The following is a 111611-nucleotide window of genomic DNA, read 5'->3' as shown; positions in this document are numbered from 1 at the left end:
GCATGGGCGATTTCCGCGACGGCGAGGTCGGGAACGTACCCGCAGCCGTCCTGGATGGCGTGGAGGATCGGCAGCAGGGCGCCGGGGGCGTCCTTCTCGCGCGCCAGCACGTCGTGGATCAGCGGCAGGTGAAGCGTCTCATCAGGCATACAGCGTACCTCGGCATCGCGGACCGGCCTGCCTGGGCGGCAAGCCTCCGGTGTCTTCGGCTGCGGCGTACCGTCCACGTCACGGCTGCGTGGTCCATCCGGTCGCCATCCCTGCCGCCGGCCGGCGTCTTCACGCACCGGTCCGGGGGCATCGTGCAAGCTTGCCATTCTGCTCGCCCGGGGTTTGCACCCAAGCGACCCGGCGCATCCTGAAACCGACCTGCGCGCGTCGCCGCGGCTGCGTCGCGCGCCGTCCCTATAAGCGGGTGTAGCCGGTAGCGATGCGCTGCGCCAGGGGTTGCCGATCGGCGGAGGGGCCGGGGCAACAGTGAATCAACAGTTGTTGCTCAGATAACAACAAGCGGCCCGCGCCAGGCCGGGGAAACCGCCCGGCGGACGCTGGAATGGTTATTGCTCGGCTCCACTGTGCAGTTCAATTTCGCCGGTCGGGCCCATGGCGGCCGCGGCCGAAGGTTCATTGCCGGGGCGCTGACCGCGTGAGGGCCGCCCCGACCGACGAGGGATACCGTGTGAGCGTCAACCAGCCCAGCCGCATTCTCAATCCTCTGCAGATCGCCCGCCAGCTGGCCGCCGGCTTCGCCGAGAACGCCGCCGAACGCGACGAGCGCGGCGGCACGCCCAAGGCCGAGCGCGACGCCATCCGCCGCAGCGGCCTGCTGGCCCTGAGTATTCCCGGCACCTTCGGCGGCCATGGCGCGGACTGGTCGCTGACCCTCGAGGTGGTCCGCGAGTTCGCCCGGGCCGACAGTTCCGTGGCCCACGTGTTCGGCTTCCACCACCTGATGCTGGCCACCGTGCGCCTGTTCTCCCGCCCCGAGCAGTGGCAGCCGTGGTTCGAGTTGACCGCACGCAAGAACTGGTTCTGGGGCAATGCCCTGAACCCGCTGGACACCCGTACCCAGGTGAAGTGGTTCGACGGCTGGTGCGAGTTCTCCGGCAAGAAGAGCTTCTGTTCCGGCGCCAGCGACTCGGAGATGCTGATCGCCTCGGCGGTGGACGAGGGCGCCGGCGGCAAGCTGCTGATCGCCGCGCTGCCCAGCGGACGCAGCGGCATCGGCGTGCACGACGACTGGGACAACATGGGCCAGCGCCAGACCGACAGCGGCAGCGTGACCTTCGAACGGGTGCGGGTGGAGCAGTCCGAGCTGCTGCTGGACCCGGGCCCGCTGAGCACGCCCTTCGCCTGCCTGCGCCCGCTGCTGGCGCAGCTGATCTTCGCCCACGTGTTCCTCGGCATCGCCGAGGGCGCCTTCGAGGAGTTTCGCGGCTACACCCTCAAGGAAGCGCGGCCCTGGTTCCGTTCCAGCGCCGAAAGCATCACCGGGGACCCGTACGTGCTGCGCCACTACGGCGACTTCTGGGTCGGCCTGGAAGGTGTGCGCCTGCTGGTGGAGCGCGCCGCCGCGCAGTTCGACGCGGCCTGGCGCAAGGAGCAGCGCCTGGGCGCCGAGGAGCGCGCCGAGCTGGCCATCGCCATCGGCACCGCCAAGGTGGCTGCCACCCGCGTCGGCCTGGAGCTCTGTAGCCGCCTCTTCGAAGTCACCGGCGCCCGCGCCACCCACGCCGCGCTGCGGCTCGACCGGCACTGGCGCAACCTGCGCACCCAGAGCCTGCACGACCCCCTCGACTACCGTGTCCAGGAGCTCGGCGCCTGGGCGCTCAACCGGCAGCGACCTTCGCCCACGTTCTACTCGTAAGGAAGCCCATGCAACTGCTGACCCTCCCACCCAACCCGACACTGGCCACCTCGATCCGGGCAACCGCACAGGTCTTCGAAGACCCGAAATCGCGGGCGCTTCTCACCCATCTGCAACAGGTCGCCCCCAGCGAGGCCAGCGTCCTGATCATCGGTGAGACCGGCACGGGTAAGGAGCTGGTCGCGCGCCACATCCACAACCTCAGCGGCCGGCGCGACCGGCCCTTCGTCGCGGTGAACTGCGGCGCCTTCTCCGAATCCCTGGTGGAGGCCGAGCTGTTCGGCCATGAAAAGGGCGCCTTCACCGGCGCCCTGGGCGCCAAGGCCGGCTGGTTCGAGGCGGCCGACGGCGGCACCCTGTTCCTCGACGAGATCGGCGACCTGCCCATGGCCATCCAGGTCAAGCTGCTGCGCGTGCTGCAGGAGCGCGAAGTAGTGCGCCTGGGCTCGCGCAAGGGCATCCCCATCGACGTGCGGGTGCTGGCGGCCACCAACGTGCAGCTGGAGAAGGCGATCAACGCCGGGCACTTCCGCGAGGACCTGTACTACCGCCTGAACGTCGTCACCCTGCAGCTGCCCGCGCTGCGCGAACGGCGCGGCGACATCCTGCCGCTGGTGCGGCACTTCATCGGCACCTACGGCCGCAGGCTCGGCTTCGAGACGGTGGGCCTCTCCGACGCGGCGGCGCGAAAGCTGGCGGAATACGACTGGCCGGGCAACATCCGCGAGCTGGAGAACGTCATCCACCACACCCTGCTGGTGTGCCAGGACGAACGCATCGAGGCCGCCGACCTGCGCCTGCCGGGGCTGCGCCCGGAGCGCCTGGACGGCGGGGCCGCCGCCGACGAGCCGCTGGAGGCGCAACTGGAGCGCGCCTTCCTGCGCCTGTTCAGCGAACGTCGCAGTCACGTCCACGAGCAGGTGGAAAGCCTGCTGGTGCGCGAGGCCTACCAGTTCTGCCATGCCAACCAGGTGCACACCTCCGACCTGCTGGGGCTCAGCCGCAACATCGTCAGGGCACGGCTGATCGCCGCCGGCGAACTGGTGGTGAACAAGCGCCGCACGCCAGCGCCGTTGGCCAGCCGGATCGTGCGGCTATCGATCTGAGCCGGGCGGCGGCGGACGGGCGAGCACGGCTTTTCGTAGGAGCGAGCTTGCTCGCGAATGGGGCTTCCCGGTTGTGCCGGTGCATCGGGCTGACTCCGCCCCTCTCCCTAACCCTCTCCCTGAAGGGAGAGGGGACCGTTCGGAGTACGCTGATATTTCAGCGTTAGCCGGCTTGCACCGAGTAGCCGGCTGACACCAAATCCTTTCTCGGCACGGACTGGCCCCCTCTCCCTTCAGGGAGAGGGCTGGGGAGAGGGTGCTCTTGGTCTTGGCACCGAAGTCCCTGGGAGCCTCGTTCGCGAGCAAGCTCGCTCCTACGAAGAGCATTTCGGCGCGGCTGGCGGGACAGTCGCTCCCGTCACGCACCGCGCGGGCGGCGCCCGGGGACGAAGTGCGTCGGGTCGTTGTAGCCCGGCGTGGAGGCGTGGCCGGGGGTGACCAGGGCGTCGACGAAGGCCTCGTCCTCGGCGTCCAGGCGCACGTCCAGCGCCTTCAGGTAGTCCTGCCACTGCTCCTCGGTGCGCGGGCCGACGATGGCCGCGCTGACCAGGGCGTTGTTCAGCACCCAGGCGATGGCGAACTGCACCACGCCGACGCCGCGCGCCTGGGCGTGGGCCTTCACCTTCTGCGCGATCTCCAGGGATTCGGCGCGCCATTCGGTCTCCAGGATGCGCTTGTCCTGGCGCCCGGCGCGGCTGTCGGCGGCCGGTTCCATCCCCGGCAGGTACTTGCCGCTGAGCACGCCGCGGGCCAGCGGGCTGTAGGGCACCATGCCCAGGCCGTGGTACGCGGCAGCGGTGAACTGCTCGGTCTCGGCCTGGCGGTTGACCAGGTTGTACAGCGGCTGGCTGGCGATGGGCCGGGGCACGCCCAGGCGCTCGGCCAGGTGGACCACCTCGGCGATGCGCCAGCCGCGGTAGTTGGACAGCCCCCAGTGGCGCACCTTGCCCTGGCCGATGGCGTCGCCGATGGCCGAGATGCTTTCCTCCAGGGGCGTCTGCTGGTCCTCGCGGTGCAGGTAGTACAGGTCCAGGTAGTCGGTGCCCAGGCGTTTCAGGCTGGCGTCCAGGGCCGCGGCGATGTGCTTGCGGCCCAGGCCGCGGCGGTTCGGCCAGGCGTCCGCCGGGCCCATGCCGACCTTGGAGGCCAGCACCCAGTCGTCGCGGCGCGCGGCGATGGCCTGGCCGACGATCTGTTCCGAGCGCCCGTCGTTGTATACGTCAGCGGTGTCGATGAAGTTGATCCCGCGCTCCAGCGCCTGGTCGACGATGCGCCGCGAGGTGGCGGCGTCGGTCTGGCCGCCGAACATCATGCTGCCCAGCGCCAGGGGGGATACCTGCAGGCCGGAGCGGCCCAGGGTTCGGTAGTTCATGTCGCTCTCCGGTTGGGGAATTCAGACCGCCTCGGCCTCTTCCTGGAACAGCCCGTCGGACTGCCGGCTCCACAGGCGGTAGTACTGGCCGCGTTTCTTCAGCAGCTCCTGGTGGCTGCCGTCCTCGACCACGCGGCCCTTGTCGAAGACGATGATGCGGTCAAGGTGCGCCACCGTCGACAGGCGGTGGGCCACCACGATCACGGTCTTGCCCTGCATGATGCTGTCCAGCTGGTCCTGGATGAAGCGCTCGGTGATGGAGTCCAGGCTCGAGGTGGCCTCGTCCATCACCAGGATGGGCGCGTTCTTCAGCAGCACCCGGGCGATGGCGATGCGCTGCCGCTGGCCGCCGGAGAGCTTGACGCCGCGCTCGCCCACCAGGGAATCGTAGCCGTGCTCCATGCGCTCGATGAAGGCGCTGGCGCCGGCGCCGTGGATGGCCGCGGCCAGTTCCTCGGCGCTGGCCTCCAGGCGCCCGTAGTGGATGTTCTCGCGGATGCTGCGGTGGAACAGCCCCGGCTCCTGGGGGATCAGGCCGATCTGCCGGTGCAGCGAGTGCTGCGTCACCTCGCGGATGTCCTGGCCGTCGATCAGCACCTGGCCGCCGTCGACGTCGTACAGGCGCAACAGCAGGTTGAGCAGGGTCGACTTGCCGGAGCCGGAGAAGCCCACCAGGCCGACGCGCTGGCCGGCCGGGATGCGCAGGTCGAGCTGCTCGAAGATCGGCTGGCCGGGGTGGTAGCCGAAGCGCACGCCGCGGAACTCGACGTTGCCCTGGCGCACTTCCAGGCGCCGGGCGTCGGGGCGGTCGACCACCTCGTGGGGGCGGATCAGGGTGCGCACGCCGTTGGCGATGTTGCCGGTGGCCTCGAACAGTTCGAGGAAGCGCCGCGACAGGCTGGCCACGTCGTTGATGATCAGCAGCGCCATGCTGGTGGCCATGACGAAGGCGGCGATGCTGATGGCGCCGCTGCGCCACAGCCACAGGGTGAGCAGCAGCATGCCGATCTTCAGGGCCATGCCGCAGCTGTTCTGGAACCAGCGGATCTTCTCCATGTAGCCGAGCGAGCGGCGGGCCGCCGCCAGCTCGCCGTCCAGGTAGCCGGACAGGTACTCCAGCTCGTGGGAATGCCGGGCGAACAGGCGCACGTTGCTCAGGTTGGTCACCGCGTCCACCACCTTGCCGGTGCTGATGCTGCGCGCCGCGGAGTACTTCTGCGCCAGCGGGTGGCTGCGCCGGGCGAGCAGGAAGGAAATGCCGATGAACAGCACCGACCAGGCCAGCATGAACACCGCCAGCAGGCCCGAGGCGCTGGCCAGCACCAGGCTCGCCAGGCTCAGGGTGACCAGCAGCGGGATCAGGTCGAAGAGCAGGATGTTCATGGTCTGGTTCACCCCCATGGCGACTTCCGAGACCTTGTGCGCCAGGGCGCCGGCGAACTCGTTGCTGACGAAGCGGTGCGAGTGCTGCTGCAGGTAGGCGTAGACGGTATAGGTGACGCGCGCCCGCTGGCGCGGCAGCACGCGGATGTTGATGGTGTTGGCGCTGCGGCTGAAGACCACCTCCAGGGCCACCAGCACGGCGAAGCCGGCCACTGGCCAGAGCAGCGCCTGGGGGGCGGAGCCGGCGTTCACCAGGCGGGTGACCTGGCCCAGGCTCCAGGGGATCAGCACGGTGCAGACCACCGCGGTGATCTGCAGCAGCAGGATCGCCAGGTAGGCCCAGCGGTACTGGCTGACGAAGTGGATGACGAAAGGTACCGGCGCCTCCGGCAGGTAGCGGATGTTCCAGGCGGGGGCCTGGCGTTCGCCGGCGGTGTCGTCCGGGGTATGGCTCATGGTGGGTCGGGTCCTTCAGGCGTGGGTCAGGGGCAGCAGGTAGCGGGTCACCGGGAAGGCCGTGCCGTCCTCCTCGAAGACCCGCGAGGCGTTGCCTTGCGGGGTGAAGCCGGCGGCGCGGTAGAAGCGTTCGGCGCGGGCGTTGCCGTCCAGCGCCCAGAGGGTGACGCGGGCGAAGCCCGCGGCCTCCAGGGCCTGGCGCGAGGCCAGCCAGAGCGCGCGGCCGATGCCGGCGGACCAGGCCGACGGCACCAGGTAGATGGAATAGAGCTCGCCGGTGCCGGGCTCGACGTCGGGGTCGCGGCTGGCGCCGAAGGAGCTCCAGCCGACCACCGCGCCGCCGCGCTCGGCCACGCGGATGTCGCGGCCGCCATTGCGGATGGCGTTGTCGAGGAAGTCGACGCGGCGCTGCAGGTTGTCGGCCAGGCCCTGCAGGTAGCTGTCCGGCAGCAGCCCGCGGTAGGTCGCCTGCCAGCTCTGCACGTGGGCTTCGGCGATGGGCCGGGCGTCGCCTGGGCGAACGGTGCGGATCAGCGCGGGAATGGGCTCAGCCATGGGCGGCCTCCTTGGGGCATGCGGCGTCGGTGATCGAGGGGCTGGCGCGGCCGCTGACCGAGGCGCCGGCGGCCTCGCCCAGGCGACGGAACGACAGCGCCGAGGCGGCGCACAGCAGCGCCCCGGCGAGCATCGCCAGGGACAGGTCCCCGACCTGCGGCCGGGCGTGCCCCTGGGCGTGCATGACCAGCCCCAGCAGGCTGGCGGCCAGGCCCACCGCCAGGCTCATGGCCAGCTGCATGGACATCGCCGACAGGCTGCTGGCGCGGCTGGCCAGCTCGCGCGGCACCTCGCAGAAGGTCAGCGCGCCCAGGGTGCTGAACTGCAGCGAGCGCAGCAGGCCGCTGACGTACAGCAGCGCCACCAGCAGCCACCAGGGCGTGTCGGCGCGCAGCAGGGCGCAGCCGACGATGGACAGGGCGCAGAGCAGGGCGTTGCCGACCAGGGTGCGGCGCAAGCCCAGGCGCTGGACGATGCGCACCGAGAGGAACTTCACGCTCAGCGCGCCGGCGCCGCCGGCCAGGGTCAGCAGGCCGGCGTCCAGCGCCCCGTGGCCGAAGCCCAGTTGCAGCATCAGCACCATCAGGAACGGCTGCGCGGCGCTGCCCAGGCGGAACAGGTTGCCGCCCCAGATGGCCGTGGCGAAGGTGGGGATGCGCAGCAGGCCGAGGTCGATCAGCGGCGCCGCGTGGCGCCGGGCATGGCGCAGGTAGGCCAGGGCCGCCAGGGCGCCGACGGCCAGCAGGGCGGCCACCAGCGGCAACGGCAGCAGGCGGTGGCCCAGGGCCTCGAAGCCGAACACCAGCGCCGCCAGGGCGCAGCCGCTGAGCAGGAAGCCGCGGCGGTCCAGGCGCCTTTGCCCATCGCCCGGGAAGTCCGGGACGAAGCGCAGGATCAGGGCGATGCCCAGCGCGCCTATGGGCAGGTTGACCAGGAAGATCCAGTGCCACGACAGCAGGTCCACCAGCAGCCCGCCCACGGGCGGGCCGAGCAGCGGCCCGACCAGCGCCGGGATGGCCAGCGCGGCCATGTTGCGCAGCAGGGTGTCCGGCGTCGACCAGCGCAACAGCAGCACCTGGCCCACCGGCGCCATCAGCGCCCCGGCGGCGCCCTGGAACAGGCGCGCCAGGGACAGCTGCAGCAGCGAGGTGGAGGCCGCGCAGGCCAGCGAGGCGAGCATGAACAGGCCGATGGCCGCCAGCAGCACCCGGCGCGGGCCGAAGCGGTCGGCCACCCAGCCGCTGACCGGCACGAACAGCGCCACCGCCAGCAGGTACAGCGACACCACCAGGTTCATGCGCACCGCGGCCTCGCCGAAGTCGGCGGCCATCTGCGGCAGCGCGGTGAGCACCGCGGTGCTGTCCAGCAGCTCCATGAACAGCGCGGCGCCGGTGATCATCGGCACCAGGCGGCCGCCGCGCGCCGGGGCATCGGTAACGCAGGGCAGGGGGCGCATGGCTGCGCCCATCAGAACAGCCCCGAGGTCGGCGGCTCGCTGCCCTTCAGGTGCCAGGCGCCGACCACCGCGGCCTTCCAGTGGCGCGGGTTGTGGTTGGCCAGGGTGCGGGCGTTGCGCCAGTGGCGGTCGAGGTTGTGCTGGCGGCCGGTGGTGGAGGCGCCGCCGACGTCGAACAGCAGCTCGGCGGCCTTGAGCGCCGATTCCACGGCGATGTACTGGGCCTGGGCCACTTCCACGGCGGCCAGGTTGACCGCGTCGTGGGCCAGGCCCGCCGACCAGGCCTGGTCGATGCGTTCGGCGGCGCGCAGGATCACCGCCTCGGCGGCCAGGGCGCGGGCGGAAATCTCGCCCACGGCGAATTCCACGTAGGGGTCGTCCACCGAGCGCTGCGCGCTGCTGTGCTTGATCGGCCGGGCGTGGTTACGGGCGAAGGCCACGGCGTCGGTCAGCGCGTTGCGGGCGATGCCGGCCTCCACCGCGCCGAGGAACAGTTGCAGGAAGGGCGTGACGATGGAGCGCTGGCCTTCCTCCACCACCCGCGGGCGGATCTCCCCCGGTTGCACCAGCAGGTCGTTGAGGCGGGTGGTGCCGCTGGCGGTGAGGCGCTGGCCCATGGCGTCGAAGTCGTCCAGCAGTTCCAGTCCCTCGCGGTCGCGCGGGACCACGAAGGACACCGGCCTGTCGTCCTCGTCCAGGGCCACCGCGCTGACCCAGTCCGCATATAGCGAGCCGGTGCTGTAGTACTTGCTGCCGCTGGCGCGGAAGGCTTCGCCGTCGCGGCGCAGGCGCGCGCTCACCGCGCCGTTGGCGCCGCCGACTTCCCAGCCGGCGTTGCCGAACACCTCGCCGGCGAGGAAGCGCGGGAACCAGCGCCGCTGCTCGGCCTCGTCGCCGCGGGCGAGCAGGCCCTCGATGAAGGCGAAGCTGGGGCGCAGCGACTGGGCGACGTTGGAATCCACCGCCGCCAGGTCGATGACGAACTGCACGGTGTCGCGCACGCTGGCGCCGGCGCCGCCGTATGCGGCCGGGATGCGGAAGCACAGCAGGCGGTCGGCGGCCAGGGCGCGCACCTGCTCGTGGGGCAGCTGGCGCAGGCGCTCGCGTTCGGCGGCGCCCTCGGCGATGGTGGCCAGGCGCGGCACGGCGCGGCGGCGCAGTTCGGCCAGGTCGAGGGCGTTCAGCTCAGGGTTGGCAGGGGGCAGGGCGGTTGCAGCGGTAGTCGACATCTTCGGGTCCATCAGCTGAAGGGGGTCAGGCCGGCGCCTGGGCGAAGCGCAGTGGCTGGGCGGCCTGGCGCAGGGCCGCCGGGTCGCGGTAGCGGGCGCCGTGGTGGTCGGCGGGCAGGCGCGCGTGGCCGGCGCCGAACAGGCGCTCGCGCAGCGTCTCGCCGTCGTCGTAGGCCTCGCGGAAGCGGCCGCGGCGGCGCAGTTCGGGCACCACCAGTTCGATGAAGTCGCGGGCGGTATGCGGGGTGAGGAACTGGCGCAGGTTGATGCCGTCGATGCCGTCCTCGTCCAGCCACTTCTCGATCTCGTCGGCCACCACCTTCGGCGTGCCGGCGACGAAGAAGCGGCCCTCGTCGAAGCCGCCCAGGCGCTTCACCAGCTGGCCGACGGTGGCCTGCGGGTCGCTGGCCAGCAGCGCCGCCCAGGGCCCGCCGCTGGGCAGCTCGGTCAGCGGGGTGTGCGCCGGGTAGGCGGCCAGGTCCAGGCCCGACTGCATGTGCGCCAGGGCACCGTCGAGGCTCTGCAGGCGCCGGTAGTCCTCAAGCTTGGCCTGCACTTCCAGGTCGTTGCGGCCGACGATCACCGCCGCCTGGACGATGAACTTGATCCCCGCCGGGTCGCGGCCGTGGGCGCGGGCGCGTTCGCGCATGTGGGCGATGTTGCGGCGCACCGCGGCCGGCGTCGGGCCGCCGGTGAACACCACTTCGGCGTGGCGCCCGGCGAACTCGGTGCCGGCCGGCGAGCCGGTGGCCTGGAACAGCACCGGGGTGCGCTGCCGCGAGGGCTGGCAGAGGTGCGGCCCGGCGACCTTGAAGTGCTCGCCGACGTGGTCGATGTAGCGCACCTTGGCCGGGTCGGTGTAGATGCGCAGCTGTGGGTCGGCGATCACCGCGTCGTCGTCCCAGGAGCCTTCCCAGAGCTTGTAGAGCACGTCCAGGTACTCGTCGGCGATCTCGTAGCGGCGGTCGTGGGGCACCTCGTCGTCCAGGCCGAAGTTGCGCGCGGCGTTGGGCAGGTAGGAGGTGACGATGTTCCAGCCGACGCGGCCGCGGGTCAGGTGGTCGAGGGTGCTCATGCGCCGGGCGAAGGCGAAGGGCGGCTCGTAGGTGGTGGAGAAGGTGGCGCCGAAGCCCAGGTTGCGGGTCACCGCGGCCATCGCCGGGATGACCATCAGCGGGTCGTTGCTGGGCACCTGCACGGCCTCGCGCAGGGCCGTCTCGGGGCCGCCGCGGAAGCGGTCGTAGACGCCCACCACGTCGGCCAGGAAGACGCCGTCGAAGGTGCCGTGCTCCAGCAGTTGCGCCAGTTCCGTCCAGTAGTCGATGTCGTTGAAGCGGTGGCGCTGGTTCTCCGGGTGCGCCCAGAGCCCGTGGACGATGTGGCTGACGCAGTTCATCTCGAACAGGTTAACGTGCAATGGCTTCGACACGGATGCGGCGCTCCCGGGGTTGCGGCAGGTGGGGGATGGCGCCCAGCAGGGCGCGGGTGTAGGCGTGCTGCGGGCGGGCGAAGACCTCGCGCACCGGGCCGGTCTCGACGATGTCGCCGTCCTTCATCACCAGCACGCGGTCGCTGACGTGGCGCACCACGCCCAGGTCGTGGGAGATGAACAGGCAGGCCAGGCCCAGGCGCTGCTTGAGGTCGGCGAGCAGGTCGAGGATTTGCGCCTGCACCGACACGTCCAGCGCCGATACCGGCTCGTCGCACACCAGGATTTCCGGCTGCGCCGCCAGGGCGCGGGCGATGGCGATGCGCTGCCGTTGGCCGCCGGACAGCTCGATGGGCCGGCGCGCCAGCATGCCCGCCGGCAGGCGCACCAGTTCCAGCAGTTCGCGCGCCCGCTGCTGGCGCTCGGCGCGGCTGCCGCCGGCCTGGGCCAGGGCCTCGTCGAGCACGCGGGCCACGGTGTAGCGCGGGTCGAAGGAGGCCAGCGGGTCCTGGAACACCACCTGCACGCGGCGCCGTTCGCGGCGTTGGGCGAGGGCGTCGAGGGCGCTCCAGGCCTGGCCGCGCAGGTATACCTCGCCGCTGTCGGGGCGCTCCAGGCCGAGCACCATGCGCGTGAGGGTGGTCTTGCCCGAGCCGGATTCGCCGACGATGCCCAGGGTCTCGCCGGCGCGCAGGGTGAAGGAGGCCGCGGCCACCGCCTGGCGCGGCGCGCCGTCGGGGCCGGCGAAGCTCTTGGCCAGCTGGCGCGCCTCCAGCACCACCGGCCGGGCGCCGAGGCTGGCCGGCGGCGGCTCGCTGGCGGCGGGCTGCGGCGCATGGCTGATGTGCACCGCCGAGGCGGCGCGCAGCAGCGAGCGGGTGTAGGGGTGGCGCGGGTCTTCCAGCACCTGGTCGACCGGGCCTTCCTCGACTATCACGCCGTGCTGCATCACCGCCACGCGGTGGGCCAGGCGCGCCACCACCGCCAGGTCGTGGCTCACCACCAGCATGGCGCGGTCGCGCTGGCGCAGGCTCTGCAGCAGGTCGAGCACCTGCGCCTGGACGGTGGCGTCCAGCGCCGTGGTGGGCTCGTCGGCGATCAGCAGGTCGGGGTCGCAGGCGATGGCCGAGGCGATCAGCGCGCGCTGGCGCAGGCCGCCGGAGAGCTGGTGCGGGTACTGGCGGGCACGCAGCTCGGCCTCGGGCACGCCCACCGCGCGCAGCAGGTCGAGGACCTTCTGCTGGCGCTGCTCGCGCGCCAGGGCCGTGTGCAGGCGCAGCGGCTCGTCGATCTCGCGGCCCACCGGGCGCAGCGGGTCGAGCGAGCCGAGGGCGTCCTGCATCACGAAGCCGATGCGCGAGCCGCGCAGCTCGCGCCACTGGCGCGTGCCCAGGCCCAGCAGGTCGAGGCCGTCGAAGGCCAGGCGCCGCGCGCGGACCTGGGCGCCGGCGCCGGTGAGCCCGGCCAGGGTGCGCGAGGTGACGCTCTTGCCCGAGCCGGACTCGCCGACCAGGGCCAGGCATTCGCCGGGGTAGAGGCTGAAGGAGACCTGCTGCAGCACCGGCTGGGCGCGGCCGAAGGCGACGTCCAGGTCGGCCACTTCCAGCAGCGGGCGGAACGGGTTGATCAGGGTGGTCATGGGCGTTTGCCCTCGCTGTAGCGCAGCAGGGCGCGGCCGAGCACGGTGACGGCGACCACGGTGAGGGTCACCGCCGTGCCCGGGGCCGCGACCAGCCACCAGGCGTTGGAAAGGAAGTTGCGGCCGACCGAGAGCATCGCGCCCCACTCGGGCGCCGGCGGCGGCGCGCCGAAGCCGAGGAAGCTCAGCGAGGCGCCGGCGGCGATGTTCGCGCCTATGCCCAGGGTGGCCAGGATCAGCACCGGGCGGATGGCGTTGGGCAGCAGGTGGCGCCAGATCACCGCCGGCCGCGACAGGCCCAGGGTGACCGCCGCCTCGACGTAGGCGGCGCCGCGCACCACCTTCGCCTGGGCCCGCACCAGGCGGGCGTAGCGCGGGATGCCGGCGATGCCCACGGCGAGCATGGCGTTGACCAGGCCCTGGCCCCAGAAGGTGATGATCACCAGGGCCAGCAGCAGCTCGGGGAAGGCCAGCAGCACGTCGATGCAGCGCATGGCGGCGGCGTCCAGCCAGCGCGGCCCGAGGCCCGCCAGCAGGCCCACGGCGATGCCGCCGAGCAGGCCGATGGCGGTGGCCGCCAGGCCCATCAGCAGCGACGGCCGGGCGCCGTGGACCAGCCGCGCGAGCACGTCGCGGCCGTTCTCGTCGGTGCCCAGCCAGTGCGCCGCGCCGGGTGCCTGGAAGGCGTGGCGGGCGCTGGCCGCCAGCGGGTCGGTGGCCACCAGCCAGGTCGGCACCAGGCTGGCGAGCACCAGCAGCACCAGGAACACCCCGGCCAGCGTCAGCCCCGGGCGGGCCAGGGCCGCGCCGAGGAAGGCGGGCAGCCGGCGGCGCCGCGAGGTCGCGGGCAACAGGCGGGGCAGTGCGGTCGACGGACTGGCCATGGGCGTTCTCCTGTCAGGGCGCCGGGTTCGGCAGGCGCGCGTGGATGGCGTCGATGGCGGCGAGGGCCTCCGGCGTCAGCTGCAGCTCGGCGGCGTCGAGGTTCTGCGCCAGCTGTTCGAGGCTGGTGGCGCCGTTCAGCGCGCTGGCCACGAAGGGCTTGCCGATGACGAAGGCCAGGGCCAGTTGCGCCGGCGCCAGGCCCAGCTCGCGGGCCAGTTCCACGTAGGCGCGGGTGGCCTGCTGCGCCTCGGCGCTGGCGTAGCGGGCGAAGCGGCCGTAGGCGGAACCGGCGCTCAGGCGCGCGCCGGCCGGCTGGGCGCCGTCCAGGTACTTGCCGGTGAGCACGCCGAAGGCCAGCGGCGAGTAGGCCAGCAGGCCGATGCGCTCGCGGTGGCTGAATTCCGCCAGGCCCGTCTCGTACTGGCGGTTGAGCAGGCTGTAGGGGTTCTGCACGCTGAGGATGCGCGGCAGGCCCAGGCGCTCGGACTGCCTGAGGAACTCCGCCACGCCCCAGGGCGTTTCGTTGGACAGGCCGATGTGGCGCACCCGCCCGGACTTCACCAGCTCGGCCAGGGCGGCGAGGGTTTCGCCGATGTCGTCGCTTTCCTCGTCGTCCACCCAGGGGTAGTCGCGGGTGCCGAAGAAGTTGCTGCTGCGGCTGGGCCAGTGCAGCTGGTAGAGGTCCAGGTAGTCGGTCTGCAGGCGGTCGAGGCTGCCGTCCAGGGCGCTGCGCAGGGTGGCCAGGTCGAAGCGCGTGGCGCCGTCGCGGATGTGCTGCATGTGCCCGCTCTGGCGCGGCGGGCCGACGATCTTGCTGGCCAGGACGATGTCCTGGCGGCGCTTGCTGCGCGCAAGCCAGGTGCCGATGAAGCGTTCGGTGTCGCCCCAGGTGTCGGCCCGGGACGGGGTGGGGTACATCTCGGCCGCGTCCACCAGGTTGACCCCGCGCGAAAGCGCGTAGTCGAGCTGGGCGTGGGCGTCGGCCTCGCTGTTCTGGTGGCCCCAGGTCATGCTGCCGAGGCCGATGACGCTGACCTTCAGGTCGCTGTTGCCGAGTGGGCGGTATTTCATGCTGGTGGTCTCTCGCAAGGGCTCAGGCCGAGGCGGCCGCGGGGTGTTCGTACTGGCTGGCCGGGTAGGGCAGGCCGAGGTGTTCGCGCAGGGTGCTGCCCTGGTACTCATGGCGGAACAGCCCGCGCTTGCGCAGGCGCGGCACCACTTCGTCGACGAAGATCTCCACGCCCGAGGGGAAGCTGTCGGGCATGATGTTGAAGCCGTCGGCGGCGCCGGCCAGGAACCATTCCTCCAGGCTGGCGGCGACCTGCTCGGGGGTGCCCACCAGCAGCCGGTGGCCGACCAGGATGCGGCGCGACAGCTGGCGCACGCTGAGGTTCTCGGCGCGGGCCAGGTTCAGCTGGGCCTCGAGGAAGCCGTGGGAGCCCTTCTCGAACTCGTTGACCGGGCCGATGCGCTGCCAGGGCAGCGGCGCGTCCGGGTCCAGCTCGCTGGCGTCGACGCCGATGCGCTGGGCGATCTGGCGCAGCAGGCCGCCCTCGCCGAGGTAGCTGTTCAGCCGCTCGAAGCGCTCCAGCGCCTCGGCCTCGGTGCTGCCGAGCACCGTCGACAGGCCGGGCATGATCTTCAGGTGCTCGGGGTTGCGCCCCCACTGGCGGGCGCGTTGCTTCATCTCGCGGTAGAAGGCCTGGCCGTCGGCGAGGGTGGTCTGGGTGGTGAAGATGGCGTCGGCGAAGCGCGAACCCAGGGCCTTGCCGCCCTCCGAGGAGCCGGCCTGGACCAGCACCGGGCGGCCCTGGGGCGAGCGCGGCACGTTGAGCGGCCCCTTGACCGAGAAGTGCCTGCCGACGTGGTCGATGGCGTGCACCCGGGCCGGGTCGGCGAAGCGCCCGGAGGCGGCGTCGCCGATGATGGCGCCGTCTTCCCAGCTGTCCCACAGCTTGAGGGTGACGTCGACGAACTCCTCGGCGCGGGCATAGCGGTCCACGTGCAGCGGCGCGCCGGCCAGGCCGAAGTTCTGCGCGGCGGCGTCGCCGGCGTTGGTCACCACGTTCCAGGCCGCGCGGCCGCCGCTGATGTGGTCGAGGGAGGCGATGCGCCGGGCCAGGTTGAACGGCTCGTTGTAGGAGCTGGAGGCGGTGGCGATCACGCCGATGCGCTGGGTGGCCGCGGCCACCGCGGTGAGCAGCACGGTGGGCTCCAGGCGCCCGGCCGGCTGGCGGCCGACGTCGCCGGCCAGGGCCGGGCCGTCGGCGAGGAAGATGGCGTCGAGGGTGCCGCGCTCGGAAATGCGCGCGATGTTCTGGTAATAGCCGACGTCCAGGTAGGCGGTGGGCGGGACCTCGCCGGTGCGCCAGGCCGCGGCGTGGGCGCCGAAGCCGAGGATGTTCATGCCGATGCTCATTTGCCGCTGTGCGTTGCTCATGCCGGGGTCTCCTCGGTGCTGGGGGCTTGCTGTTGCGTGGCCTTGGCGGCGGCGAAGCGCTCGCTCCAGGCCTCGCTGGGAAGGGTGCCGTTGAGGTGGTAGTCGCCCAGGTAGGCCTCGCGCAGGATCGCCGGGTTGTGCGAGGCCAGGGTGCGGGCGTTGCGCCAGTGCCGGTCCAGGCGCCGGCCGCTGCTGGTGGCCGAGGCGCCGCCGACCTCGAAGAGCAGGGTGGCGGCCTCCAGCACCTGGGGCAGGACGACCTGCTGCGCCTGGTAGGCGCGGATGTCCGCCTCGCCGTACAGCTCGCGGCTGGCGGTGCCCGCGCGGTGGGCCTGCCAGGTGCGTTCGAGGGTGGCCGAGACGGCTTCCACCAGCGCCTCGGCGGAGAACGCCAGGCTGCCCAGGCGGCCCACCACGCGCTGCACCAGCGGGTCCTGGCGCGGGCTGGAGCGGCCGGGGATGCCGAAGGCGCGGGTGCGGCCCTGGACGAACTCGACGGCGTCGCGCAGCACCGCCTGGGCGATGCCGGCCAGGGTGGCCAGGTGCACCTGCTGGTAGAAGGCGGTGATGTAGCTGTCGCTGCGGCCCTCGCCGACCTTGAAGCGGCGGAACAGTTGGTGCTCCTCCACGTGTACGCCTTCGAAGCGGGTGGTGCCGCTGCCGGTCAGGCGCTGGCCGAAGCCGTCCCAGTCGTCCAGGCGGGTGACGCCGGGCGCGGCGGTGGACACGGCCACGGCGACGTGCTCGTCGCCATCGCTGGCCGACACGGCGATCCAGTCGGCGTAGAGGGTGCCGGTGCAGTAGTACTTCTCGCCGTCCAGCAGCCAGTGGCCGTCCTGGCGGGTGAGGGTGACGCTGTTGCCGGTGACTTCGCTGCGTTCGGCCATGGCCGCGCCGAACAGCTCGCCGCCGACGATGCGCGGGAACCAGTGCTGGCGGCTGGCCTCGTCGTCGTCGTTGAGGCGGCCTTCGACGAAGCCGAAGTGCGCGCGGAAGATCTGCGGCAGGTTGGAGTCGGCGGCGCCGAGCCGGCGGACCAGGCGGAACAGCTGCGGCAGGCTGGCGCCCAGGCCGCCGTAGGCCAGCGGCACGCGCAGCGCGCCGAAGCCGGCCTCGCGCAGCCAGGCCACCGGCTCGTAGGCCAGCTCGCGCTGCTGTTCGCGGTCGATGGCGCCGGCGGCGATGCGCTCGAATACCGGTTCGAAGCGCTGCAGCAGGGCGGTGTCGTCGGGGTGCGCCGGCGCGCCGGCGGCGGCGGGAAGGTCGTCGGGGAAGATCATCGCGGTGTCCTCGGGGCGGGCGATGGAAGGAAGCGGCGCCTCGCGGGCGTCGAACAGTTGGCGCAGGTTGGCCAGGGCGATGCTCGCGGTCATGCTCATGCCTCGCTCACCCGCGGGTCGACCAGGGCGTTGAGCAGGTCCACGGCCAGGTTCACCAGCACGTAGATCAACGCCGCCAGCAGGGTGATGCCGAGCACCACGGGCACGTCCTTGTCGTTCACCGCGTTGAGCATCAGGCGGCCGATGCCCTGGCGGGCGAACAGGTTCTCGGCGATCACCGCGCCGCCCAGCAACGCGGCGAAGACGAAGCCGGACAGGGTGATCAGCGGCGTCAGCGCATGGCGCAGGGCGTGGCCCAGGCGCACGCCGGCCTCGGACAGGCCGCGGGCGCGGGCCATGGCGATGAAGGGCTGCTCGAGGATTTCCTCCAGCTCCTGGCGCAGCACCTGGGCCAGCACCGCGGCCACCGGCAGGGCCAGGGTGAGGATCGGCAGCACCAGGCTCTTCCAGCCCCGCGAGCCGGTAGGCGGCAGCCAGTGCAGCTGGAAGGAGAACACCAGCAGCAGGAGGATGCCGAGCACGAAGCTGGGCATGGACGACAGCAGCAGTTCGCCGCCGGAGGCCAGGCCGCGGACCCAGGGCGCGCGGTTGGCGGTCAGCACCGCCGCGGCCACCGCCAGCAGCACCGCCGCCAGCGCCGCCCACAGGGCCAACTGGGCGGTGGCGCCGATCTGCCCGGCGATGGCCTGGGCAACCGGGATGCGCAGGCGGTAGGACTCGCCCAGGTCGCCCTGGACCAGGCGCCCCAGGTAGTGGGTGTACTGCACCGGCAGCGGCTGGTCCAGGCCGTAGTCGCGGCGCACCTGGGCGATGGCCTCGGCGGTGGGCATGGCGTCGGGCCCGCCGAGGATCGCCAGGGCCGGGTCGCCGCCGCTGACGTTGAGGGCGACGAAGGTCAGGCTGGCGGCGCCCCAGAGCACCGCCAGGCCGCCGAGGAAACGCCAGAGCACGCGGCGCAGGGCTTTCATGGTTGCGGCTCCCGGTCCAGCCAGACGCTGGTGAAGAAGGGCACGTTGTGCGAGCTGTCGAACACCACGCCCTTGACGTTGCGGCGGTAGGCGATGGTCAGCTGGCTTTCGTACACCGGCACCGCCGGCACCACCTCGGTGAGGCGCTGCTGGGCGGCGCTGTACAGGCGCTGCTGCTCGGCGGCGTCGGTGCTGCGGCGGGCGCGGGCGAGCAGGTCGTCGAGCTGGGCGTCGCGCAGGCGCGCGCTGTTCTGCCCGATCAGCTTCGGCGTGGCGATGGAGTTGCTGTGGTAGAGGATGTACAGCCCGTCCGGGGTGTTGGTGTGCCAGTAGCCGCCCACCAGCGCCTGGTAGTCGCCGGCGTAGCGCAGGTCGTTGACCTGGGCCTGGGGCAGCACGCGCAGGCCCAGGTCGATGCCGACCTTCTTCGCGTCGGCCTGCATGGCCACCGCCACGCTCGCCGGCAGCGCCGGGCTGTCGATCATCAGCAGGGTGGCGGCCAGGCGCTGGCCGTCGCGGGTGCGGTAGCCCCCGGCATCGCGCCCGGTCCAGCCGGCCTCGTCGAGCAGGGCGCCGGCCGCGGCCACGTCGTAGCTCAGCGCGTCGCGCCAGGCCGGGTCGTAGAAGCGGGTGTTGGCGGCGAGGAAGTCGGCCTTGACCTGGAACTCGCCGAAGCCGGTGATCCAGGCCAGGCCGTCGCGGTCGATGGCGCGGGCCAGGGCCTTGCGCACGCGCACGTCGTCGAAGGGGAAGCGCTCGACGTTGAAGGTCAGGCTGCGCACCGGGTTGCCCTTGCGGATGCGGCTGCGCAGCACCAGTTGCGGGTCCTTGCGGATGGCCTGGGCGTTCTGCGTCGGCGCGTCCAGGGTGAAGTCGTACTGCCCGGAGACCAGCGAGCTGTAGCGGATCAGCGCCTCGGGCACGAAGCTCAGCTCCAGGCGCTCCAGGTAGGCCGGGCCCTGGTGCCGCAGCACCGGCGGCGCCCAGTGGTAGCCGGCGCGGCGGACGAAGGCGGCGCCCTGGTCGCGGGTGTAGCTTTCCAGCACGAAGGGGCCGGAGCCCACCGGGTGGGCGGCGATGGATTTCGGGTCTTCGAGGATCTGCTTCGGCGAGATCATCCCCAGCCAGGACTGCGCCAGCACGTCGAGGAAGGGCGAGTAGGGTTCGCGCAGGGTGGCCTGGAAGGTGTACTCGTCGAGCACCTTGCCCGACTGGTAGGGCGCGATGTAGGCCGCGGCCAGCGGCGACTTGGTCGCCGGGTCGCGCATGTGTTCGAGGTTGATGCGCACGGCCTCGGCGTTGAATTTCGTGCCGTCGCTGAAGCTGACGTCGTCGCGCAGGTGGAAGGTGTAGGTCAGGCCGTCGGGGGAAATCTCCCAGGACCTGGCCAGCCAGGGCGACACCTTGCCCTGTTCGTCCTGGTACACCAGGCAGTCGTAGAGGATGCGCCCCAGCCACTGCACGTTGCCGTGGGACAGCGCGTGGATGTCGAAGGAGTAGGTGTCCAGCGCCGCGGTGGCGCGCAGGGTGCCGCCGGGCTTGCCGGGGGCCTGCTCGTGGAAGTCCTCGGCCGGGTAGCTGAGCTGGCCGTCCTTGAGGGTGCCGGTGTCGAGGGCGGCGCCGCTGGCGCCGGGTGTGTCGTCGGCGGCCGGCGAGCAGCCGGCCAGAACGGCGGCCAGCAGGGCGCCGGCCGCCAGGGGCAGGAGTCTGTCGATCATGCCGGCCTCCGCGAGGCGGCCGGTGGGGCTTGCAGTGTCGATGGCATCTACGGGGTCCTGTTGCCAGGCGGGCGGCGGATCGCACCGCCCGCGTCAGTGCGCGCCGCCCCGGTCGGGCGGCGCGGCCGGTCAGTAGCGCAGTTCGAGGCCGACGTAGGCGCCGATGCCGTCGCCCGGGTAGAGGGCGGCGACGTCCTTGCCCTTGGCGTCGTACTGCGGCGACACGGCGGTCACGTACTTCTCGTTGGCGAGGTTCTTGAGGTCGAGGGAGACCTTCCAGTCCTTCTTCGGTGCCTCGTAGCCGACCCCCGCACCGAAGATGGTGTAGGAGGGGGCGTAGAAGCTGTTGGCGTAGTCCACCGCGGTGCGCGAGGCGGAGGTCACGTTGACGCCGCCATAGAAGCCGCTGGGGTGCTGGTACTGCAGCTCGCCCTGGTAGACGTGCTTGGGAATGCCCGGCAGTTGGTTGTCGCCGAAGGTGTCGTCGTGGCGGTAGTAGAAGTCGTTGTAGGTGTACGCCTGGCGCCAGCTGATCTTCTCGCCGACGCTGTTCTCCCAGAGCAGGGTGTTCAGCCCGGCCTCGACGCCCTGGTGGATGGTCGGGCTCTCGGCGTTGAAGGCCGAGGTGACCGCGGCGGTGGTGGCGGTGGCGGGAATGATCTGCACGTTCAGCAGCTCGTCGCGGATCCACGAGCGGTACAGCGCCAGGCTGCCGTCGAAGATGCCGTGGGAGCCCTTGATGCCGACTTCCAGGGTGTTGGCCTTCTGTTCCACCAGCGGCTTGACGAAAGGCGTGGCGGCCGCCGAGTTGGAGTACTGCCAGGACGCCGGCGGGTCGATGGAACGGCTGAAGTTGCCGAACAGCTGCAGGTCCGGGGTCAACTGGTAGCGCAGGCCGATGCGCGGCGCGGCGCTCCAGTTCTCGTAGGTGTCCTTGCTCGGGTAGCCGCTGGTGTTGGCGGTGTTCACGTACTTGATGTCGGTGCTGCGGCGCACGTTGATGAAGGACAGGCCGGTGGTCAGCCAGAGGTCCTCGGTCAGCTCGAGGTCGTTGCCGAAGGAGAAGACATGGTCGAAGGACGAGCCGTAGTCCACTACCTTCACCGGCTGCTTGTTGGCCCGTGTCGAGTCGACTCCGCCCTTGAGGTGTTCGGTGGAGGTGAAGGCCGCGCTGGAGCGGCTTTCATGGCCGAACCACTGGTCGGTGCGCGAGTAGTTGAGGACGAAGCTCAGGTCGTGCCAGTCCCAGTAGCTGGGGTTGGTCGGGCTGTCCGGGCTGTTGTTGTGCGGGTAGTCGTAGTAGACCAGGCCGACGTCCAGCTTGGCGTCGTCGTCGAAGGTATAGGTGGTCTTGCTGCCGACCCAGGTGCTGCCCGGCCGGCGGCTGCCGGCGCCGCTGCTGGCGGCGGTGGAGCTGGCCTTGTCCGGGTCGTGCTTGAGCTGCTTGAGGGTGATGGCGCTGGGGTCGTTGTGGTACTCGTCGCGGTAGCGCACCAGCAGGCGCGTCTGCAGCTTCGGGTTGAAGCTGTAGCCGAGGTTGAGCACCACGCCCTGGCTCTTCGACAGGCTGTAGTCGCGGTAGCCGTCGTTGCGGTAGTTGTCGACGTTGGCGTAGTAGTCGAAGCCGCCGGCCACGCCGCCGGCGCTCAGCACTTCCTTCTGGTAGCCATAGCTGCCGGCCTCCACCCGCAGGCGGGTGCCGGGCGCGGTGTAGCCGGTCTGGTTGACGAAGTTCACCGCGCCGCCGAGCGTCAGTGCGCCGTACTGGAAGGCGTTGGCGCCGCGCAGGATCTCGGTGTAGTTCACCCCCGAGCCGTTGAGGAACTCGTAGGGCGTGCCCCCCGGGCCGGTCAGCGGCAGGCCGTCGAAGAGGAACTTGATGCCCTCGCGGAAGTAGCCCGGCGAGGTGTTGGCGCCCGAACCGCGGATGGAAATCTTCGCCGCGTCGTTGCCGCCGGTGGACTGCACGAACACGCCGGGCTGGTAGGCCAGGGTGTCCTGCAGGTTGGCGGTGCGGCCCTTGGAGAGCTGCTCGCTGTCCACCACGCTGACGCCGCCGGGGACGTCGGCGAGCTGGCTGCGCGCCGCCTCCACCGGGCTTTCCTTCTGCGCCTGCACCACCACCGTCTGCAGGCGGGTGCCGCTGCTTTGCTTGTCGCCGTCGCTGGCGTCGCCGCCCGACGTTTCGGCCATTGCCTGGCTCCCCACCAGCAATACCGCCGAACCTATGCTTGCCGACCAGAACGTTGCCCGACGGATCGCCAAGGCAAGTTTCCCCCATTCACCCCCAACATAATTAACAGCCAACTTCAAAGTCCTCGTGGGATAGACAAGATGTTCAGCTTTCTATTCGTATAGTCATGCTCCGTTTCTACTTGAGCAGAAGTCGTGCCAATTCAATAATTTGTTTAAATTCAATGAGTTGTAGTTTGTTTGAATTTTCTGTCTGCTTGCGCTGGATCAACAGGTGCTGATGTTCTGTTGGTTTGTGCGCAGTGCTTGGGTTATATGCAAATAACGTGATGTTGGATGGCGGAAAGTTGTATTGCGCCGGGCGGGGAAAGTTGGGGTGTTTTTTCGTAGGAGCGAGCTTGCTCGCGAACGGCTTCAGCCGGTGGGGCTGGCGTGGGAGGTTGACGCCGTACCCTCTCCCCAGCCCTCTCCCGCAAGCGGGAGAGGGGGCCGTTCGGCATGGCTGAGAAGTCAGGCGTTAGCCGGAAGCTACAGGATTACGCGGAGGCCTCGGCAGGCAGAGGACAGTCCCCTCTCCCTTCAGGGAGAGGGTTAGGGAGAGGGTGCTCTTCAGGACAGGCACCGCCTCCGACCGGCAAACCCCGTTCGCGAGCAAGCTCGCTCCTACAACAGCAGTGCCCGCCCCCGCGCGCCCTTCAGACCGCCAGCCCCCACAGCCAGCGCTCCTCGAACGGCGGCGCCAGGTCGACGCTGGCGGGCGCCAGGCGTGGCGGCAGCGGGCGGCCCTCGGCCGGCAGCTGCGGCACCGAGGCCAGCAGGCGCCGGGTGTAGGGGTGTTGCGGGGCCTGCAGCAGCGCTTCGGTGGGGCCGGATTCGACGACCTTGCCCTGCAGCATCACCAGCACCTCGTCGCTGAGGTGGCGAATCACCCCCAGGTCGTGGGAGATGAACAGGTAGGCCAGGCCCAGCTCGTCCTGCAGGTCGGCCAGCAGGTCGAGCACCTGGGCCTGCACCGAGACGTCCAGCGCCGACACCGGCTCGTCGCAGATGATCACCTTCGGCTGGCTGGCCAGGGCGCGGGCGATGGCCACCCGTTGCCGCTGCCCGCCGGAGAGCTGCAGCGGGCGGCGCTGCGCCAGTTCCGCCGGCAGGCGCACCTGGCGCAGCAGTTCGGCGATGCGCGCCGGGCGCAGGGCGGCGTCCAGGCCGCCGGCCTGGAGTGCGTCGTCGAGCACCTGGCCGACGCTCCAGCGCGGGTCGAAGGAGCTCAGCGGGTCCTGGTAGATCACGCTGATGTCGCGTCGCCGCGGGCGCCGTTCGCGCTCGCTCACGCGTTGCGCGGGCGCGGCGTTCCAGGGCTGGCCGGCGAATTCGACGCTGCCGGCGTCCGGCTCCAGCAGGCCGAGGGCGATGCGCGCGGCGGTGCTCTTGCCCGAGCCGGATTCGCCGACGATGCCCAGGGTGCGCCCGGCGTGCAGGCGGAAGCTGACGTCGTCGAGCACCTGTCGCCACTGCTGGTCGGGGCCGCGATAGCGCTTGCCCAGGCCGCGGGCCTCCAGCAGCACCTCGGGTTGCGCGGCAGCCTCGCGGCGTGCGGCCGGCGCCGCGCCGGGCGTCAGCCGGGTGCCGCGCGGGCGGTTGGCGGGGATCGCCTCCAGCAGGCTGCGGGTGTACGGGTGGCGCGGGGCGTGGAGGATCTGCTCGATCGGGCCCTGTTCCACCACCTCGCCGTGGCGCAGCACCAGCACCTCGTCGGCGAGCTGGGCGACCACCGCCAGGTCGTGGCTGATCAGCAGCAGCGAGTCGCCGCGCTCCTTGACCTGCTGCAGCACGCCGAGGATCTGCGCCTGCACGGTGGCGTCCAGGGCGGTGGTCGGTTCGTCGGCGATCACCAGGCCCGGGTCCAGGGCCAGGGCGCTGGCGATCAGCGCGCGCTGGCGCAGGCCGCCGGAGAGTTGCTCGGAACGCTGCCGGGCGCGCAGCGCCGGTTCCGGCACGCCGACCTTCTCCAGCAGCTCCAGCACCCGCTGCTGGCGGCTGTGGCGGTCGCCCCAGCGGTGGGTGGCGAGCACTTCGAGGATTTCCTGGCCCACCGGGCGCAGCGGGTCCAGCGACACCAGGGCATCCTGCAGCACGAAGCCGATCTCGCGGCCACGCAGCTCGCGCCAGCGCCGCTCGTCCAGGGCCAGCAGGTCGCGCCCGGCGTATTCCAGGCGCCGCGCCTGGACGCGCGCGCCAACCCCGGCCAGGCCGACCAGGCTGCGCGCCAGCACGCTCTTGCCCGAGCCGGACTCGCCGACCAGGGCCAGCGCGCGGCCTGGCTGCAGGGTGAAGGACAGGCGGTCGAGCACGCGGTGCTCGCCGAAATGCACGGACAGGTCTTCGACTATCAGCGGTTGGCGCGGCATCAGCGGCGGCCCTCCAGGCGTCGTTGCAGGTAGCGCCCGGCGACCGTGGTCGACAGGGTGGTGAGGACGATGAACAGGCCGGGGAAGAAGGTCAGCCACCAGGCGTTGACGATGAAGTCGCGGCCCATGGACAGCATGGTCCCCCATTCCGGCGCCGGCGGCCGCGCGCCCAGGCCGAGGAAGCTCAGCGCCGAGGCCCAGACGATGGCGTGGCCCACGCCCATGGTCAGGGTGACGATCAGCGGGCGCATGGCGTTGGGCAGTATCTGCCGGACGATGGTGCGCCAGGGGCCGTGGCCCAGCGCCCGGGCCGCCTCGATGTAGCCGGCGCCGCGCACCGCCAGCACCTGGCCGCGGACCATGCGCGCGTAGCCCGGCGCGCTGCCGATGCCGGTGGCGACGATCAGCGGGCCGATGCCGCTACCGAAGATGGCGACGAAGAGCAGGGCGAGGATCAGGCTGGGGAAGGCGAACAGCACTTCCAGCAGCCAGCCGATGCCGCGGTCCACGGCGCCGCCGGCCAACCCTGCCGCCAGCCCCAGGCCGATGGCGATGCTCATCGCCAGGGCGGTGGCGGCCAGGCCGATGGTCAGCGACTGGCGCGCACCGTGGATGACCCGCGCGTAGATGTCGCGGCCGGACTGGTCGGTGCCGAACCAGTGGGCCCAGCCCGGCGCGCTGAACGCCTCGCGCGGCTGGATGGCCAGCGGGTCGCCGTGGGCGAACAGCTGCGGGAACAGCGCCGCGGCCACCAGCAGCGCCAGGAAGGTCGTGGCCAGCAGCGCTGGCCAGGGTAGCGGGCGGGCCTGGCGGCGTGGCGCCAGGGGCAGCTCGAGGGGCGGGGCCAGTTCGCTCATGGCGCACTCCTTTGCAGGCGCGGGTCGACCAGCTCGTACAGCAGGTCGACCAGGATGTTGGCCAGCACGTAGCCGGCGGCGACCACCAGGGTGATGCCCAGCACCAGCGGCAGGTCCTGGCTCTGCACGGCCTGGAACAGCTGGCGGCCCAGGCCCTTGCGGGAAAAGATCACTTCCACCACCACCGAGCCGCTGAGCAGCGCGCCCAGCGCCCAGCCCGACAGCGAGATGGCCGGCAGCACCGAATGGCGCAGGGCGTGGCGGTAGCGCACGGCGCGGTCGCTCAGGCCGCGGGTGCGCGCGGAAAGGATGAAGGGCTGTTCCAGGGTGATCTCCAGGGCCTCGCGGGTGACCTGGCCGATGAACCCGGCCAGCGGCACCGCCAGCGCCAGGGCCGGCAGCACCAGGCTGCGCAGGCCGTCGCTGCCGGCCGGGGGGAACAACTGCAGGCCGAAGGCGAAGGCGGCCAGCAGCAGGATCGCCAGCCAGAACTGTGGCAGCGCCGCGGCCAGGGTCTCCAGCAGCGAGGCCAGGCCGCCGAACCAGTGGCGGCGGCCGGCGCTGAGCAGCGTCCAGGCCAGCACCATGAGCCAGGCCAGGGCCAGGGCGGCGAAGGTCAGCTGCAGGGTGGCGCCGGTCTGCTCGGCGAGGATGCGCGTCACCGGCAGGTGCTGCGAGTAGGAGGTGCCGAGGTCGCCGCGCAGCAGGTGGCCCAGGTGGATCGCGTACTGCACCGCCAGGGGCCGGTCCAGGCCGTATTCGCGGGTGGCCTCGGCGATGGTTTCGGGCGTGGGGTTGCCGCTGGGGCCGCCGAGGATCGCCAGCACCGGGTCGCCGGGCATCAGGCGCAGGGCGAAGAAGGTCAGGCTGGCGGCGGCCCACAACACCAGCAGGCCGCCGAGCAGGCGCCAGGCGGCGTGGCGGGCCAGGCGCAGCAGGCGTTCGCGGCGTGGATCGGGTGCGGAAAGTGTCATGGGTTCACCCAGGCGTCATAGAGGGAAGTGACCGCCAGCGACGGCTCCAGGCGCACCCCGTGGGCGCGCTTGTAGATGCCCAGACGGGTGCTCTGCGGGTAGGTGGTCAGCTGCAGGTACTGGCTGGAGGCGAGGGCCTGGGCCTGGTGGTACAGCTCGCGGCGGCGCGCCGCGTCCTGGGTGGCCAGGGCCTGCTCCATCAGGGCGTCGAAGCGCGGGTCGTCGAAACCGGCGGTGTTCTGGTGGTAGCCGCGCACCCCGGCCGGGCGCAGGAAGGCCGAGCCGAAGATGATCCGCAGCACGTCCGGGGTGTTGGTGTTCCAGTAGCCCAGGCGGATGTCGTAGTCCCAGTCGGCCTGGCGCTGCTGGGCGAGCACGTCGCTCATCTGCTCGATGATCACCTCGAAGCCGGCGCTGCGGGCGGTGGCCTGCACCTGCTCCCACAGGCTGAACTCCGAGGGCGGCGTGCGGTTGCCCATGATCACGTGGACCTGCAGGCGCCTGCCGTCGCGGGTGCGGTAGCCCTCGGCGTCGCGCCCGGTCCAGCCGGTGGCGTCGAGCAGTTGCTCGGCGCGCAGCGGGTCGTAGTCCTGGGCGTGCTCGAAGTCCGCGCTGTAGAAGGGCGTGGCCGGGCTGAGCGGGCCGCCGGCGCGGGGGAACTCGCCGAAGTACACGCTCCTGAGCGCCGCGTCTATGTCGGCCGAGCGGATGAAGGCCTCGCGCACGCGGATGTCGTCGAAGGGCGCGCGGGTCATGTTGAGGGTGCCGTTGGTGGGGTTGCCGGGGCGCTGGGCGACCAGCAGCGACACCTCCGGGTTGGCCCGCGCGGCGGCGTGGGATTCCGGCGGCACGCTCTCGATCACGTCCACCTCGCCGGCCTGCAGCGAGGCGAAGCGCACCGAGGGCTCCTGGATGAACTTCCAGACGATGCGCTCGAGGTACGCCGGGCCCTGGTGCGCCGCGGTGGGCGGCGCCCAGTGGTAGTCGGGGTTGCGCTCCAGCAGCACCTGGTTCTGCCGGTCCCAGCGCAGCACCTTGAACGGGCCGCTGCCCACCGGGCTTTCGCAGTTCTCGTCGCGCGGGCGGCGCAGCGCGGCGGGCGACTGGATGCCGAGGAAACCCTGGGCCAGCACTTCGAGGAAGGCCGCGTAGGGCGTGGCCAGGTGCACCACCGCGGTGTGCGCGTCCACCACGTCGGTGCCGCGGTACTGGCGCACGTAGCCGCCGGCGGTGCTGGACTGGGTGCGCGGGTCGACCATGTGGTCGAGGTTGGCCTTCACCGCGCTGGCGTCGAACGGGGTGCCGTCGCTGAAGCGCACGTCGTCGCGCAGGTGGAAGGTGTAGCTCAGGCCGTCGGCGGAGACTTCCCAGCTTTTCGCCAGCCAGGGGCCGATGCGGCCGTTGGCGTCCATGGACACCAGCGAGTCGAGGAACTGCCGGGCGAGGAACACCTGGGGCATGTCGCCGGCGACGTGGGGGTCGAGGCAGATGGGTTCGCGGTCGGTGGCGTAGGTCAGGGTGCCGCCGCTGACCGGGGTGTCGCCGTGGGCCTGGTGCTCCTGCGCCTCGCGGCAGCCGCCGAGCAGCGCGGCCAGCAACAGGGGCAGGGCGAGGGCCAGGGAATGTGGGGTAGGGCGTCTGGGCTTCAAGCGTGGGCAGCCTTCTGCAGGTGGAAGACGGGGCGGCCTGCGCTCGCCGAGCGCGGCCGCCCAGGCTGCGTTGCACAAGCCATGCCCGGCCTGGAAGGCGCATTCCAGTGGGTTTTCGCCCCGGTTTCGCGCTGCTGCGCGGGCAGTTTGTCGATTCGCTGTTGCTGGCTGAGCAGTTGGCGGCCGGGGCGGTTGTGGAGCGATCAACAGCGCGGCAACAGATGTTCGTTCGAGTACACCGCTGTCATTTCGCAACTTGCTGATTCACAAGGAATTACCGCTTGGCATGGATTCTGCGCGGGCGCTGTGGAGCACGACTATGCGCATAGAGGCTCATCCACTCATCGGAGGACCATAGGAGCCTTGCCGTGCATTCGAAAAAAACCAGAACCCATGTCACCCCCGCCGGCCTGGGGGGCCGGCTGCTGAGCCTCGGCGCCGGCCTGTGCCTGGCCGGCGGCCCGTTGTGGGCCGCCCAGGCGGAGGACGGGGCGGCCGACGCCCGCCTGGCCACCGTGGTGGTCGAGGGCGCCGCGCGCAGCGAGGCGCAGAAGGCCGCGGAGCAATTGAAGAAGGTGCCCGGCGCAGCCGTGGTGGTGGACAACAAGGAGGTGGAGAAGGGCCGCGCGACCAACGCCGAGGACGTCTTCGCGCTGCAGCCGGGGATATTCGCCCAGGCCACCAGCGGCAGCGGGGCGAACAAGATTTCCATCCGCGGCTCGGGCCTGAACACCTTCTACCAGGGCTACGCGCTGGGCATCAAATACCTGTTCGACGGCCTGCCCATCACCGGCCCGGGCGGCACCCAGGAAGACTACCTGAGCATGAACGGCATCGATCACACCGAGGTGCTCTACGGCGCCAACGCCTTCGACTACGCGGCCACCAGCCTGGGCGGCGCCATCAACTTCGTCACCCACAGCGGCTACACCGCGCCGGGCAACTACCTGCGCCTGGAGGCCGGCAGCTTCGGCTACCGCAAGCAGCAGCTGAGCACCGGCGGGGTGGTGGACGACAGCGACTACTACGTGTCGATCTTCCACAACGAGCGCGACGGCTACCAGCACGACACCCCGAACAAGGGCCAGGAACTGGTGGCCAACCTCGGCCACCGCTTCAACGACAGGCTGGATACCCGGCTGATCGTGCGCTACCGCGAGGAGACGCTGACCCAGGGCAACACCCTGACCCGCGAGCAGATCAAGCACGACTCCAACTCCAACAAGGTGCCCACCGGGCGCAAGAAGGACGGTTCCACCTGGGTGGGCAGCACCACCACCTACCGCTTCGACGACGACTCGCGGCTGCAGGTGGGCCTGAGCGTCAACGACTACCCGCTGCTCAACGGCTGGCGCTACTCGGCCACGCCGCAGGACTGGCGCTCCACCGACACCAACCTGACGCTGCGCTACCTGCGCCGCCAGGACCGCCTGTTCGGCCTGCCCAGCGACACCACCCTGACCTTCAGCAGCACCCGCTCGCAGTTCGCCGACGTGAAGTCCCACAGCCGCGCCACTGGCCAGTTGCTGCAGCACACCGACTACACCGGCTCGCGGGATACCGTGTTCGCCTTCGGCAACGAGCTGCAGCTGGACGAGCGGCTGTGGCTGGTGAGCGGGCTCTCGGCGATCAACATCGACCGCGACGTGAGCATCGAGTACAGCACCAGCGCCAACACCAGCGAGTTCCCCGGCGAGGTCAGCTACAACAAGTGGTACGCGGCGCCGCGCCTGGGTCTGCGCTACCAGCTGACGCCGGACGTCCAGTTGTTCGGCAACGCCAGCCGCTCCATCGACCCGCCGGTGACCTGGCAACTGGGCAGCACCGGCGTGCCCTACGTCCGCCCGCTCACCCCGCAGAAGGCCGACACCCTGGAAGTGGGCATCCGCGGCAGCGTCGGCGTGGTGGACGGCAGCCTGGCGCTGTACCGCTCCTGGGTGAAGGACGAGCTGCTCTCGGTGGTGGTGCGCCAGGCCACCGCCACGGCGGACGCGCTGGTGGCCAACTCCAACGCCAGCCCGACCATCCACCAGGGCATCGAGGCGGGGCTGGGCATCCAGCTCTGGGAGGGCGCCAACGGCGACCGCCTGGACCTGCGCCAGGCCTGGACGCTGAACGACTTCCACTACCGCGGCGACAGCACCTTCGGCGACAACGAGCTGCCCAGCCTGCCGCGCCAGGTGTACCAGGCGCAGCTGAACTACCAGCGGCACGACGGCTACTACGCCGAACTCAACGCGCGGGCGGCCTCCAGCTACTACGTGGACTACGCCAACACCCTGGGCGCGCCGTCGTACACACTGTGGGGCGCCAAGCTGGGCTACCAGGCGCCGGGCCGGCGCTGGGAAGTCTTCCTCGACCTGCGCAACCTGACCAACGAGCACTACGCCACCGCGGCCAACACCGCCTACGACGCCAAGGGCCGGGACTCGGCCAACTTCTACCCGGGCGACCCGTTCAACGTCACCGCCGGGGTGGCCGTGCGCTTCTGATGCGCTTCTGAGCCGCCTCGGGGCCGGCAGCCTGCCGGCCCCGAGGCTTCAACCGGCAGGCGCCAGAGCGGCGGTCAGCGAGCGCAGCAGGGTGGCGCAGCGCTGCTCGCGGTCCTGCGGGTAGCGGGCGAGCCACAGGGGCAGGTGCTCGAACAGCTCCAGGGTGGGCTGGCAGGCCTGGCCGGGGCTGGCGTAGCCGGCCGCGCCCAGCAGCGCATCGAGCTTCTGGCCGAGCTGCCGGCGCAGCCGCTCGACGCACTGGCGCTGTTCGTCGGTGAGGCAGCCGGCGTCGCGGGTCGCCAGCTGGAAGTGCAGGGGGTTGCTCTCGTACAACGCCAGCAGCCCTTCGACCACCCGTTGCAGGGCGGCCCTGGGGCAGCCGCGCAGCTGGCGCCGGTCGAACAGCGAAAGCAGCGCCAGGTAGTGTTCCTCGATGAACTCCAGCAGCAGCTCTTCCTTGCTCGCGCAATGACTGTAGAGCGAGCCCGCGGTCAGCTCCAGGTGGCGCGCCAGTTCGCGCAGGCTGACCTGGGCGAAGCCGCGCCGGGCGAAGAGTTCCAGGGCCTTGGGGCGGTTGCGCGCGAAGCGCGAGCCGGAAGTGGCGGTCATCTGGGCACCTGTACGTCGTATCGGGCTGCTTGCCGGGAAGGCGCGCCGAAAGGGCGGCCGGCCGGCGCGGGGCCCGCTTCGTGGGTTGGGCCCCGCCCCTGGCCGGCCGGCCCGATCAGACGCGTTCGAAGATCACGGCGATGCCCTGGCCGCCGCCGATGCACATGGTGGCCAGCGCGTAGCGGCCCTGAATGCGCTGCAGCTCGTGGATGGCCTTGGTTGCGATGATGGCGCCGGAGGCGCCGATGGGGTGGCCCAGGGAGATGCCGGAACCGTTGGGGTTCACCTTCTGCGGGTCGAAGCCCAGCTCGCGGCTGACCGCGCAGGCCTGGGCGGCGAAGGCCTCGTTGGACTCGATCACGTCCAGGTCGGCCACGCTCAGGCCGGCGCGCTGCAGGGCCAGGCGGGTGGCCGGGATGGGGCCCAGGCCCATCAGGGTGGGCTCGACGCCGGCGTGGGCATAGGCCACCACCCGCGCGATGGGTTGCAGGTTCTCGCTCTTCACCGCCTCGGCGGTGGCCAGCAGCAGGGCGCTGGCGCCGTCGTTCAAGCCCGAGGCGTTGCCGGCGGTGACGCTGCCGCCCTCGGTGAAGGCCGGCTTCATCTTCGCCAGTTGCTCCAGGCTGGACTCGGCGCGCACGTGCTCGTCCACCTCGAACAGGCTGGTGCCCTTGCGGCTGCGGATCTCCACCGGCACGATCTGCCCGGCGAAGCGGCCTTCGGCGATGGCGCGGGCGGCGCGCTGCTGGCTCTGCAGGGCCAGGGCGTCCTGGTCCTCGCGGGTGATGCCGTGCTGCCTGGCGATGTTCTCGGCGGTGATGCCCATGTGGATGCCGTGCAGCGGGTCCTGCAGGGCGCCGAGCATGTAGTCGAGCATCTTCACGTCGCCCATGCGCGCGCCCCAGCGGGCGCTGGGCACCAGGTAGCCGGACTGGCTCATGCACTCGGCGCCGCCGGCGAGGGCGATGCGCGAGTCGCCCAGCATCAGGCCCTGGGCGGCGCTGACGATGGCCTGCAGGCCCGAGCCGCACAGGCGGTTGACGGTGAAGGCCGGGGCCTCCTTGGGAATGCCGGCCTGCAGCGCCGCCACGCGGCTGATGTAGGCGTCCTTGGGCGTGGTGGGGATGACGTGGCCGAACACCACGTGCTCGACCCGCTGCGCGTCGCAGTTGGCGCGCGCCAGCGCGGCCTGGGCGACCAGGGTGGCGAGCTGGGCGGGCGGGGTGTCCTTGAGGGTGCCGCCGAAGGTACCGATGGCGGTGCGCACCGCGCTGACGACGAAGACTTCAGGTCTGTGCATGGGAAGGGCTCCTGGCAGAATGGCGAGCAGTCTAGAAGGCGATGCCACGGCGTCCTATGCCAGAATTGAGCAGTCCCGGCTGACGGATTTGGACATATCGGATGATGAAAACCGCCCAGGGCCCTGCGGAAGAGACCGGCACCCGGCGCCGGCGCGACTCGGTGGCGGCCTACTTCGTGAAGGCCGCGCTGCACCGCCTGGCCGACCGCCCGCAACGCGCCGGCGAACTGCTGGCGCAGGCCGGCATCGAGCCGCACTGGCTCGACGACCCGCTGCACCGCGTGCCGGCGGACGCGGTGACGCGCCTGTGGCTGCTGCTCACCGAGGAGCTGGGCGACGAGTTCTTCGCCTTCGATTCCGCCGGCCTGCCGCGCGGCGCCTTCGCCCTGGTCTGCCGCAGCGTGCTGCACGAGCCGGACCTGGGCCACGCCCTGCGCCAGTGCCTGGCCGGCTTCAACCTGTTCCTGCGCGATATCCGCGCGCACCTGGAGCTGCGCGGCAACCGCGCGGCCATCGTGCTGCAGACGCGCATCGACGACGCCACCCTGCGCGGCGTCGCCGAGGAAATCTACCTGAGCATGGTCATCGGCGTGGCCTGCTGGCTGGTGGGGCGGCGCATCAACCCCGACCGCGCCCGCTTCGGCCACCCGTAACCGCCCCACGGCGCCGAGCCGCTGCTGTGGGGGCCGTGGATCCGCTTCGACGCCGAGCGCACCGAACTGGAGTTCAACGCCCAGCAGCTGGCGCTGCCGGTGATCCGCAACTTCGCCAGCCTCAAGCAGTTCCTGCGCCAGGCCCCGGAGGGCGTGGTGGTGCGCTTCCGCAACCGCTCCGGGCTGTCGGCCAAGGTCTACCGCCGGCTGAAGGCCTGCAGTGACCTGGACTGGCCATCCCAGGCGCAGATGGCCGCGCAGCTGACGCTGAGCGAGTCGGCCTTCCGCCGCCAGCTGGAGCGCGAAGGCTTCTCCTACCAGATGATCAAGCACGAGGTGCGCCGGGCGCTGGCCTTCGAGTGCCTCGACGACGCGCGCCTGAGCATCGCCGAGATCGCCGCGCGCTGCGGCTTCCAGGAGCCCAGCGCGTTCCACCGGGCGTTCCGCCAGTGGACGGGCATGAGCCCCGGGCGCTACCGCGCGGCCCGCGCCAAGGATGGGGGCTGAGCGGCTCCCGGCGGCGCTGAACCTTGGCCGTCGGCGGCAGTCTGAGGCTGGCCGCGGTGCCCCAGTGGGCGCCGCCCGTGTCGTCCACCCAGCCCGAGTCCAGCGTTGTTCATGCGCTCCATCGCCCGCCGTCTGCCGTCGTGCCTGTCGTTCCTGCTCTGCCTTTCGCCCCTGCTGGCCCACGCTGGCGAGGAAAGCCGCCTGCTGGCGGCCATCAACGCCTACCGCGCCCACCCCTCGGGGTGCGCCGGGAGCACGCCGCGGCGCCTGCCGCCGCTGAGGGCGCAGGCCAGCCTGGCGTTGCCGGTGGGCTTCGGCGGCGGCCTGCGCGAAGCAGTGCGGGCAGCCGGCTACCAGGCGCAGGTGGTGCGCAGTGTCCGCCTGGTGGGCGCGGCCGATGCCGATGAAGCCTTCGGCATGCTGCGTGAGCGCTATTGCTCGGCGCTGCTGGACCCGCAGTTCGCCGACGCCGGCGTGAGCCGCGCCCGCGGCGAGTGGCGCCTGGTGCTGGCGCGCTCGATGGGCGGCGGCACCCTGGAGGACCCGCGCGCGGCGGGCCGGGCGCTGCTGGCCGAGGTCAACGCGGCGCGCTCGCGGGCAAGGCTGTGCGGCGGCCAGCGCTTCGCCGCGGCCCGCCCGCTGAGCTGGAGCCCGGCGCTGGGCGCGGCGGCGCAGGCGCACAGCCGGGCCATGGCGCGCGGCAACTACTTCGCCCACCGCGACCCCGACGGCGACACCCCGGCCGACCGCGCCCGCGCCGCCGGCTACCGCGGCCGCCAGATCGGCGAGAACATCGCCGCCGGGCAAGGCTCGACGAGCCAGGCCATGGCGAGCTGGCTGGCCAGCCCCGGGCATTGCGCCAACCTGATGAACCCGATGTTCACCCAGGTCGGCGCGGCCTACGCCAGCGAGGCGCGCAGCGACCAGGGGGTGTACTGGACCATGCTGTTCGGAGCGCCTTGAGAGAGTGGGCGGTAGGGCGCGCTTGCTCCTGCGCGGCCCACCGCTGCATTCCCCTGTAGGAGCGCGCCCTGCGCGCGAAATCGCGGGCAGGGCCCGCTCCTACAAGGTGTATCGGCTCAGGCAGCAGGACAGTGGCTCCTGCATGGGGCGATGTGGGTGGCGGAGCGGATTTCATCCGCGAACCGAGCCGACAGGACCGGCTATCGCGGAAAAGTTCCGCTCCTACGGGGGAATGCCATACCTCGCAGTGACCTGTAGGAGCGGGCCCTGCCCGCGAATCGCGCGCGCTCCTACATGGGGTGGTGCGGGTGGGGCGGCGAGCGGATCTTATCCGCGATTTGCGCCGATATTTCCGGCTATCGCGGATAAGGTCCCACAGGGAGATACCGTGCCTCGGCGGTGACGCCTATTGGCTGAAACTGACGCTGCCGTTCCGGGGGGAGGGGCCCGCCGCGTCACTGCGGCGGGCGCTGGCAGTCCTTGAGCAGGCGCTTGATGGCCTTGTTGACGTTGCGCTTGGCCAGTTCGTCCAGGGAGAACCAGCGGCAATCGGCGATCTCGTTCTGCGGGCGGGGGTTCTGCGGCTCGGGCAGGGCGGCCTCGAACACGTAGTGGAGGGTCTGGTACAGCTCCAGCGGGGCGAGGTAGGCCATGGCCTCCACCTGAAGGCCGGTCTCTTCGGCCAGTTCGCGCTGCGCTGCCTGGCTCGGTGCCTCGTCGGCCTCGATGCGGCCGCCGGGCAGGTTCCATTTGCGCCGGGCCTTGCGCACGAAAAGGATCTTGTCGTCCTGGCGGCAGATGATTGTCGCCCGTTCCTTGATCGCACTACCCATGGGCACCCCCTGATACTGCTTGCCGCATATACCTGTAATAGCAGACAACGCTTGTCATGAATTTGTCACAAAAAAGATGAAGCAAGAACGACGCCAGTTGCAGCCGGGCCCCGCGGGCACCGGTGCCGACCGCTGCGGGCGCGCAGGATACGTGGCCGGGTACGCACCGCTCCAGTTGGAACTATTGAATCCGGTAATGGAAATTTCTGATTGATCGGTAGGAAAGATGAGTGGTTTCGGGGCGCGCATCGCGTAGGGCGGATAACCGTTCGCGGTTATCCGCCGCCGGCCGGCACGCCGGGTGCCGGGGGCGACGGCGTGGGAGCTCTTCGTAGGATGGAGGGGGCGCCTGGCTCTTGCGCGTGAATGAGCCACGCTGCGGAATCCGTTCGCGAGCAAGCTCGCTCCTACGAAAAGCCGTCCTTCTGCGAGGCGGGGCCCGCAGCCGCGGGGCTCAGCGGAATTTCTCCAGCATCTGGTAGTACCACATGCCGGCCGCCAGCATCGGGTTGCCGAAGACGTCGCCCAGGGGCACTTTCACGTGCTTGCACTGGGCGAAGGTGTCGAATTTCTCCAGGTCGCCGCTCATGGCCGTGGCCATGATCTCGCCCATGATGTGGGTGGTGGCCACGCCGTGGCCGGAGTAGCCCTGGCAGTACCAGACGTTGTCCGAGAGCTTGCCCAACTGCGGGATGCGGTTCATCACGATGCCCATGGCGCAGCTCCACTGGAACTCGATTTCCACGCCCTTGAGCACCGGGAAGGTGCGCTCGATGCACGGGCGCAGTTCGCCGGCGATGTCCCGCGAGTCGCGCCCGGAGTAGTTGGCGCCGCCACCGAACAGCAGGCGGCCGTCGGCGGTCAGGCGGTAGTAGTCGAGCACGAAGCGGCAGTCGTACACCGCCAGGTCCTGCGGGTTGATGCGCCTGGCCAGCTCGCCCAGCGGCTTCGTGGTGACGATGCCGCCCATGGCAGGGAAGATCATGCCCTTGAGCCGCTTGCGCTCCAGCTTGTGGTAGACGTCGCCGGCCAGCAGCACCTGGGCGGCATTGATCCGCCCGCCGCTGGTGACCACGGCCGGGCGCGGGCCGTGGACGATGTCCAGCACCTCGGAATGCTCGAAGATCAGCCCGCCCAGGCTTTCCAGGGCCTTGGCCTCGCCGATGCACAGGTTCAGCGGGTGCAGGTGCATGTTGCGCAGGTTCTTGATGGCGCCGCAGTAGAGGTCGCTCTCCAGGTGCTGGCGCACATCGTTGGCGTCGAGCAGGCTGACCTCGTCGCCCATGCCGCGGCGCACGGCCTCGTCATAGGAGGCTTCCAGCTCGGCCATGTGCGAGGGCTTCATGGCCGCGTGCAGGTGGCCGAACTTGAGGTCGCAGTCGATGCCGTACTTGGCTACACGGTTCCTGATGATCTCGTGGCCGCGCCAGCGCAGGTGCCAGATGAAGTCGTCGACGTCCTGGCCCAGCCACTGCTGCATCTGCTTGCGCATGGCGGCGTCGCCGGACAGGCTGCCGGTGACCTGGCCGCCGTTGCGCCCGCTGGCGCCCCAGCCGACCTTGTTGGTCTCGACGATGGCCACCTTGTAGCCGCGCTCGGCCAGCTCCACGGCGGTGGTCACGCCGGTGAAGCCGCCGCCGATGATGGCGATGTCGACGTTCACCTCGCCCTGCAGGCTGGGGTAGTCGGTTTCCACGGCGAGGCTGGCGGAGTAGTAGGAGGGGGCGCGCTCGGGGGCGGGCCTGGCGGGTTTCAGTGCGGCGTTCATTTTTGTGTTTTTCCTGTTGTCTGGGTTCCCTCTCCCTAGCCCTCTCCCTGAAGGGAGAGGGGACTGGATCGGAGCGGGCTTGTGATTCGGTTTCAGCCGGTTGCGCTGGTATTTCCGGAGGGCACGATTCCCATCTCGGCACGGATGCTCCCTCTCCCTTTAGGGAGAGGGCTGGGGAGAGGGGCTCTTGGCTCTCAGCTTCATGCTCAAGCCTGATGCAGATACCAGCGCCAATCCTGCTCCCCGACCTCGCCCATGAACTGCCGGTACTCCGCCTGCTTCACCTTGAGGTACACGCCGAGGAATTCCTGCCCCAGCGCGTCCCGCGCCCAGCTGGAGCGCTCCAGCGCGCGCAGCGAGGTGAGCCAGTCGGTGGGCAGCAGTTCCTTGGCCTGGGCGTAGCCGTTGCCTTCCACCGGCGCGCCCGGGTCGATGTCTTCGCGGATGCCGCGGTGGATGCCGGCGAGGATGGCCGCCGCCGCCAGGTAGGGGTTGGCGTCGGCGCCGCAGATGCGGTGCTCGATGTGCCGGGTGTGGGCCGGCCCGCCCGGTACGCGCAGGCTGACGGTGCGGTTGTCGCAGCCCCAGGTCGGCGCCAGCGGCGCATAGCTGTTGGCCTGGAAGCGCCGGTAGGAGTTGGCGTTGGGGCAGAACAGCAGCAGCGAGTCGAGCAGGCTGGCGAGCATGCCGCCCACCGCCTGGCGCAGTAGCGGCGTGCCGGCCGGGTCTTCGCTGGCGAAGAGGTTTTCGCCCTCGGCATCGGCCAGGGACACGTGCATGTGCATGCCGGTGCCGGCCAGGTCGTCGAAGGGCTTGGCCATGAAGCAGGCCTGCATCCCGTGCTTGTGCGCCACGCCTTTCACCAGGCGCTTGTAGCGCACGGCCTGGTCCATGGCGGTGAGGGCGTCGCCATGCTCCAGGGTGATCTCCACCTGGCCGGGGGCGTACTCGGAGATGGCGGTGCGCGCCGGGATGCCCTGGGCCTTGCAGGCGGCATAGAGGTCGGCGAGGAAGGGTTCGATCTGCTCCAGCTCGCGCAGGCCGTAGACCTGGGTGGAGCGCGGCCGGCCGCCGTCGGCGTCCAGCGCCGGTTGCGGGCGGCCGTTGGCGTCGCGCCTGGCGTCCAGCAGGTAGAACTCCAGCTCGCAGGCCATCACCGGGTGGTAGCCGGCGGCCTTCAGCTCGTCGATCACCTTGACCAGCACGTGGCGCGGGTCGGCGATGTCCGCCGGCTTGCCTTCGACCGGGTGCATGCTGACTTGCACCGCGGCGGTGGGGATCTGCCGCCAGGGCAGGCGCACCAGGCTGCCTTCCAGCGGGTAGGCGCGGCAGTCGATGTCGCCGACGTCCCACACCAGCCCGGAATCCTCCACGTCCTCGCCATGCAGGGTGAGGCCGAGGATGGTGCTCGGCAAGGGCCGGCCGGACGCGTACACCGCCAGTAGTTCCTCGCGGTGCAGCAGCTTGCCGCGGGGCACGCCGTTGGCGTCGAGGATGAACAGCTCGACCATCTCGATGTCGGGGTTGGCGGCCAGGAAGGCCTGGGCCTCTTGCACGGGAGCGAATTTCATTGGTGTTCTCGCATAGCGCCGAGGGGCGCGCTGATGACCTGCACGGCCGGGCTGCGGCGGGGCAGGCGATGCTATGGCTACGGCTGGACGCGGCGCGTGTGTCGCTTGCGTTCAGCGTAGTGCCGGCGAAGGGCCGGGCGCGGGGCGCCCGTCAGCGTGCGGCGCTATCCGGTGGACGCGCGTGGCGGCAGTGCCAGAGCGCCCAGAAGGCCAGCTCCAGCGGCAGCGAGAGGGGTTGCAGGCGCAGCCAGCGGCAGCGTTCGCGCGCCAGGCGCAGGGGCTCTGCCCGGGGGGCGGAGGCGCTGGCGGCGGCGAAGTGCTGTTGCAGAAGGTGCATGGGTGGCTGCGTGGAGGACGATGCCCGGAGACTGGCACAGGCGATGGATGCTTTAAATGTGAATCTAGTGGAACTCGGTTGAGCGAAATCGAAACTGATTGCCGCCCGGTCGATCCGCGCCGCCGGCGCCGGCCATGCCGCCTAAACTGAGCGAAACCCGTCAAGCCGCGCAGCCCATGGCCCACATCGTCTTCGCCCCGTCCATCCAGCGTCACGTCGAGGTACCCGAGCAGGACCTGCCCGGCGCCACCCTCGGCGGCCTGCTGGAAGGCGTGTTCGCCCGGTATCCGCGCCTGCGCGGCTACCTGCTGGACGACCAGGGCGGCCTGCGCCGGCATGTCACCGTGTTCATCGACGGCCTGCGCCTGCGCGACCGCCATGGCCTGGGCGATGCCCTGGCGGCCGACAGCGAGGTGTACGTGGTGCAGGCGCTGTCGGGCGGCTGAAGGAGGAAGCATGGACGATCGACTGCTGGTGGCCACGCGCAAGGGCCTGTTCACCTTTATCAACGACCGCGGCGCCTGGCACGAGGCGGGCCAGGACTTCCTCGGCGAGCCGGTGAACATGCTGCTGGCCGACCCCCGCGACGACACCCTCTACGCGGCGCTGGACCTGGGCCACTTCGGCTGCAAGCTGTGGCGCAAGCCCAGCGGCGGCGACTGGCAGGAATGCGCGGTGCCGGTCTACCCGCCGCAGCCGGACGCCTTGCCCGAGCCGGCCGAAGGCGATGCCCCCCAGGCGCCCTGGAGCCTGCAACTGATCTGGTGCCTGGAGACCGGCGGCACCGACCAGGCCGGCACCCTCTGGGCCGGGACCATTCCCGGCGGCCTGTTCCGCAGCGACGACCGCGGCGACAGCTGGACGCTCAACCGCCCGCTGTGGGACCGCCCCGAGCGTGCCCGCTGGTTCGGCGGCGGCTACGACTGGCCGGGCATCCACTCCGTCAGCGTCGACCCGCGTGACAGCCGCCACCTCACCGTCGGCGTGTCCTGCGGCGGCGTCTGGCAGAGCCACGACGAAGGCGCCAGCTGGCGCAACACCACCGCCGGCATGTACGCCGACTACATGCCGCCGGAGCTGCGCGAGGAGGGCGCCATCCAGGACCCGCACCGCCTGGTGCATTGCCCGGCGCAGCCGGACCGGCTGTGGGTGCAGCACCACAACGGCATATTCGTTTCCAGCGATGGCGGCGTTCACTGGCACGACGTGCCGGCCCGGCCTTCCAGCTTCGGCTTCGCCGTGGCCGTGCACCCCACCCGGCCGGACACCGCCTGGTTCGTCCCGGCGACGAAGGACGTATGCCGCATCCCGGTGGCCGGGCGATTCTTGGTCAACCGCACGGAGGATGGCGGCAAGAGCTTCCAGGCCCTGGGCCAGGGCCTGCCCCAGGGCCCGTGCTACGACCTGGTGTACCGCCACGGCCTGGCCGTGGACGACGATGGCGAACGCCTGGCCATGGGCTCGACCACCGGCGGCCTGTGGCTGTCGGAGGATGGCGGCGAGCGCTGGGAATGCCTGTCCGCGCACCTGCCGCCGATCTACTGCGTGCGTTTCGGCTAGGGCCGGCCGTCGCGTTCGTCCTGCTTCTGGTAGTGCGCCAGGACCATCCGCGCCGGGATCAGCGCCGCCAGGCCCAATACCCCGCAAAGGGTGATGATGCTCGTGCCGGTGGGGTCGTCCAGGCTGTCGCCCAGGGCTGCCAGGCCAATGGTCAGCAGGATCATCACCAGGCCGAACCATTGGGCCATCTGCGCCCAGCGCAGCAGCATGGCGCGGCGCGCCTCGTGCAGGTGGAAGTCCGGGTGGCTGTGCTGCCGCATGCTCGTGTCCTCCTCTTGTTCTCGCACCAGCCTACGCCGCTGAGGGCGTCGGCGGCGGCGGCCAGCCGAGCGGTAGGCCGTCACACCGCCGCGGCGATGAACCCCCGCAGCCACTGGTGCGCCGGGTCGCGGTGCGCGCGCTCGTGCCAGAGCATCGACATCTCGTACCCCGGCACCTCCAGCGGCGCTTCCACCATGCGCAGGCCGCTGTCCGGGCGCACCAGGCGTTGCGGCAGCATGGCCACCAGGTCGGTGCTGGCCAGCACCGGGGCGACGAACTGGAAGTGCGGCACCGACAGCACCACCCGGCGCTCGCGGCCCAGCTCGGCCAGGGCCTTGTCGGTGGGGCCGTGGAAGCCGCCGCCGTCCGGCGAGACGATCACCTGCTCCAGCTGGCAGAACCGATCCAGGCTCGGCCGCCGATTCAGCCGCGGGTGGCCGGCGCGGCCGACCAGCACGTAGCGCTCCTGGAACAGCGGGCGCCGGCGCAGCCCTTCGGGGGCGTCCTCGGTGGTGTGGAACACCAGGTCGGCGTCGCCCTGTTCCAGCTGCCGGACGATCAGCGCCGGCTGCAGCGGCAACAGCGCCAGGCGCGTGCCCGGCGCCGCCTCGCGCAGGCCGCGCAGGGCCGGCAGCACCACGGTGGCCTCGCTGTAGTCGGAGGCCACCAGGCGCCAGGTGTTGTTCGCGGTGCCGGGGTCGAACGGCTCGCTCGGCGCCACCGCCCGCTCCAGTGCCGCCAGGGCCTGGCGCAGGGGCTCGCGCAGCGCCTCGGCGCGGGCGGTGGGGCGCATGCCGCGGGGGCCGGGCAGCAGCAGCGGGTCGTCGAACAGCTCGCGCAGCCTGGCCAGTTGCACGCTCACCGAGGGCTGGGAGAAGTGCAGGCGCTGCGCGGCGCGGGTGACGTTGTGCTCGGCCAGCAGCACGTCGAGGGTCACCAGCAGGTTCAGGTCCAGGGTGCGCAGATTGGTCATGACTATACCTGGTGTAATGGATATTCATTTCCACTATACCGTGGGCAACGCCATGCTGCGGCCATCCACCCATTGGAGGCCCTTCATGAATATCCTCATCGTCTATGCCCACCCCGAACCCCGCTCGCTCAACGGCTCGCTCAAGGACTTCGCCGTGCGCCGCCTGCAGGCCGCCGGCCACCAGGTGCAGGTCTCAGACCTATACGCCATGGGCTGGAAGGCCCCGCTGGATGCCGCCGACAGCCTGGACGGCGCGGCCGCCGGGCGCTTCGACCCCTCCGAGGATTCCCGCCGCGCCTATGCCGGCGGCCGGCAGAGCGCCGACATCGCCGCCGAGCAGGCCAAGCTGCGCTGGGCCGACGCGCTGATCCTGCAGTTCCCGCTGTGGTGGTTCTCCATGCCGGCCATCCTCAAGGGCTGGGTCGAGCGCGTGTACGCCTATGGCTTCGCCTACGGCGTGGGCGAGCACTCCGATGCGCGCTGGGGCGACCGCTACGGCGAGGGCAGCCTGGCCGGCAAGCGCGCCATGCTGGTGGTCACCACCGGCGGCTGGGAATCGCACTACAGCGCCCGCGGCATCAACGGGCCGATCGACGACCTGCTGTTCCCCATCCACCACGGCATCCTCTACTACCCGGGCTTCGAGGTGCTGCCGGCGTTCCTGGTGTACCGCGCCGGGCGCATGGATGAGGCCCGCTACGCCGCCATCGAGCAGGCCTATGGCGAGCGCCTGGACAGGCTGTTCAGCACCGCGCCCCTCCCGTTCCGCCGGCAGAACGCAGGGGACTACGAGATACCCGCGTTGACCTTGCGTGAGGACATCGCCCCGCAGCTGACAGGCTTTGCTGCGCATCTGGGGTGACAGTCTCGATGGGGGCGGTGCACCGCTTTTCGTAGGAGCGAGCAAGCTCGCTCCTACGAAAAGCAACTCACACCCCCGCAATTCACTTCAACAGAACCTTGCACGTATCCCGCCTGTCAGAGGTCCGTATCGGAAAACATACAAAAGGATCACGGACCCATGTTGAAGAGCTGGCGCAACAGCCGCTGGAAGCACTGGCTGGAAGAGCACGACATCGAATTCCGCAGCGGCGTCAGCCGCCTGGGGCGCGGCAAGCGCCTGCTGGTCGAGGCGCCCGGCAGCATCGGCGAGGCGGAGTTCAAGATCTACCGCGACGAGATGCGCATCGGCGCCTTCTCCACCATCCGCGCCACCAGCTTCCATCGCATCTCGCACATCGGCCGCTTCAGCTCCACCGGCCAGCACTGCCGTGTCGGCCTGGCCGCCCGGGCGCACCCGATGGACTGGCTGAGCACCAGCTCGGTGCAGTACGAGCCGGGTGTGTTCGACCGCTACGACACGCCGCGCCAGCGCTACGAGGACACCGACGCCGACACCTGGATCGGCAACGACGCCTTCATCGGCGAGGGGGCGGTGGTGATGAGCGGGGTGAAGATCCACGATGGCGCCGTGGTGGCGGCCATGTCCGTGGTGACCCGCGACGTGCCGCCCTATGCCATAGTCGCCGGTTCGCCGGCGAAGGTGGTGCGCTACCGCTTCCCGCCGGAAATCTGCGAGCGCCTGCTGGCCAGCCGCTGGTGGGACCTGGCGCCGGCGCAGATCGCCGCCTTGCCGTTGTCGCGCATCGAAGAAGCGTTGGAGCGTGTGGAGGCCCTGCGCGCCAGCGGCGAGGCGCGCTCGCCGGTCTACCCGAACATCGAAATCCGCCGCCAGGGCTGCCGCCTGCTGTCCGAGGGCGCCGGCTAGCCCGGTACGGAGCGGCAGCGCTGCGCCGCCCCGTACGGAACGCCGGGGCGCTCAGCGCCGGTCCTGGGCCAACTGGTAGAGCTGCCGCGCTTCCGCCGCCATCGGCAGCAGGGCCGAGACCAGGCGGGCCTGGCCCTGCACCAGCGGCATTTCGTCGGGGCAGTCGGCCAGCAGGCACAGCAGGTCCTCCAGGGCCACCAGGCGGCGCTCGGCGGCTTCGAACAGGTGCTGGGCGGGGGCGCCGGCGTCGACGAACAGCACGTCGTCGTGGAGCTGGGCCAGGCTGGTGAGGGGTTGCAGGTCAGACATGGCGCGCCTCCTGGGTGTGGAGGGCGAAGTGCGGAGAGTGCATGTTCCATTGCTCCTGAGCGGGATCAAGAGCCGCCTCCCGGAAAAGGGAGGCGGACCGTACGGGGGTAGGATCACCGGGTATGAGGAAAACGGCAGGCCGAAGCCTCCCCGCACGGTCCGCCACGGAACGCGAATACAGACGGCGATGGATCACTTGTAATCGCGATATGACGCACCACTCCTCGTACCAACGGGATCCTACCCCCGGCCACAGCAAGGTTGCGGCAGGGCGGAATCTATCCAGCGCCCTCGTAGGACCTCAAGGCGAATTCAGCGTGGGAATTTTTACGCGGTGTAGGGGCGCCGCCCGCGGCGAATCGCTATGCTCGATGCCATGAACGGCCAGCTCCCCCTCCGCCAACCCTGCCCGCCGGGTGCCTGCGATTGCGGGCGCGAGGCGCTGCTGGCCGACCCCCATGGCGACGTCCGCATCCTCCTGCTCACCCGCCAGGAGGAGCAGCGCCTGTTGCAGCGCCTGGAGCAGCTCAAGGACCTGGCCGACCTGCAGCACATGCAGCAGCGCATGTACGAACAGCTCGGCCTGCGCCTGAGCATTGCCCCCGGTTTCAACGAGGTGCGCAGCATGCGCGGCCTGGACATCCGCATCGCCGGGCAGCCCGGCCTGTGCCGCAAGACCCGCCAGGCCATCCCCGCGGCCATCCGCCGGGGCCTGGAGCGCACCCCGGAAATCGCCTGGCGCCTGCTGGATTCCTTCGACCTGCTGGGTGGCAGCCACTAGGCCAGGCCTGCGCGGCCGTCGCCGACCGCGTGCATTTTTCCAAGGCTTTGCTAATGTCGTTAACCAGGAGATGGCATTCCTCCTCTAACCGCCCCCCGGCTGATGATGCCTACGCATAACCCTCCATGGGCGGCGTAGGCATTGTTCTGCTGTCCATGGTCTGCCCATGGACAGCGCACATGCCCGACCCGTCCCGTTCCGCCGCCTTCCGCACCCCGCTCCCGCAAGCCGGTACGCCGTGCTGGGCGGGGGAGGGTGCGCCATGAAGGGCTACCAGCTGACCTTCTTCACCCAGCAGGACCGCAAGGTCCACCACCAGCCCGTCGCCGAGTGGCTGATGGCCGAGGCGCTGCGCCTGGGCGTGCATGGCGCCACCCTGCTGGCCGCCAGGGAGGGGTTCGGCCACCACCAGCGGATGCATGCCGCGCGCTTCTTCGAGCTGGCCGACCAGCCCCTGGAAGTGGTGATGATGGTCACCGAGGCGGAAATGCAGCGGATCTTCACGCGCCTGGCCGAGGAATACCTGAAGCTGGTGTACGTGAAGACCCCCGTCGAGTTCGGCGTACTGGGCGAGGACGACGAGCCCGCCAACGGAGGCCGCCATGACTGAGATATGGGCCCAGGCCGCCCTGTGGCTGGGGCTGGCGTTGCTGGCGACGCTGGTGTCGATCTTCCTGCGCATCGCCACGGCGCTGTCGGAGATCGTCGTCGGGACCATCGCCCAGCTGATCCTCGGGGCGCTGCTGGGCTCGGTGGCGCGCCAGGTGATCGACCACGCGCCCTGCGCGGTCACGGTCATCCGCGGCTGAGCGGCCGGAGGAGGAAACGACATGCTGCAGATCGACATTCCCGGCGTGGGCAGCTTGCAGTTGAAACACATGATCTGCGACTACAACGGCACCCTGGCCGTGGATGGCCGGCTGATCGACGGGGTGGCCGAGCGCCTGGAGGTGCTCGGCCGGAAGCTGGCCCTGCACGTGGTCACCGGCGATACCTTCGGCAGCGCCGAGGCGGAACTGGCGGCGCTGGAGGTGAACCTGCTGGTGCTGTCCGAGAAGGACCAGGCCATTTCCAAGGAGGACTACCTGCGCACCCTGGGCCTGCACGGCGTGGTGGCCATCGGCAACGGCAGCAACGACCGCTACATGTTGCAGCAGTCGGCCCTGGGCATCGCGGTGATCGGCCCGGAGGGCGCTTCCTCGGTGGCCATCGGCTCGGCGGACCTGGTCGCCCTGGACATCCTCGGCGCCCTGGATATGCTGAGCCACCCGCAGCGCATCATTGCCAGCCTGCGCTGCTGAACCTGACAGGAGCAGGACGATGACAAGGATCATTCTGACCCGCCACGGCCACGTGGACTGGATCGCCCCGGAGCGCTTCCGCGGCCGCGCCGAACTGCCGCTGTCGGCGCCGGGCCGGCGCCAGGCCGAGGCGGTGGCCCGGCGCATCGCGGAAAGCTGGCAGCCGGTGGCGATCTACACCAGCCCGCTGTCGCGCTGCATCGACACCGGCGCCGCCATCGCCCGCGCCACCGGCGCCCCGGCGCAGGCCCTGGAAGGCCTGGCCGACACCGACTACGGCCAGTGGCAGGGCCTGACCCACGACGAAGTGCGCGCCCGCTGGCCGGAGGAGCACCGCATCTGGCTGGAGGCGCCGGACCTGGCGGCCATCCCCGATGGCGAGAGCCTGGCCGACGTGCTGGCCCGCGGCACCCGCGTGCTGCGCGAGGTGCTGCGGCAGCATGCCGGGCAGACCCTGGTGCTGGTGGGGCACGACAGTATCAATCGGGTTCTGTTGCTGCAGGCGCTGGGCCTGCCGCTGGCGCGCTACTGGCGGCTGAAGCAGGAGCCCTGCTGCGTCAACGAACTGGTCGTGGAGGATGACCTCTTCACGCTGCACCGGCTCAACGAGACCTACCATCTGGCCGGGGTGAAGGCTGAGGGTTGAGGCTGTTTTCAACGACGGATGATCGCGGACGGAGTCCTACCCCGCCACCGCTGTCCCACCTGTAGGAGCGCGCCCTGCGCGCGATTCGCGGGCAGGGCCCGCTCCTACGAAGAGCACCTCGGCGCGGCCTCCCTGGAACCGTAGGAGCGAACTCCGTCCGCGATTGGATTCGCCGGCTGCGCCTGACGCCCCGGTGGCACGGTCGGCGGCGCTCATGCGTCACCTCTGCTCGGGTGGCGTGGGCGCGCGAGGCACCCCCTCTGCCCCTGTGCGGGTCTCCGTGGTCGTCAGGTGGCGGGGGTGTCGCGGTCGGCCTTGCGCTTGCCGACGGTGCCCATTTCCACGGGCGTCTTCACGTAGAACAGCGCCAGGTCCTCGGCTTCCAGGCGCTCGAACAGGCGCTCGCACTCCTCCTCGGAGACGGCCAGGCAGATTTCCACCGGCTGGTCGGCCAGTTCGAAGAAGTGGTAGGAGTGCACCCGCCCGGCATGGCCGAAGCCTTCCGCGCCGACCACCAGGGTGGCGCCCTTGAGCTTCATGCCGCGGGCCAGGTCGACCATCCAGTCGGTGATCAGCTTGCCGCCGTGGCGGCGGCTCTGTTGGGTGAAGAAGGTCACCAGGTAGCCTTTCATGATTACGCCTCCGTCAGCGTGCGCCCAGCAAGGTGTAGGTTAGAACGCCCGCGGCCGTCGCCAGCAGCGAACCTGCGACGTGCACCGCGATTTCCCCCAGCGCCCAGGCCACGCGTCCGGTCTGCAGCAGCGAGAAGGTTTCCGCGGAGAAGGTCGAGAAGGTGGTCAGGCCGCCGCAGAAGCCGGTGATCAGCAGCAGGCGCCATTCCGGGCTGAGAGTGGGGTTGGCGGCGAAGAAGGCCACGGCCAGGCCGACGACGTAGCCGCCGATCATGTTGGCCGCCCAGGTGCCCGGGGGAATGGTGGTGAACAGGGCGTTGAGCTGCAGGCCGAGGAACCAGCGCAGCAGGCAGCCGATGGAGCCGCCCAGGACGATCACCAGGATGGATTTCAGCATGCCAGCGGGCCTCCGTCGGAGGAGGGTGGGGGCAATGCCGGGGAGGGGAGTGGGTGGGGTGTCGCGGTCACGGTCCGGTCCTTTTGCAAAAGGACAGGACGCACACCTACGCACCCTGTCCAGGGTTCACGCAGGCATCATCAGCACGGGGGGCGGTTAAAGGAGGAATGCCATCTCCTGCGGCGAAAGCTAGCATTTTACCCCCATGGGGGGAACCCCTTTCGCTGGCTGAGCGAGGCGCCCGGGGCCGGGCCGGCGGACTGGCCGCCGCCGTTTCCATTCGGCGCAGGAGCTGTAACCATGTGGCGGAAGTCGCAGGACGAACCGGGAGGCATGATGCACCCATCGCAGCAGCAGGCGCCGGAAACGGCCGGCAAGGCGGGCCGCACGGCCTGGCTCAACGGCACGGTGGTGGGGGCGGGGGTGACCAGCGCCCTGGGCGATTTCTGCTACGAGACCACCACCGTGATACTGCCCGGGTTCCTCGCGGTGCTGGGGATTCCCGCCGCCGCGCTGGGCATCATCGAGGGGATCGCCGACGCCCTGGCCGCCTACACCAAGATGTTCTCCGGCTACATCGCCGACAAGCTGGGGCATCGCAAGCTGCTGGTGGTGATCGGCTACGGGCTGACGCCGGTCGGGCAGGTGCTGCTGGCCCTTGCCCTGGGCTGGCCGCTGATCCTCCTCGGGCGGCTGGTCTCCTGGTTCGGCAAGGGGCTGCGCGGCCCGCTGCGCGACGCCATCGTGGTCCAGGCGGTGACGGCCGAGAGCCGCGGCCGGGCCTTCGGTTTCCACCGCGCGATGGATACCCTGGGCGCCGTGGCCGGGCCCCTGCTGGGCGTCGCGCTGCTGGGCTGGGCCCAGCGGCTGCCCTGGGATGATGCCAGCGGGCCGTTCCGCCTGGTGCTGTGGCTGAGCGTGATTCCCGGCGTGCTGGCCGTGCTGGCGTTCCTGACCCTGGTCAGGGACCCGCAGCACTCGGCGAACCCCGGGCTGAAGTTCTTCCAGACGCTGAAGGGCCTGCCGCTGCGCTTCAAGCGCTACCTGGGGGCCGTCGGGCTGTTCGGCATCGGCGATTTCAGCCACAGCCTGCTCATCCTCGCCGCCACGCAGTTGCTGGCCGGCAGCCTGGGCGTGGTCCAGGCGGCGCAGGTCGCCGGCCTGCTGTATGTCTGGCGCAACCTGGTGCAGGTGCTGACGTCCTATCCCATCGGCGCGCTGGCCGACCGCCTGGGCTCCCTGCCGGTGCTGGTCGCCGGCTATGCCCTGGGCGCCCTGACGGCGCTGCTGGCGGCCCTGGCCTTCTGGCTGCGGGTGGACAGCCTGCCGCTGCTGGCGCTGCTGTTCACCGTCGCCGGCCTGTACGTGTCGGTGCAGGAGGCCCTGGAGTCCACCGTGACCGCCGACATGGTGCAGCCGCAGACGCTGGCCCTGAGCTATGGCGCGCTCGGCACCGTGAACGGCACCGCCAAGTTCGTTTCCAGCGCGACGGTCGGCCTGCTCTGGAGCGCCGTCTCGCCGGTGCTGGCGTTCGTCTGCGCCGCCGTGCTGATGGCCGCGGGCACCGCCGCGCTGGCCCGGCTGCGGGCCCGCGGCGGCTAGCCGGCGGCCGCGGGCTCGGTGAAGACCTGCGCGTACAGGTCGGTGCCGAACGCGGTGGCCAGCGGGGCGCCCTCGGTGATGCGGAAGGTCCGCCCGCCGTCGTCGCGGCGCTCGGCGCGGAGGAACAGGCTGCCCGCTGGCGGCGCTTCGTAAAGGCTGTGGGCGAAGTCGTGGAGGTGGGTGACGAAGAAGGTCTTCACCCCGGCCTCGGCCAGCGCGCGCACCACCTGGCGGGCGATTTCCGAGCCCTCGCGCTCGTTGGTGGCGGCGAAGGATTCGTTGCACAGCAGGATCGAGCGCGGGCTCAGGTGGTCGACGATGTCGCTCATGCGGGCGAGTTCCTCGTCCAGCTTGCCGCGCTTCATGCTGGCGTCCTCCTCGCGCTTGTAGTGGGTGTACAGGCCGTCGCAGAGGTTGGCGCGCAGCTGCCGCGCCGGCACGAACAGGCCGCACTGCAGCATCAGTTGGGCGATGCCGATGCTGCGCAGGAAGGTCGACTTGCCGCCCTGGTTGGCGCCGGTGATGACGAACAGCTGGCGGTCGTCGCCGGCCAGGTCGTTGCCGACCACCGCGCGCCGCATGTTCAGCGCCAGGCAGATGTCGTAGAGGCCTTCGAAGGCCTGCCGGTACTGCCCGGCGGGGCTGACGTCGGCGAAGCAGATGTCGCCGCGCAGCTCGCTCAGGTGTTCGCGCAGGTTGAGGCAGCCGATGTAGAACGCCAGCTCGGTGCGCAGCATGGCGAAGAAGCCGGTGATGTGCTCGGCGGCCTGGGCGAGGGCGTTGGCCACCTCGTTGGCGCCCCTGTCCTGCAGCTCCGACAGCGCCGTGGCGCCGGTCTCGTCGCGCTCGGCGATCTCGTAGACGTAGCTCTCCGGCTTCTTGCTCAGCAGGCGCTTGAGCCAGGAGCCCTGGGGCCTGGGGTAGCGCCGCAGGCAGTAGGCCACGCCGCGGTTCAGCGGGCCCAGGCGGGCGCTGACGAGAAAGCCCTTGCGCAGCTTGAGCTGCTCGAAGTGGTCCTGCAGTTCGGCGAAGTACTGGTCGCTGATCTCCTCGCGGATCAGGGCGAACAGCTTGCCGAAGCCCTCCGAGGCGAAGCGCCCGGCCTGCTCGTCGGCCATCCGCCGCAGGCGCCGGAGCAGGTCGATCTGCAGGTGCAGCAGCTTCAGCGAGCGGTGCATGATGCTGCTGGGGTACTTGGTCATGAAGCTCAGGTAGATGTTCTGCTCCAGCCCCAGCACGTCCAGGGCGAGGCGGTACAGGTCGCGCACCACCGCCTGGTTGGCCAGGCAGTCGCGCAGCACCGCCTGGCGGTAGCGGACCACCTCCGGGGTGCTGTCGAAGGCGGTCAGCAGCGCGCAGCGGGCGACCTGGCGGAGGTACTTGTCGTCGCCGGCCATGGCGTCGAACAGGGTGTCCAGGGCCAGGTCCTGGACCAGGTCCTCGGCGTGCAGCGGCGGCGGCTTGTCCAGGTCGAAGTCGGCCTGCGGGTACATGAGGTGGGCTTTCATGGCCGGATGCGCTCCTTCACGCTGTCGTAGGCGAGGCGGTGCTTGCGGGCGATGGAGAGGGCGTAGGACAGCCGGTCCGCGGGCTTGCGCAGGACCTTGAAGGTGCGCCGGGACGGGTCGTCGGGGTCGACGCAGCTCATCATGCTGACGATGCTCTGGCCCATCTGCGTCAGCTCGTGGATGAAGGTGACGCACACGCAGAGGGCGTCCAGGGCGATGATCCGCGCGAGGATCTTCTGGCCGAGGAAGGCGGCGTCGCTGGCGGTGGTCGAGGAGAAGATCTCGTTGATCAGGATCAGGCTGCGGCCGCTGGCGCCCTCGAGTATCCCGCGGGCGCGGAGCAGGTCGTCCTGCAGCTTGCCGCGCAGGTCGCCGGGGCGCTCCTGTTTCTCGAACAGGGTGTAGAGGCGGTCGAAGAGGAACAGCTCGGCGGCCTCGGCCGGCACCCGGCAGCCGATGCAGGCCAGGTAGTGCAGCTGGCCGACCAGGCGGGCGAAGGTGGTCTTGCCGCCCTGGTTGGGGCCGGAGACCACCAGGATGCGCTCGCGCCCGGCCAGCTCGAAGTCGTTGCACACCACCTCCAGGCGGTTGCTGTTGCGCACCAGGCGGCTGGCCAGGGCGAGGTCGAAGGCGTTGCGGGCGAACACGGCCTTGCTGTCGGTGCGCACGCCGGGGAAGCAGAAGGGCATGCCGGCGTCCACCAGCGGCTGGATGTAGGCCAGGTAGGCCAGGTAGAACTGCACCTCGCGGTCGAAGTCCTGGACGGTCGCGTCGATGAAGTCCGCGTGCTTCTCGCAGAATCCGGCCTGCTCGGCGAAGACCTCCGGGTAGAGCTGCGCCACCCTGTCCAGCACGGCCGCCTCGACGTGGTTCATGCCCGGCCATTCGTTGAACCTGGCGTGGTAGTCGCGCACGTCGCCCTGGCGGAATTTCGCGAAGGTCCTGTCGATGGCCTCGCTGATGTCCTCGGTCGGCTCGTAGCGCTGGACGCGGACCTGGTTGTCCCTGATCAGCATCGAGTAGGTGACGGCGCCGAGCCCGTCGAGCAGGTGGCGGGTGTCCCCGGCCAGGCCGACGAAGCGCTCCGCGGCCAGGTAGCGCCCCAGGTACGCCAGCAGCCCGCGCAGGCCGCGCGACGCGAAGGGGCGGGCGGCCAGGGCCCGCGCCAGCTGCGTGAGCGTGTCGCAATACACCCGCACCGCCTCGACGAAGCTGCGCTGCTGCTGGCGCGCGTAGTAGAGCTTCTCTTCCGGCACCAGGTGCCGGCGCACGGCGCGCATGCCGGCGGCGAAGGCCTGGAGGTCGGCGAGCAGGCCGGGGTCCAGCAGGTCGTGCATCACCTCCTGGCGGTAGACGATGGCGTCGAGGTCGTCCAGGTGGGTGTAGAAGAACGGCTCCAGGTCGTACTCGTGGCGGTCCGCGGTGATGGCGTCGACCACCTGGTCGAGGTTCAGGTCCCTGAAGCAGGGCGGCGGCGCGCTGGCCAGGGTTGGCCGGCGAGCGCCGGGGAAGAGGATGCTGTGGAAGTCGCCGGGGGGCGTGTCCGCGACGTGCGGATCGAGCGCGGCGGTGCCGGAAAGCGGCTGCATGGCTGATGACATGATCCATTCCTCCGGGGGGCGGATGTCGTCCGGGGTCATGCAGGCATCATCAGCACGGGGGCGGTTAAAGGAGGAATGCCATCTCCTGGTTCCTACCCTAGCAGAATATCCGCGGAAGGCCCATTGCGTCCGCCGGTGCTTGACGGCATGCTCCATCCCTGATTTATTGAAACCGGTTTCATAGCCCTCCGGCACAAGTGAATACAAAAGGATCGACAGGGTGAACGACATGCTTCCGCCTGCCCGCGGGCGGGTCACCATCAGCGAGGTGGCCCGTGCTGCCGGCGTCTCCAAGGCCACGGTGTCGCGCTACATCGGCGGCGACCGGCAACTGCTCGCCGACGCCACCGCCCAGCGTATCGAGGCGGTGATCGAGCAGCTCGGCTACCGCCCCAGCCGCATGGCCAGTGGCCTCAAGCGTGGCCGCACGCGCCTGGTGGGCATGCTCCTGGCGGACATCCGCAACCCTTACTCCGTCGCCGTGATGCATGGCGTGGAGACCGCTTGCCGCCAGCACGGCTACAGCCTGGTGGTGTGCAACACCGACCGCGACGACGAGCAGGAGCGCCTGCACCTGCAGGCGCTGCAGTCGTACAACGTCGAAGGCCTGATCGTGAACACCCTCGGCCACCATGCCGGCGAGCTGGCCAGCCTAGCCCGCGAGCTGCCCATGGTGCTGGTGGACCGCCAGTTGGAAGAGCTGCGCTCCGACCTGGTGGGGCTGGACAACGCCGATGCCGTGGAGCAGGCCCTGGACCACCTGCAGGCCCGCGGCTACCGCGACATCCTGGCGGTCAGCGAGCCGCTGGACGGCACCAGCTCGCGGCAGGAGCGGGTAGCCGCCTTCCAGGCTTCCATCGCCCGCCGGCCCGGCCTGCGCGGCCAGGTGCTGGAGACCGGCGACGACCTGCGCGAACGCCTGGCCGCCTTCCTCGCCAGCGCCGGGCATGGCCCCCAGGCCCTGTTCACCTGCAACGGCGTGGCCACCCTGTGCGCCACCCGCACCCTGCACCAGATGGGCGTGCGCCTGTTCGACGACCTGGGCCTGGTCGCCCTCGACGAACTGGACTGGTACCCCCTGGTCGGCGGCGGCATCACCGCCCTGGCCCAACCCACCGAACGCATCGGCCAGGCGGCCTTCCAGTGCCTGCTGGAACGCCTGCAGGGCGCCACGCAACCGGCGCGGCGCCTGGACCTGCGCGCCGAACTCATCGTCCGAGGTTCCACCCCAGTACGCGGCTGAAGCCGCTGCGGCCCAGGCCGCAGCGGTTTTCGGCTGAAAATGAAACCGGTTTCATCCCGGCTGAACGAGAAGGACAAGAACAATGCACGCGAACCCCGTATCCATCAGCCTGTCCAGCTTCGGCGCCGATGCCGTGCGGCAGCGGGGCCAGGCCGCCTACCTGGAACTGCTGGCCGAGGCCGGCGCGAGCCGCGTCGAATGGCGCGAAGAACTCTTCGACGCGCTGCCCGACGCCGCCGCCCTGGCCGCGGCCAGCGCCGCCCAGGGCCTGGAAAGCCTGTACTCGGCGCCGCTGGAGCTGTGGCGCGCCGATGGCCGCCTGGAGCCGGCGCTGGCCGGGCGCCTGCGCCTGGCAGGGGAGGCCGGTGCGGTGGCGCTGAAGGTTTCCCTCGGTCACTACCGCGACGAGTGCGACCTCGAAGCCCTGCGCCCCTTGCTCGGGCAGGGGCCGGTGCTGCTGGTGGAGAACGACCAGACCGTCCAGGGCGGCCGCGTCGAGCCGCTGCTGCGCTTCTTCCGCCGCGCCGGCGAACTGGGCCTGCCGCTGGCCATGACCTTCGACATCGGCAACTGGCACTGGCAGGGCGAGTCGCCGCAGCAGGCGGCGCGCCTGCTCGGGCCCTGGGTGCGCTACGTGCACTGCAAGGCGGTGCGCCGCCGCGAGGACGGGCGCCTGGTGGCGGTGCCGCCGCAGGCCGCCGACCTCGACGAGTGGGAGGCGCTGCTGGCGCGCTTCGCCCCCGGGGTGCCGCGCGCCATCGAATACCCGCTGGCCGGCGACGACCTGGCCAGCCTGACCCGCGAGCAGGTCGAGCAACTGGCGCAGCTGGGCCGCGCCCCGGAGGTGCGCCATGGCTGAACACGACGTGCTCTGCTTCGGCGAGACCATGGCCATGTTCGTCGCCGAGCAGTGCGGCGACCTGGCCGAGGTGGAGGGCTTCGGCAAGCGCATCGCCGGCGCCGACAGCAACGTGGCCATCGGCCTGGCGCGCCTGGGCTTGCGGGTGAACTGGCTGAGCCGGGTGGGCGACGACTCCCTGGGCCGCTTCGTGCTCGCCAGCCTGCGCCGCGAGGGGCTGGACTGCGACGGCGTCGAGATCGACGCCGAGCACCCCACCGGCTTCCAGCTCAAGGCCCGCTGCGACGACGGCAGCGACCCGCGGGTGGAGTACTTCCGCCGCAACTCGGCGGCCAGCCGCCTGTCCCCGGCGCTGCTGCGCCCGGGCCTGCTGCGGGCGCGCCACCTGCACGCCACGGGCATCCCGCCGGCGCTGTCGGCGAGCTGCCGCGAACTCTCCCGGCAATTGCTGGACGCCATGTGCGCCGCCGGCCGCAGCGTCTCCTTCGACCCCAACCTGCGCCCCTCGCTGTGGCCGGACCGCGCGACCATGGTGCGCGAGGTCAACGCCCTGGCGTTCAAGGCCCACTGGGTGCTGCCGGGCCTGGAGGAGGGCCGCCTGCTGAGCGGGCGCCAGTCGCCCGAGGCCATCGCCGGCTTCTACCTTGAGCAGGGCGTGGAATGCGTGGCCATCAAGCTCGGCGCCGAGGGCGCCTACTTCCGCGACGCCGACGGCCGCGAAGGCGTGGTGCCGCCGCAGCCGGTGGCGCGGGTGGTGGACACCGTGGGCGCCGGCGACGCCTTCGCCGTCGGCGTGATCAGTGCCCTGCTGGAAGGCCGCGACCTGCGCCAGGCGGTGGCCCGCGGCAACTGGTGCGGCAGCCGCGCGGTGCAGTCGCGCGGCGACATGGAGGGCCTGCCGCAGCGCCACGAACTGGAAGCCCACGACGCGCGCCTGCGTGCCTGAACCCCGAAACCCGCCGGCCCGGCCGGCACCTGTTGCGACAAGAACAACAAGCTCAGGAGAAACGCCATGCAGATCGACCGACTCGCCCCACGCCGCTGGTGGCACATCATGCCCATCGTCTTCGTCACCTACAGCCTGGCCTACCTGGACCGCGCCAACTACGGCTTCGCCGCCGCCTCCGGGATGGCCGAGGACCTGAACATCACCCCGGCGCTGTCGTCGCTGCTGGGCGCGCTGTTCTTCCTCGGCTACTTCTTCTTCCAGGTGCCCGGGGCCATCTACGCCGAGAAGCGCAGCGTGAAGAAGCTGATCTTCGCCAGCCTGATCCTCTGGGGCGGCCTGGCCACGCTGACCGGCATGGTCCGCGACGTCTACCTGCTGGTGGGCATCCGCTTCCTGCTCGGCGTGGTCGAGGCGGCGGTGATGCCGGCCATGCTCATCTACCTCTGCCACTGGTTCACCCGCGCCGAACGCTCGCGGGCCAATACCTTCCTGATCCTCGGCAACCCGGTGACCATCCTCTGGATGTCGGTGCTCTCCGGCTACCTGGTGAGCCGGTTCGACTGGCGCTGGATGTTCATCATCGAGGGCCTGCCGGCGGTGCTCTGGGCCTTCATCTGGTGGCGCCTGGTGGATGACCGCCCGGCCCAGGCCAAGTGGCTCGACGAGGCCGAGAAGGCCGCGCTGCAGCGCGCCCTGGCCGCCGAGCAGCAGGGCATCGCGCCGATGAAGAACTACCGCGAGGCGTTCCGCTCGCCGAAGGTGATCATCCTCTGCCTGCAGTACTTCTGCTGGAGCATCGGCGTCTACGGCTTCGTGCTCTGGCTGCCGTCGATCCTCAAGCAGGCCTCGGGCCTGGACATCGTCAGCGCCGGCTGGCTGTCGGCGCTGCCGTACCTGGTGGCGGTGCTGGCCATGCTCGGGGTGTCCTGGGCCTCGGACCGCCTGCAGAAGCGCAAGCGCTTCGTCTGGCCGCCGCTGCTGGTCGCCGCGCTGGCCTTCTACGGCTCCTACGCCCTGGGCAGTCAGCACTTCTGGGCCTCCTACGCGCTGCTGGTGCTCGCCGGGGCCTGCATGTACGCGCCCTACGGGCCGTTCTTCGCCATCGTCCCGGAGGTGCTGCCGAGCAACGTCGCCGGCGGCGCCATGGCGCTGATCAACAGCATGGGCGCGCTGGGCTCGTTCTCCGGTTCCTGGCTGGTGGGCTACCTCAACGGCGCCACCGGCGGGCCCGGCGCCTCCTACCTGTTCATGTGCGGCTCGCTGCTGGCGGCCGTGGCCCTGACCGCCGTCCTCAACCCCTCGCAGAAAGCCGAGCGCCTTCGACCGGCGCTGGGCCACTAGGAAGACACGACCATGAAGAAACGCATCGTCCTCTACAAGCGCCTGTCCGACGCGCTGATGCAGCGCCTGCAGGCCCACGCCGACGTGACCCTGGTCGAGGACCCGGCCGCCGACGGCCTGGCCCGCCTGCGCGCGGCGCTGCCCGGCGCCCGGGGCCTGCTGGGCGCCAGCCTGCGCCTGGACGCCGGGCTGCTGGACCTGGCGCCGCAGCTGGAGGTGGTGTCCAGCGTCTCGGTGGGCGTGGACAACTACGACATCGCCGAGCTGGACCGCCGCGGCGTGCTGCTCACCAACACCCCCGACGTGCTGACCGAGACCACCGCCGACACCGGCTTCGCCCTGCTGCTGGCCAGCGCCCGGCGGGTGGCCGAGCTGGACCGCTGGATCCGCGCCGGCCACTGGCAGGCCGGCATAGGCCCAGCGCAGTTCGGCTGCGACGTGCACGGCAAGACCCTCGGCATCGTCGGCATGGGCCGCATCGGCGAGGCCCTGGCGCGCCGCGCCCAGGCCGGCTTCGGCATGCGCGTGCTGTACAGCGCGCGGCGGCCGCGGCCGGAAGTGGAGGCCCGCCACGGCGCGCGCCACCTGCCGCTGGAGGCGCTGCTGGGCGAGGCCGACTTCGTCTGCCTGTGCGTGCCGCTGAGTGCTGAAACGGAAGGGCTGATCGGCGAGCGCGAGCTGGCGCTGATGAAGCCCTCGGCCATCCTGGTGAACATCTCCCGCGGCCGCGTGGTGGACGAAGAGGCGCTGTTGCGGGCCCTGGGCGAGCGGCGCATCCGCGGCGCCGGGCTGGACGTGTTCGTCCGCGAGCCGCTGCCGGCGGATTCGCCGCTGCTGCAACTGGACAACCTGGTGGCGACGCCGCACATCGGCTCGGCCACCGGGGATACCCGCGAGGCCATGGCCCGCTGCGCGGTCGACAACCTGCTGGCCGCGCTGGCCGGCGAGCGCCCGGCGAACCTGGTCAACCCCGGCGCCTGGGCCCGTCGATCCGGCTGAACCACCCCCCATGAGGCCGGTCCCACCCAGATGGACCCCCGTTGCCAAGGACACACTGCCATGTTCAAACCTGCCGCCCTGACCCTGCTACTGTGCGCCAGCACCGGCCTGTTCGCCGGCCCGGCCGGCGCCGCCCAGTACTACGACCTGCTGGTCGGCACCTACACCGGTGCCGGCAGCCAGGGCATCTACCGTTACCGCTTCGACAGCGCCAATGGCCGGATCCAGGCCAGGCCGCTGCAGGTGGTGCCCGGCGAGAACCCCTCCTGGCTGACCCTGGGCCCCGACCAGACGCGCCTGTACGCCGTCAACGAGAACGGCCCCGGCGGCAGGGACGTGGTCGGCAAGGTCAGCGCCTTCGCCATCGACCCGGCCAGCCACCAGCTGAGCCCGCTGAACCAGGTGGAAAGCCGCGGCGACGAGCCCACCCATTCCAGCCTGGCGGCCGGCGGAAGGCACCTGTTCGTGGCCAACTACGCGGTGCACCCCGACCCCGGCGGCAACCTCGCGGTGCTGGGCATCGACGAGCAGGGCCAGCTGACCGGGGTGGTGCAGCAGGAGCGCCACGGCGCCTCCCGCGTCAACCCCGAGCGCCAGGCCAGCAGCCACGTGCACTCGGTGGTGTCCGGGGTGGACGGGCGCCATGTGTACGTGCAGGACCTGGGGGCGGACAAGGTCTTCGTCTACCGCTACGACGCCGCCAACCGCGAGCACCCGCTGAGCCCGGCGCAGCCGCCGGCGGTGGACCTGCCGCCGGGCAGCGGCCCGCGCCACCTGCTGTTCAGCCGCGACGGCCGCTACGCCTACCTGACCCTGGAGATGGCGGGGCAGATCGCCATGTTCGAGGTGCGCGACGGCCAGCTGCAGCGCAAGCAACTGGTGGACATGGCCGCCGGCCAGGACGCCGCGCACAAGGCCGCCGCCGCCGTGCACCTGTCGCCGGACGGGCGCTTCCTCTACGCCAGCAACCGCGGCAAGGCCAGCGAACTGCTGGTGTACGCGGTGGACCCGGCCAGCGGCCAGTTGAAGGAATTGCAGCGGCGCCCGGTGGAAGGCGTCGAGCCGCGCGAGTTCAGCCTGGACCCCAGCGGCCGCTTCCTGCTGGTGGCCAACCAGAAGAGCAACCAGGTCGTGGTCATGCGCCGCGACCCGGCCAGCGGCAAGCTGGGCGAGACGCTGCAGAAGCTCGCCATCGATGCGCCCTCGGACCTCAAGTTCCTGCGCTGAATGCGGGAGGCCAATGGCGTAGGGCGAATAACCGTTCGCGGTTATCCGCCGTTGGCCGCTCCTGCGCTGCCCGAGCCATGCCATTCCCCTGTAGGAGCGCGCCCTGCGCGCGAATCGCGGGCAGGGCCCGCTCCTACGACCGTGCTCCCTGTAACCGTAGGAGCGGACTCCGTCCGCGATCATGGCGGATAACGCCGTGGGCGTTATGCGCCCTACGGGTTTCCACAGAAACCTCCGGGCCCGCCGTCGCCACCTATGCTTACCGCCACGAACCTACAACAGCCCCGAACGCCTTGCAGCCACGGCGGGAGAGGGGCGCCAAGCCTTACACGACCTGATTGACCTGTTGGAAAAAGGAGATACCCAGCCATGTCCAACGAAGACCCCAGCGCCGCGCAACCGGCGCGGCGCGAGTTCCTGCGCAAGTCCCTGACGCTGATCCCGGTGGCCACCCTGGCCGGCGCCGGGGTGGGCAACGTGGTGCTCGGCGAGCCGGCCCAGCCCGCGCCTGCCCCGCAACCCGCCGCCGAGCCGGGGCAGGGTGGGGCGCGCGCCTACCAGCCGACCTTCTTCACCGCCCGGGAATGGGCATTCGTCCAGGCCGCCGTGGCCGTGCTCATCCCCACCGACGGGCTGGGGCCGGGGGCGGCGGACGCCGGCGTGCCGGAGTTCATCGACCGCCAGCTGAACACCCGCTACGGCAGCGGCGGGCTCTGGTACATGCAGGGGCCCTTCCACCCGGACGCCCCGGCGGAACTGGGCTACCAGCTCAAGCTCAGCCCGCAGGAGATCTACCGCCTGGGCATCCAGGAAACCGACGCCTGGTGCCAGGCGCAGTGGGGCAAGCCCTTCGCCGGACTGGACGCCGCGCAGCAACAGCAGGCGCTGGAGACCCTGGACGCCGGCAAGGCCGCGTTCCAGTCGGTGCCGGCGGCGACCTTCTTCGCCATGCTCTGGCTGAACACCCGCGAAGGCTTCTTCAGCGACCCGCTCCACGGTGGCAACCAGGGCCTGGCCGGCTGGAAGCTGATCGGCTTCCCCGGCGCCCGCGCCGACTTCATGGACTGGGTGGAGCGCGACGAGCGCTATCCCTTCCCCCCGGTTTCCATCAGCGGCGAGCGAGGTTGAGGCGATGGCCCAGGTATTGAAGAAAGTCGACGCGGTCATCGTCGGGTTCGGCTGGACCGGCGCCATCATGGCCAAGGAGCTGACCGAGGCGGGCCTGCAGGTGGTGGCCCTGGAGCGCGGCCCGGCCCGCGACACCTACCCCGACGGCGTCTACCCGCAGACCATGGACGAGCTGACCTACAACTCGCGCAAGAAGCTGTTCATGGACATCTCCCGCGAGACCGTGACCCTGCGCCATGGCCTGAACGACATGGCCGTGCCCTACCGGCAGTTCGGCGCCTTCCTGCCCGGCACCGGTACCGGCGGGGCGGGGCTGCACTGGTCGGGCGTGCATTTCCGCGTCGACCCGGTGGAGCTGCGCCTGCGCAGCCACTACGAGGAACGCTACGGCAAGGCCTTCATCCCCGAGGGCATGACCATCCAGGACTTCGGCGTCGGCTACGACGAGCTGGAGCCGTACTTCGACTTCGCCGAGAAGGTCTTCGGCACCTCCGGCACGGCCTGGTCGGTCAAGGGCCAGGTGGTGGGCCGCGACAAGGGCGGCAACCCCTTCGCCGCCGACCGTTCCAGCGACTTCCCGCTGCCGGCGCAGAAGAACACCGTGTCCGCGCAGCTGTTCGAGAAGGCCGCCCGCGAGGTCGGCTACCACCCCTACAACCTGCCGTCGGCCAACACCTCCGGGCCCTACACCAACCCCTACGGCGCGCAGATGGGGCCGTGCAACTTCTGCGGCTTCTGCAGCGGCTATGCCTGCTACATGTACTCCAAGGCCTCGCCCAACGTGAACATCCTGCCGGCGCTGCGCCAGGTGCCGAACTTCGAGCTGCGCAACAACGCCCACGTGCTGCGGGTGAACCTCAACGCCGAGAAGGACCTGGCCACCGGCGTGACCTACGTCGACGCCCAGGGCCGCGAAGTGGAGCAGCCGGCGGACCTGGTGATCCTCGGCGCCTTCCAGTTCAACAACGTGCGCCTGATGCTGCTCTCGGGCATCGGCAAGCCCTACGACCCGCTGAAGAACGAGGGCGTGGTGGGGCGCAACTTCGCCTTCCAGAACATCTCCACGGTGAGCGCCTTCTTCGACAAGGCCAGCCACCACACCAACCCCTTCATCGGCGCCGGCGGCAACGGCGTGGCGGTGGACGACTTCAACGCCGACAACTTCGACCACGGCCCCCACGGCTTCGTCGGCGGCTCGCCGTTCTGGGTCAACCAGGCCGGCACCAAGCCCATCGCCGGGGCCAAGGTGCCGCCGGGCACGCCCAAGTGGGGCAGCGCCTGGAAGGCCGCCCTGGCCGACAGCTACCGGCACATGCTGGCGATGGACACCCACGGCGCGCACCAGTCCTACCGCGACAACTACCTGGACCTCGACCCGGTCTACAAGGACGCCTACGGCCAGCCGCTGCTGCGCATGACCTTCGACTGGAAGGACAACGACGTGAAGATGAACCGCTTCATGGTCGCGCAGATGCGCAAGATCGCCGATGCCATGGGCGCCAAGGTGGTCACCGCGCCCATGAAGGAATTCGGCCAGCACTTCGACGCCACCGTGTACCAGACCACCCACCTCAACGGCGGGGCGATCATGGGCACCGACCCCAAGACCAGCGCGCTGAACCGCTACCTGCAGGTGTGGGACGTGCACAACGTGTTCGTGCCCGGCGCCTCGGCCTTCCCCCAGGGCCTGGGCTACAACCCCACCGGGCTGGTGGCGGCGCTGACCTACTGGTCGGCGCGGGCCATCCGCGAGGTGTACCTGAAGAACCCGGGCCCGCTGGTGCAGGCATAGGAGGCTGGAGCATGAAGAGATTCCCCATCGCCGCCCTGGCCCTGGCCGCCAGCACCGCGCTGCACGCCGCCGACGCCGCCGACCCGGCACAGGTGAAGCAGGGCGAATACCTGGCCCGCGCCGGCGACTGCGTGGCCTGCCACACCGCCAAGGGCGGCCAGCCGTTCGCCGGCGGCCTGCCGATGGCGACGCCCATCGGCACCATTTACTCGACCAACATCACCCCGGACAAGACCGGCATCGGCAACTACAGCTACGAGGACTTCGAGCGCGCGGTGCGCCAGGGTATCGGCAAGGGTGGCAGCACCCTGTACCCGGCCATGCCGTACCCCTCCTACGCCCGCGTCAGCGACGAGGACATGCGCGCGCTCTACGCCTACTTCATGCACGGCGTGGCGCCGGTGGTGCAGGAGAACAAGGACAGCGACATCCCCTGGCCGTTGAGCATGCGCTGGCCGCTGGCGATCTGGCGCAACCTGTTCGCCCCGGAGGTGAAGCCCTTCGCGGCCGCCGGCAACGACCCGGCCGTGGCCCGCGGCGCCTACCTGGTGGAGGGCCTGGGCCACTGCGGCGCCTGCCACACGCCACGGGCGCCGACCATGCAGGAGAAGGCGCTGAGCGCCGCCGACGGCCCGGCCTACCTGGCCGGCAGCGCGCCGCTGGAGGGCTGGATCGCCAAGAACCTGCGCGGCGACCACAAGGACGGCCTGGGCAGCTGGAGCGAGGCGGAGATCGTCGCCTTCCTCAAGACCGGGCGCACCGAGCGCACCGCGGTGTTCGGCGGCATGGGCGACGTGGTGGAGCACAGCATGCAGTACATGACCGATGCCGACCTGACCGCCATCGCCCGCTACCTCAAGACGCTGTCGCCGGTGAACCCGGACGACAAGCCGTTCCAGGAGGACCGCCAGGTCGCCGAGGCGCTGTGGAAGGGCGACGACGGCAAGGCCGGCGCCGCGCTCTACGTCGACAACTGCGCCGCCTGCCACCGCACCGACGGCAAGGGCTACGCCCGGGTGTTCCCGGCGCTGGCCGGCAACCCAGTGCTGCAGAGCGCGGACGCCACCTCGCTGATCCACATCGTGCTCGACGGCCACACCCTGCCGGCCACGGCGACGGCGCCGTCCACCTTCAGCATGCCCGGCTTCGCCTGGCGGCTGTCGGACCAGCAGGTGGCCGAGGTGGTCAACTTCATCCGCAGCAGCTGGGGCAACCAGGCCGAAGCGGTGGACGCCGGCCAGGTGAAGGCCCTGCGCAGCCAGCCCAGGCCGGAGTTGAAGGCGGCGACGCTGATCCGCGATACCACGGGGGCGCAGGAGGAACCGTAGGGCGCCACCGGTGGGGCCAATCGCGGACGGAGTCCGCTCCTACGAAAAGCGCTGCCAGCCGGTGATGTAGGAGCGGGCCCTGCCCGCGATTTCGCGCGCAGGGCGCGCTCCTACAGGGGAGTGCAGCGGTGGGGCCGCGTAGGAGCGGACTCCGTCCGCGATGGGGCTATCCGTGCCAGCGGAAATCATCGCGTTCGCCGGCAACTCCGGCGTAACCGGCGGGCTCTACGATTGCGCCTCATGCCGAACGGCTCCCTCTCCCGCTTGCGGGAGAGGGCGGGGGGAGAGGGCAAGCGGACTTCCCCCCGACACTCCAGCCAACCCCCCTCTCAATACCTGGGCAACGATTGCACCCGCGGATCGATCTGCTGCCGGGGTATCTGCTGGCGGCTGGTGCGGTCCTTGCTGTCCGTCTGCTGCCCGGGGGTACAGTCCTGGCTGCTGCAGGCGGCCGTGCCCAGGGCCAGGGTGATCAGCGTGGCAAGCGGGAAAAGGAACTGCCGTCGCATGGCGGACCCTCCGCGAAGGTGATGCTTACAGCAAACACGCGAATACCCGCCGGCGCCCGGGCAGGCGACGAGCGGGGCCCGGCCGACCACCCATCCCCCTGTCGCCGTGGCCGGTGAACTCATCGTGCCGTTGCGCTGTCTGTCTGCTGTCGGCCCACCCGGGCGGCGGGCCAGGGCCCGCGCCACCCGGGTGACTGCGCTGCCCTGATTCCCCAGTTCGTAGCGTCCCTGACCATTTGCCTGGCCGGCTTTTTACCGCGCCCGCTCGCCGGGGTTCGTTCATCGCCATGTGAAGATTGCCCATGTCCCTATCCCGTCATTTCCCCGCCTCCGTATCCCTTCCCACCCGCGCCCTGGGCGCCTGCCTGCTGGGTGGCCTGCTGGCGGCCGGCGCCGCGGCGCAGGCCGAGGAGGGCGCCGGCAATGCGCGCTGGGTGAGCGACAGCCTGACGACCTACGTGCGCAGCGGCCCCACCGACGGCTACCGCATCGTCGGCACCCTGACCTCGGGGCAGAAGGTCGAGCTGCTGAACACCCAGGGCGACTACAGCCAGGTGCGCGCCGAGAGCGGCAACAGCGTCTGGATTCCCAGCCGCGACCTGCAGGACAAGCCCGGCCAGGCCGAGCGCCTGCCGCAGCTGGAACAGAAGGTGAGCGAGCTGAGCGCCGAACTGGCGGGCATCGACGACAGCTGGAAGCGCCGCGTGCAGGGCATGCAGGAAACCCTGGACTCGCGCAAGAAACTCATCGACGAGCTGCAGGCGGCCCGCGCCGGCCTCGACGACGAACTCACCAAGGCCCGCTCCGAGCTGCGCGCGGCGCAGGCGCAACTGGGCGACGAGAACAAGCAGGTGCTGATGCGCTACATGGCCTACGGCGGCAGCATCGCCGGCGCCGGCCTGCTGGTCGGGCTGATCCTGCCCACCCTGCTGCGGGTGCGGCGCAAGCGCAACGACCAGTGGATCTGAGGCGGCGGCGCCGCGCACGCTGCGTTGAGGCGCTGGAACCGGCCGCGATAACGGCTATGCGAAAGCCATCTCAAGGCCGGCAGGGGGCGGTCAGCGCCCTGGCCTAGGCTTGCTCAGAGTCCGTTCGCAACGCCTTCTGCGCCGATGCGATGCCGCCTCCGGCCATGCCGGGGCGGCGCCGCGCAGGGGCTGGCCGACGGCTGACGGAGCATCGCAGCGCCTCCCTCTGCGCGGCCGCGGAGAAACGGCCCGCCGTCGTCTAGGCTGTCTGCAGGCCCTGTCGTCTTCCCATAGGGACCAGGCACAGACCGCGACCAGCACTGCAAGGAGACTCTCCCGTGAAAAACGCCGTCGTTTTCATCGGCAGGTGCGTGCTGGCCGGCCTGCTGGTCGTCCTGCCGATCTACCTGGCGCTCCTGCTGCTGCTCAAGGGCATGGCTTCGGCCGGCCAGTTGGTGCGGCCCTTCACCCGGCTGCTGCCGGAGAGCCTGCCGGCCCAGGAGATTCTGTCCGTCCTGCTGGTGCTGGTGGTCTGCTTCGTCCTGGGGCTGGCCGTGCGCACCCGGTTGGGGCGGGCGGCCCGTGGCCGGCTGGAGACGTCGGTGTTCGGCAGGATCCCGGGCTACGAGCTGCTGCGCAACCTGACGCTGCAGGTGGCGGGCGAGAAGAACGACGGCATCTGGAAGCCGGCGCTGGTGGAGATCGAGGAGGCGCTGGTGCCCGGGTTCATCATCGAGGCGTTCGAGGACGGCCGCTACACCGTGTTCGTGCCCTCGGTGCCGACGCCCTTCGCTGGCGCCGTCTACGTGCTGGACGGGCCCCGGGTGCACCCCATCGACGTGCCCTTCACCCAGGCGGTCAAGGTCATCACCAAATGGGGCTCGGGCGCCCGGGAGCTGGTGCTGGCCATGGAGTCCGCCCGCGGCCGCGACGGCGCCCCGGCGGCCGCGCCAGGCGAGCGCTGATTTCGCTTACAGCCGCCCGAGCCGCATGTTGATGGGCCAGGCCACCGGCTGCCGGCTGGCGGGGTCGCCCCAGCGCTCGGCGAGGTCGGCCGCGAACCGCTGGAGCAGCTCCTCCCGCCCGGCCTGCCTGGCGCTACGCACCGCCGACCAGGTGGAGACGTAGCCGAGGAACGCGTCGAGGCTCCATTCCAGCCGGATGGCTAGCGAAGGGCCCTCCAGTTCCGCGAAGGGAAAATCGAGGGTGGCGTAGCCGCTGTCCACCAGCTTGCGTTCGGCGGGCCAGTAGGGGCCGATCTCGTTCCAGTAGAACTGTTCGAAGCGCGCCCCCAGCTCGTCCTCCAGGCGCAGCACGCCGTAGCTGACCAGCGCGAGCAGCGCGCCTGGCTTCGCCACCCGGCGAACCTCGCTGTAGAACCTGGGCAGGTCGAACCAGTGCGCTGCCTGGGCGGCGGTGACCAGGCTGGCGCTGTGGCTGGCTAGCGGCAATTCCTCGGCCCGGGCGCAGCCGTAGTGGACGTTCGCCTGCGGCGTGGCGTGGGCGATCTGGTCCGCACTCGGGTCGAACCCGAGCACCGCGCTGAAATGCGCGGCAAGCTGGCGGGTCAACTGGCCGTTGCCACAGCCGACATCGACCGCGAGAAACCGGTCGGGCGCCACCGAGGCCAGGTAGGCGGCAAGCTCCGGCGGGTACTCCGGCCTGAACTGCGCGTAGGCCTGGCCGCCCTGGTCGAACCAGTTCTTCGGTTCCGTGGTGGCGTCATTCATCGTGGGAGGCTCCCGTCGCGAGGTTTTGCTTGATGTGGCTCAGGCGTTGCGAAAAGCCCTGGCGCTGCAGTGCCCTGGCCGCGTCTTCCAGCACGCGGCGCAGTGGGTGGCCGATTTCCTCTTCGAGCTGTTCGATGGCCTCGAAGGTCGCGGCCCAGTGCGAGTCCAGCTTGCCCAGCAGCTTCTTGCCGGCCGGCGTCAGCTGGATGAGGCTCTTGCGGCCATCCTCGCCGCGCTGGCGGAAGATCACCCCGTCGGCCTCCATGTGGCCGACCGTCTGGCTGATGGCGCCCTGGGTCAGGTGGCTGCGCGCGGTGATCTCCGTGACCGTCTGCGCGCCGGCACGCAGGGCGCGCAGCACAGGGGTGTAGCGCGCCCGGTAGTCCAGGCCCATCTGCCGGTAGTGTTCCTCGGCGCCCAGCTCCACCAGTTCCGACACATGGCGCAGCAGTTCGCCCAGGCCGGGCTCGTTCTTTCCGCTCATGGCGGGTCTCCCTGGAGGTTGGCGGCAAATTACATTAGCACTAATGGAACTTGCAAGCCGGCCTGCCCGTTGGAGGGCGTCGCTATCCGGAGCTTCGCCGCCGCCTAGGGCATCAGCTCGCCGGAAATGGCCGTCGCGGTTTCCTGCAGCAGCCGCAGGTAGCGGCCTTCGGCTCCGGGGGACTCCAGCACCGCTTCCGGGCCGGACAGGTTGATGGCGGCGACCACCTGGCCGCTGCGGTCGCGGATGCCGGTGGCGATGGCCGTGGAGTAGTCCGAGCGGTGCAGCACCCAGCCGCGTTCGCGGTCCTCGGCGATGGTGTGCTGCAGCTCCAGCAGGGTGCGCGGCGCTGGTGGCGGGTAGTCGTCCAAGCGTACCTGCTGGTAGAGCTGGGCCAGGCCTTCCTCGTCCAGGGCGGTGAGCAGCACCCGGCCCAGGGCGGTGACGTGGCAGGGCAGGCGGGTGCCCACGGGGATGTTCACCGTCAGCCGCTGCGGGGCGAAGGCGCGGTAGATGTAGAGGCTGTCGGTCTGCTCGCGGATGCTCAGGTGGCACGACAGCGAGGTGCTGTCGCGCAGGGCGTTGAGGTGGGGCAGGGCGATTTCCACGATGTCGCGGCTGCACAGGTAGGCGAAGCCGTCGGAGATCACCCGCGCGCCCAGCTCGTACTGGTTGCGCTCCAGGCGGTTCAGGTAGCCCATGTCCTGCAGCGTCTGGACGATGCGGTAGAGCGCCGAGGGGCTCACCCCCAGGCGCTCGGCCATCTCGTTCATGCCCAGGCTGCGCTGGCGGGCGTTGAACAGCCCGAGCAGGTTCAGGCCGCGTTCCAGGGCCGGTACGCGGTAGTCGCTTTCACTCATGGGGCCTCCACGGCGGCGCCCCTCGCGGGGCGCCGCCGGCCGGTCAGTCGAGCAGGGCGTCGATGCCCACCGGGCGGCCGTCGAACTCGGCCATGGCGTCGAGCAGCGCTTCCCAGAAGTACTGCACCGAGGCGCGGTCGCAGAGGATCTGCAGGTTGGGCAGGTCGTCGCCGCCGGCGTTGATGACGATGACGTTGATCCGCGCCGCCGAGGTCTGCGCCACCGCGCCGGAGCCGAAGGCCTGCGGGCGCAGGTCGACGCCGCAGAGCTTGGCCATCACCGCCGCGTAGTGCTCGCCGCTCAGCTGCAGCCAGGCGTGGCTGTCCTGGCGCGGCAGCAGGTAGTTGGCGCTGTCGTCCAGCTGCCAGGCGGCCTCTTCGCCGGCGACGCGCGCGCCGCCGTCGTGGAGGCTGCCCAGCAGCAGGTACTCGGTCTGCGACAGGCGCGCCACCAGGCCGCCGTCGGCCTGGCGCAGGGCGCGGTTGGGCGCTTCCGGCAAGGCGTAGCCGCGGGCTTGCAGGTAGGCGGCGGCATCGGCCCCGCGGAAACCGGCGCGCGGCAGGTTGCTCAGGTCGATCAGCGCGCAGCTGCGCAGTTGCGCGTGTTCTTCCTGCTCGCCGTAGCGGGCGACTATGGCGGCGCTGCCCAGGGCAGCCAGGCGCGCGCCCCGGTGCAGCGGGTACAGCGGGCTGCGTTCGATGAAGTCTTCGGCTTTCAGGCTGGACATGGCTCAGAGCTCCTGGCGCAGGTTCTGCGGGTCGTAGAAGGGCAGCTGGACGACGGTGGCGCGCACCATCTCGCCGCCCTCCACGCGGATCGGGATCTGCATCCCCGGGGTGGCCTGGTGGGCGCCGGCATAGGCCAGGCCGACGATCTGGCCGAGGCTCTGCGAGTACTCGCAGGAGGTGACGTTGCCGCTGATGTCGGCGCCGTCCAGCACCAGGTGGCCCTCCAGCGGCTGGGTGCTGCCCCTGGGCAGGGTGAAGCCCACCAGCTTGCGCTTGAGCGGCTGCGCCTCGAGGATCTCGATGGAGCGCTTGCCGACGAAGAACGGCTTCTTGCGGCCGATGGCCCACTGCATGTCGATCTCCGCCGGGTGGGTCATGCCGTCGGTGTCCTGGCTGATGATCACGTGGCCTTTCTCCAGGCGCAGCAGGCGCTGGGTCTCCACGCCGAAGGGGCGGATGCCGTGCTCGGCGCCGGCTTCCATCAGCGCGTCCCACAGGCGCTCGGCGAAGCGCGCCGGCACGTGGACTTCGTAGCCCAGTTCGCCGACGAAGCCCACCCGCAGGATGCGAGCCGGGATGCCGGCCACGCTGCCGCTGCGCACGCCCAGGTAGGGGAAGGCCGTGGCGGACAGGTCGACGTCCTCGCAGACTTTCTCCAGCACCTGGCGCGACAGCGGGCCGGCCAGGTTCACCGCGGCCAGGGCGGCGGTGACGTTGGTGATGTCGACGTTGAGCCGCCACTGCGCGTTCCACTTGAGCATCTGCTGGTAGATGCGGTCGACGCCGCTGGTGGTGGCGGTGACATAGAAGTGCCGCTCGCCCAGGCGCGCGCAGACGCCGTCGTCGATCACCACGCCGTGCTCGTTGGTCATCAGCGCGTAGCGGGTGCGGCCGATGGCCAGCTTGGCGAAGCCGAAGGTGTACAGGCGCTCCAGCAGTTCGGCGGCGTCCGGGCCGCGCACGTCCAGGCCGCCGAGGGTGGAGACGTCGATCAGGCCGACCTTCTCGCGTACGTGGCGGGCCTCTTCCTGCATGCAGCGCTCGCGGTCCTCGGCCTTGCCGTAGAAGGCCGGGCGCTGCCAGATGCCGGCGGGCATCATCTTCGCCCCGGCTTCCAGGTGACGGCGGTGCATGGGCGTCTGCCGGTAGGGGTCGAAGGCGCGGCCGGCGACGTGGGCGAGTTTCTCCGCCTCGAACGGCGGGCGCGCGGTGGTCACGCCGGTTTCGCCGATGCCGCGGCCGGTGGCCTGGGCCACCAGGCGCGCGGTGGGCAGCGCCGAGTGGCGGCCCTGGGACGGGCCCATGCCGACGGTGGAGAAGCGCTTGACCAGCTGCACGTCGCGGTAGCCGCTGCGGGTGGCGTTGACGATGTCGCGCACCTGCAGGTCCTCGTCGAAGTCGACGAAGTCCTTGCCCTTGGGGTGGGGGAAGATCGGCCAGGCGAAGTTCACCCGTGCCTCGCTGGTGAAGGTCCGCGGCGCCGGCGCTTCCAGGCCCAGGGCGGCGAGGGCGGCGGCGGCCGCGCGGGCGCCGTCGGCGAGCACGTTGACCAGGGCGTGGCGGCCGTTCACCGAGCCGGCGATGTCCAGCCCGGCGGGCAGGCCGCTGATGGCGAACTCGGCGCGCTCCTCCTCGTAGGCCAGCTTGCCGCCGGCCTGGCACAGCAGCTGGTAGACCGGCATGTAGCCGGCGGACATGCACAGCAGGTCGCAGGCCAGTTGGGTGCCTTCGCCGGCGACGCTGCCCTGGCCGCTGATGCGGCGGATGTCGACGCCGCTGACGTGGCGCATGCCGGGCTCGTGCAGGGCTTCGTAGACGGTGCTGCCGGTGTGCAGCGCAATGCCGCGGTACTTCAGCTCGTCCGCCAGCCGGGCATCGGCCGGGGCGTCGCGCATGTCGACCACGGCGGCCACGCTCACGCCCTGTTCCTGCAGGTCTAGGGCGGCCAGGTAGCCGTCGTCGTTGCCGGTCAGGACCACGGCGCGGTTGCCCGGTTTCACCGCGTAGAGCTTCATCGCCCGTTGCGCGGCGCTGGTCAGCAGCACGCCGGGCAGGTCGTTGTTGCGGAACACCACCGGCTGGTCGAAGGAGCCGGCGGCCACCAGGCAGCGGGTGGCGCGCACCTTGTACAGGCGCTTGTGCTGGATCACCGGCAGGTAGTTGTCGGTGAACCAGGCGTTGCAGGTGGCCTGGGTCAGCACCTGGATGTTCGGGTGGCCCTCGACGGCGGCCACCAGTTCGGCGCGCAGTTCGCCGGCGCGCTTGCCGGCGATGTCGAAGCGCGCGTAGTTCAACGAGCCACCGAGCACCGGCTGCTGCTCCACCAGCAGTACCTTGGCCCCGGCGTTGGCGGCGTCCAGCGCGGCGCGCAGGCCGGCGGGGCCGGCGCCGATCACCGCCAGGTCGACGAACAGGTAGGCCTTGTCGTAGTACTGCGGCTTGAAGTCGAGGTCGAGCACGCCGAGGCCGGCCTTCTTGCGGATCAGCGGTTCCCAGACCTTCCACATGCCCTTGGGCTTGTAGAAGGCGCGGTAGTAGAAGCCCACCGGCATGAAGCGCGAGAACTTGCCCAGGTAGGCGTCGCGGTCGTGCTCGAGGCTGCCGGAGAAGTTCTGGCCTTCCACGGCCAGGCCTTCGCGGGCGGGGTGCATGTCGGCCAGCACGTTGGGTTCGTCGGGCAGCTGCACCAGGGTGTTGGCGTCCTGCCCGGCGAGGGTCAGGGGGCCACGCGGGCGGTGGTACTTGAACGAGCGCGAGAGCAGCCAGCGGCCGTTGCCGAGCAGGGCGCTGGCGATGCTGTCGCCCTCGAAGCCCTGGTAGTCGCGGCCGTCGAAGGAGAAGCGCAGCGGCTTCTCGCGGTCGATCAGCAGGCCCATGGGGGCGGGCAGGCGGTTGAGGGCGCTCATTGGGCGGTCTCCTGCGGGGCGACGGCGAAGTCGATGCGGCGGTCGAAGATTTCCTTCGGGTCGAAGGTGCGGATCACCTGGTCGGTGACCGTGTGGCGCTCGGCCAGGAACCAGTAGCTGGAGGCGTTGTGCAGCCACCACTCGAGCACGATGCCGGCGGCGTTGTCGCTGTTGAACACGTAGTCGGCCCACTCGGCATCGGAGCAGCTGGCCGGGTCGGGCATGCGCTTGAACTCGCCGCCGTAGGTGAATTCGCTGATGTTGCGCGGCCCGTTGAGCGGGCAGGTCAGGATCTTCATCGCTGGTTCCTCAGTGGCTGGCCGCGGTGGCGCCCATCTCGTTGACCTGCTGGAAGCGGCTGAAGCGCTCCAGGGCGAAGGGCGCGATCAGCGCCGGCACCTTGCCGCCGCTGGCCACCAGTTCCGCCATGGTCTTGCCGCAGATGGGCGTGGCCTTGAAGCCCCAGGTGCCCCAGCCGGCGTCGAGGTAGTAGTTCTCCACCGGCGACAGGCCCATGATCGGGCTGTAGTCGGGGGTCATGTCGGTGATCCCGGCCCACTGGCGCATCAGCTTGGCGTTGGCCATGAACGGGAACATCTCGATGGCGTGGGCCAGCAGGCTTTCCTTCAGGTCCAGGGTGGAGCGGGTGTTGTACAGCGGGTAGGGGTCGGAGCCGCCGCCGAAGACGATCTCGCCGCGGCTGGTCTGCTGCACGTAGCAGTGCAGCGCCGAGGAGCTCACCAGCGGGTCTAGGAACGGCTTGAACGGCTGGGTGACCATGGCTTGCAGCGGGTAGGTGTGGATGGGCGCGCGGATGCCGGCCTTGGCCATCAGCAGCGAGCTGGCCCCGGCGATGGCCTGGACCACGCAGCCGCACTGCACGGTGCCGCGGTTGGTCTTCACCGCCTCGATGCGGCCGTCTCGCACCACCAGGTCCTGCACTTCGGTGAGCTGGTGGATTTCCACGCCGCGCTTGGCCGCCTGCTTGGCGTAGCCCCAGGCCACGGCGTCGTGGCGCGCGGTGGCGCCGTCGATGTGCCACAGGCCGGCGAGCACCGGCAGGTGGCCGGGGTCGAGGTTGAGCGTGGGCACCAGCTCGCGGATCTGCTGGCGGTCGATCATCTCGGTGCGCCCGCCGAAGTGCCTGTTCACTTCGGCGCGCTGGCGGAAGGCGCGCACCGTGGCGTCGGTGTGGGCCAGGGTCAGCTGGCCGCGCTCGGAGTACATGATGTTGAAGTCGAACTCGTTGGACAGGCCCTGGAACATCCGCACCGACTCGGCGTAGAACTTCACGCCCTCGCTGGTGAGGTAGTTGGAGCGGATCACCGCGGTGTTGCGCGCGGTGTTGCCGCCGCCCAGGTAGGCCTTCTCCAGCACCGCCACGTTGGTCACGCCGTGGTACTTGGCCAGGTAGTAGGCGGTGGCCAGGCCGTGGCCACCGCCGCCGATGATCACCACGTCGTAGCGCGGCTTCAGCTCGCAGGGCGGCGGCAGGTCGACTTCCACCGGGTAGTCGGCGCTCAGGCCGTATTTCAGGAGGGCGAAAGGCATGCTGCTTACTCCGCGGTGGCGCCGGCGCGTTGCAGGCGCGCGGCGGCCAGGGTGTTCTTCATCAGGTAGGCGATGGTCATCGGCCCGACGCCGCCGGGCACCGGGGTGATGGCCGCGGCCTGGGCCAGGGCGCTGTCGAAGTCGACGTCGCCGACCAGCTTGCTGCGGCCGTCCTCGTCGATGCGGTTGATGCCCACGTCTATCACCACGGCGCCGGGCTTCAGCCAACTGGCGTCGACCAGGCGCGGCTTGCCGACGGCGGCGACGACTATGTCGGCCTGGCGGCACAGCTCACGCAGGTTGGCGCTGCGCGAATGCACCACGGTCACCGTGCAGTGGGCCTTGAGCAGCAGCGCGGCCATGGGCTTGCCGACGATGTTGGAGCGGCCGATCACCACCGCGTGCTTGCCGGAGAGGTCGCCGCAGGTGTCGTGCAGCAGGCGCATGCAGCCGGCCGGCGTGCAGGGCGTGAGCACGTCGCGGCCCTGGCTGAGGCCGCCGACGTTCTCGCTGTGGAAGCCGTCGACGTCCTTCAGCGGGTCGATGGCCTGGAGCACGCGGTTCTCGTCGATGTGCCCGGGCAGCGGCAGTTGCACGAGGATGCCGTTCACCGCCGGGTCGTCGTTCAGCTCGGCGATGAGCTGGAGCAGGGCGCTTTCGCCGGTGTCGGCCGGCAGCTTGTGCTCCAGCGAGCGGATGCCGACTTCCTCGGCGCGCAGCACTTTATTGCGCACGTAGACCTGGCTGGCCGGGTCGCTGCCCACCAGCACCACGGCGAGACCCGGCTGGATGCCGTGCTCGCGCAGGGCCAGGACTTCCTCGCGGACCTCGGCGAGCACCCGTGCCGAGGTGGCCTTGCCGTCGATGAGCTTGACGCTGGGAATGGCATTCATTTGAAGATCACCGTGCGGTCGTGGTTGAGGAAGACGCGGTGTTCCAGGTGGTACTTCACCGCGCGGGAGAGGGCGATGGTCTCGGTGTCACGGCCGATGGCCACCAGGTCGTCGGGGGCGTAGGCGTGGTCCACGCGCTGCACTTCCTGCTCGATGATCGGGCCCTCGTCGAGGTCGCTGGTGACGTAGTGGGCGGTGGCGCCGATCAGCTTCACGCCGCGCTCGTAGGCCTGGTGGTAGGGCTTGGCGCCCTTGAAGCCGGGGAGGAAGGAGTGGTGGATGTTGATGGCCTTGCCGGAGAGCTGCCTGCACAGGTCGTCGGAGAGGATCTGCATGTAGCGGGCGAGCACCACCAGTTCGGTGCCGGTCTCGGCGACGATCTTCAGCAGCTCGGCTTCCTGCTGGGCCTTGGTGTCTTTCGTCACCGGCAGGTAGATGAAGCGGATGCCCTCGCGCTCGGCCATGGGGCGCAGGTCGAGGTGGTTGGAGACGATGGCGGTGATGGTCATGTCCAGCTCGCCCTTGGCGTGGCGGTAGAGCAGGTCGGCCAGGCAATGGTCGAACTTGCTGACCATCAGCAGCACGCGCATGGGCTTGGCGCTGCTGTGCAGGCTCCAGTCCATGTCGAAGCGGCTGGCCACGTCGGCGAAACCGGATTCGATATTGCCGATGTCGCCATCCAGGCCCTGGTTGAAGCGGAACACGGCGCGCATGAAGAAGCGGCCGTTGCCTTCGTCGTCGAACTGCGCCATCTCGCTGATGTAGCAACCCTGCTCGGCCAGGTAGGTGGTCACCGCCGCGACTATCCCGGACACCGCCGGGCAACTGATGCGGATGATGAAGTGGCTGGGGGCGTGGTGCATGTCGGGTCCTCGAAGTGAGTGGGAGGCAGCTCGGCGCGCAAGGGCGGAAGGTTCGCCGGTGAAAGGGGCTTTCGCCGGCGAAGGATTTTTTACTGTTGGGAATATAAATTTCCTTTCGCGCTTTTATAGGCGAAGCGAATCCGTGGGTCCATACCCTTGGGAAAATTTTTATCCTGTCAGGAAAGTTTTCGGCCGAATGGTCGAGGGGAAGGAAGGACGCAGGGCATTGGTGCCACGGCCATCGGCGGATAACCGCGAACGGTTATGCGCCCTACGGGATACCGTGCCTCATGGCAATTGTAGGAGCGGGCCCTGCCCGCGAAATCGCGCGCAGGGCGCGCTCCTACAGGGGATGGTGCGATGGGGTCTTATCCGCGATAGGCCGAGCCCCGCTGGGAAATCGCCGATGAATCCGCTCCTGCGGAGGAAGGCCGTTCCCGGCTTCCCGGCGCCTCAGTCGTTGCCGTAGTTCATGATCGACAACAGCCGTATCGGCACCTGCACCAGCTTCTCCGGGCCGTGGGGCGTCTCGCCGTCGAAGGTCAGGCTGTCGCCGGCCTGCATGGGGTAGAGCTGGTTGCCGTGGCGGTACACCAGCTCGCCCTCGAGCAGGTGGAGGAACTCGGTGCCGGGGTGGGAGAAGGTCGGGAACTCCTCGCTGGCGTCGTCCATGCTGACCATGTAGGCCTCGAAGTTCTTCTTCGGCCCGCGGGTGTGGTTGAGCAACTGGTAGGTGTGACCTTTCTCGGTGCCCCGGCGCACCACTTCCAGGCCGTCGCCGGCCTTCACCAGCAGGGCGTTGCCGTCGGGCTGGTCGTACTGGCTGAAGAGTTTCGACATCGGCATGCCGAGCACGTCGCACAGGCGGCTCAGGGTGTCGAGGCTGGTGGAGACCTGGGCGTTCTCGATCTTGCTCAGCATGCCCTGGCTGATCCCCGCGATGCGCGCCACGTCCGCCAGCTTGAGCTCCTGCGCCTGGCGCTGGCGCTTGATCTGCATGCCCAGGTACTGCTCCAGGCGGAGGCGCGGTTGGGTCTCGGTCGACATTCAGGGTTCCTGCACGGTTTAGGTTCAAGAATATTAGTTTCGCACTGAGAAAGTGCGGAAGGGCGAGTGGTGCGTTGCCACTTTCCCACAGTGAAAGCTAGTTTCCCATATATACAGAAGAAAAGCCGCCGTGGCTGCCATCCATCATGGTGCACCGGACTTGGCACTGGCATTGCATTCCTAATGGGAAAGTAAGTTTCCTGAGCGGAATTCGACGGGCGAAACCCCCGGCGCAAACCGCCCCAGGCATCGACAACGCCTTGCCCATTCAACCGGAGAGCTCCCCCATGTTGCCACCCGAAACCCAGCGCACCATCGACCAGCACGGCATCAAGTACGTGCTGGCGCAGTTCGTCGACATCCACGGCGCCGCGAAGACCAAGTCGGTGCCGGTGTCCGGCCTCAAGGCGGTGGCCGAGGAGGGCGCCGGGTTCGCCGGGTTCGCCATCTGCGGCATGGGCATGGAGCCCCACGGCCCGGACTTCATGGCCCGCGGCGACCTTGCCACGCTGATCCCGGTGCCCTGGCAGCCGGGCTACGGCCGGGTGGTCTGCATCGGCCACGTCGACGGCAAGCCGCACCCCTACGACAGCCGCTTCGTGCTGCAGCAGCAGGTGCAGCGCCTGGCCGACAAGGGCTGGGTGCTGAACACTGGTCTTGAGCCGGAATTCAGCCTGTTCCGCCGCGACGCCCAGGGCAAGCTGCAGCTGGTGGACGCCTCGGACAACCTCGACAAGCCCTGCTACGACTACAAGGGCCTGTCGCGCTCCCGCGAGTTCCTCGAACGCCTGACCGAGGCCCTGCAGCCGGTGGGCTTCGACATCTACCAGATCGACCACGAGGACGCCAACGGCCAGTTCGAGATCAACTACACCTACAGCGACGCCATGGAGTCGGCCGACCGCTTCACCTTCTTCCGCATGGCCGCCGGCGAGATCGCCAACGACCTGGGCATGATCTGCTCGTTCATGCCCAAGCCCGACCCCAGGCGCGCCGGCAACGGCATGCACTTCCACCTGTCGATCGCCAGCGCGACCAACAAGAACCTCTTCCACGACCCGTCCGACCCCAGCGGCATGGGCCTGTCGAAGCTGGCCTACCACTTCGCCGCCGGCCTGCTGGCCCACGGCCCGGCCCTGTGCGCCTTCGCCGCGCCCACGGTCAACTCCTACAAGCGCCTGGTGGTGGGCCGCTCGCTGTCCGGCGCCACCTGGGCCCCGGCGTTCATCGCCTACGGCGCCAACAACCGCTCGGCGATGGTGCGCATCCCCTACGGCCGCCTGGAGTTCCGCCTGCCCGACGCCGGCTGCAACCCCTACCTGGTGACCGCCGCCATCATCGCCGCGGGCCTGGATGGCATCGACCGCCAGTTGGAACCGGGCGAGATGTGCAACGAGAACCTCTACAACCTCAGCCTGGAGGCGATCGCCGCGCGCGGCATCAAGACCCTGCCGCAGTCGCTGAAGGAGGCCACCGACGCCCTGGAGGCCGACCCGCTGTTCCGCGAGGTGCTCGGCGCCGAGATCGTCGACGAGTTCATCAAGCTCAAGCGCATGGAGTGGGTGGAATACAGCCGCCACGTCTCCGACTGGGAGATCCAGCGCTACACCGAATTCTTCTGACCGCCGCGCCCGCCGGGCGCACCTCATTTACCCCTCTGGGCGACCGTGAACACCACGCGGCGGTCGCCTGCTGCCTCGAAGGAGACGAACCATGTGCGGAATCGTAGGCCTCTACCTGAAGAAAACCGAGCTGGAGAGCCAGCTCGGCAAACTCTTCGAACCCATGCTGCAAGCCATGACCGACCGCGGCCCGGACAGCGCCGGCTTCGCCATCTACGGTGACGAGGTGGCCGACGGCTGGGTCAAGCTGACCCTGCAGGCCAGCGACGCCGGCTACCCCTGGGCCGAGCTGATGGGCGCCCTGGAAGCGCGCCTGGGCTGCTCGCTGGACTGGTTCCAGAACGCCAGCGCCGCGGTGCTGAAGATCCACTGCGACGAAGCCGCGGTGCGCGAGGCCCTGGCCGAGCTGGCCCCGGCGGTGCGCATCATGAGCGCCGGGCAGAGCATCGAGATCCTCAAGGGCATGGGTCTGCCGCAGGAAATCTCCCAGCGTTTCGGCCTGGCCGGCATGAAGGGCAGCCACATCATCGGCCACACCCGCATGGCCACCGAGAGCGCGGTGACCATGGAGGGCAGCCACCCGTTCTCCACCGGCGCCGACCTGTGCCTGGTGCACAACGGCTCGCTGTCCAACCACTTCCGCCTGCGCCAGGAACTCAAGCGCCAGGGCATCGCCTTCGAGACCGACAACGACAGCGAAGTGGCCGCCGGCTACCTGACCTGGCGCCTGCGCCAGGGCGACAGCCTGGCCCAGGCCCTGGACGGCGCGCTGAACGACCTGGACGGTTTCTTCACCTTCGCCATCGGCACCCGCAACGGCTTCGCGGTGATCCGCGACCCCATCGCCTGCAAGCCGGCGGTACTGGCCGAGACCGACGACTACGTGGCCATGGCCTCGGAATACCAGGCCCTGGCCAGCCTGCCGGGCATCGACAAGGCGCGCGTCTGGGAGCCGGAGCCGGCCACCCTCTACGTCTGGGAGCGCGAGAGCGCCTGATCCGCACCGAGCAGAACATTCTGGAGACCTTTGCATGAAGACCATCGACCTTTCCAGCGCCTCGGTGCGCGAACTGAACCAGGCCCTGCACGGCGAAGTGCAGGACCGCGAATGGCTGGTGACCCACCCTGACGGCAAGCACAACCTGGCCGTGGGCATCGACCAGGCGGTGTCCGTGGATATCCAGGGCCACGCCGGCTACTACTGCGCGGGCATGAACCAGAAGGCCAGCGTCACCGTGCACGGCAACGTCGGCGTGGGCGTGGCGGAGAACATGATGTCCGGCAGCGTGCGGGTGAAGGGCAGCGCCTCACAGGCCGCCGGCGCCACCGCCCATGGCGGGCTGCTGGTGATCGAGGGCGACGCCGGGGCGCGCTGCGGCATCTCGATGAAGGGCGTGGACATCGTGGTCGGCGGCAGCATCGGCCACATGAGCTGCTTCATGGGCCAGGCCGGGCGCCTGGTGGTCTGCGGCGACGCCGGCGACGCCCTGGGCGACTCGCTGTACGAGGTGCGCATCTACGTCAAGGGCGAGGTGAAGTCCCTGGGCTCGGACTGCATCGAGAAGGAAATGCGCGCCGAGCACCTGGAAGAACTCAGGGAACTGCTCAACCGCGCCGGCTTCGACGAGGACCCGGCCGCCTTCAAGCGCTACGGCTCGGCCCGCCAGCTGTACAACTTCAAAGTCGACAACGCATCCGCGTACTGATCCGCAGCGAGGAATCCCCCATGAGCGAGAAGAACACCCCGGTGCTGCGCGAGTCCGCCACCTTCGACCGCCTGACCATCCAGGAAATCCAGCGCGCCGCCGAGACCGGCATCTACGACATCCGCGGCGGCGGCACCAAGCGCAAGCTGCCGCACTTCGACGACCTGCTGCTGCTGGGCGCCAGCGTCTCGCGCTACCCGCTGGAAGGCTACCGCGAGAAATGCGGCACCGACGTGGTGCTGGGCACCCGCTTCGCCAAGAAGCCGATCCACCTGAAGATCCCGGTGACCATCGCCGGCATGAGCTTCGGCGCGCTCTCGGCCAACGCCAAGGAAGCCCTGGGCCGCGGCGCCAGCATCGCCGGCACCAGCACCACCACCGGCGACGGCGGCATGACCCCGGAAGAGCGTGGCCAGTCCCGGCACCTGGTGTACCAGTACCTGCCCTCGCGCTACGGCATGAACCCCGACGACCTGCGCAAGGCCGACGCCATCGAGATCGTCCTGGGGCAGGGCGCCAAGCCGGGCGGCGGCGGCATGCTGCTGGGCATGAAGGTCACCGAGCGCGTGGCCGGCATGCGCACCCTGCCGATCGGCGTCGACCAGCGCAGCGCCTGCCGCCACCCGGACTGGACCGGCCCGGACGACCTGGCGATCAAGATCGCCGAGCTGCGCGAGATCACCGACTGGGAGAAGCCCATCTACGTGAAGATCGGCGCCAGCCGCCCGTACTACGACGTCAAGCTGGCGGTGAAGGCCGGCGCCGACGTGATCGTCCTCGACGGCATGCAGGGCGGCACCGCGGCCACCCAGGAAGTGTTCATCGAGCACGTCGGCATCCCCATCCTGCCGGCCATTCCCCAGGCGGTGCAGGCGCTGCAGGAGATGGGCATGCACCGCCAGGTTCAGCTGATCGTCTCCGGCGGCATCCGCAACGGCGCCGACGTGGCCAAGGCCATGGCCCTGGGCGCCGACGCGGTGGCCATCGGCACCGCCGCGCTGGTGGCCCTGGGCGACAACCACCCGCGCCTGGACGAGGAGCTGAGGAAGATCGGCTCGGCCGCCGGTTTCTACGACGACTGGCAGAACGGCCGCGACCCGGCCGGCATCACCACCCAGGACCCGGAGCTGTCCAGGCGCCTGGACCCGGTGGAAGCCGGCCGCCGCCTGGCCAACTACCTGCGGGTGCTGGTGCTGGAGGCCCAGACCATGGCTCGCGCCTGCGGCAAGTCGCACCTGCACAACCTCGACCCCGAGGACCTGGTGGCCCTGACCGTGGAAGCCGCGGCCATGGCCCGCGTGCCGCTGGCCGGCACCAGCTGGGTGCCGGGGCAGGTGCAGTACTGAGCCCCAGCGGGTGATACCGAAGGCCGGCGAGCGATCGCCGGCCTTTTTGTTTTCTCCGGCAGGGGACATCGCGGACGGAGTCCGCTCCTACGGTTCCTGGGCGCTCGGTGGCGTTTTCCGCAGGATGGGTATCGCTTCGCTCCACCCATCCTGCGAGGAGCCGTATTCGTCGGCAGCCCCGGGCACCGGTGTTCCGGTCAACGGCGGATAACCGCGAACGGTTATGCGCCCTACGGGGTACCGTGCCTCATGGCAATTGTAGGAGCGGGCCCTGCCCGCGAAATCGCGCGCAGGGCGCGCTCCTACAGGGGATGGTGCGGTGGGGTGGCGGAGCGGATCTTATCCGCGATTTGCCGAGCCCCGCACCAACGCCAGACAGGGCTGCCATATTGCCTGGCAGGAAATTCAAATTCGCACCAAGAAAATGCGCGACCTGCCGATCAGGGCCTCGGCCCGCTTACCCGCCTGCCAAAACAAACCCTTTCCATTCAGCCACATAGCAGAAATTGGCCGCCCCCGACGGGCCTTGGCAGGCCAATTGCTATGCCTACAAGGAAATAAAATTGCCCTACAGGAAGGCACTGGCTGCGGCCCGTCCACCTGTCCAGGGCGCTCGAAACGCCGGCCCGTGCATCCGACCGCGGGCCGGCCCCGTCCCCGTCGGTTGGAGGCAACAGGCAATGATCCGGTTTTCACATGTGAGCCGCAGTATGTTGGGCCTTTCCCTGCTGTTCGGCAGTGTCGCCGCCCTGGCGGACGAGGCGCCGCCGGCGATCAACAGCGGCGACACCGCCTTCGTCGCGCTCTGCTCGCTGGTGGTGCTGCTGATGACCCTGCCGGGCCTGGCGCTGTTCTACGGCGGCATGGCGCGGACCAAGAACGTGCTGTCGATCCTCATGCAGGTGTTCTGCACCGCGTCGCTGATGTCGGTGTTGTTCGCCGTCTACGGCTACAGCCTGACCTTCACCGACGGCGGCGTGCTGCAGTCGGTGATCGGCGGCCTGGACAAGCTGTTCATGGTCGGCATCACCAAGGACTCGGTGGTCGGCACCATCCCCGAGTACCTGTACTTCCTGTTCATGCTGCTGTTCGCCGCCATCACCCCGGCGATCATCGTCGGCGCCTTCGCCGAGCGCATGAAGTTCGGTGCGGTCATGGTGTTCATGGCGGTGTGGCTGACCATCAACTACATCCCCATGGCGCACATGGCCTGGGGCGGCGGCTGGGTGTTCAACCTGGGCGTGCAGGACTTCGCCGGCGGCAACGTGGTGCACCTCAACGTCGGCATCGCCTCGCTGGTGGGCGCCTGGCTGCTGGGCCGCCGCCGCGGCTTCGGCACCGCCACCCTGGCGCCGCACAACATGACCATGACGCTCACCGGCGGCTCGCTGCTGTGGGTGGGCTGGCTGGGCTTCTGCGGCGGCTGCGCGCTGGCCGCCAGCGGCTTCGCCATGCTGGTGATGGTCAACACCATGCTCGCCAGCTGCGCCGGCGCCCTGGCCTGGATGCTGGTGGAGTGGCAGCACAAGGGCCGGCCGAGCCTGTTCGGCGCGGTCTCCGGCGCCATCGCCGGGCTGGTGGCGATCACCCCGGCCTGCGGCTACGTCGGCCCCATGGGCGCCATCCTGCTCGGCCTGATCGCAGGCCCGGTGTGCGTCTGGTCGGTGGACAAGCTCAAGCCGATGATCGGCCTGGACGACGCCTTCGACGTGTTCGGCGTGCACGGCGTGGCCGGCATCCTCGGCGGCCTGCTGACCCCGGTGTTCGCCCTCGGCGCCATCGGCGGCCAGGGCTTCCCCGAGGGCCGCGGGCTGTTCGACCAGCTGCTGGTCAATGGCGGCGTGCTGCTGTTCAGCATCGGCTTCTCGGCCATCACCAGCCTGGTCGCCTTCAAGGTGGCCGCGGCGCTGTGCGGCGGGCTGCGCGTGGACGAGGAAGCCGAGGTGGACGGGCTGGACCTCTCTGCCCACGGCGAAGTCGGCTACAAGTACTCCAACTGAGGATCGCTGCCATGAAACTCATCACCGCGATCATCAAGCCGTTCCGCCTGGACGACGTGCGCCTGGCGCTGACCGAGGCCGGCGTGCATGGCGTGACCGCCACCGAGGTCAAGGGCTACGGCCGGCAGAAGGGCCATTCGGAGGTCTACCGGGGCGCCGAGTACGTCGTGGAGCTGCTGCCCAAGGTGAAGCTGGAAGTGGTGGTCGCCGACGCCCTGTGCCAGGCCGCCGTCGACGCCATCCTCAAGGCGGCGCGCACCGGCAAGATCGGCGACGGCAAGGTGTTCGTCCAGGACCTGGAGAGCATCGTGCGCATCCGCACCGGCGAGCTGGGCGAAGACGCCGTCTGAGCCCCTAGTGCCACCCTGCGCCGACGCCCCCGCGTCGGCGTTCTTTTTGGGAAAGGAGAAATGACCGATGGCCTGGTTGAACGGCTGGGGCTACCTGGTCCTGGCGGGGCTCTGCGAAGTGCTCTACGCCTCGATCATCCCCCGCACCGAGGGCTTCACCCGGCTCGGGCCGAGCCTGTACTGCGGGGTGTTCCTGGCGCTGAGCATCTACCTGCTGAGCCTGTCCGTGCGCGAGCTGCCGCTGGGCCTGGCCTACGCCGTGTGGGTGGGCATCGGCACCCTGGGCACGGTGGCCTACGGCAGCCTGTTCCTCGGCGAGCCGCTGGGGGCGTTGAAGGCGTTGTGCCTGGTGATGATCGTGGGTGGGATCGTCGGGCTGAAGCTGGCGGGGGGAGGGCAGGTGGCGTAGGGGCCATCGTGGATGCTGTCCCATTCGCGCCATTGCCATGTAGGAGCGCGCCCTGCGCGCGAAATCGCGGGCAGGGCCCGCTCCTACAGGGGGATAGAGGTGTTGGGGTTGAGAGCCCCCTCTCCCCAGCCCTCTCCCTGAAGGGAGAGGGCTGGGGAGAGGGGGCGGCGTTCATCTCAAGCACAGCTGCTGCCGGCGAGCACCGTTCGCGAGCAAGCTCGCTCCTACGAGTACGAGAAGCGTGCGTCCTGCTGGTTCAGTGCTGCTGCAGCATCGCCTGGATCTGCTGCACCGATTCCTGGGTGCGCCGCGCCAGGTTGCGCACCTCGTCGGCCACCACGGCGAAGCCGCGGCCCTGGTCGCCGGCGCGGGCGGCTTCGATGGCGGCGTTGAGGGCCAGCAGGTTGGTCTGTTCGGCGATGCCGCGGATCACCCCGGCGACCTGGGCGATCTGCCCGTAGGTGGCCTGGATGTTCGCCTGCTCGCGTTCGTGCAGGGCCGCGGCGGCTTTCTCGTCGCTGATCTCGCGCACCGCGCCGGTGACGTACAGCAGCCGGCCGCGGCCGTCGCGCAGGCAGCGGCCGCGTTCGCGGAACCAGACCTCGCCGCGGGTCTTGTGGCGCATGCGGTATTCCACGGCGTAGGAACCGTCGCCGCTGGCGTCGGCCATGGCGGCGTTGAAGGTCTGCATGACCGTCTTCAGGTCGTCCGGGTTGACCACGCCGAAGTAGCTGTCCCAGCCGTCGGGGAATTCCTCGCGCCTGTAGCCGATCAGCTCGCGGAACTGCTCGGACCAGCGGATCAGGTTGTGCGGGTGGTCGGGGTCGCCGTTGACCACGTTCATCGCCCAGCAGCCCTCGGTGAGGGTGCGCTGGGTCAGCTCCCAGACCTCGCGTTCCTCCTGCCATTGGCGGCGCTCGGCCTCCAGGGCCGTCAGCTGACCCTGCTGCTGTTCCAGCTCGCCGCGCAATTGCAGGTTCTGCTGTTCGGCCTGGGCCAGGCGTTTCGTCAGCGCGGCGTATTCCTCGGCGCTGCAGGGCGGCGGCGCCTGGCGTTCGGCGTGCTGGCGGAAGCTCAACAGTTCGTGCCAGCCGCTCTGCAGGCGCTCCAGGCTGCTACGCAGGCGCGGTTCGCAGTGCCGCGGGGGCGCCGTGTCCGGTGCGCTGGGAAGCTGGTCGAGCCACTGGCCGAGTTCCTCGGCCAGGTTGCGGGATGCCTTGCTGAACCACATCGGCCTTTCCTCCTGGGGCTGCGAGCGACGTGTCTGGCTGCAGCCTTGCAAAAGCCACTCCAGAAAGCGCCTCAGGCGCGCACGCGGCTCTTCTGCGGGTCGTAGGCCACGGTGCCGGCGGCCACCCGCGCGGGGATGCGCTTCTGCTGGCCGTCGAGCTTGCCGACCTGCACCGGCGTGCCCGGCTCGCAGTAACCCACGTCCAGCCTGCACAGGGCGATGTTCCTGCCCAGCAGCGGCGAGCGGGTGGCGCTGGTGATTACGCCCACCTGGGCGCGGCCGACGTGCACGCAGTCGCCGTGGTGCGCCGTCTCGTTACCCTCCAGTTCCAGCCCCACCAGGCGGCGTTGCGGGTTGGCGCTGCGCCTTAGCAGGGCATCCTTGCCGATGAAGTCGGCCTGCTTGGTCTTCAGCGGCACGCAGAAGCCGATGCCGGCCTCGAAGGGGTCGGTCTGGTCGTCGAACTCGTAGCCGGCGAACACCAGCCCGGCCTCGATGCGCAGCGTGTCCAGCGCGTGCAGGCCCAGGGGCACCAGGCCCAGGGGCTCGCCCAGTTGCCACAGGCGGTTCCACACGGCCATGGCGTCGCTCGGGTGGCACCACAGCTCGTAGCCCAGCTCGCCGGTGTAGCCGGTGCGCGAGACCATCAGCGGCGGGCCGTTGTAGTCGTCCAGGCGGCCGCTGAGGAAGCGGAACCAGCCCAGGTCCTCCAGCTTCGGCTGGGTGCCCGGCGTCCACACCATGCCCTTGAGCAGTTCGCGGGCCAGCGGGCCCTGCACGGCGATGTTGTGGATCTGCTCGGAAGCGCTCTTCACCCACACCTTCATGCCCAGCTTCTGCGCCTGCTCGCGCAGCCAGTCGCCGGCGTAGTCCTCGCCGCCGATCCAGCGGAAGGCGTCCGGCCCCAGGCGCAGCAGGGTGCCGTCGTCGAGCATGCCGCCGTGCTCGTAGCACATGGCCGAGTAGACCACCTGACCCACCGCGAGCTTGCGCACGTCGCGGGTCAGGCAGTAGTCCAGCAGTGCCTCGGCGTCGGGGCCCAGCACCTCGAACTTGCGCAGGGCGGAAAGGTCCATCACCGCCACCTTCTCGCGGCAGCCGTGGTACTCCTCGATGGCGCCGTAGCCGTCGAAGTGGGTCGGCGTCCAGAAGCCGCGGTAGTCGACGAACTGCCGGGTGAGGGCGGAGGTGCCGGGGTGGAAGCCGCTTTCGCGGGTCAGCACCGGGTCGGCGTCGGGCGTCTTGCGGTTGGCCATGGCGATACTGAAACGCTCCTTTTCGCTGTACACGCGGACGTGGATGTCGGTGGGCTGCCAGCCGTTGGCCGGGTCGATGTCGTCGGGGCAGGAGCTACTGGCGCAGACCAGGTCGGTCATGGCGCGCAGCAGCACGTAGTCGCCGGGGCGCGACCAGGGCTCGTCGAGGGTCAGCTGCTGGTGCGCGTCCACCCCGGTGTTGAAGAAGAAGTTGATCGCCGGCCAGCCGGCGCGGCCGCGCACGCCGTGGGCGGCGAGGGCGCGGCTGAGATTGTCGCTGCAGTTGGCGTGGCCGAAGTAGCCCTGGGCCTCGTAGTAGCGCGCGGTGCAGGCCAGGGCGAAGGTGTCGTGGCGGCCCACGGTGTCGCGCAGCACCTCCAGCATCGGCTGCAGGTCGCGGTCGTAGAAGCGGCTGTACAGGCCCGGGCCGGGGTAGGCGTTGCCGTTGAGGGTGCGGGTGACGGTGGGGTCGAGGTCGATCTCGCGGCCGGCGTCCAGGCCGCGGCGGACGAAGGCGACGAAGTCCGAGCACTGCCGGCCGGCGACGTCGAGCACCTGGATGTATTGCCCGGCGGCGACTGTGTAGGCGTTGGCTGTGCCGGGGCGGATGGTGAATTCGTCCAGCACCTCGCCCAACGGCGCCGGCAGCGGCGGGGCGAGCACCTGGCGCGGGTTGGCGCGGTGCACCAGCAGGCGCAGTTCGCTGGCCCGCGCCTGGCTGTCCACCGCCGTGCGTCCGCCGGGGGCGGCGACCAGCACCAGCAGCGCCGCACCGGCGTCGAGTGTGCGGCTGTAGCCGGCCGGCGTACCGCTCTCCCACAGCCGCGCGGGGCTCGGCAAGTGGCGGCAGTCGACGCCGCGCCGCGCCAGGCCGGCGCTGACGTGGGCGGCCTCGCGGCTGCCGTCGTGCAGCAGGTGGTGGATGAAGGCGGCGCCGGGGCTGGGCGCCAGGCCGAGTTCGGCCAGCGCCGGCCGGCCGTCGGTGGTGAAGGCCAGCAGCTCGGCGGCCTGGTCGCCTTCCAGGTCGACGACCTGCAGGCGGTCGCCGGCTTCCAGGGCCAGCACGGTCAGGCCGCCGGGGGCGACGCGGTGGCGCTCCAGCGCCGGGGCGCGGGCGAACAGGGCCGGCTCCAGGGGGCGGCTCGTCACGGGCAGGTTCATGGTCGTGCTCCACGCAAGGCGGGGCGGCGGGGCCGCCCCGGGAGAGGGCTCAGAGGGCTTTCCTGAGCTGGTCCACCGGCTGGTCGGCGAGGTAGGCCTCCAGCGAATCGTCCAGGGCCTGCAGCCAGGGCGTGTGGTGCGGCGTGGCCAGGGTGCCGGTGATCAGCGAGCGGTGGCACTTGTCGCGGTAGCCCATGATGTTTTCGTACTTGTCCTGCTTCCATTGCAGGAAGGTGTTGTTCACCTCGGCGATGTCGAAGCTGGGGTAGTCGGTGGCCTCGATCAGCTGGCGGATGTACTCGCCCTGGAACTCGAACATCTGCCGGGCGTTCTCCAGGGTTTCCTCCTCCTGGCGCCAGGCCAGGTCCTCGGCGCGCATCAGCGCCGGCTCCGGCAGGGCGATGCGCCCGAGGATGACGTCGCGGGCGTACCAGGCCTGGGCGTCGAACATGTTGAAGCTGTACCACTGGTCCTGCATGCCGAGGTAGATCAGCCGCGGGTTCTGCTCCCAGAACACGCCCTTGTAGAGGTTCAGCGGCCACAGGCGGTTGTCGGTCTTCAGCCGCAGCTCCTCGGGCAGGAAGGGGAAGTGGTGCCTGTAGCCGGTGCACAGGATGATGGCGTCGACGCGCTTGCTGCTGCCGTCGGCGAAGAAGGCGGTGCTGCCCTTGACGCGGGTGAGCAGCGGCTTTTCCTCCCAGTTCTCCGGCCACTTGTAGCCCATCGGGGCGCTGCGGTAGCAGCTGGTGATGGAGCGCGCGCCGTACTTGAAGCACTGCGAGCCGATGTCCTCGGCCGAGTAGCTGCCGCCGACGATGAGCACGTCCTTGCCCTGGAACTCCAGGGCGTCGCGGAAGTCGTGGGCGTGCAGCACGCGCCCGGCGAAGCTCTCGAAGCCGTCGAAGTAGGGCACGTTGGGCGTGGAGAAGTGGCCGCTGGCGACCACCACGTAGTCGAAGGCCTCGCTGTAGGTGCGGTCGTCGTCGTAGCTGTGGGCGGTGACCTCGAAGGTGCCGCTGGCCTCGTCCCAGGTGACGTTGCGCACCGTGGTGTTGAAGCGGATGTAGGGGCGCACGCCGGCCTTGACCACGCGGCCCTTGATGTAGTCCCAGAGCACCTCGCGCGGCGGGTAGGAGCCCATGGGCCGGCCGAAGTGCTCGTCGAAGCTGTAGTCGGCGAACTCCAGGCATTCCTTCGGCCCGTTGGACCAGAGGTAGCGGTACATGCTGCCGTGCACCGGCTCGCCGTGCTCGTCCAGGCCGGTGCGCCAGGTGTAGTTCCACATGCCGCCCCAGTCGGCCTGCTTCTCGAAGCAGACCAGTTCGGGAATGTCGGCGCCTTTTTCCTTCGCCGACTGGAAGGCGCGCAGCTGGGCCAGGCCGCTGGGGCCGGCGCCGATGATGGCGACTCTTTGCTTCATGTCCGGTGCTCCACGTTCGTAGTTGTCAGGAGAAGATCACGGTCTTGTCGCGGTTGATGAACACGCGGTGCTGCAGGTGGTACTTGAGCGCCCGGGAGAGGGCGACGGTCTCGGTGGCGCGGCCGATGGCCACCAGCGCCTCGGGGCTGTAGGCGTGGTCCACGCGCTGCACTTCCTGCTCGATGATCGGGCCCTCGTCGAGGTCGCTGGTGACGTAGTGCGCGGTGGCGCCGATCAGCTTCACGCCGCGCTCGTAGGCCTGGTGGTAGGGCTTGGCGCCCTTGAAGCCGGGCAGGAAGGAGTGGTGGATGTTGATGGCCTTGCCGGAGAGCTGCCTGCACAGGTCGTCGGAGAGGATCTGCATGTAGCGGGCGAGCACCACCAGTTCGGTGCCGGTCTCCGCGACTATCTTCAGCAGCTCGGCTTCCTGCTGGGCCTTGGTGTCCTTGGTCACCGGCAGGTAGATGAAGCGGATGCCCTCGCGTTCGGCCATGGGGCGCAGGTCGAGGTGGTTGGAAACGATGGCGGTGATCTGCATGTCCAGTTCGCCCTTGGCGTGGCGGTAGAGCAGGTCGGCCAGGCAGTGGTCGAACTTGCTGACCATCAGCAGCACGCGCATCGGCCGCTGGCTGTCGAACAGCTGCCAGTGCATGTCGAAGGGCACGGCGACGTCCTCGAAGCCGTCGCGCAGGGCCTGGATGTCGCCCTTGGCGTCGGCGTCGAAGCGGAACACGGCGCGCATGAAGAAGCGCCCGGTGATCTCGTCGTCGAACTGCGACAGCTCGCTGATGTAGCACTGCCGCCCGGCCAGGTAGGTGCTGACGGCGGCGACTATCCCGGAGCGCGCCGGGCAGTCGATGGTGAGGATGTAGTGGGTGTCCATTTGCGTTCTCGCGGCGTGGTGGAAGGCCGCCCGGCGGGCCGGGCGGAGGCGCTCAGCCCTTGGCGGTGCGCTTTTTCTTCTCGGGGTCGTCGAAGGGCAGGGTGTGGGCGATGGCGCCGGCCTGCAGGCTGCCGCGCACCTGCAGCGGCACGCCCTGCTCGGCGCAGTTGGTGCTCAGGCGGGCGATGGCCATGGAGCGGCCGGTGAGGCGCGAGTACATGGCGCAGGTGATCAGCCCCACCTCCTGGCCGGCGTGCCACAGGGTGTCGCCGGCCTGGGCCGCCTGCTCGCCGTCGAGCAGCACGCCGAAGATGCGGAAGCGCTCCTGGCCCTTGAGCCGGTAGTGCTCGCCGGCGCCGCGGAAGTCCTGCTTGCCGGGCGACACGGTGAAGTCCAGGCCCAGCTCCCAGAGGCTGTCGCCGGCCTTCTCGTCGGCGAAGGGGTACATCTGCGAGTTGTCGTAGGGGTAGAACAGCAGGTAGCTCTCCACCCGCAGCCAGTCCAGGGCGGTGAAGGCGCAGGGGATGATGCCCAGGTCCTTGCCCTTTTCCAGGATGCCGTCCCAGATCGCCGGGGCGTCGGCGGCCTTGCAGAAGATCTCGTAGCCGCGCTCGCCGGTGTAGCCGGTGCGCGAGATCATCACCGGGTGCCCGAACAGCTTGCCCTGCAGGTGGTGGAAGTAGGGCAGCTCGCGGATGCCCGGCACGTGCTCGGCGAGGAAGTCCACCGCCAGCGGGCCCTGCAGCGACAGGTCGTGCAGGTCGTCGTCGAACAGCACCGCGACCTGCCGGCCCTGGGCCGAGCGGATCAGCATCTCGTGGCCGCCGCCGGCGCCGTGCACCACCATGAAGGCGTTGGGCCCGGTGCGGTAGACGATGCAGTCGTCGGCGAACTTGCCGTCCTCGTCGAGCATGCAGGCGTACACCGACTTGCCCGGGTACAGCTTGGAAATGTCGCGGGTGGTGGCCCAGTCCAGCAGGCTCTCGGCGTGGGGGCCGACGTAGTGCACCTTCTTCAGCCCGGACACGTCCATGAGGCCCGCGCGGGTGCGGATCGCCTCGTGGTGGTCGGCGAGGTCGCTGGCGTAGGTCCAGGCGGTGCCCATGCCGTTCCAGTCCTCGAGTTTGGAGCCAAGTGCCAGGTGGCGTTCACGCAGGGCGCTGATGCGCCAGGAATTGGCCATGGGGTGATCCTCTTGTAGTGGGTGGCGGTTCTTCAGGCTTGCGGATCGAACGGCCGCAGCCAGTCGAGCAGGGCGCCGCGGTAGCGGGTCAGGCCCTTGTAGTCGGCGATCGGCTCGGGCAGGTCGCGCAGCACGCGGTACAGGCGCCGGGCCCAGTGCGGCTGGGTGGCCAGCTCGTTCATGCCGATCAGGTAGGTGCGGATGCTGAACATCAGCGCATGGCTGCGCGGCAGGCGCGCCATCACCTGCAGCTCCACGCGCAGGTGCACCAGCTCGCCTGCGTTCTGCGCGGTGACGGTGCCGCGGTCGGCGCCCCACTCGTGGTAGGTCTCGGGCGAGGTGTCCAGGCGCGGGTTGATGGTCATGGTCCAGTTCAGCCGGCGCATCGGCTGGCCCACCTGCAGGTTCAGCAGGTACTTCAGGGCGCGGTCGAAAATGCCCATCTGGTGCGCCATGGGCACCGGCGAATGCCACTGCTTGAAGCTCATGCCGGCGTCGAAGGCCAGCGACCAGTCGGCCGGCCCGGTGACCATGCCGGCGTCCATGAACAGGTCGCCGTCGCGCTGGTCGAGCAGCGCGAAGTCGCCCTGCACCTGGCGGGTGATGTATTCCAGCGGCTCGCAGGGCAGGGTGGCGGCGTCGCCGTAGGTGAAGTGCTGGTGGATGCCCAGGGCCAGGTTGCGCCACTCCCAGCGCTCGCCGTCGCGGCGCAGCTGGAAGTACTGCGGGTAGTCGCTGGCCAGGCGCTCCATCAGCAGCGCCAGGGCGTCCCAGGCGGCCGGCTGCATGTGCGGCATCACCAGGCAGCGCGACGGGTCGCGCTCCAGCACCAGGGCGCGCTCGGCCACCTCGGAGCGGTAGTGCTCGTCGATGTCGAACAGGTGCTCGAACACCGAGCCCGGGTCGCGCGGCACCGCCGGCTCGATGTTCACCGAGTACTGGTACTGGTCCTCCGGGAAGGGGAACGGGAAGCGGCGGATGGCCTCCGGGCTGTTGGCGAAGCTGAAGGATTCGCGGTAGCGCTCCACCGGCTTGAGGGTCGTGGGCATGGCGTCGGGTCTCCTAGAGGTCGAGCAGGATCGGGCCGCAGCCGCGGGATACGCAGGGCATCAGGCTGCCTTCGCGTTCGCGGCTGTCGAGGAAGTGGTCGCGGTGCTCCACCTCGCCCTTGAGGTAGGGCGTGCGGCACTGGCCGCAGACCCCGCCGTGGCACAGGCTGGGCACTTCCACGCCGGCGCCTTCCAGGGCTTCGAGCAGGCTCTGCTCGGCGCCCACGTCCAGCTGGCGGCCGCTGCGCGCCAGCTCCACGCGGAACGGCTGGCCGGGTTCGGGGGCGGCGAAGGCTTCCCAGTGCACCCGCGAGTCGCTCCAGCCCAGCGCCGCGGCCTGCTCGCGCAGGGCCAGCAGCAGGCGCTGCGGGCCGCAGGCATAGACGTGGCTGCCCAGCGGGCGGTGGCGCAGCACCTGGTTGAGGTCCAGCGCGCGCTGCACGCCGTCGTATTCGTGCAGGCGCTCGCCCAGCAGCTCGCGCAACTCGCCCAGGTAGGCGTCGCTCAGGCCGGCGCGGTAGGCGTAGTGCAGTTCGAAGTCCGCGCCGCGGCGCAGCAGCTCGCGGCAGTGGGCGAGGAAGGGCGTGATGCCGATGCCGCCGGCCACCAGGATGTGCCGGCGCGCCTCGCCGTGCAGGGCGAACAGGTTGGCCGGCGCGCCGACGCGCAGCCGGTCGCCCACCCGGAGCTGTTCGTGCAGGTAGCGCGAGCCGCCGCGGGACTTCTCCTGGCGGCGCACGGCGATGCGGTAGTGGCTGGCGTCGGCCGGGTCGCCCAGCAGCGAGTAGGCGTTGCGCAGGCCGTTGGGCAGGCACAGCTGCACGTGGCTGCCGGCGGAGAAACCGGGCAGCGCGCCGTCCATGGCCTCGAAGGTGAATTCGCGGATCACCGGGGTGATGGCGCGCACGGCGCTCACCCGCACGTCGAAGAAGGCGCTCATGGGCGGGCCTCCGCATAGGGCTGGTCGGCATCGGCGCACACACCCAGGTAGGCGCCCAGGCGCTGGGAGAAATGCCGCCGTACTTCGAGATGCACGCCGCAGTGCTGGCAGTCGTGGCGGTCGCCGCTGCCGGTGCCCTGCAAGGTGCCGCAGTGCACGCAGTACAGCGTGCGGGTGTCCTCGCCGCGGCGCAGCAGGTGGATCTCGTCGGGGCGCAGGCCGGCCTGGCGGGCCAGGGCGTGCAGCGGCCAGAGGAAGGCCTCGTCGCCGCACAGCAGCAACTGCAGGCCGACGCTGGCGCTGTCCAGGCGTTCCAGCAGGGCGCGCTGCGGGCCCTGCGGGCCGCTGGCCAGCAGTTCCAGCTCGCCGGGGGCCAGGCCGAGGCGGCTGGCCAGGGCATGGGCGTAGTCGGCGTCGGCCCGCTGCATCACCAGCAGCGCGTGGCCGCCGGCCAGGCGCGGCAGGGCGTCGTAGCGGGGCAGGCTGGGCAGCGGCGGGGCGCTGCCGGAGAGAGCGGTATCGGTCATGGCTTCCTCGCTGGGTGGGCCGCCGCCGTGCCCGATCCTGAGGCGCGGGGCCTTGAGTTGGTGCGCATCCGGGCGCTGGCGGCGGCGAACTTTCGTGTTTCGCGTTGGGGAAGATATTTTCCTGATGCGAATAACCGCTCAATCCGCAGGAGGTGATATCTCCAAAGGGGTAAGGGCCGCGGGGAGGCCGCGCCGGGGGCATGAAAGTTGCTGCCTGTATGGCACTTGCGAACGAGGGCTGGGCATGGGTGCACGGCGTGCGGGGTGGCTGGATCTCTGGCGGCAACGATGGCTTGCAGGCGCCGTCGCGGCCGCGCCGCGGCGCGCCGAGGCCGAGCTGCTGCGGGGCCTGCTGGAGGAACCGGGCAGTTGGGCGCCGCTGGCGCGCCTGCTCGCCGACCTGGCGGCGGCCCATCCGGAGGCGGCGCCGTGCCTGCTGCTGGACGAGCCCGGCCTGGCGGAGCCGCTGCGGCGCCCGGCGGCCTTCTGCGCCGAGGCCGACTGCCCGCTGCGCGACCTGCCGGCCCTGCGCGCCGGCCCGTGCCGCCCCTGCCGGGCGCGCGGCGAGCCGCGCCAGCTCTGGCCGCTGGAGCAGGGCGGCCAGGCCGCGCTGGCGCTGCAGGACTTCACCGGCCGCCAGCACCGGGCGCTGCTGGCCTGGCTGCCGCTGCTGGCCGTCAGCGTCCACGGCATCGCCCGGCAGCGTGCGCGGCTGCGCCTGGAGCGCCACGGCCAGGACACCCTGCTGGCCCGCGAGCTGCACGATTCGGTGGCCCAGCAGCTGGGCTTCCTGGCCTTCCAGGCGAACCGCCTGCAGGGCCAGCTGCAACGCCCGCAACAGGCCGCGCCGCTGCTGGAGGAACTGCGCCACGGCCTGCAGGCGGTGCAGCGCCAGGTCCGCGAGCTGATCGGCAACGCCCGCCTGAGCCTGGACGGGCGCAGCCTGCGCCAGTCGCTGCTGGATTCGGTGGAGGAATTCGGCCGGCGCAGCACCATCGTCTTCGAGCTGGACAACCGCCTGCCCGACGGCCTGCTCGACGACGAGCAGGCCCTGCAGGTGCTGCAGATCGTCCGCGAGGCGCTGGCCAACATCGTCCGCCACTCCCATGCGCGCACCGCGCGCATCGACCTGCGCCTGGCCCGGGGCGAGCTGCGGGTGGCGGTCGAGGACGACGGCATCGGCCTGCAGGCCAGCGGCGAGACCGGCCACTTCGGCCTGTCGATCATGCGCGAGCGGGCCCTGGCCATCGGCGCCAGCCTGAGCGTGAAGACCATCCCGCCACGGGGCACGCGGGTCGCGTTGCGGCTACCCGGCGTGGCCGCCCAACCGGAGGAGAAAGCCGATGCACAACGCCACCTTGCTGCTGATCGATGACCACCCGCTGTTCCGCCGCGGCCTGGCCGAGCTGTTCGGCGAAAGCGGCGAGTTCACCGTGGTCGGCCAGGCCTCCAGCGGCCGCGAGGGCATCAGCCTGGCCTGCCAGCTGAGCCCGGAGCTGATCCTGCTGGACCTGCACATGCCCGGCCTGGGCGGCCTGCAGGTGCTCGACGAGCTGCGCCAACTGGAGCTGGACAGCCAGGTGATAGTACTCACCGCCTCGGCCGAGCGCACCGAGCTGGCCGCCGCCCTGCGCCTGGGTGCCGAGGGCTACCTGCTCAAGGACACCGAGCCGGAGGCGCTGCTGGCCTACGTGCGTGGCTGCAGCCGCGGCTCGGTGCAGCTGGACGACAGCCTGGTGGCGCTGCTCGCCGAGCCCGCGCCGGCCGCGGCGCCGGCAGCGGACGAGCTCACCGCCCGCGAGGGCCAGACCCTGGCGCTGATCGCCCAGGGCCTGAGCAACAAGCGCATCGCCCGCGAGCTGGGCATCAGCGACGGCACCGTGAAGATCTACGTGAAGAACCTGCTGCGCAAGTTCCACCTGGGCTCGCGCCTGGAACTGGCCGCCTGGGTCCACCGCGGCGGCGGCCTGCAATGAGGAGGACGAGCATGGCGACCCCGCCCGCCGACACCCGCGACGACGGCGACCGCTACCCGGTGGCGCTGCTGCACCTGGACGGCCGCGGCCGCATCCGCCGGGCCAACCGCGCCTGGCGCACGCTGATGGGCGACAGCGGCCTGGGCGAGGAACTGGCCGCCTGCCTGCACCAGGAGGACCTGCCCGGCTGGCGCGCGGTGCTGAGCCAGGCCCGCCAGGGCCAAGGCGCGCGGCAGTGCCTGCGCTTCATCGACGCCCACGGGCGCCTGCGCTGGTTCGACGTGCAGCTGGACGGTGACGCCGAGGCGCTCTACCTGTCGCTCAGCGACGCCACCAGCCAGCGCCGCCAGGACGCCCGCCTGGAGGCCAGCCGGCGCGGTGCCGCCAGCCTGCTCGACGGCCTGCCCGGGCTGATCTACCGCGGGCGCAACAACCGCCAGTGGACCATGGAATTCGTCAGCGCCGGCTGCCTGCAGCTCACCGGCTACCCGGCGCAGTACCTGACCGACACCTACGAGCACAGCTACAGCACGCTGATCCTCGAGGAATACGCCGAATACGTCTGGGCCGGCGTGCAGCAGGCGCTGCTGCGCCGCGAGCCCTACGAGCTGACCTACCGCATCCGCTGCGCCGACGGGCGCATCAAGAACGTCTGGGAGAAGGGCGTGGGCATCTATGCCGACACCGGCGAGGTGCTCGGCATCGAAGGGGCCATCTTCGAGGTGGCAGCGGAGCCGCCGGCAACGCTCCCCTGACGATCTGTCCTGCCGCGACCGCGCGCCTGGTCGATACTCAAGCGGTCATGCCGGCAACCGCCGGCGCGCGGGAGGACGAGTGCGATGACGAAAGAAGAGGACGACGCTGCTGCCCTGATCACGGCGCGGATCGCCGAGCTGGGCGACTGGCGCGGCGAGGTGCTGGCGCGGGTGCGGGCGCTGGTGCACGAGGCGGAGCCTGAGGTGGTCGAGCAGTGGAAGTGGCGGGGCGTGCCTGTGTGGTCCCGGGCCGGCATCCTCTGCACCGGCGAGACCTACAGGCAGGTGGTGAAGCTGACCTTCGCCAGGGGCGCGGCGCTGGAGGACCCGGCGGGGCTGTTCAATGCCAGCCTCGAAGGCACGACGCGGCGGGCCATCGACATCCACCAGGGCGACGTGCTGGACGAGGCGGCGCTGCGCGCGCTGATCCGCGCGGCCGTGGCGCTGAACCTGGCGAAGCGCCGCGGCTAGCGGCGCGTCAGTGGCTGTTCATGCCGGCGGCGGCCATGGCCAGGCGGATCAGCTCGGCGGCCAGCAGGACGCTGCCGACGCCGCCCAGCCACAGGGCGGCCAGCCACAGCAGTTGCCGGCGCAGGGGCCGGCTGGGTTCGGCGTTCGGCTGCTGCGTCGGCAGCGTGGGGTTCGGGGGGGGGTCATGCGGGCTCCGGGGTGCCGGGCGGCACCTGGGTTTCAGTGGCTCATTCGCTCGGGTCTTCCCCGGCGAGGATGGTGCGCGCCTCGGCGAAGCATTTTTCCGCCAGGGCCGAGCGCGGCTCGGTGCGCCGCTGCAGAAGGCCGATGGGGCTGTGGATGCTGGCGCCGGCGATGGGGGTGATCTTCAGGTGCTCGCTGAGGGTTTCCAGGCCGCAGTTCAGCGGCATGATGGCGCAGCACATGCCTTCGCCGATGGCCTGGATCAGCTGGAAGCTGGAGTCGCTCTCCAGCACCGGCAGCGGGTCCATGCCGCGGCTGCGGAAGCTCAGGTCGACGGACTGGCGGTAGTGCATGCCCTTGCTCAGCAGCCCCAGGGGGATGTCGTTGAGCCTGTCCCAGCGCAGCTCGCCGTCGTCGAACTGGAAGTGCCGCACGTCGTGCAGCAGGCCCATGGTGGTGGTGGCCAGTTCCAGCACCTCGAAGTAGCTGGTGTTGACCTGGTCGAGGTAGCAGATGCCCAGGTCCAGCTGGTTGCGGCTGAGGCCGTCGATGATCTGCTCCGAGCTCAGCGACGACAGCTGGAACTGCAGCTCCGGGTAGCGCTGGGACAGCGGCTTGAGCACCTGCATGGGGTTGAAGCTGGACAGCGGCACCAGGCCCAGGCGCAGGCTGCCCACCAGTTGCCCGCGGCAGCTGGCGGCCTCGGCCAACAGGCCGTCGTAGGCGGCCAGCAGGGTGCGGGCCCAGGCCAGGATGCGCTCGCCGGCCTCGGTGAAGCCCTCGAAGCGCTGGCCGCGGGTCACCAGCACCAGGTCCAGCTCGTCCTCGAGGTTGCGCAGGCGCATGGACAGCGTGGGCTGGGTGATGTGGCAGAGCGCGGCAGCCTGCCCGAAGTGCCGGGTCTGGTCCAGGGCGATGAGGAACTTGAGCTGCTTGATGTCCATGGGAGCTGCCTGTCGGGTGGTGGGGGCGAAGGCCTGGCCGGTGTCGTTCTAGTGTGTAGCCGAACGTGCGGCGCTGCGCCGTCGGTCTCGTCGTGGGGCTGCTCGTCCGGCCCGGATGAACGGCACGTTACCGGGCGTTGCGGGCGGCGTCCAATCGTTGCTGCCGACCGCCCGATAGGCCGGTCCCATCATGCGTGAAAGCAGGCCGCGAAAGGCCGGAAGCGCCGATAGAGAGCGTCGATCGTTCAGTCTGCCATATCGATTGGACGGGGTATGGGGTTGTCTCTAGCGTGGCTGCGAATTCCCTGTTCGGAGATGAAGGCGTGAGCGTCAAACCCAATGCGGAATTCGTTCCGCTGAATATCGCCGTGCTGACCGTCAGCGATACCCGCACGTTCGACAACGACACGTCCGGCGAGCTGCTGGCCAGCCGCTCGGTGGAGATCGGCCACCGCCTGGCCGCCCGCGTGCTGCTCAAGGACGACCTGTACAGGATCCGCGCCCAGGTCGCCACCTGGATCGCCGACGATGACGTCCAGGTGGTGCTGGTCACCGGCGGCACCGGCTTCACCGCCCGCGACAGCACCCCCGAGGCGGTCGCCTGCCTGCTGGACAAGCAGGTCGAGGGCTTCGGCGAGCTGTTCCGCGCGCTGTCGATCCTCGACATCGGCACCTCCACCGTGCAGACCCGCGCCCTGGCCGGCCTGGCCAACGGCACCCTGGTGTGCTGCCTGCCGGGCTCCACCAATGCCTGCCGCACCGCCTGGGAAGGCATCCTCGCCGAGCAGCTAGACGCCCGCCACCGGCCCTGCAACTTCGTCGCCCACCTCAAGCCCGGCAAGCCCTGCGAATCGCGGCAATGAACCGCGCCTCGCCCTTCAGCTGAGGATGCAGTCCACCGGCGCCAGCGGCGGCGGCAGCGAGCGCTCGCCCAGGGCGCCGAGGATGTCGCGCTCGATGACGCGGACCATGGCGTCGGTGGGCAGGTCGTTCTCGTCGCGGCCGAAGGGGTCTTCCAGCTCGTTGCTGATGGCGTCCAGGCCGAAGAAGGTGTAGCTGACGATGGTGGTGAACAGCGGCGCCATCCAGCCCAGCGGCTCGGCCATGGCGAAGGGCAGCAGGATGCAGAAGATGTAGATGGTGCGGTGCAGCAGCAGGGTGTAGGGGAAGGGCAGCGGCGTGCCCTTGATCCGCTCGCACACCGCCTGCGCCTCGCTGAGCCCCACCAGGCGCTGTTCCAGGGTGACGTAGCGCCACTCGCCGAGGGCGTTGCAGCGGGCCTGCGCCGAGCAGGCCCCGCCGACCTGCTGGAGAATGCCGTCGCTGACGTTGTGCAGTGCCACCGGCGCATCGGCCGCCAGCCACGGCCGCGCCGCCTGCAGTTCGTCCTCGCCCCGCAGCCGCGCGTTGAGCGCGTGGGCATAGCCGCAGAGCGCGCGCAGCAGCTTCTCGCGCAGCGCCTGGTCGCCGATGGCGACGCTCTCGCGGATGAACGAGCGCATCTCTACGACCACCTTGCCCCAGGCCTTGCGGCCCTCCCACCAGCGGTCGTAGCAGGCGTTGTTGCGGAAGCTCATGAAGATCGACAGCGACAGCCCCAGCAGGGTGAAGGGCGTGGCGTTGACCCGCGCGAAGAACGCCGGGTGACGGGTCTCGACCAGCACGATCAGCGCCGCCAGCAGGGTGACCATCAGGCTGCGCCAGGCGATGCGCCTGGCAATGGACCCCTTGAGCGTGAACAGCACGCTGAACATGTTGGGGTGGGGGTGAACGATCATGCTGCGTCCGTGGACAGGGGGAGGGGCGACGAAGCGCCCCGCCATGGGGGGCGGCTCGTCTGCCGGGGCATCTCTGGAAGCGTCGGAAGTTCGTTTCCAAGGCTGTGGCTACAGCCTTGCGCCGAGGCTAGAGAGCCACTCGAAGAGCGTCAAATCGCTTTTGATTACCAGCCGATAAGTGTGCTCTATCGGCATGGGAATTCGCGTTGTTGAATTGTCCATCCGGTAACCCGGTATTCAATACAGTGGACCGGACGCGTTGTTCTGCAGATATCGGAAGCGGTAGCGCAGGCGTAATCCCATCAGCACGGTAATTGCGCAGAGCCCGATGGCCAGCCCTATCCAGATTCCGGCTATCCCGAGATCCAACGTGAAGCCGAAGAGGTATCCACATCCGAGCCCCACGATCCAGTATCCGAAGAATGCGATCAGAACAGGGATATATTCATCGCGAGTTGCACGTACGGCATGGTAAAGGACTGTTTGAGCCGCATCGAAAAACAACGACAGACTGGCGGCGACAACGAAAGTGCCGAGTACGATATCTACGTCATCCGCATTGACGTTGCCATCTTCCGATAGAAAGATGGCGGAAACCAGGTCCGGCGAAAAGATCAGGCCGCTTGAGATGAACGCTGCAATTACAAAACTGAAGGCAAGGGCGATTCCACAGACTCTGTAAGCGATTGAGTAGTTCTTGAGCCCTATGTTTTTTGCAACGCGGATCATCGTGCCTTCGCCAAACCCGAGCACGACGAGAATGCCCAGCTCCAGCACCGCGTACACCATGTTGTGAGCGGCCAGGGCCTCCACGGACAATGACCCCACCAGAATGGCGACGACGGCAAACATGCCGTTCTCAAGCAGGGCAATCACACCCTGGCCGCCACCCACGCGCAGGATATGTACGAGAATTCTGCGTTCCATCTTGAGGATATTGGCCATCAGGGCGGCATGGATGCCCGGCATCCACCGGTAGACGTAGACTGCCAGCGCTACAAACATCGCGAGGTTCACAAGGGCGGTCGCGTACCCGGCACCTGCAACGCCATGCCTGGGCAATGGACCAAAACCGAAGACGAAAATGATGCTGAGCGCCAGGTTGGCCGGCACAGCCATGAGTGCAATCCCGGTTATGGGGGCCGAAACTTCGAGGCCGATCAGGAGGCTTCTCAGCCAGGCGAACAGAAGTGCTGGCGGCAGTGCCCAGACTATGGCGTGGGTATAGGCTTCGATGATCGGCAGTAACTCGCGTTGCAAGCCGGTCAAGGCCAGGAGATTCGACATGAACCCTATTACCGGCGCGATGAGCACGATCATCATGATGCACACCCAGAAACCCTGTGCGCCGTAACGACCGACTTCATTCTCCTGCACCGAGCCGGCGCATTTTTCCGCGACCAGGACGCCCACCACCGAAATGACGGAAATCCCGACGACCACGAATACCCAGAAGAACGTGATCGCCAGTCCGACCGCCGCAAATTCCAGTGCACCGAGTCTGCCGACGACAATCAGATCGGTCAGGACCAGGAAATGGCCTACCACTTCGATCACCCCGATCGGAATGGCAAGGTTGAGCAGTTTTCTGGTCTGGTCGAAGGGGCGTGCATGCGTCAAGGTCTATATCTCTTGTTGAACTGATGTATGGAACTTGGCGCTGCGACTCGACAACCCTTCCTTTGCCTGCATCCAATGCGTTCCTGATGCAGGCAACCATGGACTCGGCCGGCCGCCAATCCGCAATTCCTGTAGGAATATCGGGGATGCCGGAAATAGCTGCTTTCCGGCTGGGCGAAGTGTTGACCATTTATTTCGGGCAATAGGGGATGTGGCAAGTTGTTGCGCTGCCGGCTTTCAGCCGCTGATCAATGCCTCTGCTTTGCGCAGCGGCATACTTCATCAGGGATTTACTCTGGTCGGAGTTCCCCGGATTGGAACCCTGGAAAGTTCGGCTTGAGCCTGTTCTTACTGATTATCCTGGCCAGGGTTTCCCCTGCGCGTCAGCCCTCGGCCAGGCACACCCGGTCGCGGCCCTGCTGCTTGGCCTGGTAGAGCAGGCGGTCGCAGCGGGCTAGCAGTTCGTCCGGCCCGGCGGCGCCGTCGGACAGCCCGCCGCCCAGGCTGATGGTCAGGCGGCAGAGGCGGTCGGGGCGGTGCAGGTGCTCGATGTCCAGTTCCGCCACCCGCTCGCGCAGGCGTTCGGCGACCTGGCGCAGTTCCTGCGGGCTGGCCACCTGGAGGAGGATGACGAATTCCTCGCCGCCGTAGCGGAACAGCTGCGCCTGGCCGCTGCGCAGGGCCTCGGCCATGCAGGTGGCCACCTCGCACAGGCAGCGGTCGCCGGCCGGGTGGCCGTAGTGGTCGTTGTAGGGCTTGAAGTAGTCGATGTCGGCCAGCAGCAGGGCGAAGGGCCGGCCGTGGCTGCGCATCTGCCGCCAGCTCTGCTCCAGGCGCAGGTCGAAGGCGCGGCGGTTGCCGATGCCGGTGAGGGCGTCGGTGGCGGCCAGCTCCTGCAGGCGCTGGTTCAGCTCGGCCAGCTCGGCGCGCTGGCGCTGGCCTTCCAGGTCGGCGAGGAAGGCCCGGCGCACGCCATGGATGTTGGTCCAGCTGATGAACAGGCTGAACACCAGCACCGGCAGGTAGACCAGGGTGAACACCAGCACCGCCTTGGGCTCGCCGGCGTGGATCAGCGCCACGTTGCCGAGGATCACCGCCGAGATCGCCAGGGAGCAGGCGAGGATGCCGGCGAAGGAATAGCGCACGCCCAGGTTGGCGAGCACGATGAACACCACCGAGGCGTAGAGGAAGGTGGGCACGTCCGGCGAGGCGCTGCGCTTGAGCAGTTCGAACCAGGCGATGGCCGAGACGATGTCGTGCAGCGGCATCAGCAGGTCCATCAGCAGCACGCTGCGGCTGTGGCGGAACACCAGGTAGATGTTCAGCAGGCCGACCAGGCTGAGCAGGCCGCGCACCAGCAGCGACTGCAGCGCCATGTCCGGGATCAGCGCGGCGTCGGCGAAGACGTAGGCGTCGTAGGCCGCCATGGCGATGAAGTTGATCGCCAGCAGGAAACCGCGGTAGTGCTGCAGCACGTAGGCGCGCAGGGCCGGCCGCAGGTGCGCGGGGATCTGCCGTTCGCCGCTGGCCGCGGGGTACTCGGGTAGGCTCATGGTTCCCGCCTGTGGCCGTTCCATCGGTATGTCGCACGCAGGGCCACGCCCGACAAGTTGTCGCAGGAATGTGTCGGCAGCCCGTGCAGCGACTTGAGCGGGCGTGCGCGTGGGCTGCCGTGCGGCTCACAGTTCATCGAGCATCTCCCGGCCCACCTGCAGCGCACCCTTGAAGTCCAGGGCCTGGACCAGGTCGTTGAAGCGCAGGAAATGCCGCGGCCAGGCGTGCTGGTGGCGGGCCAGCGCCTCCAGGCGGTCGAGGGCGTCGAGGTTGCCCGATTCCAGCAGGGCGAGGATTTCCTCCAGCCGTTCGCGCACCTGCGGGCGGCTGAGCTGCGCGGCCGTGCCTTCGGCCAGGCCCGGCGGTTCGGCGAACAGCGCCTGCAGTTCGCCCAACGTCACCGCCAGCAGCTGGCGCAGCTCGTCCACCGGCAGGGCGGCCAGCGCGTCCGCCTGGGCCTCGGCCGGGGCGCGCAGCAGCTCGGCCTCCAGGGCCGCGCAGCGTTCGGCCAGGGCGCTGGCGCCCATGGTCCCGGCGCTGCCCTTGAGGGTGTGCAGCAGGCCGGCGCCGGCCTTCACGTCGCCGCTGCCGCGCAGCCGGTCGAGGCGCTCCAGCAGCTTGTCCATCTCCGGCTCGAAGCTGCGCAGCACGCGGTGGATCAGCTTCTCCTCGCCGCCGAAGCGCCCCAGCACGCTGTCGCGGCTCTCGACGATGGCGTCCGCCGCTGGTGCCTGCGGCGGCGCTTCGCGGACGGGCTGCCGCGCTTCCAGGTGGGCCAGCAGGCAACCGACCAGGCGCTCCTTGTCGATCGGCTTGGCGATGTGGTCGTCCATGCCCGCCAGCAGGCAGGCCTCGCGGTCGGACTGGGCGGCGTTGGCGGTCATGGCGAGGATCGGCAGGGCGGCGAAGCGGCCGTCGGCGCGGATCCGCCGGGTGGCTTCCAGGCCGTCGATGTCCGGCATCTGCACGTCCATCAGCACCGCGTCCAGGGGCACGCCGCCGTGGCACACCTGCTCGACGCCTTCCAGGCCGCCCTCGGCCAGCAGCACCTCGGCGCCCTCGCTGGCCAGCAGCTCGGCGGCCACCTGGCGGTTCAGCGCGTTGTCCTCCACCACCAGCAGGCGCCGCCCGGCCAGGCGGCGGGCGCTGGCCACGGGGGCGGCGGGCGCTTCGGCGGGTTCGCCGCCCAGGGCCTGCTGCACGCTGTCGGCCAGCTGCCGCGGGGTGACCGGCTTGGTCAGGAAGTCGATGAAGGGCGGGGTGTCGCCGTCGCGCACGTCGGCCAGCACCTCGCGGCCGTAGGCGGTGATCATGATGATGGTCGGCGGCGTGCGCGCCCCGGCCTCGCGCTGGATCAGGCGCGCGGCGCGCAGGCCGTCGAGGTCGGGCATGCGCCAGTCCATCAGCACCACGTCGTAGTGCTGGCCCTGGCGCGTCGCCTCGCGGTAGCGCGCCACCGCCTGCATGCCGCCGCTGACCTGGTCGGCGTGCCAGCCCAGGGACTCGCAGGTGCGCAGCAGCAGCTCGGCGGCGCTGGGGTTGTCGTCCACCACCAACAGCCGCAGCGGCCGGTCGATGACGGCGCAGCCGGCCTTCAGCGGGCGCTCGCCGACCACCGCCAGGTCCAGGTCGAACCAGAAGTGGCTGCCGTTGCCCAGCCGGCTCTCCACCTGCAGCCGGCCGCCCATCAGTTCCACCAGGCGCTTGCAGATGAACAGGCCCAGGCCGGTGCCGCCGAAGCGCCGGGTGGTGGAGGCCTCGGCCTGGGTGAAGCTGTCGAAGATGCTCTGCAGCTGCGCCGGGCCGATGCCGATGCCGCTGTCGCGCACGCCGATGCGCAGGCGCAGGCGCTCGCCCGTGCGGCCCAGCTGCTGGACGCTGACCACCACCTGGCCGTGGTCGGTGAATTTGATGGCGTTGCCGGCCAGGTTGATGAGGATCTGCTGCAGGCGCAGCGGATCGCCGAGCAGGCTGCCGGGCAGGTTGGGGTCGATGTCGAAGAGCATCTCCACGTCCTTGCTGCCGAGGTTGCCGGAGAGCACCACGGCGAGGTCGCGCATCAGCGCCTCCAGCTCGAAGGGGTGTTCCTCCAGCAGCAGCTTGCCGGCCTCGATCTTGGAGTAGTCGAGGATGTCGTTGAGCAGGCCGAGCAGGGCGTTGGCGGCGGAGTGGGCCTTGTCGATGTAGTCGCGCTGGCGCGGGTTCAGCTCGGTCTGGCGGGCGAGGAAGAGCATGCCCAGCACGGCGTTCATCGGCGTGCGGATCTCGTGGCTCATGTTGGCCAGGAAGCTGGACTTGGCCGCGCTGGCGGCGTCGGCCTGTTCCTTGGCCTGGCGCAGCGAGGCCTGCATCTCGCGCTCGCGGGTGATGTCCAGGTTGATGCCGGTGACGCGCAGCGGCGTGCCGTCGGCGTCGTACTCGACGCGGGCGGCGGCCTGGATGTAGCGCACCTGGCCGTCGGGGCGATTGATGCGGAAGGTCGGCTCGTAGTGGCCGCGGCCTTCCACCGCGTCCGCCAGGCTGGCGAGGGTGGCGTCGACGTCCTCCGGGTGCAGGCGCTCGCGCCAGTGCTCCAGACACAGGCCGTTGCCGTTCAGCGCCGGCGGCTGCTGGTACAGCTCGAACATGCGCTCGTTCCAGTGCAGGGTGTCGTCCGCCGGGCGCCACCACCAGATGCCCAGGCCGGCCGCCTCGGCGGCCAGGGCGAGCTGGTCGTGGGCCAGGCGCAGGCGGTCCTCGGCGGCCCTGCGCTCGGTGATGTCGACGGCGATGCCGAGGTAGCCGCTGACCTGGCCGGCCTCGTCGCGGATGGCGGTGACCACCAGGCTCATCGGCACCCGGCTGCCGTCCTTGCGCACGTAGGTCCACTCGCGGGTCTCGGCGCCCTGGTCCTCGGCCTTCTGCACCAGGGCGCGGAAGCCCGGCACCGGGCGGCCGTATTCCTCGCTCAGCTGGGCGGCGCGGGCGGCCAGTTCTTCCTCCAGGTGCAGGTGCTGCGGCGTGACCTGGCCGACCACTTCCTCGGCACGGTAGCCGAGCAGGCGCTCGGCGCCGCGGTTGAAGATGCGGATGACGCCGCCGGCGTCGGTGGCGATGATCGACACCTCCGAGGCCGAGCGCAGCACGTTGGTCAGCAGGCGGTTCGCCTCGGCCAGTTCCGCGGTGCGCTCGGCCACCTGGCGCTCCAGGCCGCTGTTGAGTTCGCGGATGCGCGCCTCGGCGGCCTTCTGCGCGGTGATGTCGCGCACCGTGGTCGAGGTGCCCACCACCTCGCCGCGCGGGCCGAGGATGGGCGAGGCGGTCAGCGACACCTCGATCAGCCGGCCGTCCTTGTGCCGGCGCTGGGTGTCGAAGGGCGGCAGGCGCTCGCCCCGGGCCACGCGCCTGAGCAGGGGCTCCTCTTCCGCCGCCCGCTCGGCGGGCACCAGCAGCCCGTTGGCCTGGCGCCCGAGCACCTCCTCGGCGGCGTAGCCGAACAGCTTCTGCGCGCCGGCGTTCCAGCTGGTGATCTCGCCCTGCAGGTTCTTGCCGGCGATGGCGTCGGCGGAGGATTCGACGATCGCCGCCAGCCGCGCCTGCTGCTCCTGCACCTGGCCGCGGCGCTGGCGGCTGACCGCCGTGGCTCCCAGCAGCGCGGCCAGCAGCAGGCTGCCCAGGCAGCCGGCGCCGAACACCAGGGGCGGGGAGAGCGGGTGCAGGCGCTGGACGAAGGCCGGGTGGGCGCTGAAGTCGATCTGCCAGCGGCGGCCGAACACGTCGCGCTGCAGGCTCTGCGGGTACAGCCGCGGCGCCTTGGCATCGTCGCCGCTGCTGTAGAAGGTGTCGCCGGGGATGCCGTCGGTCACGTCGGCGAGCTGGAAGTGCACCGCGGGGTCGTCCAGGTGCAGGTCGTCCAGCACGTCGCGCATCAGCAGCGGCGCGTAGCTCAGGCCGATGGCCTGGGCCTGGCGCCGCTCGATGTCGGCGGGCGTCGCGCCGCCGCGGTAGATGGGCAGCAGCATGAGGAAGGACTGCTGCGAGGCGCCCGAGGCCTGCACCAGGGTGATGGGCGCGCTCAGCCGCGGCAGCCCGGTGCGCAGCGCGGCCTGGGCGGCCTGGCGGCGGCGCGGCTCGGAGGCCACGTCCAGGCCGATGGCGGCCAGGTTCGCCGGCTCCGGCTCCAGGTACTGGATGACGTAGCGCTCGCCGGGGTTGGGCGTCACTTCGCGCACGGCGAAGTCCGGCCGGCCCTCGGCGCGGGCGCTGCGCAGGAAGTCGTCCAGCGCCTCGGCCGGCACCCGGCGGATGAAGCCGAAGCCGCGCGCGCCGGGGAATTCGCTGGCGATGTCGCGGGTCTGGGCGTAGCGGTGGAAGACCTCGCGGCTGATGTGCGCCTCGCCCGCGGTCAGCACCGCCCCGCGGGCGCCGCGCAGGCCGTACTGGTACAGCTCGATGCGCGCCAGCACGGTGTCGGCCAGGCGCCTGGCCTCCTGCGCCACGGCGGCGCTGGCCTGCTGCTCGTTGCCGCGCTGCACCAGCCAGGCGCCCAGCGCCGAGCAGAACACGCCCAGGGCCAGCGCGGCCCAGGACCAGCGGTTGAACCTGAGGTTGCCCGGTGTCGTCTTCACCCGATCCTTCCCGTTGCGCTCGTGCCTGTGGTCATGGCTGCAGGCCGTCGGCCAGCAGGCGGCTCATGTCGTCGCGGGGCACCGGGCGGCAGTAGAGGTAGCCCTGCATCACCGGGCAGCCCAGCGCCACCAGCGCGCTCTCCTGGTTCGGGCATTCCACCCCTTCTGCCACCAGCTCCAGGTCCAGGGCCTGGGCGAGCTTGATGATGGCCTCGATGATCGCCGAGTCGCTGCGGTCCTGGAGCATGTCGCGGACGAAGCTCTGGTCGATCTTCAGGACGTTCACCGGGAAGCGCTTGAGGTAGGCCAGGCTGGAGTAGCCGGTGCCGAAGTCGTCGATGGCGATGCGCACCCCCAGGTCGCGCAGCGCCGCCAGTGTCTGGCGCGAGGCGTAGCGGTCGCTGGCCAGCACGCCCTCGGTGATCTCCAGCTCCAGGTTGCCCGGCTGCATGCGCGTCTGGGCGAGGATCTCGGCCACCTGGCCGACGAAGTTCTCGTTGCGGAACTGCACCGCCGAGATGTTCACGCTGACCGTCAGCGGGTGGCCGGCGTCGTTCCAGGCGCGCGCGTCCTGGCAGGCGCGCAGGAGGATCTGCTGGCCGATGGGCACGATCAGCCCGGTTTCCTCGGCCAGGGGGATGAACTCCGCCGGCGGCACCAGGCGGCCCTCGCCGTCGCGCCAGCGGATCAGCGCCTCGACGCCGACGATGGCGCGCGTGGCGGCGTGCACCTTGGCCTGGTAGAACACCTCGAACACGCCCATCTCCAGGGCCAGGCGCATGTGCCGCTCGAGCAGGTGGCGGGCGCGCATGCGGCTCTCGATGTCCGCCGAGAAGAAGCTGTATCCGTTGCGCCCGGCGGCCTTGGCCTGGTACATGGCGGCGTCGGCGTGGCGGTAGAGGTCCTCGGCGCCGTCGCTGTCGTCGGGGTAGAGGCTGATGCCGATGCTGGCGGTGAGGTGGTAGCTGGTGCCGCGGATGACGTAGGGCTCGCCGAGGGCCGCCTGCACCCGCGCGGCGAAATCGCCGATGGCCTCCAGGCTGTGCACCTCCGGCAGCAGCACGGCGAACTCGTCGCCGCCGGGCCGGCACACGGTGTCCATGGCCCGGCAGTGCCGGCTGAGGCGCAGCGCGGTCTCCTGCAGGATGGCGTCGCCCAGGGAGTGGCCCTCGGCGTCGTTGATCGCCTTGAAGTTGTCCAGGTCCAGCAACAGCAGGCCGACGCGCTGCTGGTTGCAGCGCGCGCCCTCGATGGCCTGGGCCATGCGGTCGCCGAGCAGGGCGCGGTTGGGCAGGTTGGTCAGCGGGTCCTGGTTGGCGAGGATCTTCGCCATGTGCCGCAGGCGCGCGTGGGTGCGGATGCGCGCGCGGGCCACCGGCAGGTTCATCGGCTTGGTGATGAAGTCCACGCCGCCCATCTGCAGGGCGCGCAGTTCGTGGGCCACCTGGTCGTAGGCGGTGACGAAGATCACCGCGGCGTCGCTGAGCTTGGCGTCGGCCATCAGCGCCTGGCACACCTCGAAGCCGTCCATGCCGGGCATCTCGATGTCCAGCAGGACCACGTCCGGGCGGATGCGCCGGGCCAGCTCGAGGGCCTGGCGGCCGTCGGCGGCGAAGTGCGTCACGCCCAGCCCCCTGGCCGCCTCGCCCAGCAGCTGTATGTCGCTGACCTGGTCGTCGACGATCAGGATGACCGAGTCGAAGTTACGCGGATCTTCCGGCATTCCCTTGCTCCAGCGGAAAACTTCTGTAGGAGAATTCTGGCATGAGGCTAGCCTAGATCATGAGGGCCCACCCCTGCATGATGTCAAATTGATATTCCTTGTCGGGGACGCTCCGTGGCCGGCGGGCGATAAGCTGTGCCTGCCAGCCGATGGGTAGCCATGACGTCAGAACGCCATTATGGATAGACTCAGGGCAATGGCCGACTTTCCTGGCGGCATCCGTGGATGCCTGAGCGAGCAGTGTGCAGATGCAGTCCGTGAGTACTGGGTGCGCGATGGAGAGTGTGGGCGAGCGACATCATGCCGGGCTGCTGCGCCTGGCGCTGGGGCACCTGGCCCTGGACGCGGCGGCGCTGACCTGCGACGGCGGCGGCGCCTGGCGGCTGTGCGCCTGCCTGGGCCTGGGCGCGGAGGACAGGGCCTGGCTCGAATGCCTGGGCGGGCCCTTCGACGGCGGCGTCGCGGGGTTGGCCGCGCGCTGGGCGTTCCTGCGCATCTGCCCGGTGCGCGCGGCCGACGGCCAGTTGCTGGGGCAGCTCTGGCTGCTGGGCGAGCGCCCGCGTGAACTGGACGCCAGGCAGGGCGAGGCCCTGGCCGAGTACGCCGGCATGGCCGCCGCGCTGCTGGAGCTGGAGCGCGGCGCCGAGCGCACCCGCGCCACCGAGCGGCGCCTGGCGCTGGCGGTGGAGGGCAGCGGCACCGGCATCTGGGACCGCCACGTGCCCAGCGGCACCATCCACTATTCCCGCGGCTGGAAAGCCCTGCTCGGCTACGCCGAGGAGGAGATCGGCGAGCGCATCGAGGAAAGCTACACGCGGGTGCACCCCGACGACCTGGCCTACGTCAGGGCGACCCTGGAGGCGCACTTCGCCGGGCGGACCCATGCCTACGAGGTGGAGCACCGCCTGCGCCGCAAGGACGGCAGCTACATGTGGGTGTGCAGCCGCGGCAAGGTGGTCGAGCGCGACGACCAGGGGCGGCCGCTGCGCATGCTCGGCACCACCACCGACATCACCGCCCAGCGCGTGCTGGCCGAGCGCCTGCGGCAGAACCTGGAGCTGCTCACCAACCTGACCAACGAGATTCCCGGCATGGTCTTCCAGTTCCGCCGCCTGCCCGATGGCTCGGCGCGCTTCCCCTACGTCAGCGCCGGCTGCCGGGAAATCTACGGCATGGCCCCGGAGGACCTGGCCGACGGCCCCGTCGAGCGCATCCGCGGGATCATCCATGCCGAGGACCTGCCGCGCTACCTGGCCGCCCTGGAGGTCTCGGCGCGGACCCTGGTGCCCTGGGAGATGGAGTACCGGGTGCAGTTGCCGGGGCAGGGCGTGCGCTGGCGCCAGGGCCATGCCCACCCGCGCCTGCAGGCCGACGGCAGCGTGCTCTGGCACGGCTTCATCACCGACATCACCGAGCGCAAGCGCATCGAGGCCGAGCTGCAGGTGCTGGCCACCACCGACTTCCTCACCCAGTTGCCCAATCGGCGCTGCTTCATGCACCAGCTGCAGGCCGAGCTGGGCCGCGTGCAGCGCGGCGGCGAACGCAGCGCCGCGGTGCTGATGTGCGACCTGGACCACTTCAAGGCCATCAACGACCGCTGGGGCCACGCGGTGGGCGACCTGGCCCTGCGCCACTTCGCCGACATCCTCGCCGGCCTCGTGCGGCGCAGCGACAGCGTCGGGCGCATGGGCGGCGAGGAATTCGCCGTGCTGCTCAGCGACGCCAGCCGCGAGAACGCGGTGGCCTTCGCCCAGCGCCTGCAGGAGCACCTGGCGCAGACCCCGCTGGTGCACGCCGGCGAGCGCATCCCGCTGACGCTGAGCATCGGCGTCGCCGACATGCTCGCCGGCGACGCCACGGCCGAGGCGGTGCTGTCGCGCAGCGACCTGGCGCTGTACCGCGCCAAGCAGGCCGGGCGCAACCGCATCGAGTACCTCTAGGGGGCCACGGCGGGCCGGATGACGGCCCGATGGGCTATGGTGCATGGACCACTGCCCAGGGGAGGCCACCGTGAACCCGCAAGTCGAAGTGCAGGTCGCCGGCATGGACGAGGAGCCGCTGCTGGCGGCCATGCTGCCGGGCTACCTGCGCGAGCTCGGCGTCGAGTCGGACCTGTACCCCTACCTGGCGCTGTACTGGGTGGAGCCCGGTCGCCGGCCCTACCTGATCCGCGTCGACGGCCAGGTCGCCGGCTTCGCCCTGGTGCGCGCCCTGGAGCGGCCGGGCCTGCACGAGCTGGCCGAGTTCTACGTCGGCCAGGCGTTCCGCCGCCGGGGCGTGGGCCGTGCCGCGGCCCGGGCGTTGTTCGCCCGCCAGCCCGGCGACTGGCAGCTCAACGTGCTGACCGGCAACCGCGACGCCCTGGCATTCTGGCTGCGGGTGGTGCCGCGCGGCACCGTGCCGCTGCCGGTGGACGACCCCGACGCCTGGCCGCACCTGCGCTTTCGCTTTCACGTCGGCTGACCCTTGCCAGGCGCCGCCGCGCCGGGCAGATTGGCGCCCGTATTCATTCCCCGAGCCCTGGAGCCCCCCATGCCGCACTTCACCGCCACCGTCACCGTCAGCGCCGAGCACCGGGGGCGCGAAGCCGAGGCCGTGGACAACCCGGCCATTGCCGTCGAGCTGCGTACCCTGGAGCCGGGGGTGATGGAGCTGGTGTTCCAGGGGCAGTTGGATGCGCCGGACGAGCCGACTCACGTCTGTGTGAGCCTGGACAACGGCCTCAACTACTATGGCCCGATCACTGGTGGCAGTGCGGACGAGAAGGGGGGGCGGATCAGTTTCGAATGCGACATGGTCGAGCCGGAACTGCTGGTCTGATCGCTTCACCCCCTGTAGGAGCGAGCTTGCTCGCGAACGGAGTGTCCCGGTGGCTTCGGTGTTTGAGGTCAACTCCGTTCCCTCTCCCCAACCCTCGCCTACGCGGCCCGCCCTGAAGGGAGAGGGGGCTGTCCTGAGCGATGTGTCGGTCAGGCGCCATCCTCCTACCCCTAACCTCAACCCCGTCATTCCCGCGAACGCGGGAACCCAGAGACTTTTGCGTTGGGCTCGGCGTAGCGCGCCGCTCCGAGTGTTCGGATATCTCTTGTTTCGCCCCCTCGGGCGAGTCACTTTTGTCAAACGCCACAAAAGTAACCAAAAAGGCTTGCCGGTACGACTCACCCACATAGGTGACAAATCGGTTCAGGCACATGGGTAACAGTTTCTAACCTGCAG

Annotated in this window: 96 protein-coding genes, 2 pseudogenes and 3 riboswitches (1 of these 101 running past the window's edge); of the genes and pseudogenes, 41 read left to right on the top strand and 57 right to left on the bottom strand. The window is 70.1% G+C overall.

Features of this window, described 5'->3' with window-relative positions:
* Nucleotides 1–149, bottom strand: partial view of a formate dehydrogenase subunit gamma gene (locus CHC02_RS15865; protein ID WP_089392420.1) — the beginning only. It extends 334 nt beyond the left edge of the window; the window shows 149 of its 483 coding nt (coding positions 1–149); its start codon is at nucleotides 147–149; the stop codon falls past the left edge of the window.
* A 530-nt stretch (nucleotides 150–679) separates the two neighbouring features.
* Between CHC02_RS15865 and CHC02_RS15860 the strand changes: the two genes are divergently transcribed.
* Nucleotides 680–1867 carry an acyl-CoA dehydrogenase family protein gene (locus tag CHC02_RS15860; RefSeq protein WP_167364792.1) on the top strand — a complete coding sequence of 396 codons (1188 nt, stop codon included), beginning with the start codon at nucleotides 680–682 and terminating at the stop codon, nucleotides 1865–1867.
* 8 nt (nucleotides 1868–1875) lie between these two features.
* Nucleotides 1876–2973: a sigma-54 interaction domain-containing protein gene (locus CHC02_RS15855; protein ID WP_089392419.1), complete on the top strand. Its 1098-nt coding sequence runs from the start codon at nucleotides 1876–1878 to the stop codon at nucleotides 2971–2973.
* Nucleotides 2974–3331: 358 nt separating this feature from the next.
* Here CHC02_RS15855 and CHC02_RS15850 read toward each other — a convergent pair whose 3' ends face one another.
* The 18 genes from CHC02_RS15850 to CHC02_RS15765 form a co-directional block, all read right to left on the bottom strand.
* Nucleotides 3332–4345, bottom strand: coding sequence for an aldo/keto reductase (locus CHC02_RS15850; protein WP_089392418.1), 1014 nt, complete (start codon nucleotides 4343–4345; stop codon nucleotides 3332–3334).
* 21 nt (nucleotides 4346–4366) lie between these two features.
* Complete coding sequence (locus CHC02_RS15845; RefSeq protein WP_089392417.1) at nucleotides 4367–6184, bottom strand: ABC transporter ATP-binding protein; 1818 nt, start codon at nucleotides 6182–6184, stop codon at nucleotides 4367–4369.
* 15 nt (nucleotides 6185–6199) lie between these two features.
* On the bottom strand, nucleotides 6200–6739 hold the full coding sequence (locus CHC02_RS15840) for a GNAT family N-acetyltransferase (RefSeq protein ID WP_089392416.1): 540 nt from the start codon (nucleotides 6737–6739) through the stop codon (nucleotides 6200–6202).
* Nucleotides 6732–8195 (bottom strand): MFS transporter, encoded by a 1464-nt coding sequence (locus tag CHC02_RS15835; RefSeq protein ID WP_089392467.1) that lies wholly within the window; start codon nucleotides 8193–8195, stop codon nucleotides 6732–6734. Before CHC02_RS15835 ends, CHC02_RS15840 begins: the two co-directional genes overlap by 8 nt.
* Nucleotides 8196–8206: 11 nt before the next feature.
* Nucleotides 8207–9424, bottom strand: coding sequence for an acyl-CoA dehydrogenase family protein (locus tag CHC02_RS15830; protein WP_089392415.1), 1218 nt, complete (start codon nucleotides 9422–9424; stop codon nucleotides 8207–8209).
* Nucleotides 9425–9449: 25 nt separating this feature from the next.
* Complete coding sequence (locus CHC02_RS15825) at nucleotides 9450–10853, bottom strand: LLM class flavin-dependent oxidoreductase (RefSeq protein WP_176450328.1); 1404 nt, start codon at nucleotides 10851–10853, stop codon at nucleotides 9450–9452.
* Nucleotides 10831–12492 carry a dipeptide ABC transporter ATP-binding protein gene (locus CHC02_RS15820; protein WP_089392413.1) on the bottom strand — a complete coding sequence of 554 codons (1662 nt, stop codon included), beginning with the start codon at nucleotides 12490–12492 and terminating at the stop codon, nucleotides 10831–10833. The genes CHC02_RS15825 and CHC02_RS15820 overlap by 23 nt, the downstream gene beginning before the upstream one ends.
* The gene (locus tag CHC02_RS15815) at nucleotides 12489–13376 is read right to left on the bottom strand and encodes an ABC transporter permease (RefSeq protein ID WP_089392412.1); all 888 of its coding nucleotides are present in this window, start codon (nucleotides 13374–13376) and stop codon (nucleotides 12489–12491) included. Before CHC02_RS15815 ends, CHC02_RS15820 begins: the two co-directional genes overlap by 4 nt.
* 13 nt (nucleotides 13377–13389) lie before the next feature.
* Nucleotides 13390–14448, bottom strand: a complete 1059-nt coding sequence (locus CHC02_RS15810) for an NADP(H)-dependent aldo-keto reductase (protein ID WP_089392411.1) — start codon at nucleotides 14446–14448, stop codon at nucleotides 13390–13392.
* 22 nt (nucleotides 14449–14470) lie between these two features.
* Nucleotides 14471–15817, bottom strand: coding sequence for an LLM class flavin-dependent oxidoreductase (locus tag CHC02_RS15805; protein WP_089392410.1), 1347 nt, complete (start codon nucleotides 15815–15817; stop codon nucleotides 14471–14473).
* Nucleotides 15814–17190, bottom strand: a complete 1377-nt coding sequence (locus CHC02_RS15800; RefSeq protein WP_089392409.1) for an acyl-CoA dehydrogenase family protein — start codon at nucleotides 17188–17190, stop codon at nucleotides 15814–15816. Before CHC02_RS15800 ends, CHC02_RS15805 begins: the two co-directional genes overlap by 4 nt.
* Before the next feature lie 2 nt (nucleotides 17191–17192).
* Complete coding sequence (locus CHC02_RS15795) at nucleotides 17193–18125, bottom strand: ABC transporter permease (RefSeq protein ID WP_089392408.1); 933 nt, start codon at nucleotides 18123–18125, stop codon at nucleotides 17193–17195.
* Nucleotides 18122–19843 (bottom strand): ABC transporter substrate-binding protein, encoded by a 1722-nt coding sequence (locus CHC02_RS15790; RefSeq protein WP_089392407.1) that lies wholly within the window; start codon nucleotides 19841–19843, stop codon nucleotides 18122–18124. The genes CHC02_RS15795 and CHC02_RS15790 overlap by 4 nt, the downstream gene beginning before the upstream one ends.
* Before the next feature lie 129 nt (nucleotides 19844–19972).
* Nucleotides 19973–22036 carry a TonB-dependent receptor family protein gene (locus CHC02_RS15785; RefSeq protein WP_089392406.1) on the bottom strand — a complete coding sequence of 688 codons (2064 nt, stop codon included), beginning with the start codon at nucleotides 22034–22036 and terminating at the stop codon, nucleotides 19973–19975.
* 695 nt (nucleotides 22037–22731) lie between these two features.
* Nucleotides 22732–24444 carry a dipeptide ABC transporter ATP-binding protein gene (locus CHC02_RS15780; protein ID WP_089392405.1) on the bottom strand — a complete coding sequence of 571 codons (1713 nt, stop codon included), beginning with the start codon at nucleotides 24442–24444 and terminating at the stop codon, nucleotides 22732–22734.
* A complete protein-coding gene (locus CHC02_RS15775) occupies nucleotides 24444–25301 on the bottom strand; it encodes an ABC transporter permease (RefSeq protein ID WP_089392404.1) in 858 nt (285 codons plus the stop codon). Before CHC02_RS15775 ends, CHC02_RS15780 begins: the two co-directional genes overlap by 1 nt.
* Nucleotides 25298–26275 (bottom strand): ABC transporter permease, encoded by a 978-nt coding sequence (locus CHC02_RS15770; RefSeq protein ID WP_089392403.1) that lies wholly within the window; start codon nucleotides 26273–26275, stop codon nucleotides 25298–25300. The genes CHC02_RS15775 and CHC02_RS15770 overlap by 4 nt, the downstream gene beginning before the upstream one ends.
* On the bottom strand, nucleotides 26272–27924 hold the full coding sequence (locus CHC02_RS15765) for an ABC transporter substrate-binding protein (RefSeq protein WP_208604344.1): 1653 nt from the start codon (nucleotides 27922–27924) through the stop codon (nucleotides 26272–26274). The genes CHC02_RS15770 and CHC02_RS15765 overlap by 4 nt, the downstream gene beginning before the upstream one ends.
* Before the next feature lie 368 nt (nucleotides 27925–28292).
* On the opposite strand from CHC02_RS15765, the gene CHC02_RS15760 reads away from it, so the two are divergent.
* The gene (locus tag CHC02_RS15760; protein WP_089392402.1) at nucleotides 28293–30416 is read left to right on the top strand and encodes a TonB-dependent receptor family protein; all 2124 of its coding nucleotides are present in this window, start codon (nucleotides 28293–28295) and stop codon (nucleotides 30414–30416) included.
* A gap of 48 nt (nucleotides 30417–30464) precedes the next feature.
* Here CHC02_RS15760 and CHC02_RS15755 read toward each other — a convergent pair whose 3' ends face one another.
* Together CHC02_RS15755 and CHC02_RS15750 are read right to left on the bottom strand one after the other, a co-directional pair.
* Nucleotides 30465–31025 (bottom strand): TetR/AcrR family transcriptional regulator, encoded by a 561-nt coding sequence (locus tag CHC02_RS15755; RefSeq protein ID WP_089392401.1) that lies wholly within the window; start codon nucleotides 31023–31025, stop codon nucleotides 30465–30467.
* A gap of 115 nt (nucleotides 31026–31140) precedes the next feature.
* Nucleotides 31141–32325 (bottom strand): acetyl-CoA C-acyltransferase family protein, encoded by a 1185-nt coding sequence (locus tag CHC02_RS15750; protein ID WP_089392400.1) that lies wholly within the window; start codon nucleotides 32323–32325, stop codon nucleotides 31141–31143.
* A 101-nt stretch (nucleotides 32326–32426) separates the two neighbouring features.
* Between CHC02_RS15750 and CHC02_RS15745 the strand changes: the two are divergent.
* Together CHC02_RS15745 and CHC02_RS15740 are read left to right on the top strand one after the other, a co-directional pair.
* A pseudogene (locus CHC02_RS15745) lies at nucleotides 32427–33485 on the top strand (AraC family transcriptional regulator).
* Nucleotides 33486–33596: 111 nt separating this feature from the next.
* Entirely contained in the window at nucleotides 33597–34448 is an 852-nt protein-coding gene (locus CHC02_RS15740) for a CAP domain-containing protein (protein WP_089392465.1), read from the top strand.
* A gap of 455 nt (nucleotides 34449–34903) precedes the next feature.
* Here the strand turns inward: CHC02_RS15740 and CHC02_RS15735 are convergent, their stop codons facing one another.
* From CHC02_RS15735 to CHC02_RS15720, 4 genes are all read right to left on the bottom strand, one after another.
* Nucleotides 34904–35281 carry an NUDIX hydrolase gene (locus tag CHC02_RS15735; RefSeq protein ID WP_089392399.1) on the bottom strand — a complete coding sequence of 126 codons (378 nt, stop codon included), beginning with the start codon at nucleotides 35279–35281 and terminating at the stop codon, nucleotides 34904–34906.
* Nucleotides 35282–35735: 454 nt separating this feature from the next.
* Entirely contained in the window at nucleotides 35736–37049 is a 1314-nt protein-coding gene (locus CHC02_RS15730; RefSeq protein ID WP_089392398.1) for an NAD(P)/FAD-dependent oxidoreductase, read from the bottom strand.
* A 206-nt stretch (nucleotides 37050–37255) separates the two neighbouring features.
* The gene (locus CHC02_RS15725; protein WP_089392397.1) at nucleotides 37256–38620 is read right to left on the bottom strand and encodes a glutamine synthetase family protein; all 1365 of its coding nucleotides are present in this window, start codon (nucleotides 38618–38620) and stop codon (nucleotides 37256–37258) included.
* A gap of 151 nt (nucleotides 38621–38771) precedes the next feature.
* Complete coding sequence (locus CHC02_RS15720; protein WP_089392396.1) at nucleotides 38772–38957, bottom strand: hypothetical protein; 186 nt, start codon at nucleotides 38955–38957, stop codon at nucleotides 38772–38774.
* Nucleotides 38958–39133: 176 nt separating this feature from the next.
* On the opposite strand from CHC02_RS15720, the gene CHC02_RS15715 reads away from it, so the two are divergent.
* Nucleotides 39134–39403: a MoaD/ThiS family protein gene (locus CHC02_RS15715; RefSeq protein WP_089392395.1), complete on the top strand. Its 270-nt coding sequence runs from the start codon at nucleotides 39134–39136 to the stop codon at nucleotides 39401–39403.
* A gap of 10 nt (nucleotides 39404–39413) precedes the next feature.
* Nucleotides 39414–40517 (top strand): WD40/YVTN/BNR-like repeat-containing protein, encoded by a 1104-nt coding sequence (locus CHC02_RS15710; protein WP_089392394.1) that lies wholly within the window; start codon nucleotides 39414–39416, stop codon nucleotides 40515–40517.
* Here CHC02_RS15710 and CHC02_RS15705 read toward each other — a convergent pair.
* Nucleotides 40514–40777: a hypothetical protein gene (locus CHC02_RS15705; RefSeq protein ID WP_089392393.1), complete on the bottom strand. Its 264-nt coding sequence runs from the start codon at nucleotides 40775–40777 to the stop codon at nucleotides 40514–40516. The two genes, CHC02_RS15710 and CHC02_RS15705, sit on opposite strands and share 4 nt — an antisense overlap.
* A gap of 80 nt (nucleotides 40778–40857) precedes the next feature.
* Complete coding sequence (locus CHC02_RS15700) at nucleotides 40858–41751, bottom strand: LysR family transcriptional regulator (RefSeq protein WP_089392392.1); 894 nt, start codon at nucleotides 41749–41751, stop codon at nucleotides 40858–40860.
* Between the two features lie 85 nt (nucleotides 41752–41836).
* Between CHC02_RS15700 and CHC02_RS15695 the strand changes: the two genes are divergently transcribed.
* Nucleotides 41837–42613 (top strand): NAD(P)H-dependent oxidoreductase, encoded by a 777-nt coding sequence (locus CHC02_RS15695; RefSeq protein WP_089392391.1) that lies wholly within the window; start codon nucleotides 41837–41839, stop codon nucleotides 42611–42613.
* 159 nt (nucleotides 42614–42772) lie between these two features.
* Nucleotides 42773–43519, top strand: coding sequence for a CatB-related O-acetyltransferase (locus tag CHC02_RS30745; RefSeq protein ID WP_089392390.1), 747 nt, complete (start codon nucleotides 42773–42775; stop codon nucleotides 43517–43519).
* A gap of 51 nt (nucleotides 43520–43570) precedes the next feature.
* Here CHC02_RS30745 and CHC02_RS15685 read toward each other — a convergent pair whose 3' ends face one another.
* A complete protein-coding gene (locus tag CHC02_RS15685) occupies nucleotides 43571–43828 on the bottom strand; it encodes a hypothetical protein (protein WP_089392389.1) in 258 nt (85 codons plus the stop codon).
* A gap of 364 nt (nucleotides 43829–44192) precedes the next feature.
* Here CHC02_RS15685 and CHC02_RS15680 point away from each other — a divergent pair, with 364 nt between their 5' ends.
* The 5 genes from CHC02_RS15680 to CHC02_RS15660 all read left to right on the top strand — a co-directional run bounded on the left by CHC02_RS15680 (nucleotide 44193) and on the right by CHC02_RS15660 (nucleotide 46556).
* Nucleotides 44193–44609 (top strand): hypothetical protein, encoded by a 417-nt coding sequence (locus CHC02_RS15680; protein WP_089392388.1) that lies wholly within the window; start codon nucleotides 44193–44195, stop codon nucleotides 44607–44609.
* 57 nt (nucleotides 44610–44666) lie between these two features.
* Nucleotides 44667–44728: riboswitch (Fluoride riboswitch) on the top strand.
* A 143-nt stretch (nucleotides 44729–44871) separates the two neighbouring features.
* Nucleotides 44872–45219: a DUF190 domain-containing protein gene (locus CHC02_RS15675; protein ID WP_089392387.1), complete on the top strand. Its 348-nt coding sequence runs from the start codon at nucleotides 44872–44874 to the stop codon at nucleotides 45217–45219.
* A complete protein-coding gene (locus CHC02_RS15670) occupies nucleotides 45212–45418 on the top strand; it encodes a universal stress protein (RefSeq protein WP_089392386.1) in 207 nt (68 codons plus the stop codon). The genes CHC02_RS15675 and CHC02_RS15670 overlap by 8 nt, the downstream gene beginning before the upstream one ends.
* A 21-nt stretch (nucleotides 45419–45439) precedes the next feature.
* Nucleotides 45440–45910 (top strand): HAD family hydrolase, encoded by a 471-nt coding sequence (locus tag CHC02_RS15665; RefSeq protein WP_089392385.1) that lies wholly within the window; start codon nucleotides 45440–45442, stop codon nucleotides 45908–45910.
* A gap of 19 nt (nucleotides 45911–45929) precedes the next feature.
* On the top strand, nucleotides 45930–46556 hold the full coding sequence (locus CHC02_RS15660; protein ID WP_089392384.1) for a histidine phosphatase family protein: 627 nt from the start codon (nucleotides 45930–45932) through the stop codon (nucleotides 46554–46556).
* A 287-nt stretch (nucleotides 46557–46843) separates the two neighbouring features.
* Here CHC02_RS15660 and CHC02_RS15655 read toward each other — a convergent pair whose 3' ends face one another.
* Together CHC02_RS15655 and crcB are read right to left on the bottom strand one after the other, a co-directional pair.
* On the bottom strand, nucleotides 46844–47188 hold the full coding sequence (locus CHC02_RS15655; protein WP_089392383.1) for a DUF190 domain-containing protein: 345 nt from the start codon (nucleotides 47186–47188) through the stop codon (nucleotides 46844–46846).
* 13 nt (nucleotides 47189–47201) lie between these two features.
* Complete coding sequence (gene crcB / locus CHC02_RS15650) at nucleotides 47202–47585, bottom strand: fluoride efflux transporter CrcB (protein ID WP_089392382.1); 384 nt, start codon at nucleotides 47583–47585, stop codon at nucleotides 47202–47204.
* A gap of 124 nt (nucleotides 47586–47709) precedes the next feature.
* A riboswitch (Fluoride riboswitch) is annotated at nucleotides 47710–47772 on the bottom strand.
* A 149-nt stretch (nucleotides 47773–47921) separates the two neighbouring features.
* Between crcB and CHC02_RS15645 the strand changes: the two genes are divergently transcribed.
* The gene (locus CHC02_RS15645; protein WP_089392464.1) at nucleotides 47922–49187 is read left to right on the top strand and encodes an MFS transporter; all 1266 of its coding nucleotides are present in this window, start codon (nucleotides 47922–47924) and stop codon (nucleotides 49185–49187) included.
* Here the strand turns inward: CHC02_RS15645 and CHC02_RS15640 are convergent.
* Together CHC02_RS15640 and CHC02_RS15635 are read right to left on the bottom strand one after the other, a co-directional pair.
* The gene (locus CHC02_RS15640; RefSeq protein ID WP_089392381.1) at nucleotides 49184–50695 is read right to left on the bottom strand and encodes a MutS-related protein; all 1512 of its coding nucleotides are present in this window, start codon (nucleotides 50693–50695) and stop codon (nucleotides 49184–49186) included. The two genes, CHC02_RS15645 and CHC02_RS15640, sit on opposite strands and share 4 nt — an antisense overlap.
* Nucleotides 50692–52296, bottom strand: coding sequence for a MutS-related protein (locus CHC02_RS15635; protein WP_089392463.1), 1605 nt, complete (start codon nucleotides 52294–52296; stop codon nucleotides 50692–50694). Before CHC02_RS15635 ends, CHC02_RS15640 begins: the two co-directional genes overlap by 4 nt.
* A gap of 33 nt (nucleotides 52297–52329) precedes the next feature.
* Nucleotides 52330–52391: riboswitch (Fluoride riboswitch) on the bottom strand.
* A gap of 134 nt (nucleotides 52392–52525) precedes the next feature.
* Here CHC02_RS15635 and CHC02_RS15630 point away from each other — a divergent pair.
* The 9 genes from CHC02_RS15630 (at nucleotide 52526) to CHC02_RS15590 (ending at nucleotide 63162) form a co-directional block, all read left to right on the top strand.
* Nucleotides 52526–53539, top strand: coding sequence for a LacI family DNA-binding transcriptional regulator (locus tag CHC02_RS15630; RefSeq protein ID WP_425262396.1), 1014 nt, complete (start codon nucleotides 52526–52528; stop codon nucleotides 53537–53539).
* A gap of 82 nt (nucleotides 53540–53621) precedes the next feature.
* On the top strand, nucleotides 53622–54398 hold the full coding sequence (locus tag CHC02_RS15625; protein ID WP_089392379.1) for an AP endonuclease: 777 nt from the start codon (nucleotides 53622–53624) through the stop codon (nucleotides 54396–54398).
* Nucleotides 54391–55344 (top strand): sugar kinase, encoded by a 954-nt coding sequence (locus CHC02_RS15620; protein WP_089392378.1) that lies wholly within the window; start codon nucleotides 54391–54393, stop codon nucleotides 55342–55344. The genes CHC02_RS15625 and CHC02_RS15620 overlap by 8 nt, the downstream gene beginning before the upstream one ends.
* 66 nt (nucleotides 55345–55410) lie before the next feature.
* Nucleotides 55411–56688, top strand: a complete 1278-nt coding sequence (locus CHC02_RS15615) for an MFS transporter (RefSeq protein ID WP_089392377.1) — start codon at nucleotides 55411–55413, stop codon at nucleotides 56686–56688.
* Nucleotides 56689–56700: 12 nt separating this feature from the next.
* Complete coding sequence (locus CHC02_RS15610; RefSeq protein ID WP_089392376.1) at nucleotides 56701–57687, top strand: 2-hydroxyacid dehydrogenase; 987 nt, start codon at nucleotides 56701–56703, stop codon at nucleotides 57685–57687.
* Nucleotides 57688–57747: 60 nt separating this feature from the next.
* Nucleotides 57748–58914 (top strand): lactonase family protein, encoded by a 1167-nt coding sequence (locus CHC02_RS15605; RefSeq protein ID WP_089392375.1) that lies wholly within the window; start codon nucleotides 57748–57750, stop codon nucleotides 58912–58914.
* Between the two features lie 369 nt (nucleotides 58915–59283).
* Entirely contained in the window at nucleotides 59284–60042 is a 759-nt protein-coding gene (locus CHC02_RS15600) for a gluconate 2-dehydrogenase subunit 3 family protein (RefSeq protein ID WP_089392374.1), read from the top strand.
* Between the two features lie 4 nt (nucleotides 60043–60046).
* Complete coding sequence (locus CHC02_RS15595) at nucleotides 60047–61834, top strand: GMC family oxidoreductase (protein ID WP_089392373.1); 1788 nt, start codon at nucleotides 60047–60049, stop codon at nucleotides 61832–61834.
* Between the two features lie 11 nt (nucleotides 61835–61845).
* Nucleotides 61846–63162, top strand: a complete 1317-nt coding sequence (locus tag CHC02_RS15590) for a cytochrome c (RefSeq protein WP_089392372.1) — start codon at nucleotides 61846–61848, stop codon at nucleotides 63160–63162.
* A gap of 329 nt (nucleotides 63163–63491) precedes the next feature.
* Here CHC02_RS15590 and CHC02_RS15585 read toward each other — a convergent pair whose 3' ends face one another.
* Nucleotides 63492–63671: a hypothetical protein gene (locus CHC02_RS15585; protein WP_089392371.1), complete on the bottom strand. Its 180-nt coding sequence runs from the start codon at nucleotides 63669–63671 to the stop codon at nucleotides 63492–63494.
* Between the two features lie 302 nt (nucleotides 63672–63973).
* On the opposite strand from CHC02_RS15585, the gene CHC02_RS15580 reads away from it, so the two are divergent.
* Together CHC02_RS15580 and CHC02_RS15575 are read left to right on the top strand one after the other, a co-directional pair.
* Nucleotides 63974–64639 carry a TIGR04211 family SH3 domain-containing protein gene (locus CHC02_RS15580; protein ID WP_089392370.1) on the top strand — a complete coding sequence of 222 codons (666 nt, stop codon included), beginning with the start codon at nucleotides 63974–63976 and terminating at the stop codon, nucleotides 64637–64639.
* 338 nt (nucleotides 64640–64977) lie between these two features.
* The gene (locus CHC02_RS15575) at nucleotides 64978–65604 is read left to right on the top strand and encodes a DUF502 domain-containing protein (protein ID WP_089392369.1); all 627 of its coding nucleotides are present in this window, start codon (nucleotides 64978–64980) and stop codon (nucleotides 65602–65604) included.
* Nucleotides 65605–65610: 6 nt separating this feature from the next.
* On the opposite strand, the gene CHC02_RS15570 is transcribed toward CHC02_RS15575, so the two are convergent.
* The 10 genes from CHC02_RS15570 to CHC02_RS15525 form a co-directional block, all read right to left on the bottom strand.
* The gene (locus tag CHC02_RS15570) at nucleotides 65611–66369 is read right to left on the bottom strand and encodes a class I SAM-dependent methyltransferase (RefSeq protein WP_089392368.1); all 759 of its coding nucleotides are present in this window, start codon (nucleotides 66367–66369) and stop codon (nucleotides 65611–65613) included.
* Entirely contained in the window at nucleotides 66362–66853 is a 492-nt protein-coding gene (locus CHC02_RS15565) for a MarR family winged helix-turn-helix transcriptional regulator (RefSeq protein WP_089392367.1), read from the bottom strand. Before CHC02_RS15565 ends, CHC02_RS15570 begins: the two co-directional genes overlap by 8 nt.
* A 104-nt stretch (nucleotides 66854–66957) precedes the next feature.
* Nucleotides 66958–67713 carry an IclR family transcriptional regulator gene (locus CHC02_RS15560; RefSeq protein ID WP_089392366.1) on the bottom strand — a complete coding sequence of 252 codons (756 nt, stop codon included), beginning with the start codon at nucleotides 67711–67713 and terminating at the stop codon, nucleotides 66958–66960.
* Between the two features lie 43 nt (nucleotides 67714–67756).
* The gene (locus CHC02_RS15555; RefSeq protein WP_244160924.1) at nucleotides 67757–68440 is read right to left on the bottom strand and encodes a sarcosine oxidase subunit gamma; all 684 of its coding nucleotides are present in this window, start codon (nucleotides 68438–68440) and stop codon (nucleotides 67757–67759) included.
* A 3-nt stretch (nucleotides 68441–68443) separates the two neighbouring features.
* The gene (locus CHC02_RS15550) at nucleotides 68444–71347 is read right to left on the bottom strand and encodes a 2Fe-2S iron-sulfur cluster-binding protein (protein ID WP_089392365.1); all 2904 of its coding nucleotides are present in this window, start codon (nucleotides 71345–71347) and stop codon (nucleotides 68444–68446) included.
* The gene (locus tag CHC02_RS15545; protein WP_089392364.1) at nucleotides 71344–71646 is read right to left on the bottom strand and encodes a sarcosine oxidase subunit delta; all 303 of its coding nucleotides are present in this window, start codon (nucleotides 71644–71646) and stop codon (nucleotides 71344–71346) included. The genes CHC02_RS15550 and CHC02_RS15545 overlap by 4 nt, the downstream gene beginning before the upstream one ends.
* A 10-nt stretch (nucleotides 71647–71656) precedes the next feature.
* The gene (locus CHC02_RS15540; protein ID WP_089392363.1) at nucleotides 71657–72898 is read right to left on the bottom strand and encodes an FAD-dependent oxidoreductase; all 1242 of its coding nucleotides are present in this window, start codon (nucleotides 72896–72898) and stop codon (nucleotides 71657–71659) included.
* 5 nt (nucleotides 72899–72903) lie between these two features.
* A complete protein-coding gene (gene folD / locus CHC02_RS15535; RefSeq protein ID WP_089392362.1) occupies nucleotides 72904–73791 on the bottom strand; it encodes a bifunctional methylenetetrahydrofolate dehydrogenase/methenyltetrahydrofolate cyclohydrolase FolD in 888 nt (295 codons plus the stop codon).
* Nucleotides 73788–74654 carry a formyltetrahydrofolate deformylase gene (gene purU / locus CHC02_RS15530; RefSeq protein ID WP_089392361.1) on the bottom strand — a complete coding sequence of 289 codons (867 nt, stop codon included), beginning with the start codon at nucleotides 74652–74654 and terminating at the stop codon, nucleotides 73788–73790. The genes folD and purU (CHC02_RS15530) overlap by 4 nt, the downstream gene beginning before the upstream one ends.
* Before the next feature lie 453 nt (nucleotides 74655–75107).
* A complete protein-coding gene (locus tag CHC02_RS15525; protein ID WP_009622552.1) occupies nucleotides 75108–75701 on the bottom strand; it encodes a helix-turn-helix domain-containing protein in 594 nt (197 codons plus the stop codon).
* 287 nt (nucleotides 75702–75988) lie between these two features.
* Here CHC02_RS15525 and glnT point away from each other — a divergent pair, with 287 nt between their 5' ends.
* The 7 genes from glnT (at nucleotide 75989) to CHC02_RS15490 (ending at nucleotide 83134) form a co-directional block, all read left to right on the top strand.
* On the top strand, nucleotides 75989–77323 hold the full coding sequence (gene glnT / locus CHC02_RS15520; RefSeq protein WP_089392360.1) for a type III glutamate--ammonia ligase: 1335 nt from the start codon (nucleotides 75989–75991) through the stop codon (nucleotides 77321–77323).
* 91 nt (nucleotides 77324–77414) lie between these two features.
* Complete coding sequence (locus CHC02_RS15515; RefSeq protein ID WP_089392359.1) at nucleotides 77415–78320, top strand: class II glutamine amidotransferase; 906 nt, start codon at nucleotides 77415–77417, stop codon at nucleotides 78318–78320.
* Nucleotides 78321–78354: 34 nt separating this feature from the next.
* Nucleotides 78355–79029: a GltB/FmdC/FwdC-like GXGXG domain-containing protein gene (locus CHC02_RS15510; RefSeq protein ID WP_089392358.1), complete on the top strand. Its 675-nt coding sequence runs from the start codon at nucleotides 78355–78357 to the stop codon at nucleotides 79027–79029.
* A 20-nt stretch (nucleotides 79030–79049) separates the two neighbouring features.
* Complete coding sequence (locus CHC02_RS15505) at nucleotides 79050–80375, top strand: FMN-binding glutamate synthase family protein (RefSeq protein ID WP_089392357.1); 1326 nt, start codon at nucleotides 79050–79052, stop codon at nucleotides 80373–80375.
* A 680-nt stretch (nucleotides 80376–81055) separates the two neighbouring features.
* Nucleotides 81056–82375, top strand: a complete 1320-nt coding sequence (locus CHC02_RS15500; RefSeq protein WP_089392356.1) for an ammonium transporter — start codon at nucleotides 81056–81058, stop codon at nucleotides 82373–82375.
* Nucleotides 82376–82386: 11 nt separating this feature from the next.
* Nucleotides 82387–82725 carry a P-II family nitrogen regulator gene (locus CHC02_RS15495; RefSeq protein ID WP_089392355.1) on the top strand — a complete coding sequence of 113 codons (339 nt, stop codon included), beginning with the start codon at nucleotides 82387–82389 and terminating at the stop codon, nucleotides 82723–82725.
* A gap of 67 nt (nucleotides 82726–82792) precedes the next feature.
* A complete protein-coding gene (locus CHC02_RS15490; RefSeq protein ID WP_089392354.1) occupies nucleotides 82793–83134 on the top strand; it encodes a DMT family transporter in 342 nt (113 codons plus the stop codon).
* 265 nt (nucleotides 83135–83399) lie between these two features.
* Here CHC02_RS15490 and CHC02_RS30950 read toward each other — a convergent pair.
* From CHC02_RS30950 to CHC02_RS15450, 8 genes and pseudogenes are all read right to left on the bottom strand, one after another.
* Nucleotides 83400–83978 (bottom strand): annotated as a pseudogene (locus CHC02_RS30950) (methyl-accepting chemotaxis protein); the annotation flags it as partial.
* Between the two features lie 458 nt (nucleotides 83979–84436).
* Nucleotides 84437–86782 carry a trimethylamine N-oxide demethylase gene (locus tag CHC02_RS15480; RefSeq protein WP_089392352.1) on the bottom strand — a complete coding sequence of 782 codons (2346 nt, stop codon included), beginning with the start codon at nucleotides 86780–86782 and terminating at the stop codon, nucleotides 84437–84439.
* Between the two features lie 49 nt (nucleotides 86783–86831).
* Complete coding sequence (locus CHC02_RS15475) at nucleotides 86832–88202, bottom strand: flavin-containing monooxygenase (protein ID WP_089392351.1); 1371 nt, start codon at nucleotides 88200–88202, stop codon at nucleotides 86832–86834.
* A gap of 25 nt (nucleotides 88203–88227) precedes the next feature.
* On the bottom strand, nucleotides 88228–89085 hold the full coding sequence (purU, locus tag CHC02_RS15470; RefSeq protein ID WP_089392350.1) for a formyltetrahydrofolate deformylase: 858 nt from the start codon (nucleotides 89083–89085) through the stop codon (nucleotides 88228–88230).
* A 52-nt stretch (nucleotides 89086–89137) separates the two neighbouring features.
* The gene (locus CHC02_RS15465; RefSeq protein WP_089392349.1) at nucleotides 89138–90268 is read right to left on the bottom strand and encodes an aminomethyl transferase family protein; all 1131 of its coding nucleotides are present in this window, start codon (nucleotides 90266–90268) and stop codon (nucleotides 89138–89140) included.
* A 32-nt stretch (nucleotides 90269–90300) separates the two neighbouring features.
* On the bottom strand, nucleotides 90301–91317 hold the full coding sequence (locus tag CHC02_RS15460) for a heme-dependent oxidative N-demethylase family protein (protein ID WP_089392348.1): 1017 nt from the start codon (nucleotides 91315–91317) through the stop codon (nucleotides 90301–90303).
* A gap of 13 nt (nucleotides 91318–91330) precedes the next feature.
* Entirely contained in the window at nucleotides 91331–92257 is a 927-nt protein-coding gene (locus CHC02_RS15455) for a PDR/VanB family oxidoreductase (RefSeq protein WP_089392347.1), read from the bottom strand.
* The gene (locus tag CHC02_RS15450) at nucleotides 92254–92784 is read right to left on the bottom strand and encodes a dimethylamine monooxygenase subunit DmmA family protein (RefSeq protein ID WP_089392346.1); all 531 of its coding nucleotides are present in this window, start codon (nucleotides 92782–92784) and stop codon (nucleotides 92254–92256) included. Before CHC02_RS15450 ends, CHC02_RS15455 begins: the two co-directional genes overlap by 4 nt.
* Before the next feature lie 244 nt (nucleotides 92785–93028).
* Here CHC02_RS15450 and CHC02_RS15445 point away from each other — a divergent pair, with 244 nt between their 5' ends.
* The 4 genes from CHC02_RS15445 (at nucleotide 93029) to CHC02_RS15430 (ending at nucleotide 95986) form a co-directional block, all read left to right on the top strand.
* Nucleotides 93029–94159: a sensor histidine kinase gene (locus tag CHC02_RS15445; protein ID WP_089392345.1), complete on the top strand. Its 1131-nt coding sequence runs from the start codon at nucleotides 93029–93031 to the stop codon at nucleotides 94157–94159.
* Complete coding sequence (locus tag CHC02_RS15440; RefSeq protein ID WP_089392344.1) at nucleotides 94128–94760, top strand: response regulator; 633 nt, start codon at nucleotides 94128–94130, stop codon at nucleotides 94758–94760. The genes CHC02_RS15445 and CHC02_RS15440 overlap by 32 nt, the downstream gene beginning before the upstream one ends.
* A gap of 11 nt (nucleotides 94761–94771) precedes the next feature.
* Nucleotides 94772–95515: a PAS domain-containing protein gene (locus CHC02_RS15435; protein WP_089392343.1), complete on the top strand. Its 744-nt coding sequence runs from the start codon at nucleotides 94772–94774 to the stop codon at nucleotides 95513–95515.
* 84 nt (nucleotides 95516–95599) lie between these two features.
* Nucleotides 95600–95986, top strand: coding sequence for a DUF1801 domain-containing protein (locus tag CHC02_RS15430; protein ID WP_089392342.1), 387 nt, complete (start codon nucleotides 95600–95602; stop codon nucleotides 95984–95986).
* A gap of 227 nt (nucleotides 95987–96213) precedes the next feature.
* Here CHC02_RS15430 and CHC02_RS15420 read toward each other — a convergent pair whose 3' ends face one another.
* On the bottom strand, nucleotides 96214–97113 hold the full coding sequence (locus CHC02_RS15420) for a LysR family transcriptional regulator (RefSeq protein ID WP_089392341.1): 900 nt from the start codon (nucleotides 97111–97113) through the stop codon (nucleotides 96214–96216).
* Nucleotides 97114–97436: 323 nt separating this feature from the next.
* On the opposite strand from CHC02_RS15420, the gene moaB reads away from it, so the two are divergent.
* A complete protein-coding gene (moaB, locus tag CHC02_RS15415; protein ID WP_089392340.1) occupies nucleotides 97437–97976 on the top strand; it encodes a molybdenum cofactor biosynthesis protein B in 540 nt (179 codons plus the stop codon).
* A gap of 15 nt (nucleotides 97977–97991) precedes the next feature.
* Here the strand turns inward: moaB and CHC02_RS15410 are convergent, their stop codons facing one another.
* The 5 genes from CHC02_RS15410 to CHC02_RS15390 form a co-directional block, all read right to left on the bottom strand.
* Complete coding sequence (locus CHC02_RS15410; RefSeq protein ID WP_089392339.1) at nucleotides 97992–98891, bottom strand: bestrophin family protein; 900 nt, start codon at nucleotides 98889–98891, stop codon at nucleotides 97992–97994.
* A gap of 237 nt (nucleotides 98892–99128) precedes the next feature.
* Nucleotides 99129–100511, bottom strand: a complete 1383-nt coding sequence (locus CHC02_RS15405) for an MATE family efflux transporter (RefSeq protein WP_089392338.1) — start codon at nucleotides 100509–100511, stop codon at nucleotides 99129–99131.
* A gap of 383 nt (nucleotides 100512–100894) precedes the next feature.
* On the bottom strand, nucleotides 100895–102064 hold the full coding sequence (locus CHC02_RS15400; protein WP_089392337.1) for a GGDEF domain-containing protein: 1170 nt from the start codon (nucleotides 102062–102064) through the stop codon (nucleotides 100895–100897).
* 126 nt (nucleotides 102065–102190) lie between these two features.
* Entirely contained in the window at nucleotides 102191–106672 is a 4482-nt protein-coding gene (locus CHC02_RS15395) for a PAS domain-containing hybrid sensor histidine kinase/response regulator (RefSeq protein WP_089392336.1), read from the bottom strand.
* A 31-nt stretch (nucleotides 106673–106703) separates the two neighbouring features.
* Entirely contained in the window at nucleotides 106704–108395 is a 1692-nt protein-coding gene (locus CHC02_RS15390) for a putative bifunctional diguanylate cyclase/phosphodiesterase (RefSeq protein ID WP_089392335.1), read from the bottom strand.
* 248 nt (nucleotides 108396–108643) lie between these two features.
* On the opposite strand from CHC02_RS15390, the gene CHC02_RS15385 reads away from it, so the two are divergent.
* From CHC02_RS15385 to CHC02_RS15375, 3 genes are all read left to right on the top strand, one after another.
* The gene (locus CHC02_RS15385) at nucleotides 108644–110335 is read left to right on the top strand and encodes a sensor domain-containing diguanylate cyclase (protein ID WP_089392334.1); all 1692 of its coding nucleotides are present in this window, start codon (nucleotides 108644–108646) and stop codon (nucleotides 110333–110335) included.
* 70 nt (nucleotides 110336–110405) lie between these two features.
* Entirely contained in the window at nucleotides 110406–110858 is a 453-nt protein-coding gene (locus CHC02_RS15380; RefSeq protein WP_167364794.1) for a GNAT family N-acetyltransferase, read from the top strand.
* Nucleotides 110859–110927: 69 nt separating this feature from the next.
* A complete protein-coding gene (locus CHC02_RS15375; RefSeq protein WP_089392332.1) occupies nucleotides 110928–111215 on the top strand; it encodes a hypothetical protein in 288 nt (95 codons plus the stop codon).
* Nucleotides 111216–111611 lie beyond the last annotated feature (396 nt).

Origin of the sequence: Pseudomonas delhiensis, assembly GCF_900187975.1 — a bacterium.
Taxonomy (GTDB): domain Bacteria; phylum Pseudomonadota; class Gammaproteobacteria; order Pseudomonadales; family Pseudomonadaceae; genus Pseudomonas; species Pseudomonas delhiensis.
The sequence above is the reverse complement of the archived record's forward strand: the minus strand, read 5'-3'. Positions and strand labels throughout refer to the sequence as shown.

What these genes read in the sequence shown, in the direction of transcription:
- CHC02_RS15855 (WP_089392419.1), top strand. Translation starts at nt 1,876, where the DNA reads ATGCAACTGCTGACCCTCCCACCCAACCCGACACTGGCCACCTCGATC.
- CHC02_RS15850 (WP_089392418.1), bottom strand. Translation starts at nt 4,345, where the DNA reads ATGAACTACCGAACCCTGGGCCGCTCCGGCCTGCAGGTATCCCCCCTG.
- CHC02_RS15845 (WP_089392417.1), bottom strand. Translation starts at nt 6,184, where the DNA reads ATGAGCCATACCCCGGACGACACCGCCGGCGAACGCCAGGCCCCCGCC.
- CHC02_RS15840 (WP_089392416.1), bottom strand. Translation starts at nt 6,739, where the DNA reads ATGGCTGAGCCCATTCCCGCGCTGATCCGCACCGTTCGCCCAGGCGAC.
- CHC02_RS15835 (WP_089392467.1), bottom strand. Translation starts at nt 8,195, where the DNA reads ATGCGCCCCCTGCCCTGCGTTACCGATGCCCCGGCGCGCGGCGGCCGC.
- CHC02_RS15830 (WP_089392415.1), bottom strand. Translation starts at nt 9,424, where the DNA reads ATGTCGACTACCGCTGCAACCGCCCTGCCCCCTGCCAACCCTGAGCTG.
- CHC02_RS15820 (WP_089392413.1), bottom strand. Translation starts at nt 12,492, where the DNA reads ATGACCACCCTGATCAACCCGTTCCGCCCGCTGCTGGAAGTGGCCGAC.
- CHC02_RS15815 (WP_089392412.1), bottom strand. Translation starts at nt 13,376, where the DNA reads ATGGCCAGTCCGTCGACCGCACTGCCCCGCCTGTTGCCCGCGACCTCG.
- CHC02_RS15810 (WP_089392411.1), bottom strand. Translation starts at nt 14,448, where the DNA reads ATGAAATACCGCCCACTCGGCAACAGCGACCTGAAGGTCAGCGTCATC.
- CHC02_RS15805 (WP_089392410.1), bottom strand. Translation starts at nt 15,817, where the DNA reads ATGAGCAACGCACAGCGGCAAATGAGCATCGGCATGAACATCCTCGGC.
- CHC02_RS15800 (WP_089392409.1), bottom strand. Translation starts at nt 17,190, where the DNA reads ATGACCGCGAGCATCGCCCTGGCCAACCTGCGCCAACTGTTCGACGCC.
- CHC02_RS15795 (WP_089392408.1), bottom strand. Translation starts at nt 18,125, where the DNA reads ATGAAAGCCCTGCGCCGCGTGCTCTGGCGTTTCCTCGGCGGCCTGGCG.
- CHC02_RS15790 (WP_089392407.1), bottom strand. Translation starts at nt 19,843, where the DNA reads ATGATCGACAGACTCCTGCCCCTGGCGGCCGGCGCCCTGCTGGCCGCC.
- CHC02_RS15785 (WP_089392406.1), bottom strand. Translation starts at nt 22,036, where the DNA reads ATGGCCGAAACGTCGGGCGGCGACGCCAGCGACGGCGACAAGCAAAGC.
- CHC02_RS15780 (WP_089392405.1), bottom strand. Translation starts at nt 24,444, where the DNA reads ATGCCGCGCCAACCGCTGATAGTCGAAGACCTGTCCGTGCATTTCGGC.
- CHC02_RS15775 (WP_089392404.1), bottom strand. Translation starts at nt 25,301, where the DNA reads ATGAGCGAACTGGCCCCGCCCCTCGAGCTGCCCCTGGCGCCACGCCGC.
- CHC02_RS15770 (WP_089392403.1), bottom strand. Translation starts at nt 26,275, where the DNA reads ATGACACTTTCCGCACCCGATCCACGCCGCGAACGCCTGCTGCGCCTG.
- CHC02_RS15755 (WP_089392401.1), bottom strand. Translation starts at nt 31,025, where the DNA reads ATGACCGCCACTTCCGGCTCGCGCTTCGCGCGCAACCGCCCCAAGGCC.
- CHC02_RS15750 (WP_089392400.1), bottom strand. Translation starts at nt 32,325, where the DNA reads ATGCACAGACCTGAAGTCTTCGTCGTCAGCGCGGTGCGCACCGCCATC.
- CHC02_RS15740 (WP_089392465.1), top strand. Translation starts at nt 33,597, where the DNA reads ATGCGCTCCATCGCCCGCCGTCTGCCGTCGTGCCTGTCGTTCCTGCTC.
- CHC02_RS15735 (WP_089392399.1), bottom strand. Translation starts at nt 35,281, where the DNA reads ATGGGTAGTGCGATCAAGGAACGGGCGACAATCATCTGCCGCCAGGAC.
- CHC02_RS15730 (WP_089392398.1), bottom strand. Translation starts at nt 37,049, where the DNA reads ATGAACGCCGCACTGAAACCCGCCAGGCCCGCCCCCGAGCGCGCCCCC.
- CHC02_RS15725 (WP_089392397.1), bottom strand. Translation starts at nt 38,620, where the DNA reads ATGAAATTCGCTCCCGTGCAAGAGGCCCAGGCCTTCCTGGCCGCCAAC.
- CHC02_RS15720 (WP_089392396.1), bottom strand. Translation starts at nt 38,957, where the DNA reads ATGCACCTTCTGCAACAGCACTTCGCCGCCGCCAGCGCCTCCGCCCCC.
- CHC02_RS15715 (WP_089392395.1), top strand. Translation starts at nt 39,134, where the DNA reads ATGGCCCACATCGTCTTCGCCCCGTCCATCCAGCGTCACGTCGAGGTA.
- CHC02_RS15710 (WP_089392394.1), top strand. Translation starts at nt 39,414, where the DNA reads ATGGACGATCGACTGCTGGTGGCCACGCGCAAGGGCCTGTTCACCTTT.
- CHC02_RS15705 (WP_089392393.1), bottom strand. Translation starts at nt 40,777, where the DNA reads ATGCGGCAGCACAGCCACCCGGACTTCCACCTGCACGAGGCGCGCCGC.
- CHC02_RS15700 (WP_089392392.1), bottom strand. Translation starts at nt 41,751, where the DNA reads ATGACCAATCTGCGCACCCTGGACCTGAACCTGCTGGTGACCCTCGAC.
- CHC02_RS15695 (WP_089392391.1), top strand. Translation starts at nt 41,837, where the DNA reads ATGAATATCCTCATCGTCTATGCCCACCCCGAACCCCGCTCGCTCAAC.
- CHC02_RS30745 (WP_089392390.1), top strand. Translation starts at nt 42,773, where the DNA reads ATGTTGAAGAGCTGGCGCAACAGCCGCTGGAAGCACTGGCTGGAAGAG.
- CHC02_RS15685 (WP_089392389.1), bottom strand. Translation starts at nt 43,828, where the DNA reads ATGTCTGACCTGCAACCCCTCACCAGCCTGGCCCAGCTCCACGACGAC.
- CHC02_RS15680 (WP_089392388.1), top strand. Translation starts at nt 44,193, where the DNA reads ATGCTCGATGCCATGAACGGCCAGCTCCCCCTCCGCCAACCCTGCCCG.
- CHC02_RS15675 (WP_089392387.1), top strand. Translation starts at nt 44,872, where the DNA reads ATGAAGGGCTACCAGCTGACCTTCTTCACCCAGCAGGACCGCAAGGTC.
- CHC02_RS15670 (WP_089392386.1), top strand. Translation starts at nt 45,212, where the DNA reads ATGACTGAGATATGGGCCCAGGCCGCCCTGTGGCTGGGGCTGGCGTTG.
- CHC02_RS15665 (WP_089392385.1), top strand. Translation starts at nt 45,440, where the DNA reads ATGCTGCAGATCGACATTCCCGGCGTGGGCAGCTTGCAGTTGAAACAC.
- CHC02_RS15660 (WP_089392384.1), top strand. Translation starts at nt 45,930, where the DNA reads ATGACAAGGATCATTCTGACCCGCCACGGCCACGTGGACTGGATCGCC.
- CHC02_RS15655 (WP_089392383.1), bottom strand. Translation starts at nt 47,188, where the DNA reads ATGAAAGGCTACCTGGTGACCTTCTTCACCCAACAGAGCCGCCGCCAC.
- crcB (WP_089392382.1), bottom strand. Translation starts at nt 47,585, where the DNA reads ATGCTGAAATCCATCCTGGTGATCGTCCTGGGCGGCTCCATCGGCTGC.
- CHC02_RS15645 (WP_089392464.1), top strand. Translation starts at nt 47,922, where the DNA reads ATGCACCCATCGCAGCAGCAGGCGCCGGAAACGGCCGGCAAGGCGGGC.
- CHC02_RS15640 (WP_089392381.1), bottom strand. Translation starts at nt 50,695, where the DNA reads ATGAAAGCCCACCTCATGTACCCGCAGGCCGACTTCGACCTGGACAAG.
- CHC02_RS15635 (WP_089392463.1), bottom strand. Translation starts at nt 52,296, where the DNA reads ATGTCATCAGCCATGCAGCCGCTTTCCGGCACCGCCGCGCTCGATCCG.
- CHC02_RS15630 (WP_425262396.1), top strand. Translation starts at nt 52,526, where the DNA reads ATGCTTCCGCCTGCCCGCGGGCGGGTCACCATCAGCGAGGTGGCCCGT.
- CHC02_RS15625 (WP_089392379.1), top strand. Translation starts at nt 53,622, where the DNA reads ATGCACGCGAACCCCGTATCCATCAGCCTGTCCAGCTTCGGCGCCGAT.
- CHC02_RS15620 (WP_089392378.1), top strand. Translation starts at nt 54,391, where the DNA reads ATGGCTGAACACGACGTGCTCTGCTTCGGCGAGACCATGGCCATGTTC.
- CHC02_RS15615 (WP_089392377.1), top strand. Translation starts at nt 55,411, where the DNA reads ATGCAGATCGACCGACTCGCCCCACGCCGCTGGTGGCACATCATGCCC.
- CHC02_RS15610 (WP_089392376.1), top strand. Translation starts at nt 56,701, where the DNA reads ATGAAGAAACGCATCGTCCTCTACAAGCGCCTGTCCGACGCGCTGATG.
- CHC02_RS15605 (WP_089392375.1), top strand. Translation starts at nt 57,748, where the DNA reads ATGTTCAAACCTGCCGCCCTGACCCTGCTACTGTGCGCCAGCACCGGC.
- CHC02_RS15600 (WP_089392374.1), top strand. Translation starts at nt 59,284, where the DNA reads ATGTCCAACGAAGACCCCAGCGCCGCGCAACCGGCGCGGCGCGAGTTC.
- CHC02_RS15595 (WP_089392373.1), top strand. Translation starts at nt 60,047, where the DNA reads ATGGCCCAGGTATTGAAGAAAGTCGACGCGGTCATCGTCGGGTTCGGC.
- CHC02_RS15590 (WP_089392372.1), top strand. Translation starts at nt 61,846, where the DNA reads ATGAAGAGATTCCCCATCGCCGCCCTGGCCCTGGCCGCCAGCACCGCG.
- CHC02_RS15585 (WP_089392371.1), bottom strand. Translation starts at nt 63,671, where the DNA reads ATGCGACGGCAGTTCCTTTTCCCGCTTGCCACGCTGATCACCCTGGCC.
- CHC02_RS15580 (WP_089392370.1), top strand. Translation starts at nt 63,974, where the DNA reads ATGTCCCTATCCCGTCATTTCCCCGCCTCCGTATCCCTTCCCACCCGC.
- CHC02_RS15570 (WP_089392368.1), bottom strand. Translation starts at nt 66,369, where the DNA reads ATGAATGACGCCACCACGGAACCGAAGAACTGGTTCGACCAGGGCGGC.
- CHC02_RS15565 (WP_089392367.1), bottom strand. Translation starts at nt 66,853, where the DNA reads ATGAGCGGAAAGAACGAGCCCGGCCTGGGCGAACTGCTGCGCCATGTG.
- CHC02_RS15560 (WP_089392366.1), bottom strand. Translation starts at nt 67,713, where the DNA reads ATGAGTGAAAGCGACTACCGCGTACCGGCCCTGGAACGCGGCCTGAAC.
- CHC02_RS15555 (WP_244160924.1), bottom strand. Translation starts at nt 68,440, where the DNA reads ATGTCCAGCCTGAAAGCCGAAGACTTCATCGAACGCAGCCCGCTGTAC.
- CHC02_RS15550 (WP_089392365.1), bottom strand. Translation starts at nt 71,347, where the DNA reads ATGAGCGCCCTCAACCGCCTGCCCGCCCCCATGGGCCTGCTGATCGAC.
- CHC02_RS15545 (WP_089392364.1), bottom strand. Translation starts at nt 71,646, where the DNA reads ATGAAGATCCTGACCTGCCCGCTCAACGGGCCGCGCAACATCAGCGAA.
- CHC02_RS15540 (WP_089392363.1), bottom strand. Translation starts at nt 72,898, where the DNA reads ATGCCTTTCGCCCTCCTGAAATACGGCCTGAGCGCCGACTACCCGGTG.
- folD (WP_089392362.1), bottom strand. Translation starts at nt 73,791, where the DNA reads ATGAATGCCATTCCCAGCGTCAAGCTCATCGACGGCAAGGCCACCTCG.
- purU (WP_089392361.1), bottom strand. Translation starts at nt 74,654, where the DNA reads ATGCACCACGCCCCCAGCCACTTCATCATCCGCATCAGTTGCCCGGCG.
- CHC02_RS15525 (WP_009622552.1), bottom strand. Translation starts at nt 75,701, where the DNA reads ATGTCGACCGAGACCCAACCGCGCCTCCGCCTGGAGCAGTACCTGGGC.
- glnT (WP_089392360.1), top strand. Translation starts at nt 75,989, where the DNA reads ATGTTGCCACCCGAAACCCAGCGCACCATCGACCAGCACGGCATCAAG.
- CHC02_RS15515 (WP_089392359.1), top strand. Translation starts at nt 77,415, where the DNA reads ATGTGCGGAATCGTAGGCCTCTACCTGAAGAAAACCGAGCTGGAGAGC.
- CHC02_RS15510 (WP_089392358.1), top strand. Translation starts at nt 78,355, where the DNA reads ATGAAGACCATCGACCTTTCCAGCGCCTCGGTGCGCGAACTGAACCAG.
- CHC02_RS15505 (WP_089392357.1), top strand. Translation starts at nt 79,050, where the DNA reads ATGAGCGAGAAGAACACCCCGGTGCTGCGCGAGTCCGCCACCTTCGAC.
- CHC02_RS15500 (WP_089392356.1), top strand. Translation starts at nt 81,056, where the DNA reads ATGATCCGGTTTTCACATGTGAGCCGCAGTATGTTGGGCCTTTCCCTG.
- CHC02_RS15495 (WP_089392355.1), top strand. Translation starts at nt 82,387, where the DNA reads ATGAAACTCATCACCGCGATCATCAAGCCGTTCCGCCTGGACGACGTG.
- CHC02_RS15490 (WP_089392354.1), top strand. Translation starts at nt 82,793, where the DNA reads ATGGCCTGGTTGAACGGCTGGGGCTACCTGGTCCTGGCGGGGCTCTGC.
- CHC02_RS15480 (WP_089392352.1), bottom strand. Translation starts at nt 86,782, where the DNA reads ATGAACCTGCCCGTGACGAGCCGCCCCCTGGAGCCGGCCCTGTTCGCC.
- CHC02_RS15475 (WP_089392351.1), bottom strand. Translation starts at nt 88,202, where the DNA reads ATGAAGCAAAGAGTCGCCATCATCGGCGCCGGCCCCAGCGGCCTGGCC.
- purU (WP_089392350.1), bottom strand. Translation starts at nt 89,085, where the DNA reads ATGGACACCCACTACATCCTCACCATCGACTGCCCGGCGCGCTCCGGG.
- CHC02_RS15465 (WP_089392349.1), bottom strand. Translation starts at nt 90,268, where the DNA reads ATGGCCAATTCCTGGCGCATCAGCGCCCTGCGTGAACGCCACCTGGCA.
- CHC02_RS15460 (WP_089392348.1), bottom strand. Translation starts at nt 91,317, where the DNA reads ATGCCCACGACCCTCAAGCCGGTGGAGCGCTACCGCGAATCCTTCAGC.
- CHC02_RS15455 (WP_089392347.1), bottom strand. Translation starts at nt 92,257, where the DNA reads ATGAGCGCCTTCTTCGACGTGCGGGTGAGCGCCGTGCGCGCCATCACC.
- CHC02_RS15450 (WP_089392346.1), bottom strand. Translation starts at nt 92,784, where the DNA reads ATGACCGATACCGCTCTCTCCGGCAGCGCCCCGCCGCTGCCCAGCCTG.
- CHC02_RS15445 (WP_089392345.1), top strand. Translation starts at nt 93,029, where the DNA reads ATGGGTGCACGGCGTGCGGGGTGGCTGGATCTCTGGCGGCAACGATGG.
- CHC02_RS15440 (WP_089392344.1), top strand. Translation starts at nt 94,128, where the DNA reads ATGCACAACGCCACCTTGCTGCTGATCGATGACCACCCGCTGTTCCGC.
- CHC02_RS15435 (WP_089392343.1), top strand. Translation starts at nt 94,772, where the DNA reads ATGGCGACCCCGCCCGCCGACACCCGCGACGACGGCGACCGCTACCCG.
- CHC02_RS15430 (WP_089392342.1), top strand. Translation starts at nt 95,600, where the DNA reads ATGACGAAAGAAGAGGACGACGCTGCTGCCCTGATCACGGCGCGGATC.
- CHC02_RS15420 (WP_089392341.1), bottom strand. Translation starts at nt 97,113, where the DNA reads ATGGACATCAAGCAGCTCAAGTTCCTCATCGCCCTGGACCAGACCCGG.
- CHC02_RS15410 (WP_089392339.1), bottom strand. Translation starts at nt 98,891, where the DNA reads ATGATCGTTCACCCCCACCCCAACATGTTCAGCGTGCTGTTCACGCTC.
- CHC02_RS15400 (WP_089392337.1), bottom strand. Translation starts at nt 102,064, where the DNA reads ATGAGCCTACCCGAGTACCCCGCGGCCAGCGGCGAACGGCAGATCCCC.
- CHC02_RS15390 (WP_089392335.1), bottom strand. Translation starts at nt 108,395, where the DNA reads ATGCCGGAAGATCCGCGTAACTTCGACTCGGTCATCCTGATCGTCGAC.
- CHC02_RS15385 (WP_089392334.1), top strand. Translation starts at nt 108,644, where the DNA reads ATGCAGTCCGTGAGTACTGGGTGCGCGATGGAGAGTGTGGGCGAGCGA.
- CHC02_RS15375 (WP_089392332.1), top strand. Translation starts at nt 110,928, where the DNA reads ATGCCGCACTTCACCGCCACCGTCACCGTCAGCGCCGAGCACCGGGGG.